Origin of the sequence: Streptomyces sp. NPDC055955 (assembly GCF_042270245.1) — a bacterium.
Classification (GTDB): Bacteria; Actinomycetota; Actinomycetes; order Streptomycetales; family Streptomycetaceae; genus Streptomyces.
Map to the genome: position 1 here is coordinate 57,672 of NZ_JBHJYS010000001.1, position 115,343 is coordinate 173,014.

Genomic DNA, 115,343 nt, shown 5'->3' on the forward strand with positions numbered 1-115,343 from the left:
GTCTTCACGCGTGAGGGTGGCCATACCAGGCACGGCATTTGCATCGGTGTGGTCGAAATCCGGGATGTCGACCTTTCCGAGCGCGTCGGTCCGCCCGCCGAGTGTCAGATCGCCGCTTCCGACCATGATGAGGTTTCCGGAGAGGCGGCCGTCGTGCGATACCGAACCGGAGCGAACAAGGGGGGTGCGGAACCGATGGCTGCTCCCGAGCGTGTCGAGCGCGGCGCCGACGGCGAAGGTCTTGGCGGTCGAGCCTGTCACGAACTTGGACGTGGCGTTCTTGGACTGCACGACCTTTCCGGATTTCAGGTCGGTGACCTGAAGACCCCACTGTCCCGAGGACCATGGGGCACCTCGCATGAGTTTCTGCAGCTCTGCGCTCACTCCTGCAGCGCTCGATGATCCTGGAGCCGAAGGATGCTTGTCGGTTGTGTCGGTGTGGCACGCGGAAGCGGTGAGCGCAGCGACCGTCGAGGCGGCGACGACGGCCACGGTGCGGGGCCGTCGGCGTCGCGCCTTCGGCTTGACGGTGTGTGCGCCGTTCATGAGAGTGCGCTCCTGCAAGGCGACGCCTTGGCGGTCCGACGGGGTATGACGGCGCACGAAGCCAGTGATCCTGGAGAACATTTGGGGTTGATCCTCATCTTGTTGCGCGGCGGTGACGCGAGTGGTCATGCCGGAGTTACGAACGCAGGGCCCGGGCAGCGACCGTGCGTGATGTGCGGGCAGCCTGGAGGGCCAGGGCGAGGCAGGTGGTCAGGAGGGTCACAGCGGCGAGCGCGCCGAGCGTTTCCCACGGGAGACCGTTCAGAACGCGGGCGATACTGATCCTGGCTCCCGCGGCGATGGTGGCACTCGTGACGGCGATGGAGATCGCGCCGAAGAGGATTGCCGTCCCGGCGTAGATGGCTCCCTCATAGATCGTCGACCGGGTGACCACGCCCGGTCGTGCGCCGGCGACCGTCACGACGGCGGAGTCACGGGTGCGCTCCCGCCCGACCAGGGCGATCACGGCGAGGCCGCCGACCCAGGACACGACGAAGACCCAGCCCAGAACGACCATGACGTCACCCAGCCCGGCGGTGCTTCCGGGCATGACGTTCCCCATCACCATGAAGAGCCCGACCAACGACAGGGAGAGCGCGAAGGGCAGCACCGTAGTGACGCTTCGAGCTGCCCGTGCACGGCACGATTGCACGGCAAGGTGCCAGGTGACGCTGCGCGACGGTACGAGTGTGGTCCAGAGCTTCATCAGAGGCGTGAGAACCCACGGCCCCATCAGCAGCGCCAGGCAGATGAGGAACAGGTCGCCGGCGAAAGCGAAGGCCGTCCGCTGTTCGACGCCGCCTTCGAGTTCCAGTCCCAGCCCGGGAATCCACATGCCGACCACTCCGGCGAGGAGACACAGGGCGAGAACGCTGCGTGCGGCACCCGGCCGGGCCGGCGGATCCGAGAGGTCCCGGAAGGCGCGCATCTCCGGTGTCTTGGCGGCGCGGCGTGTGACTCCCCAGCCGCCGAGCAGACACGGAACCACCCCGAACAGCACAGCTACGCCCACGTGCCAGAGCTCGAAGCCGACCGTCGCTCCGTGCAGATCGAGTCCCGTGGCCGTCCACTGACCGAGGGCGACACCCGCGACCAGAGGAGCCAGCGGCACCGCCAGCGCACCGGCAATCGTGCCGAGCACCATCAGTTCGGTGCGCAGGATGCGCCTGACTCGATTGCGGGGGATCCCGAGGATCACCCACAGGGCGTGTTCGCGTCGCTGGGTCTTCAACGTCAGACCGACCGCGGACGCGACGATGCCCACGGCGGCGAACAAGGTGAAGAAGACGATGTTTCCGCCCAGTGCGATCGACGCCGAGGACATGCGTGTATCGCCTGCTGCGCGCGCCGCCGAGACAGCGGTGAACATGGCAATGACCGAGCCGGCTGAGCATGCCGCGCCGACCGCAGCACACACGAGCGTCCACAGCCACATGGATGCCTGCATGCGGATGTCCGACAAGACGAGTCGCATCATGCTGCTTCGTCACCTGCCTCATCCACGGACTGCGCCGCGAGGACGGCATCGCTCACTGCGCGGGAGTCGCCGCCGGGAATGACGGCGTGAATGCGCCCGGACCCCATCACCACGACCTGGTCGGCCCGTGCGGCCGCGTGAGGGTCGTGCGTGACCATGAGGACCGTGGTCCCCTGCGCGGGGAGCGCCTGGAGCCAGTCGAGCACGACATGACCGGACTTGAGATCGAGCGCCCCGGTCGGCTCGTCGGCGAAGACGATCCGCGGCTGATTCGCGACGACCCGGGCCACTGCGACGCGCTGGCGTTCCCCGCCGGAGAGGCGGTCGGGACGTCGCCGGGCGTGCTTGGCGATGCCGAGCCGCGTCATCGCGTCGTCAACACGGGACTTGGGCACGCGGTGGCCGGCCAGCCGCGCCGGAAGGGAGATGTTGTCCTCGACGGACAGAGAACTGACGAGGTTGTACTCCTGGAAGATGAAGCCGACGTTCTCGCTGCGGAATGCAGCCTGCTTGCGCGGCGAGAGCGAAAGGATGTCCGTCCCGAGGATCTCGATGGAACCCGCGGTCGCTCGCTCCAGGCCGGCCATGCACAGCAGGAGCGTCGACTTGCCGGACCCGGACGGGCCGACGACGGCAGTCAGCCGGCCTTCTGGAACGTCAAGGTCGACAGCGTGCAGCACACGTGTTGTCTCGCGTCGACGCCCCGGGACCGGAAAGTCCATATGAAGGCCACGCAATCGAATACACGGAGCAGAAGAGGAAGCTGAAAAAAGCATGTCTCAAGCCAAGCAGGGCGCGAGGGCCGATGCACGGGTGCCTGCACTGCTTGAAGGTAGACCTGGGTCTACCTTCTGGCGGTGTGCGACAATGCTCGCCATGGCGCAGATTCGCTTGGTCCGGAGGGTACTGACAGAATTGGTCGCAGCAATAACCTTCCCGATTCTGCTGCTTTCTCTCCTCTTTGTTCCGGTAGCGGCCCCAGTGGTGGCAGAGGTAGACCGTTCACGAGCCCATTTGTGTGGCGCTGAGGCACTGCCCCTGAGGCCCGCTGCTCAGAGCTGGACGCGATGGGTGACACTCCGGCTGCGTTCAACGTCAGTATGGAGAACTGATCTCCCCGTTTTCCTCACCACGCTGATCCTTTCCGCGCTGTCACTGTTGATCTCCTTCTTCGGGTTCATCGGCGCTGCCGCCTTGGTTTTCTCTCCCGCACTCTGGGCCTTCGGTATCGCAGCGCAGGTCGGCCCCTTCACGCCGAAATCAGTACAGCAAACCCTTCTGGCCGTGCCCGCAGGAATCGCTTTGGGTGCAGTCACCGTGAGTTCGTTGACCGGAGTGTCCCTTCTTCGTGACCTTCTCCTGCGCGCTTTCTCGAGAAGCCGGGACTCGGACCTGCTGGCGAAACTTGAGGAGCTCCGCAGCAGCAGGGCGTCCCTGACCGCGGCCTTCGAGATTGAGCGACAGCGAATCGAACGCGATCTGCACGACGGAGCCCAGCAAGAGCTCGTCGCCGTCGTCATGCGCCTTGGGATGCTGGAGGCGGCAGCCGCCGACCACGAGCGAACCGTGCAGCTGGCACGCCACGCACAGGCCCACGCGGAACGCGCCCTGGAACGGCTGCGGGAAACAGTGCGTGACATCCACCCCCGTGAGCTGAGCGACCTCGGCCTCATCGCAGCTGTCCGGGAACTGGCTGCGCGATCACCCCTGCGCGTCGAGTTGACCAGCAATGGCGACGACTCTCAGCTTTCGTCGCCAACAGCGACGGCGGTATACTTCACGGTCTCTGAAGCTCTGACAAATATCGCGAAACATGCAGGTGTGGGCACGGCGCAGATCGATATGAAATGCGCGAAAACCGGCGTGAAAGTGTGCGTTCGCGACGACGGTGCCGGCGGTGCGAGGCTCGACGCGGGTTCCGGACTCGCAGGACTGCGTGAGCGAATGCGGAGTGTCGGCGGGGATCTCGAAATCCTCAGCCCGGCCGGTGGCGGAACGAAGGTTACAGCGTCCGCCCCCAGCCAACCCCCATGGTAAAAGAAACAGATTGAGCAACCCGATAGGGGCGGGCATGAGAATTGTCCTGGCGGACGACAGTGTACTGATTCGTGCGGGTATCCGAGAAATCTTGACCTCCAACGCCCATGACGTGATCCGCGAATGCGAAGACGCCGATGAGCTGGTGGCCGCTGTCGATGCATTGGCACATGCCGGGACCGCTCCAGACATCGTCATCACGGATGTTCGCATGCCACCGGGAAACACAGATGACGGGCTCCGTGCTGCAATCGATCTGCGCTCCCGGTACCGGGATCTGCCGGTGGTGGTCCTTTCCGCATATGTCACGGGACCATATGTGCGAGAGCTCCTCAACGGGCCAGGCGCTGACGGAGCCGTCGGCTACCTGCTCAAGGAGAAAGTGGGAAGAGTCGCAGACTTCCTACGGGCTCTCGAGACGGTCTCCAGGGGCGGAGTAGTGATCGACCCCGAGGTCGTCCGCCACGTCACGCGCACTCACTCCCCTCAAGGGCCGCTTGCCCGACTCACCGCCCGCGAGCGAGAGGTGCTCGCCCTCATGGCTGAGGGGAGCTCCAACGCGGAGATCGCGTCGAAGTTGTTCCTTTCGGGCGCTGCTGTCAGCAAGCATGTGGCGAATGTTTTCGCGAAGCTCGGCATGGCTCCCGGCGAAGACAACAGACGAGTCAAGGCCATTCTGACCTGGTTTGAATACAATTAACTCGACGGATTGATTCCGACCTCGACCGGAATTCCCCTCGGCTCAGAGGGTGACGCGCGGACACATGGCACGGGCGCGGTGCGCAGGTGGCTATCGGCCCCGAGAAGAGGCTAGAGGTTCTCGTCGGCCCAGAAGGTGGTCACCGTGACGATGCCGTTGCCGGTCTTGCCCAGCCGACCCAGCCACTGCCGCCCGACATGCGCCGTCGCCTTCCCGTCCTTGCGGTCCCCCGAGTCGTCGATCACCAGCACCCCGCCCGGGTGCAGCGCGGTCGCTGGATCGGCCAGCAGCATCTCCACCCTGCGGGAATTGACCCGCTCGTGGTCCCACGTCGACTCGGACCGGAAGAACTGGAGCCGCTGCACCGCCCGGTCCTGGGCACCGACCACCGGCTCGGTGCCTGCCAGGCAGGTCAGCGTCTTGTTGCGGTCCCGCGGCAGCAGCAGCCTCGCGAGGTAATCCCGGAACCGCGGCGCTGTGCCAGTGTGGAGAAGAGGTCATCGAAGCGTGCCGCGTAGGCTTCCAGCGGGCCCGGAGCAGGCGGACACGGCACACGGCGGGTCATCACGAGCTCCCAGGCAGCGAGGCAACATTCCTCTGCTACCGGCCTACTGCGGACCTGAGCCGCCGTCAACAAACCACCGCTAGGTCGCGACACCATGCACCGGTTCTGGGACCAGTACATGCCCGACGTGCGGCAGCGGAGTCTGGCCACCGCATCACCCTTGCGGGCGCCCCTGGAGGAGCTCACCGGGCTCCCCCGCCCCTGGTTCACCTTCCGGCAGCTGCCCGAGGGGAGCCGCCCGGAAGGCCGCCCACGGTCAGTGCGCAGCAGTGGCGGCCCTCACTCGGCGGGGAGCGAGTCCAGGAGCTTCCGCGCGCCTGTCAGGACGGTGCTGTCGACCGCGTCCCCGAGATCGAGGACCTGACGAAGGCAGGTGCGGGCTTCCACGCCTTCTCCCAGTTCGGTCAAGGCCTCCCCCAGTCCCAGAAGCGCGCTTCCCTGCATGTGGGGCATGCCGATGCGCCGGAACTGGCCCACCGCGTCGCGGTGATGACCGGCTGCCTCGCTCCACCTGCCCAGGACGGCGTGGTCGAGGCCGAGGGCGTAGGTCGTGTGGGCGCGGGTCATGTCGGCCACGTGCTCGCTCACCGGGCGGTCGGGGGAGTCAAGGAACGCGATGAGGCGCTGGTGCTGAGTCTGCGCTTCCGCGGCACGGCCCAGGAAGCGCAGGGAGGACCCGTAGGTGACCATGGCCCCCAGCCAGCCTTCGCGGTCGTCGACCTCTTCGTACAGGTCCACGGAGGCGCGGGACTTCTCGGTGGCCGCATGGGCCTCGCCGAGCCTCCGGTGCGCGACTGCCGCGTGCGACAGCGCAGAGGCCTGCTGCGGGATGTTCCCGGCTCGGCGTGCGCAGTGCAGACCTTCGTCGGTCCGCTCGATGGCCTCGCGGTACTGGTGATCGCACTCGATCAGGGCCCACGCGTGCATGTTGAGGTGGAAGGCCTGCAGGTTCGGGTCGTCGAGCGCCGCGGCGGCCTGGCCGGACAGCTCGTAGACCTCGGACCAGTGGCCCCAGAAGACCCACAGGTCACAGAACCATTCCATGGCGTCGGCGGTCTCCACGACTCGGGTGTGTTCACCCTTGTGTGCGGCGCTGCGCAGCGCCGCGAGCCAGGCGGGGGCCTCACTCTGGAGCCAGGTCCGGGCCTCCTCGGCATTCTCCAGGGCGACGAGGCCCTGCCAGGAGGGCGGCGGTGCGCCGTACTTGAGCTTGTACCAACGGCCGGCAATCACGGCCGTCTCCAGCAACCAGGCCCGGAGGCGGTCCTCGGCCGCTGTCCGCTCCATGGGCCCTTCCTCGCTGGACAGTCGGGCGCGGGCGAACAGCCTTAGCAGGTCGTGCAGTTGGTAACGGCCAGTGAAGGTGACCTGGAGCAGTCCGGCCTCGACCAGCTCCTCCATCACGTCCTCGGCCTCGAAGACACCAGTCGCGGTCAGAGCGGCACCGTAGGCAGCGGTCATGTCCGGCCCCGGAACCAGGCTCAGCAACCGCATCATCCGCGCGGCCTCGCCGGACAGCTCTCCGTAGGACAGCTCGAACGCCGCCTCTACCCGTACGTCGCCCGCGGACAGCGCGCTCAGGCGCCGCTCCTCGTCGGACAGGCGACGGACCAGGTGGTCGACACTCCAGGCGGACCTCACCGTCAGCCAGTTACCTGCCACCCGAAGGGCCAACGGCAGGCGACCGCACAGCTCCGACACCCGGGCCACCGCATCGGCTTCCGCGTCTGCCCGGTCTTCACCCAGGATCCGGCGCAGCAGCTCGACCGCTTCGTCCTGCGTCATCTCCGACAACGCCAGCCGCTCGACGTCCTCCAGCCCGGTCAACGGCCTCCGGCTGGTGACCAGCACCAGACTCCGCCCGCCCGCGGGCAGCAAGGGACGGATCTGCCCCTCGTCGCGCGCGTTGTCCAGCACCACCAGACACCGCCGCTCGCCCAGCAACGCTCGCAGCAGCCCCGCGTGCCCGGCCGCGCCCTCCTGTCTCAGCCGACGATCAGAGACCCCCAGGGCCTTCAGCAATTTCAGCAGTGCCTCGCCGGGGTCCACGGCTCCGTCCACCCCGTGGAGGTCCACCACGAAGCATCCCTCAGGAAACTCTTCCGCCAGATCCGTCGCCGCCTTGAGCGCCAGCGTCGTCTTCCCGCACCCCGGGGGGCCCGAGATGACCGCCACCGACCTGCTTTCGCCGGTGCCCGTTCGTTCCGCCACCTCCTTGAGCCGGACCAGTTGGGGACCGCGCCCGGTGAAGTCGCGTACCGATCGCGGCGGTACGGCCGCGCCCGCGACCGCCACGGCACGCGTGGGACGCCCGGCCCGGGCCGCTGCCAGCAGGTCCTCTCTCCTCGCCTCCGCGAGCCCCAGCCCCTCCGCCAGCGCCACCACCGTGCGCCGCTGCGGGACTCGGCTGCGCCCACGCTCCATGTCACCGATCGCCCGGACGCTCACACCCGACGCCTCGGCCAACTCCTCCATCGTCAGACGAGCCTGCTGCCGCAGACCCCGCAGAACGACCCCGAACGGTTTCTCCCCGGACATGCTTCTCCCTGTTCTTCCCAGAATCAGAAGAATATGTCTTGGTCCTAAGCCGAGAGATGAAGGAGCCTCTCGTCGACGAGAGGAGACAAGAGCGAAGAGAATTGGCTGGTCACGGGCATGGCGCGCCGACGGGCACCTACGCCGCGACCGAAAGCGCGGGCACCTGCCGACCGGACCGAACCGGGGATGGTTCCTCAGATTCCGCGGCCTCAGTCGAAGCGCAGCTCGGCGAGCTGCCGTTCGAGGGCGGTGATGTCGTCCTCGGGCTCGGCCCGTTGCGGGCGGGCCACCATGAGCGCGGCCAACTCGCCGCCCGCCCGCCGGATCCGCCCGGGCAGGCCGTCGGTGTACTCGTCTCCCCCCGATCCCCAGTCCTCGGACGCCGCGTACACCGCGGTGGGAACGACGGCAGCGCGCAGATAGGCGAAGAGCGGGCGCAGGGCGTGCTCCAGGACCAGGGAGTGGCGAGCGGTACCGCCCGTCGCCGCAACCAGCGCCGGCTGCCCGGTGAGAGCGTCCGGGGCGATCACGTCGAAGAAGGACTTGAACAACCCACTGTAGGAGGCCGTGAACACCGGAGTCACGGCGATCAGGCCGTCGGCTCCCGTCACCGCGTCGATGGCAGCCGCCAGTCGCGGCGGTGCGAAACCGGTCACGAAATGATGGGCGACGTCGGCGGCGAGCACCCGCAGCTCGACGATCTCGATGGACACGGTATGGCCCTGGTCGGCGAGCTCGTCGCGGGCAGCATCGGCCAACCGATCAGCGAGCAGGCGAGTGGAGGAAGGCGTGCTCAGTCCCGCGGAAACGACGGTCAGCTTCATGCGACGATCGCTCCCTGCTGCCTCGCGGCGGGCGTGATCCGTGCCTCGTGCGTCGGCGCGTCCGGCACGTCGGCGGGGCGCCCGCTGGCGAACTCCTTGCGCAGCACGGGCACGACCTCTTCGCCGAGGATATCGAGCTGTTCCAGGACTGTCTTCAGGGGCAGGCCCGCGTGGTCCATCAGGAAGAGCTGGCGCTGGTAGTCGCCGACGGCCCCCCGGAAGGAGAGGGTCCGCTCGATGACCTGCTGGGGTGAGCCCACCGTCAGCGGAGTCTGCTCGGTGAAGTCCTCCAGGGACGGGCCGTGCCCGTAGACGGGGGCGTTGTCGAAGTACGGGCGGAACTCCCGCACTGCGTCCTGCGAGTTCTTCCGCATGAAGACTTGACCGCCCAGGCCCACGACGGCGTCCTCCGGGCGGCCGTGGCCGTGATGCGCGTACCGCCGGCGGTACAGCTGGACCATGCGCCGAGTGTGGTCGGCCGGCCAGAAGATGTTGTTGTGGAAGAAGCCGTCGCCGTAGAACGCGGCCTGCTCCGCGATCTCCGGAGACCTGATGGATCCGTGCCAGACGAACGGCGGGACGCCGTCCAGCGGCCGGGGCGTCGAGGTGAATGCCTGCAGAGGAGTGCGGAATGTACCCTCCCAGTCCACGGTGTCCTCGCGCCACAGCCTGCGCAGGAGCGCGTAGTTCTCCTTGGCCAGGTTGATGCCCTGACGAATGTCCTTTCCGAACCATGGGTACACCGGGCCGGTGTTGCCACGCCCCAGCATGAGGTCGACTCGGCCGTCGGCCAGGTGCTGGAGCGTCGCGTAGTCCTCCGCGATCTTCACCGGGTCGTTGGTGGTGATCAACGTTGTGGCGGTGGACAGGATCAGCTTCTCGGTGCGGGCGGCGATGTAGCCGAGCAGGGTGGTCGGGGACGAGGGGACGAACGGCGGGTTGTGGTGCTCGCCGGTGGCGAAGACATCCAGGCCGACCTCTTCGGCCTTGAGGGCGATGGCGATCATCGCCTTGATGCGGTCGTGTTCCGACGGAGTACGGCCGTCGGTGGGGTCGGGGGTCGCGTCCCCGACGGTGAATATGCCGAACTGCATGCGGGCCTCTGTTCTCCTGGTCCTGTCTGGATGCCTGCGGCGGTGGCCGGGGAAGGCGGGGTGACGCCGAGGTTTCGGCCTCACCCACCGCGGCAGCCGGGCCGGTTCCCCTGGCTGCCGCGCGCCGATGCGCTCACCCCGTGTGAACCGGCGGGGTGAGGCGTCACTTCGCCAGGAAGGCGAGGAGGGCGGTGTTGACCTCCTCCGCGTGCGTCCACAGCAGTCCGTGCGGGGCGCCCTCGATCTCCACGTAGTCGGCGGCGGGGAGCGCCTTGTGGAAGGGGCGCGCGGTGCCCTCGGCGGGCAGGATGCGGTCGGCCGTACCGTGCAGGATCAGGGCGGGCACGTCGACGGCCGGGATGTCGGCGCGGAAGTCGGTGTACCAGGTCGACGGCGCGGCGGAAGCAGCGAAGAAGCCGCCGCCAGCCGCGGTGTTCCAGCTGTTGCGGACCGCTTCCTCGCTGATCCGGGTGCCCAGGTTCTCGTCGAGGTTGTAGAAGTCGTTGAAGAAGGCGGTGTAGTAGGCGTAGCGGTCGGCCTTGACGGCGGCGACGACTCCGTCGAAGAACTCCTTCGGGGCCACGCCGTCCGGGTTGTCGTCGGTCTTGAGCAGGCAGGGCTCCAGCGAGGCCAGGAAGGCGACCTTGGCGACGCGGGCGGAGCCGTAGGTGGATACGTAGCGGGCGACCTCGCCGGTGCCCATGGAGAAGCCGACGAGGACGGCGTCGTTCAGGTCGAGAGTCTCCAACACGGTGTTGAGATCGGCCGCGAAGGTGTCGTAGTCGTAGCCAGTCGTCGGCTGGGAGGACTGCCCGAATCCGCGGCGGTCGTACGTGATCACGCGGTAGCCGGCGTCGAGGAGCGCGGCGGTCTGCCGCTCCCAGGAGTGGCCGTCGAGCGGGAAGCCGTGGATGAGGACGACCGGCTGTCCGGTGCCGTGGTCCTCGTAGTACAGGTCGACGGCGGTGGTGTTCTCCTGGCCCACGGTGATGTACGGCATGCGGTGTCTCCTCGATGTGAAGTAGCTGGTCCGCGCCTCTGTGCGGCACGGGAACACCGTCACGCTAGGGCCCGGGAAGCGCCGCCTGTTGTCGCGTCACGCACCACGTCTTGCCGATGAGCGCAGCGTTGTGCCCGGTCCGAAGGCACCTCGATCGGGCGACCGGTTTTCGACGCCCACGAGGACGGCGTTCCGGTAACACGCAGCACCGGACGTGCCTGTCGGCTCCCGCCATTTCTGCCTGTGGTTCTGCCTGGAGACAGAGACGGCCCGCTGCTTGGCTGTTCGGTGCGGACAGGAACCGGGCTCCGCCGAAGTGGTCCGGTCGCGCTCCAGCGAGAGCTCGCTGCCCGTACGACGAGCCGTCCCGCCCTTCCGGGCACCGGCCGCCACCTTCCGGGGAGGGCAGCATCCTGTTCCCGCCCGTCGCAGCCCCGGAGTCACTTCCCCTGACCGGAGAGCAATTTGAGCCTGGTGATGACGACCGCCTCCGTGCCTGACCGGGACAAGGTCGCGTACTGGAACGACGCGGTGAGCCGGACGCTGGTGCCGATGACGATCACCCCTCGGGGCGACGGGGCGTTCGACGGCCGGATCGCCACCGACCGCCTCGGATATCTCCAGGTCTCCACCATGGAGGCCGACGCGAAGCAGGTCAGCCGCACACCGGCGCTGATCGCCAGGTCGTCCGAGGCGCTCCTGGCAGTCGGTGTCCAGATGTCCGGCACGGCCACGTTCGTCCAGGACGGCCGGCGGACCGAGGTGGGTGAGGGTGACCTGGTGGTGTACGACACGACCCGGCCGTACTCCCTCGACTATCCCCGGCGGTTCGCCACGCACATCTTCCAACTTCCGCGCCGCACGCTGGGCGTGTCGGACAGTGAGATCCGGCAGGTCACGGGCATCGCCATCGGCACCGCGGACGGCTTCGGCGCGATGCTGCTCCCGTTCCTGGCCACGCTGGCCTCTTCTCCGGCCGACGGCTACCCGCCGGCCGTCGCGAACCGGCTGGCCGGCAACGTCGTCGACCTGTTCGCCACTCTGATCGCGGAGCGGGCCCACCCGGGCGACACGAACGCGGACGCACGGAGCCATCTGATGCTGCGCATCCTCGACCACGTCAACCGGAACCTGGGCGACCCGGACCTGTCACCGGAGCGCATCGCCCAGAAGCACCGGATCTCCGTCCGGTACCTGCACCGGCTGTTCGAAAGCGAGGGGACCACCGTCGGCCGGCTCATCCGGCAGCGGCGACTGGAAGAGTGCGGCCGCGAACTGGCCCGCCGCGGCAGGACGGCCCCCACCGTGTCCGCCGTTGCCCAGAGGTGGGGCTTCGTCAACCCCGCCCATTTCAGCCGGGCCTTCCGCGCCGTCTACGGCGTCTCCCCCCGTGAATGGCGCAACCTGCGCACCGCCGAGGACGACTTCGGGCGGTCTCCGACGGTCACCCCGGCGCCCGGGACCGTGCCCGAGACGCCGCCGTTGCCCACGGTTGCCCACGGTACTGACCGGCATGGGGCTGACCTCCCGCCGTCCAGCGGGTAAGGTCCCCGCTCGGAGCCGCGTCGGCCGCCCGGTGACTGCGGCAGCAGCGCCCCCGGCCCGACAGCCGCCGCATCGCGTTCCGCCGCTCGACCAAGGATCCGGCACCGAACCCCCTTTCGCTTCAGGCCCTCTCGGCAGGAGACCGTGTGTGACCGACTTCGTCCCTTCGTCCGCTCGACACCCGGTCCTGGACCACCCCACCCGAGCATTCGTGGCCCGGCACACCTGCCCACCGTCAGCACACGACCCTGACCTGGAACAGGCCCGTCTGGACCTTGCGCGTCTCCAGGAAAAGGACGCCACCGACCCTCTCGACGGGGAAGCCACCTCCACGGAGTGGTTCGCGCTGCCGGGCGGGCCGACCGGTCACGTAAGTGTGCAGGTGGTCAGGCCCGCAGACAGCCTCGGCGAGCTCCCGGTCGTGCTGTTCCTCCACGGGCTGGGCTGGGCCCTGGGCGACGCTGACACCCATGAACGTCTGGTGCGTGCGTTCGCCCTAGGTACGGACGCGGCCGTGGTCTTCGTCGAATACGAGCGCGCCCCCGAGGCGCGGTATCCGATCGCCGTCGAGCAGTGCTACGCGGTCGCAAGGTGGATCTGCGAGCGAGGAAGCGAAATCGGCCTGGACGGAAGCCGGATGGCCGCCGTGGGCGACTCGGCGGGCGGCAACCTGGTGGCGGCACTGACCTTGCTCGCCAAGGAGCGCGGAGGGGTGCGGCTGCTGCAGCAGGTGCTGCTCTGCCCGGTCACCGACGCCGGCTTCGACACCGCCTCGTACCAGGAATTCGCCGACGGCTACTTCCTCGGCCGCGAGGCCATGCGCTGGTTCTGGGACCAGTACCTGCCCGACGTACGGCAGCGGAGCCAGGCCACCGCATCACCGCTGCGGGCATCGCTGGAACAGCTCACCGGGCTCCCCCCGGCACTGGTGGTCACCAGCGAGGCCGACGTGGTGCGCGACGAGGGTGAGGCGTACGCGGCGAAGCTCCGGGCCGCCGACGTGCCGGTCGTCTCCATGCGCTACCACGGGACGATCCACGGCTTCATGGTGCTCGATCCGCTGCGCGATACGGACGCCGCCCGTGCCGCCCTCGTCCAGGCCCTCGACACCGTGCACGTGGCCCTGCACCAGCACCGCGGCTGAATGCTCCGCCCCTGGACCGGCGCCGCCTGTACCACTCACTCGGCGGTGAGCGAGGCCAGGAGCTTCTTTGCGGACTTCAGGTCCTTGCTGTCGACCGCGTCGCCGAGGGCGACGACCTGACGGAGACAAGAGCCGGCTTCCTCGGCTTCTCCCAGTTCGATCAGGGCCTCCCCCAGGTGCAGGAGCGTGCTGCCCTCGATGTGGGGAATGCCGATGCGATTGGACAGGACCATGGCGTCGCGATAGCAGTCTGCGGCCTCGCGCCATCGCCGTAGTTCGGCGTTGCCACGACCGAGCGCACGGGTCGTGCTGGCACGGTAGATGTCGGCGATGTGCCCGCTCACCGGGCAGTCGAGCGCGTCCAGGAAGGTGATGATGCGCCGGTGCTGGATCAAGGCTTCCTCGACACGGCCGAGCAGGCGCAGGGAGGTTCCGTGGGTGAACACGGCACCCAGCCAGCCCTCGCGGTCGTCGGTCTCTTCGTAGATGCCCATCGCGGCGAGCGACATGTCGGCTGCCTCCTGGACCTCGCCGAGTTCCGATCGGGCCCACGCCGCCAGCGTCAGTGCCGAGGCCTGTTGGGAAGCGCTCTGGGCGCGGCGGGCACAGCCGAGGCCTTCGTGGGCCCGTTCGATGGCCTCTCTGTACCGGGATTCGCAGGAGAGGGACCAGGAGTACATATTGAGGTGCACAGCTTGCCTGTACGGGTCGTCAAGTGCGGTAGCGGCCTCGCCGCCCAGGCGGAAGACTTCGGGCCAGTGTCCCCAGTGGACCCACAGGTTGCAAAACCATTCCATGGCGTAGGCGGTCTCATCGACTTGGGTGTGCTCACCGCTCCGGGCGGCGTCGCGTAGCGCGGCAAGCCAGGAGGGGGCTTCGCTCTGGAGCCAGGTACGGGCCTCCGCGGCACTCTCCATCGGGACCAGGCCCTGCCAGGAGGACGGTGGCGCCCCGTACTTGGGCTTGTACCAGCGGCCTGCGACCACAGCCGTCTCCAGCAGCCAGCCGCGCAGCCGGTCGTCGGCTGCTTCCCGCTCGCCGTGTTCCTCCTCGCGGGCCAGCCGGTCACGGCCGAACAGCCGCAGCAGGTCGTGCAGCTGGTAGCGGCCGGTGAAGGTGGCCTGCAGCAACCCGGCCTCGACCAGCTCCTCCATCACGTCCTCGGCCTCGAAGACACCAGTCGCGGTCAGAGCGGCACCGTAGGCGGCGGTCATGTCCGGCCCCGGAACCAGACTCAGGAGCCGCAGCATCCGCGCGGCTTGGCCAGTCAACTGACGGTAGGACAGTTCGAATGCCGCCTCCACCCGCACGTCGCCGGCAGCGAGCGCGCCCAGCCGGCGTTCTTCGTCGGCCAGACGCCGGACCAGGTGATCAACGGTCCATCCGGAACGGACCGTCAGCCAGTGTCCCGCCACCCGCAGGGCCAACGGCAGTCGCCCGCACAGCTCCGCCACCTGCGCCACAGCCTCGGCCTCCGCGTCCGCCCGCTCCTCGCCCAGAATCTGGCGCAGCAGATCGACCGCCTCGTCCTGCGCCATCTCCGACAGCGCCAGGCGATCGACATCCTCCAGCCCGGTCAAGGGCCGCCGGCTGGTGACCAGCACCAGACTCCGCCCGCCGGCGGGCAGCAGCTCACGGATCTGCCCCTCGTCGCGGGCGTTGTCCAACACCACCATGCACTGGCGGTCACCCAACAGCGCCCGCAGCAACCCCGCGCGGCCCTGTGGATCCTCTTTCGCCAGCCGACGGTCCGACACGCCAAGGGCCTTCAGCAACTTCAGCAGCGCCTCGCCCGTGTCCACGGGGCCATCCACTCCGTGGAGGTCCACCACGAAACACCCGTCGGGGAACTCCTCCGCCAGATCCGCCGCCGCCTTCAGCGCCAGCGTTGTCTTCCCGCATCCCGGAGGACCCGAGACGACCCACACCGACACCTCCCTGTCAGCAGGAGCCCGTTCCGCGGCCTCGCGCAGGAGTGCCAGCTCCGGTTCGCGCCCCGTGAAGTCCCCCACCGATCTCGGCGGCACAACCGTCCCCGCCACCGCGACCGCGCGCGTCGGACGCGCCGCCCGCGCCGCGGCCAGCAGCGTCTCGCGCTCCTCGTCCGCGAGCCCCAGCCCCTCCGTCAGCGCCACCACCGTGCGCCGCTGGGGAACCCGGCTGTGCCCCCGCTCCATGTCTCCGATGGCCCGGACGCTCACACCCGACGCCTCGGCCAACTCCTCCATCGTCAATCGGCTGTTCTGTCGCAGACCGCGCAGAACGGCCCCGAACGACTTCTCCCCGTACACAACTCCTCTTTCCGCCCCACTCCGAGGAAAGAATACGTCGTGTCTGTCGGTGCAAAGTCGCAGGCCAGCGGCACCAACGGCCGTGCCGGGCCCACCCTTGAGGGTGGGCCCGGCACGGCCCCGAGCAGGCTTCAGGTCAGTGGGCGGTGGAGCGGACCGCCTCTAGGATCGGCTCGGCCACGGCCTTGGGCTGGGACGGCATGGCCCTCGGTGCCCTCGCCGGCGAGGACCTCGTACCGGGACTTCTCGGGTCGGTCCGTCACCTGCGGTTCCATCGGTGCTCCTGTGCGGTCGCGGTGTTACGGGGTCGGTGGGGTGCGGTCAGAGCGTGCGACGCACGCCCGCCTGGCGTTCCAGGTTGCGCAGTTGGACGCTGAGGTCGCCTTCCACGGCCAGGTGCGCCGGGCCGCTGCGGCCGATGGGCAGAACCTGCTCGCTGCGCATGTCCTCGAGCATCAGGGCGAACGCCGTGTACATCGCGACGAGCGCCACCACGAGACCCAGCGCACCCGACGTGCGCGTCAGCCATTCGGCGCCGGTGATGCCGCCGAGGCCGGTGGCCGCCCAGCGGGGCAGGGAGACCACCAGTACGAACCAGAGCGCGCGTTTGGGCCCGGTCACGGCGGTCATCAGTGCCCCAAAGCAGAGGAGCGCCAGGTTGAACACGCCGAGGACCTGAAGTCCGTCGGCCGCACCCGTAAGCATGACGAGCGAGTAGGGCAGCCAGCTGCCGGCGAACACCGCCATGAGCGTCGCCGCGATCACGTCACGGGCCCCGAAGGCCAGGACGCTCACGAGGAGTTGCAGGACGAAGGCCGGCAGCACGGTGAGGGCGACGGCGCCGCGGGCCGCCTCGTCGAAGAGCCCGAGCTGCAGGCAGCCCGTCATCACGGAGGCGATAGCGATGGTGAAGAAGCCGAGCGGCATGGGTGAGGCGATGGGACGCAGGTTGATCCGGGTCATCGACCGGAGGTCCGGTTCGAATCGACGTCCCTGGGGAGCGTCCGGCGCGTCGTCGCCGCTGTCGGCGGCAGGGGAAGCTGCAGTCATCGGAAGGCTCTCTCTGTCAGTGCTCGAAGCAGGGGTCGACGAAGGACGGCGTGGCTTCGGGAACGGAGCCGCGCGCGACGCGCCACCGGCGATGCTGCTCCGACTCGGCGACGGCCTCGGCCACGAGCGATGCCTGGCGGGCGCCCCCCTGGCTCGACTGGTAGCCGCCGAACTGGGCCACAGGACTCCACTCGGGGCTCACCGGCGGGACCGTCTCGTCGAGGTTCTCGTACTCCGCGCTCGCGTAGACGATCCGGCCGCCGACGACCGTGAGCACGGACTCGATGTCGGGGATGACGTCCTCGGGCACCGTGAGGTAGTCGTCGGACAAGATCGCGAGGTCGCCGTAATACCCTTCTCGCAGGCTTCCCTTGACGTCCTGCTCGCCCGTGAGCCGGGCTCCGCCGCGTGTGTAGAGGTCGAGGGCGGTCTCGCGGTCGATCAGGTTCCCGGCCGGGTAGAGCACGGTGCCGCCGACAGTCCTGCCGGTCACCAGCCAGTGGAGTGCGACCCACGGGTTGTATGAGGAGACGCGGGTGGCGTCGGTGCCGGCGGCGACGGTCAGGCCGCGGTCGAGCATGGCCCGGACCGGCGGGGTGTGGGCGGCGGCCTCGGCGCCGTAGCGGTCGCGGAAGGCGGTTCCCTGGAAGGACATGCGGTTCTGGACGGACAGTGCGCCGCCGAGGGCGGCGATCCGGTCCAGGCTGCCGGTCGACACGGTCTCCGCGTGGTCGAAGAGCCAGCGGTTGTCGCCGGGGAAGAGTCCTTCCGCGGCGAGCTTTTCGAAGACGGCCAGATCGCGGCGGATCGTCTCGTCGTAGGTGGCGTGGAGCCGGAAGCCCCAGCCGTTCTCCATCAGGAGGCGGACGGCACTCTCGAACTCGGTTTCATATCCGGTGAGTTCGGGCCGGGGTTCGGAGAAGTTCTCGAAGTCGGCGGCGGCCCAGGTCAGGTTCTCGCCCGCGCCGTTCAGCCGGAGCCACTCGTCCCCGTCACCGGGCTTCACCATCTCGGTCCAGCGCTTGAGGTCGGCCAGCTCCTGACCGGCCGTCTGCGGGAACAGGTGATAGGCGATCCGCAGGGACAACTCCCCCGACCTGGCGAGGTCGACGACCGTGGCGTAGTTGTCGGGGAAGTTCTGGAACCCGCCGGCGGCGTCGACCGCCGAGGTCAGTCCGAAGCGGTTCAGCTCGCGCAGGAAGTGTCTCGTCGACGTCCGCTTGTCGGCCTCGTCGAGAGCCGGCGCCTTGGCGAGGGTCGAGTACAGGATGAGTGCGCCCGGCGCTGCGAGGAGGACGCCGTTGGGTTCGCCGTCCCGGCCCCGTACGATCTGTCCGCCGCGCGGGTCGGGGGTATCCCGGGTGAATCCGGCGGCCTGTACCGCGGCCCGGTTCATCAGGGCGGACTGGTAGAGGTGCAGGACGAAGACCGGGGTGTCCGGGGCAGCGGCGTTCAGCTCGGCGACGGTCGGCATCCTGCGTTCGGCGAACTGTTCGGCGGTCCAGCCGCCCACGACCCGGATCCACTGCCCCTTGGGGGTGCGGCCCGCCTGCTCGCGCAGCATGGCGAGCGCGTGGCGGAGGCTGCGCACACCGTCCCAGCGCAGCTCCAGGACGTAGTTCAGGCCGCCCCGGATGACGTGCAGGTGCGAGTCGTTGAGTCCGGGGATCACCCGGCGGCCGAGGGCGTCGATGACCCTGGTGCCCGGACCGACGAGGTGGGCGAGTTCGTGGTCGTCGCCGAGGGCCGCGACCCGGCCGTCGCGGATCGCGACGGCGCGGGCCTCGGGGCGGTCGGCGTCACCCGTGAACACCCTGGCGTTGCGGACGAGGAGGTCGGCGTGCCCGTGTTCCCGCCGTGGGGCGGGCACGAGGCCCGCCACCGGCATGCCTGTCGACGGCCCGGTCATGCCAGGGCCTTGCGCAGGGCGCCGATGGCGAGACCGATGGCGAGTTCCGCGGCCTGAGTCTCGCGCAGCGCGTTCAGCATGACGAAGTCGTGGATGGCCCCATGGACGCGGAGGGCGGTCACGGGGACGCCGGCGGCCCGGAGCTTCGCCGCATACGCCTCGCCCTCGTCGCGCAGGACGTCGGCCTCGGCGGTGATGACCAACGCGGGCGGCAGGCCGGTGAGCTGCTCGGTGGTGGCGCGCAGCGGCGAGGCGGTGATCTGCGCGCGCTCGGCCTCCTCCGTCGTGTATTGGTCCCAGAACCACTTCATGGCGTCGCGGCGCAGGAAGTAGCCCTCGGCGAAGAGGTGGTACGACTCGGTCTCGAAGGCGGCGTCGGCGACCGGGTAGAAGAGCACCTGGTGGGTGAGGGTGACGTCGCCGCGCTGCTTGGCCATGAGGGTGAGGGCGGCGGTCATGTTGCCGCCGACCGAGTCACCCGCGACGGCGATCCGCGCGCCGTCGAGGTCTTTGTGGTGCCCCTCGCGGGCGATCCACCGGGCGACGCTGTAGTTCTGCTCGATGGCGACGGGATAGCGGGCCTCCGGCGAGAGGTCGTACTCGGGGAAGACGACGGCCGCCCCGGTGCCGACGGCGAGTTCGCGCACGAGCCGGTCGTGGGTGTGGGCGTTGCCGAAGACCCAGCCGGCGCCGTGGATGTAGAGGATGACGGGGAGACGGCCGGTGGCACCGCGCGGGCGGACGATGCGGGCGCGGACATCGCCGGTCGGGCCGCCATGGACGGTGACCCATTCCTCGTCGATGGCGGGCAGGGGGACACCTTCACCGCTCTGGACGTCGTCCACCGCCTTGCGGCCGTCGGCGACGGGGATCTGGTACAGGTACGGCGGCTGCGCGGTGGCGTCGGCGAACGCCTGAGCGGCGGGTTCGAGGATCGGCCGTTGCTTCATGAGGGGTTCTCCTTCGGAGGATGTGCGAGGTGGGGCGGGGCCCCAGGACGACAGTGGACTTGGGACCAGGTGTCGTGGTGAAGCGGTGGGTGTGCTCGGCCGGGCGAGTTGTGCGGCGGTCCGCTTCCCCGGAGTCGGCGTGGCGGATGGACAGCGGGCCTCGTCTCAGAGGCCGTACGCCTCCAGGAGCCGCAGCCAGACCTCGCTCACCGTCGGGAAGGCGGGCACGGCGTGCCGCAGACGCTCGAGCGGGACCTCGCCCACGATGGCGACGGTGGCCGTGTGGATGAGTTCGGTCGCCATGGGCCCGGTGAGCGTGCAGCCGACGACGATTCCCCGGCTCTCGTCGACGACGAGCTTGGCGTGGCCGCGGTAGTCGTCGGCGTGGAGCGCTGCCCCGGCGACATCGTCGATGCGGTACTCCACCGCGCGTACCGCGAGACCCGCTTCGCGTGCCGCGCGTTCCGTGAGGCCGACGCTCGCGACCTCGGGAAAGGTGAAGACGGCCTGCGGAACGGCCACGTGGTCGGCCTCCGCGCTCCACGCCTGCCTGCCGCCGGTGACGGCCGGGCGGCCCGCGGCTCGCTCGGCGATCGCCTCGGCGCAGGCGCGCCCCTGGTACTTGGCCATGTGGGTCAGCGGCGCGCGGTGGTTCACGTCGCCGACGGCGTAGAGCCAGTCGCCGTCGAGCGCGGTGACACGGCAGGTGTCGTCGACCGGGAGCCAGTCACCGGCCGGCAGTCCGACGGAGTCCAGGCCGAGGTCCGCGGTGCGCGGGCGCCGACCGACGGCGACGAGGACCTCGTCGCAGACAAAAGTGGCGCCGTCGTCGGTGTCCACGGTCACGGTACGGGTGCTCTCATCACGGGAGACCCTGGTGGCCGAGACCCCGAAGCGGAGCGTGACGCCCAGACCGGTCAGCCCCCAGGTGACCTCTTCGCCGGCACACGGCTCCCAGCCCGTCAGCAAGGCCTGGTCGCGGACGAGGAGGGTGACGGAGGAACCGAGCGAGCGCCACGCAGTGGCCATCTCGCAGGCCACCACTCCCCCGCCGATGACGACGAGCCGCTCGGGCACCGCCTCGGCCGTGGTGGCCTGCCGGTTGGTCCACACACCGATCCTGTCGACCCCCTCGACCGGCGGCAGCACGGGTTCCGTGCCGGTGCTCAGCACGACCGCCCGCCGGGCCCGCAGAGTCCGGACCGTGTCGTCGGCCCCGGTCACATCCACCCGGCGCTCTCCGGCGAGCCGTCCGTGCCCCCGTACGAGAGCTATGCCGGCGCCGTTGAGCCAGTCGGCCTGGCCGGTGTCGTCACCGCGACCGGTGAAACGGTCTCGGCGGGCCAGGACGTGCGCCGGGTCGAGTGCCACCGTGACCGCCTGCCGGGACCCGTCGACCGACCGCGCGGCCGCTCGGGCAGCCCCGGGACGCAGCAGGGCCTTGCTGGGCACGCACGCACGGTAGGAGCACTCCCCGCCGACCGCCTCGGCCTCTACGACAACGGCGGTCAGTCCCGACCGGACGGCCCGGTCGGCGACGACCTCGCCACCCGGCCCGCCGCCGACCACGACGACGTCGTACGTGTCGTCCATCAGCCGCGCACCAAAGGGGTGTCCACGAGGTGCTCGGCCAGGAACCACACCTGCGCCTCGCCGGTGCGGATGACGTCGGAGACGAGCAGGTCTGCGCTGCCCTCGTCGCCCTCCGCGGAGAGCCGGGCGGCGGCGTCCCGTGCGTCGATCAGGATCCGCTCGTGCGCGTCGAGGAGCCGCGACAGCATGACGGGGACCTCCTCGACTCCGTCGGGCGGTCGGGGAACACTCGTCAGCTCCGCGACGTGACGCGGGTCCGAGACGGCGACGCCGCCGAGGCTCTGGACCCGCTCTGCCAGCGCGTCCACGATGGCCAGTTGGGCCTCCGCGTGCTTGTCCAGCATGAGGTGGAGCGAGTAGAAGGTCGCCCCACGCATGAGCCAGTGGTGCTTCTTGTAGAGGGAGTAAAGGATCTGCGTATCGGCGAGGACACGGTTCAGCCGCTGGCAGGCGTACATGCGGGTGTCGTGGCCGAGGCCGATCGGCAGCTGCTTGAGCGTGCCGAACGCCTGGGTCTCGGTGCCCTTCTGATGCAGCAGCGGCTGACCGCCGCGCGGGGGTGTGGCGGTGGGTTCGGTGCTGGGTGCGGTGATCGCGGTTTCCATCGAGTACTCCATGGTCGGAAAAGAGGTGCGAGGGCCCGGCCGCCCCGGCGGGGACACAAGGCGGCCGGGCCCGGTCTTGGTGGCTCGCGCTCAGCGTTCGCCGGGGGCGGCGGTCAGCGGCGCCGCCGGGGCCGGCCGGTGCAGGACGAGCCGGGTGAGCAACCCGCTGCCGAGACCGGCCACGAGCGCGAGGGCCGCCCACCACAGCGGGTAGGGCGTGAGGCCGAGGGCCGCGTCGAGAGACCAGGCGCCGGGTCCGGTGGCGGCGAGGGCGGCGGCGGTGCCGATGAGGACGAGCGGGTACTCGTATCCGTCGTTCTGCACCCAGAGGCCGTGGCGCCATTTCACCGTGAGGGCGACCGTCATGACCCCGATGGCCCCGGTCGCGGCGAGCGGGGTCAGAAAGCCGGCGGCGAGCAACAGGCCCGATCCGATCTGGCCCCCGCCTGCCGCCAGTGCGGTGAGGGCTCCACCGCGGAAGCCGTCGGCGCGGAACTCCTCGGTGCCTCCCTCGAGTCCCCTGCCGCCCAGGTGTGAGCTGATCTTCTGCACCCCATGGCAGGCCACGAGCAGTCCCACCAGCAGACGCAGGATCAGAATGCCGGTGTCCACGGACGTCAGCCGGCGGCGTGCGCGCCGATGACGCTCTGCGCGTACACGACACCCAGACCGTACGCGCCCGCGTGGGCCTTGACGATCTCCATGACCGCGCCGTACGTCTCCTGACGCGCCCAGTCGCGCTGCAGCTCGAGGAGGACCTGGACCCAGGTCACCGGGACCGCGCCGGCGGCCACCATCCGCTGGAGCGCGTGCTCGTGGGCAGCCGGGCTGACGCCGCCGGAAGCGTCGGAGACGACGTACACCTCGTACCCCTGCTCCAGCGCCGAGAGCGCGGGCAGCACCAGGCAGACCTCGGTCCACAGACCCGACAGGATGATCTTCTTGCGCCCGGTCGCCTTGACCGCCGCCACGAGCGCCTCGTCCTCCCAGGCGTTCATGGTGGTGCGGTCGATGACCTCGTGCTTGGGGAACACCTCGGCGAGCTGCGGCAGCAGAGGTCCGGAGAACGACTCGGCAGCGACCGTGGTCAGGACAGCCGGCACGTCGAAGGCCCGAGCCGCCTTGGCAAGACCCACAGTGCTGTTGATGATCGCGGCACGATCGCCGCTGCCCGTACCGAAGAACATCTGCGGCTGGTGGTCGACGAAAAGCATGACCGCGTTGTCGGGCGTGAGCAGGTCCGCGCTCGGGGAGGCCTGCACCTTGGCGATGTCGAACATGAGGGGTCCTTTCGGATCAATCGGTAACGCGCCCGCCACCTCGGCGGCTCGGCACCTCCGAAACTACGACCGATCCGACAGACCGCCTTTGCTCCCTGTGCCCAGGAGTTGGCACGACAGCGCACTACCGGTCAGGTGCTGTATCAAGAGGAGCCGTCCCGCCCGCCCGGCAGTCCTTCGCTGGTGACGAAGTAGAAGACCGGGAGGAGGACGAACACCGCGATCGCCAGCAACGGTGCGACGAACACCCCGAGAAGCCCGGCAATGGTGTAGGCGAGGGCTCCGGCCCACGAGCGAAGCCGTCCATGCCGTACGTACGTGTCCTCCACGTCAGGGGCGAGCAACTCGGGTCGTCGGGCCATCTGTTGATAGAAGGCCACCCAGCTCAGGCACATCGCTGCGGCGAGACCGGCATAGAGAGCAACGGCCACCCGCGCGTCGGAGTCCGTGACGTCGGCCTGCAGTGCGTCCGCGACCACCGCTGTGGGGAAGGAGAGTGCCGCCGTGGTGAGCAGGAGAAACAGGTTGGCAGCATGCAGTCCGCGGTCCATGGCCCTGATGCGGACGAAGGCCTGGTGGTGGTTGAGCCAGATCACCGCGACATAGCCGAAGGACGCCAGGTAGCCGAGGTAGGCAGGCCATTGAGCCAGCAAAGCCCGGCCGAGGCCGCCCGGCTTGTGCGGCGGATCAGCGAGATTGAGGACCAGAAGCGTGACGGCGATGGCGAACACCCCGTCACTGAAGGCCTCAGCCCGTGTGGTCTCGGAACGAGAGAACTTGCGAGGATGGGTACGGGACAAGCCTGCTCCTGAAGTACTTGACTCATGTCGGATGGGGGCGATTTCCGTCGCGGCGCATCCTCGAGAACTCGGTCCGTCCGACAGTTCTTGGGTCAACGCCGGTGTGCTCCGTCGGTCGGTCTGACCGTGGGCCCGCTAGCGGGTCCGACCCTTCTCCGGCCTCTGAGTTGCGCCAGCCGCCTGCAGCGGTGACGGGTCACAGTATCGGTGCCGCCTTCTTCCTCAGGTCCGCCGAGAAGAGTGCGGTGCGCTCCCGGACAAGAAGAGTGCGCGGGTGGAGAAGTCTGCCCCTCCGTTGCGCCGGACGACACGCCGGGCGAAGCTCTTCCGCTGGGGCTGCCATGTACTCGGCCTCGGACTTCTCATTGGCCGTTGATCCAGTGAGAGCGCGGTTCACCTCCCCGCGATCACTGCCCGGTAGTGAGAGCGTCTTTGAGGAAGGCACCGCCTTGGCGGATGGCGGCCTCGGTGGGCGGACTGTCGCGTAGAGCGTTCAAAGACGCGAAGTCGTGGACTGTTCCGAGGTAGCGGACGGCGGTCACGGCCACACCTGCTTGCTGTAGCTGACGCGCGTACTGTTCCCCCTCGTCCCGAACGACGTCGGCCTCGGCTGTGACGACCAGGGCGGGGGGCAGGCCCGCAAGCTCGGCGGTTGTTGCCCGTAGCGGGGAGGCCGTGGCTTCAGCGAGTTCTCGATCGTCGTCCGTGTACTGCTGCCAGTACCAGTCCAGGGCCTTGGTGGTCAGGAGGTAGCCGGACCCGAAGTGTTTCCGCGAGGCGGTGTCGCAGTGTGGGGCGGTCATCGGGTAGTAGAGCAGTTGTGCGCGCATGCGAGGGCCGCCGCGTTGCTTGGCCATCATGGTGAGCGCGGTGGCCATGGTGGCGCCCGCACAGTCGCCGGCCACCGCCAGCCTCCGACTGTCCAGTGCGAGGTCTGAGGCATTGTCGGTCAGCCAGGTGATTACGGCGTACAACTCCTCGAGCGCTACTGGGTACCGGGCCTCGGGAGTGCGCGTGTACTCGGGAACCACGAACACGGCTTCGCTGGCGGTCACGAGTTCGCAGATCATCCGGGTGTGGGTCTGCGCGTCACCGAGCATCCACCTGCCCCCGTGGACATAAAGGACCACGGGGAGCGGGCCGCTCCGCGCTGCGGGACGGAAGGTCCAGAAGCCGACCAGTCCGGAGGGGCCGACAGGCACCACCCAGAACTCGGCGTCCACCGCGAAGTCGTCAAACAGGTGCCCCTGGGCTTCCAGAAGTGCCTCCCGGCCGTCGACCGGGCCGAGCTGATGCAGGTGTGGCGGGTCCGCCGAGGCGTCGACCAACCGTTGGACGACGGGGTCGAGGACCACGGCGGGGCGATGGGGACGACCGCCTCCGCCGGTGACGGGCTGGTACTCCACAAGCCTCACCTCTGATTCCTCGTAGCGATCGGAACTTTATCCGCCGGTCGGCTTGCCATCATTCACAGGACACCGACGACGTCGCGGAGTTGGTGGCGGCTGCTGACGCCGAGCTTCGGATACACCTGGTAGAGATGCGAGCCGATCGTGCGGGGGGACAGCTTGAGCTTCTCCCCGATCTCCTTGTTGCCCAGGCCCTGCGCCGCCAGCCGTACGATCTGCTGCTGCTGGGCAGTCAGTTCCGACAGCGGATCGGGCCGGTCGGACGGCGCGGCGACGCCGCTCGCCCGAAGCTCGGCCCGCGCCTCGTCGGCCAGGGCGGCGGCACCGAGCCGGGAGAAAGCCTCCATTGCCGAGGCCAGGAGCGGGCGGGCGTCCAGCGGGCGCCGTCGTCTGCGCAGCCACTGGGCGTAGTGAAGCCGAGCCTGCGCACGGGCGAGCGGCCACTGGTCACCGGCCGGGTTGACCAGCGCCAGGCGGAAGTGGTGCTCTGCCTGCGTCGGGTCGCCGACCAGCGCGGTGGCATGGTGCAGGAGCAGCATCATTCGGGTTGTCGGATGCGGTCCCAGCGCCTGGCGTACCGCCGCGACGACAGGCTCGACTTCCTCCTGCTGTCCGGTCCGCTGGGCGACGGCGGCGAGGTCGGCGATGGAGCCGTGAGAGAGGAAGTAGTGCAGGGGGGTGCCGTCCTGGTGAAACAGTCGCCGGAAGTGGCGCAGTGCCCCGTCGTAGTCGCCCGCGGCTGCCGCGGCGGTGCCTGCCGCGCGCAACAGCCGTGCGTGGGTGGCAGTGTTCTCCTCCAGGTTGACAGCTGTCCAGGCTGGGTCCGTCAAGATCCCGGCATCGGCGGAGCGGCCGCGCAGGGCTTGCAGCGTCACTCGTAGGGCTTCGATGTCGACTTCGATGTGCTTCATTTTCTGGACGGCCGCCAGGGTTGCTGCCTCGTCCAGCAGTTCGTCGGCCTCTGCCCACCGCCCGACATCGATCAGGGCTGAGCCCATTGCCGAGAGGGCGATTGCGCCCGTTCCGATGGCTCCGTAAGAGCGGAGCATGGCGAACGCCCGCCGGAAGGTATCCACGCACAGGTCGGACTCGTCGGCCCACCAGGCAACCGCGCCCACCGTCTGCAATCGGATCAGCTCTGCGATGCCGGTCAGCGGCTCCAGCAAGCTCGGCCGCCGGGTTCGGCTCAACAGGGCAGGGGCGTTCCTGATCGGATCCGCCTCGCAGAGGATGACTGCCCGCAATGCGTTGACGGCCTCGTCCGCAACCAGCTCAGAGTAGGGCGTACTGACGGCGCTGGTCTCGATTGCTTCGAGGAGGGGAACCAGCGGGCGCCTGACCTCGGACAGGCCTGACTGGAAGGCGACCGCACCGATCACGGCGGTTACCGCGAGCGTTGTCCTGGAATCCTGCGGCAGGTCCGGTTCCAGGGCGCCCATCAGGAGCTGGAACGCTTCCCGCTGATGGCCGGACATGGAAAGGGCCAGACCGGCCCCGTTCGCCGCGACGCCAAGCAGGTCGCGGTCCTTGGTCAGTGCGGTGACCTTGGCGTAAAGCTCGCGTACCCAGAATGTATCGCCCGCGTTGTTGGCGGCTCTCAGCGCCTTGGCGTATCGGCGGGCCCGATCCTCCGGAGCGGGACTGCACTCGGCGGATCGTTCCAGGGCCCGTGCGGCCGCGTAGAATCCGCCACGCTGTTCGACGAGTTCTGCGGTGTCCTCCAGGGTCGCCGCCACGGATTCATCCTGGCCGATGCAGGCCGCGGCCAAGTGCCAGGCCTGGCGCGCTGGATCGTCCTGATGCACGGCCGCGAGGTCGATGTGCGCTCGCTGGCGCAGGTGCGCCGGGGCGCCCTGGTAGGCGCCCGCGCGCACGAGCGGGTGCCGGAAACCCACCTGGCGGCCTGCGATCGTGATCAGCCCAGCGTCCTCCGCGGGCGCCCATACCGACAGGTCCGTGCCTCCTCCCGCTGCGGACATAATGGTTTGCAGGTCCTCTTGGTCCGAGGAAGCCGCTGCGTAGAGCACCATCCGTTGGGTGATGGCCGGCAGCGCGCGCAACTGGGCGGAGAACATCTCCTGGATCCGCTGGGTCTGGGGCAGTGCGCCGTCGGCCAGACCAAGAGGGCTGCCCGATCGCACGGAACGGCACAGTTCGATGATGGCCAGAGGATTGCCGTCAGCCTGGCCCAGAACATCGCTCCGGGCCCTGCCGGTAGGAGAATCGGGTTGCGCGTCCAGCAGGCGGGCCGCCGCCTGGATCGTCAGCGGTCCCAGCGACAGGACTGGCAGGTGCGCGACAGCAGGGTCCGGAGGTGTCAGCCCCCTGGCCGCAAGGAGCACCGTCACCGGCTCGGCCGCGAAACGGCGCAGCACGAACCCCAGGACGTCGAGGGAGTCTCGGTCGAAGAGCTGGACGTCATCGCCGAGCATCACGACAGGTCGATGGCGCGAGGCCTCGACCAGCAGGGTGAGGACGGCGACACGCAGCAGCATCGGATCGGCGGGTCTGGTGATCGGGGCGAGGCCGAACGAGGTCTCCAGAACCTCCCGCAGATGGCCGGGGAGATCAGCGGCACGGGCAAGGAGCGGAAGCAGCAACTGGTGCAGGGCTGCGAACGACTGCTCCGACTCCCCCTCACAGCCCTGAGACCTCAGAACATACGCTCCGGTCACCCGCGCGTGCTCGGCAGCGACCTCGAGCAACGACGTCTTGCCGCTCCCCGCCTCGCCGATGATGAGCAGTGCTCGCGGGGTGCTGCGACCGTGCTCGATCGCGTCCAGGATCCGGCCGACCTCCGATTCCCGGCCCGCCAGCCCAGTCACGGGCTCCGGCCGGCCCATCGTGCTGCGCCTAGTGCCCATGCTGCGCCCCAGTCGAAAGCAGTCGGGGAAAGGGCACACAGGAAGGACCGGTCAGATCGTTCATGGTGTGGATCCCTCGTTCTGTCAGCATCCGAAATGCGATGCGCTCCCGGCCCCGCCGGCCAGAAGATAAAGCATACTATTGCCCTATTCGGGGCAACGAATGAGGACCCTTTCTGTCGAGACCGTCATAGAGGCAACAGGCAAGGCCCGAACTCCCCAGGCTGGCCACCCGATCGCTGCTTCACACTCCGGGAGGCCCTGGCCACCCCGGCATCAACCCGGTCGCGCGTCGAACCGGACCAAGCCGGCGAGAGTGGTCAAGCCAGCGCCACGCTGGAAGAGTGCCCGACTCGTCACCAGCCGCAGAGACTTTCTCCCTGCGGCTGGTGCAGTGCTCCACAGCGGTTACTCACCGCCCACCAGTTCGCTCCCCACCCCGGTGACGCGGTCTGAGGAAGGTGAGGGTGAGGAGAGGGGCGGGGATGGTCAGCCCGGCTCGGGTGAGGACGGCCAGGGTGCCGGCAAGTCCGGCCATGAGCAGGGGGCACGACCAGGACCGGGCGGCGGTCCAGGCCGCCGGCCAGGACGCCTACGGGCAAGGGAGACGAGCAACACCGGCAACAGCATCTCGGCGTCCTGGTCAGCGGTGACGCGCCTACCGCCGGTGGTGGTGAAGCGTACGGCGTCGCCGGCCGCCAGCGGGCCGCTGCTCGCCAGGACTATCGCGCCCTTGGCCACGAACAGGTGCAGGGTGCGTGGGGCAGTTCGATGCTCTGTCTGAGGCTGAGCCTGGCGACCTGCAGGGCGGTGAAGCGGTTGGCGTATGACTTCGTGTCGCTGTCCTCCTTGCGCGACAGCCCGCCGACGCGGGTGGCATTGCGGCAGGGCGGCGCCTCCCTGCGAAGGCTGCTCGCCTGGACGCAGCGCAACCGTCTCAGGGCATGACGTACGGACCAGTCGACCGACTGATGCACACGCCCCGGTCGCCCGGCAGGCTGAGGCACAGACAGATCCGATCTGCAGTCCGGCCCCTGACCAGCGGGATTCACTCCGGCAGCGCAGGCAGGCGATTCTCGTACGGATCTTCAACCAAGCGCCCACGACGCCCAAGGAGAAAGTCCGTGCCCAATGTTGTCTCCACCGAGCCGCTGTCAGTTGCTGACCGGGCGGAGCGCTGGCATGAAGTGGTTTCCGGCACCTTCATGCCGATGGATGTGGATCTGCTGGAGAAGGAGCCGTCGCCCGGAACAATCGTCAGCAGCCAGCTCGGCACCCTGCACATCTCCCGTGTTCAGGCGGGACCACAGGTAGTGAAGCGCAACAAGCGCCACATCTCCCGCGACGACCGTAAGTCACTGATCGTCAGCCTCCAGCAGCAGGGCACCGCGACAAAGGAGCAGGACGGGCGGGAATCCGTGATAGGGCCGGGAGAATTCTCCATCAGTGACTCGTCCCGCCTGTTCAGGATTAAACTCGAAGGAGAATTCTCTTTCACCTCCTTCCATTTCCCTCGCGAAGAACTTGACGTGCGGGACGAGGATCTGCAGGCATTGACTGCCACCGCCTTCACCAGCGAGGAGGGCAGCGCCGCACTTGTGGCGACCTTCCTTGCGCGCATGGCGCGCGAAGCTGAGGGGTTCGACGACGGTGTCGGCCGCCGGGTCGCCGCCACCGCGCTCGATCTGATGGTGCTTCTCATCGACGAGCGCCGCGGACGCTCTACTTCCGAGGGCCCGCATGTCGCCGCCGCCTCTCTTGAGCGCGTGAAGGACCACGTCATGCGCAACCTCGCTGATCCAGACCTGTCACCGTCCAGGATTGCCGAAGCGCACTTCATGTCGGTCCGCTACCTGCACAAGCTGTTTCAGCTCGAAGGCACGACCGTGGGCGGCTGGATCCGGACGCAGCGACTTGAACGGTGCCGCCGGGAACTCCTCCGGCCCATGGCCAGGGAGGTGGGGGTGGCGGCAATCGCCCAGCGCTGGGGTTTTGTGAGTCCCAGTCATTTCAGCCGGGTCTTTCGCGCGGCCTACGGTACGACGCCCCGTGAATGGCAACTCCAGGGTCGACCCGAAGCACACTGCGGGAACACCGACGGTGCACCGACGAAAAAGTGACCCATGCGGCAGCCCCTAGCGTGGTGATCAGGAAAGCATTCCCACCCCACAAGGAGCTGCAGATGTCTGATGCGACGAGTCCGGTCGAGCCCGTCCTCGAACCCGAGGCCCTGGCGTTCGCCAAGGCGACGGCGAACCCGCCGTACCTGTTCGACCTGGATCCGGTCGAGGGCCGCAAGGCCGTGGATGAGGTCCAGTCGGGTGAGGTCGAAATGCCGGTGATCGACGAGGAGTGGATCACCGTCACGGGTGGCCCCACCGGCAGTGTCCGGGCGAGGATTGTGCGGCCGACCGGATCCACCGGCCCGCTGCCGGTGATCCTCTACATCCACGGCGCTGGATGGGTCTTCGGTAACGCCCACACCCACGACCGCCTGGTCCGCGAATTGGCCGTCGGCGCCCACGCCGCGGTGGTCTTCCCCGAGTACGATCTGTCGCCCGAGGTCCGCTATCCGGTGGCCATCGAGCAGAACTACGCCGTCGCCCAGTGGATCGCTACCCAGGGGGCCGACAAGGACCTGGACGGCGCGCGACTGGCCGTGGTCGGCGACTCCGTCGGCGGCAACATGAGCGCGGCGCTGACTCTGATGGCCAAAGAGCGCGGCGACGTAGTTCTGCTCCAGCAGGTCCTGTTCTACCCGGTCACCGACGCGAGCTTCGACACCGACTCGTACCACCAGTTCGCCACCGGCTACTTCCTGCGCCGCGACGGCATGCAGTGGTTCTGGGACCAATACACCCCCAGCGAGGAGGACCGGGCGCAGATCACCGCCTCCCCGCTACGGGCCACCACCGACCAGCTCATCGGCCTGCCCCCTGCCCTGATCATCACCGGAGAGGCCGACGTCCTGCGCGACGAGGGTGAGGCATACGCCGCCAACCTCCGCACCGCAGGCGTAGCCGTGACCGCCGTCCGCGTCCAGGGCGTCATCCACGACTTCGTGATGCTCAATGCTCTACGCCCCACCCGCGGCGCCCAGACCGCCATCACTCTGGCCACCGACACCCTCCACACCGCGCTCCACCCGGCCTGACGCTGTCCGTGCCAGAAATGCATCCGCGCAGGTCAGCTCGGCCAGAACGTGACCCGTTCGCCATCCTGCGTGATCCCTGCTCATGCGCTCGTCACCCGAGGGGCCCGCGGCGCGCTCATGAGGATCTCTATCTCCTCGGCTTTGAAGGCGGCCGCTTTCCGTCGAGTTGCCGTTGCAGGAGGCTGAGTTGGTGGCGGAGCGCCAGGATCTCGGCGTCCTTCTCGCGGTCGGCCATCGGCAGCAACGTAGTGTTGCGAAGGCCTGGGTCACGGCGAGGTAGGCGAGCGAGAGGGTGATCGGCAGCATCCGGCGCGAGGCCCCCGACCATGTCCTCATCAGGAACGAGGCCCACGCCCGACAGGTCCTGGACGCCTACGCACCGCACGACAACGAACACCGCCCCCGCCGAGCCCGCAACCAACTACCGCCAGGCGCCGACCAACAGCCTGCTCCGCTTCAACAAGAACATCACTCCCGAGTCCGCCGCGCCGGAGCACTGACTCCGCGTTCAGCCCGGCAGGCCCCAGGGGCGCCGCGCCGACAGCGCGGGCACGTCCCGCGGTGCGCGACCGGTGATCCTCTTGCCGGCAGGGGTCACCAGCACCACCCCTCCCTTCGGGAGTTGGATCACAGCGCGCCCGACACCCGTCGTGCGGTACGGCAAACGGCGCCCTTGCTCGTCCCGTACGTCGATGTCCCCGCTGATCCCGTGCTCCAGGTCGAGCGGCGCGCCGGCCTCGCTGTGCACCCGTACCCATCGGGTGGCACCGTCGGCCCGGTCGGCGTCGATGAGGAAGGCGCCCTGGACGCGCAGGCCCTGGACACTGGCGTCGGGCCAGCTCGCCGACACACCAGGGAAGACCCGCACCGGCCCGGAGTGGCTCTGGATCATCATGTCGAGCACGGACTGGCCTGCGGTGAGCGGGGATTCGACGGCGAGGTTGCCGCCCTCGACGTACATGGTGTTCTCGGTCATCCGGGAGTTGCGGAACACGTTGCCATCGGTGAAGTACGTCAGCAGGTCGAGGGCCTGCTCGGGACGGCCGATCCGGGCGGCCATCGAGGACGCGGCGGCGAAGCTGTAACCCGCCCACTGCGTACGGTCCTTGACCCAGTGGTCGAAGGTGGTGTCAATCAGGGCACGGTCGGCGGGGCGCGCGTGGTCGTACTCGGCGAGCGGAAAGAGCCAGAGCATGTGCGAGAAGTGCCGGTGCGACTCGGTGAGCGGTTTGTTCGCGCCGACCATCACCCCGGTCGCGTCCTGCGGGTAGGGAGTGAGCCGGTCCAGGATCTCCTGCCAGCGGGCCGCCTTGGGGTGCGTCGTGCGCAGCAGCTTCAAGCACTGCAGGAGGGTGGTGCAACCCCAGCGCACCAGGGACAGGTCGTAGGTGCAGTCCTCGGCGTCGGCCCACTCCGGTGAGCGGGTCAGCGGCAGATGCAGGGCGCCGTCCGAACCTTCGTACAGGAAGTGGTCGTAGAAGTTCACCGCGCGGGTGAGGATCGGGTAGAGCACGTCGCGGACGATCGCCAGGTCCATGGAGTGGCGGTAGCTGAGCCAGATGTTGTGCAGCGCCCACAGCAGGTTGCCGGTGTTGTCGGTCTTGGAGGCGGTGCCGGGGACGCCGACCGTCTTTCCGCCGGTGCGCAGCATCCAGTCCGAGGGGTGCGCGAGGGCGTAGGTATCGCCGTCACGGTACTCCGCGGGGACGGAGGTGGGGAGTTCTGCCTCGAAGGCTTTGAACGTCGAGGTGACGGAGTCGAGTTCGGGATGGTTGGAGCCCTGCAGCAGCCAGCTGGCGATCTGCACGTTCAGGTTCCACCAGACGGCGGTCCAGCTGCCGCCGGTCTCCGGGTACCACGGCCCCCACTCGGACAGGGACGGCCCGTTCGCGCGGGTGGCGCTGGCGAGCTTGTACAGCTGAATCCAGTAGAAGTCCTGGATTCGCTTGTCGGGTACGGAGACGAAGCTGCGGCGGTAGTAGCGGTGCCACCAGGATCGGTGTTCGCTCAGCAGGCCCGTGACGGAGGCGGCGAGGGTGCGGTCGACCGCGGCGAGGGCGAGGCGCGTGGTGCCGCTCAGCTCCTCCGGGTGCCGGTACACGACTTGGGCGGCCAGCACCCGGCGGGTGCCGTCGCGGCGCTCGCGCCAGGCCGTGGTCCAGCCGCCGCCCGCGATCAGCGGCTGCTCGACATAGGAGGTGCCATTGGCAGTGCCGGTCGCGGGGTCCGGGTTGCCCACGTAGTCGACGGGCTTGTCCTTTGTGCGCGACGTGGTGGCGGGCATCCAGGTGAAGGACCAGGCCGCGTCCTCTTCCCCCGGGCTCGGCTCGGTGAACGCCACCAGTGCGTCACGGGAGTTGTGCACCAGGATGCTGAACGCGACGCTGCCCCGGACCGTGGTGATGGTGCCGCGCAGTTCGGCGTCGTACAGGTCGAGGGTCCAGTCGACGGCGGTGATCTCGCCCGCGAGCGTAAGGGTGAGATGGCCGATCGGCAGCCGGGAGTACCCGATGGCGGCGCGCCACTGCCCCCGCTGGTCCTGCACCTTGGTGTGGCTGAGCATCACCTGGAGGGTGTTCGCGGCGGAGCCCTTGGAGACGACGGCCCCCAGCAGCCCGTTACCGAGCAGTGCGCCGTCCTTCCAGTCGGCGGGCAACGTGCGCCAACGCAACGAGGCGTCGCGCGCGACCCGTTCATGGGGCGAGACATCGGTGGAATGTGCGCTCGCCCCCACGGTGGCGGCAGAAGCGGCCCAGGCGGAGGCGGTCTGCGGGAGAAGCGTTGCTGCGCCCACTCCGGTGGCCAGAGTGAGAGCGGCCCGCCGGGACGGGCGGGATAGTGCGGCCGAGATGTGTCTCTCGTTCATGCAAGTGACTCCCATACTCGGAGGTGAACCCGCGTCCCGGGAATGATGCAGTCAACACCCGTTAGCCACAAGGGGTCTTGAAGCAAGAGATCCGATCTTTTCGTGCGGCCGCGGACGGGAGGCCGCCGTCTTTGCAGTCCGAACAAGGTCCGATCGACCAGAGGTGGCAACGCGCCCCACTCGACGGCGCAGGCGTCATGGTTCTCGCAGTCGGAGGCCGCGTCCCGCGCGCACGAGGCGGCGGCCTCGGTCCACCGTGAGGTGCCGACGTGGTTGCGTCGGAACCCGGCACACGTGGGTCTGCGCCCCAGCTACGAGGTCCTGTCGGACACACCGCAGGCCCTGCGTCTCGCACGTCTGGCACTGGCGGGGCGTCCGGCCGTGGCCCGTTTCAGGCTCCTCGCTCCGGCCCTCCAGCCAGGCAGGAACCGGCAGCGCGTTGCGCACCACCACCCACTCCGCGTCCGTCATGTCCGACGGACACCTGCGCACCCCGTTCGGACGGTCGGCCGCATTCCCGAACCGGTGCGCGAGGCAATCACACGACGGAACAGCGGAAAGAGCACACTGCCGGCGATAACGGACGGCGCTCTCACCCCGGACTCGGGCTCCGTTCTCGTCGAGGGCAACATCCCCCGCACTGAGGTGGGTTCTCGCACCACGGTGTTCCAGGGCTTCGCGCTCATGTCGTGGGAGTTCGTCCTGCACAACGTGACGCTGAGGCTGCCCTACAGGCGGCCCGGAGACCGTCACCCTGACCGGCAGGCGCCAGTACATTCTCACCGTCATCGAACACGCCACCCGCCGCGTCCGCATCCTCGGCACCACCGCCCACCCCACCGCAGCCTGGTCGCCCAGGCCGCCCGCAACCTGGCCATGGACCTGGCGGACACCAACGCCACCGCCACGTGCCTGATCCGGGACCGGGACGCGAAGTACCCCGCCCTCTTCGACGAGATACTGAGCAACGTCGGCATCCGCGTCGTCCTCACCGGCGTCCGGATACCGCGCATGAACGCCATCATTGAACGCGGGGTCCAGACCTGCCGCCACGAACTCCTGGACCGCACCCTCACCGGAACGAGCACCACCTGCGCCACGCTCAGCCAGTTCGAGTTGCACTACAACCTCCACCCGCCTCACCAAGCGCATCAGGCAACACCCCTGAGTGCCGTCCCCGAATCGCTCACCCCTGCACAGATCTCCCACCTCGACGTACGCCGAAAAGACCGCCTCGGCGGAGTCCTCCACGAATACCAACATGCCGCCTGAACTGCGTGGATGGACTTTTCGGCAGGCGTAGAGCCATAGCCGGATGGCTCTGGTCCTCGACCAGCACGGTGCCGGGCTGCAAAGCGGGGTGGCCGGCGAAGCGCGCACCAACCAGGTCGCCGTAGTAGGGCCATTGGTACTCAGTGCACGCGGCGGAGCGGATGCCCATGAAGCCGCTGCCGTTCGCAATCCAGCGCCGCAGGGCTGCCTTCCTTCCGGGCTGAGCACTTCGCCGCTGGTGGACAGGAAGGCCACGGCACTACGGCCCGCCAGGGAGGCGTCTGTGAAGACCGCGGGGTTCTCGGAGGATTCCACCTTGAAGCCATGTTCCTCGCCCAGCTCGCGCAGAGCGGCCATAAACCGCAGAGCGGTCATCGGACTGCTTGCCGTGTAGCTCCCTCCTCGTACCGAATGAGAGCGCGCAGTCGAGCCGTCCTTCGTGGCAACCTCACAGCGAGACTGCCACGAAGGACGACGTCAGTAGTTCGGTGCCGCGCTCACCAGCCCGGCGTCCTGTGCGTGCCGATAACCCATGTCACCCGTGCTGAGATGTAGTTATCGCCACGATGTGATCACGTCGACGGTCTCCCCGGCAGCTTCGGTGCACGCTCGGTTCTCGTGACGATACGTCTGATCTACCGGCTTTGCTGCCTGCTCCTGAACTGGCTTCGGCTGCTGGCCCGCTCTTCCGCAGCGAAGGATGTCGAGATCCTGGTGCTGCGCCATCAGCTGAGCGTCCTGGAGCGCGGCATGCCGAAGCCGGGTTTCGAACTCGGCGACCGAGCCGTGATCGCCGCCTTCGTTCGCCTGCTGAGCAAACGCCAGCGGCACGGCATGAAACTCCTGGTCAGCCCGCGCACGGTCCTGCGCTGGCACGCCAGACTGGTGAAGCCGAAATGGACCTATCCGCACCTCCGGCCGGGGCGGCCACCCAAGCCCGTCGCTTCGCGGGCTCTGGTGCTGCGCCTGGCGAGAGACAACGATGGCTGGGGATACCGCAGGATCCACGGCGAACTACTCAACCTGGGCTGGACGGTTGCCGCTTCGACCGTATGGGAGATCTTGAAGCAGGCAGGGATCGATCCAGCGCCTCAGCGCGCCGACCGCTCTTGGGACCGGTTCCTCAAAGCCCAGGCAACAGGCGTCATTGGGGTCGACGTGTTTCACGTCGACACCGTCCTCCTGCGGCGCCTGTTCGTCCTTCTCTTCATCGAGCACGACACCCGCCGCGTCCACATCGCCGGCGTCACCCGACACGTCACCGCCGCGTGGGCCACCCAATGCGCCCGAAACTTCCTCATGAGCTGGGATGACGCACGCGCCGAAGGCATCGGATTCCTCATCCGGGACAACGCGGGCTACTTCACCGAGGGGTTCGACTCGGTCTTCACCGCCGTTGGCGCCCGAGTGGTGCCCATCCTGCCGGGCGTGCCCCGGATGAACGCAATCGCCGAGCGCTGGGTGGGAACATGCCGACGCGAGGCCACCGACCACATCCTGATCACGAGCGAACGACATCTGCGCCTCGTCGTCGACGAGTACGCCCACCACTACAACGATCACCGCCCCCACCGATCACTCGGACAGTGCTCTCCAAACGGTCTCCACGCACCCCCACGACCCGCCGAAGGCGAGCAGACCCGCATCATCCGGCACGACCGAGTCGGAGGGCTGATCCACGAATACATGCAGGTCGCATAGCGGGTGACACGGGTTGTCGGCACCCACAGGCCCAACCTGCTCCACCTAATTAGCGTCCTTCGATCCCGTAGAGGGCGTCCCAGACCTCTTCCGCACTGGCGAGGCTGCCTGCGGGAGTGGGCTTGATCCTCACGTCCGAGAGCAGGGGCTCTGCCCTCGAGATGTCCAGTAGGGAGAGCACGGGGGCCGGAGCTTGGCTCCTCGACCCTGAGCTCCCCCACATCGCCTCGTCAACCGCTGTCGAGACCCCGATGGCCGATGAGGCCCGGCCTACCGCTGCCCCGAGCCCTCATGCCCGATCTGCCGCCACCCCCACCAGCGCAGCGTCTCCCAACCGCGTTCAACTTCTCGATGCCGCGCACAACGACCCGGACAAGAATCGGGCATCTGGGGTCCTGGAAATAGGACATGGGCCAAGATTTCGCATGGCCCCATACCTTCGATTCCCGTTATGGTGACGCCGCTCCCAGCCCCGCACCCACCGGGAGTGAATGTGACCTGCGCGAAGAGCGGAAGCCCATACACATAAGACCCCCCGAACGACGGGGAGCCAGCGGTCACCAAAAGGACACAGATGTGAACGCGTGGGCAAGAAATCGAATATGTGGCCAGCGACCCGAGTGGGAGCAATTCGTTAAGGGGAATGGGAGGGAGCGTGCTCCCTCCCATCACTCCCAGGGAGCGGGCCCGGAAACAGAAAAAGGGCCGTTATGAAAACGGCCCTTCACCTGCGACGTTCGATACGTTCGAACTGTCGGGACGACAGGATTTGAACCTGCGACCCCTTGACCCCCAGTCAAGTGCGCTACCAAGCTGCGCCACGTCCCGGTGCTCGTCTGACCTGGGCTTTCCCCCTGGCCGAACGCGCACGGAAACCATACCGCACTTGGAGCCGTGGTCGCGCACGCCTTTCCCGACGGCCACCGGCCGGCAGGTCACCCTTGACCTCAAGTTGGCTTGAGGTTGCACGCTCCTGTCATGACAACGACAGCGGCACGTACAGCAGAGGCCTCCTACTCCTACGAAGACCTTCCGGCGCTCATGGCGCGCATGACCGGCGACGAGAAGCACGGCCCCGCGGCGACCTCCACCCTCGATGTCCTGTGGGTGCTCTACGACCAGGTACTGCGGGTGACGCCCGACGGCGTCAGGGATCCGGGGCGCGACCGGTTCCTGCTGTCGAAGGGCCACGGCCCCATGGCGTACTACGCCGTGCTCGCGGCGAAGGGCTTCGTGCCGGTGGAGTGGCTGCCTGGCTTCGGGTCGTACGACTCCCCGCTCGGGCACCACCCGGACCGGGTGCTCGTCCCCGGCGTGGAGATCGCCAGCGGATCCCTGGGGCACGGGCTGCCGATCGCCGTCGGGACCGCACTCGGACTCCGCGCACAGGGCCTCGTGGAACCGGCCGTCTGGACGCTGATCGGGGACGCCGAGCTGGACGAGGGCAGCAACCACGAAGCCATCGCCTTCGCCGGGCCCGCCGCCCTCGACCGGCTCCACACCGTCGTCGTCGACAATTCCTCGGCCAGCCACGCCCGGCCCGGCGGCATCGCCGCCCGCTTCGAGGCGGCCGGCTGGTCCGCCGCGACCGTCGACGGACGTGATCACGAGGCCCTGTACGAGGCCTTCACCGCGCCGCACCCGGGGACGCCTCGCGTGATCGTCGCCCGCGTGGAGCCCAAGAACTCCTGAGCCCCGCCCCTTCTCTCTTCTTCTGCTCTCTTCTCCTCCTCCCTGGAAGGACACCCGCGTCATGGACACCATGCGTGATCGATTCGCCCCCGTCGTCTCCCGACTGCTCGACGAGGACCCCCGCGTCGCCGTCGTCCTCGCGGAGATCGGCAGGGACCGCTTCGTCGAGGCCGAGCGCCGGCACCCGGACCGGGTGATCAACGTCGGTATCAGGGAACAACTGCTCATCGGGACGGGCGCGGGGCTCGCGCTGACCGGGCTGCGGCCCGTCATGCACACCTTCGCCAGCTTCCTGGTGGAGCGCCCCTTCGAGCAGGTGAAGCTCGACCTCGGACATCAGGACGTCGGCGGAGTCCTGGTGAGCGCCGCCGCCTCCTACGACTGGCCGTCCGGCGGCTTCACGCACATGGCTCCGGGCGACGTGGCACTGCTCGACACCCTCGACGGCTGGACAGTCCATGTGCCGGGCCATCCGGACGAGGCCGAGACCCTGCTGCGGCACGCGGTCGGCGCCGGTGACGACCGCGTGTACGTCCGCCTCTCCGTGCAGTCGAACAAGGAGGCACTCGCCGTCGACGGGGAGCGATTCCTGACCGTCCGCGAAGGCCGCAGTGGTGTCGTGGTCGCCGTCGGGCCGATGCTCGACGCGGTCCTCGCCGCCACGGAGGGCCTCGACGTGACCGTGCTCTACGCGACGACGGTGCGGCCCTTCGACGCCGACGCGCTGCGCCGTGCCGCGGGTGCGGCCGACGCCGCCGACGTGGTGATCGTCGAGCCGTATCTGGCGGGTACGTCGACGACTGCCGCCAACGACGCGCTCGCCGATCTGCCGCACCGGGTGCTGGGGCTGGGCGTGGGCCGCCGTGAGCTGCGCCGGTACGGACAGATCGAGGAGCACGTGGCCGCGCACGGCCTCGACCCCGCGTCGCTGCGGGATCGGATCAGCGGCTTCCTCGGCGCGCCGGCTCGCGGTTAGAGGAGGACTCCTCCAGGCTCCGGCCCGGCACCGGCACGGTGCTGTCCACCCGTATCAGGCCCCTGATCGCGGGTACGGAAAGCAGGGCCGCCGCCACGAGGACGGTGGTGACGCCGCCGGCGAGCAGCACGTGGCGCGTGCCGAAGACTCCGGCGGCGGGGCCCGCGAGCGCCTGGCCGACCGGTGTCATCGCGAGGGAGCCCGCGACGTCGTAGGCGTGTATGCGGTTGAGGACGTCGCGCGGGACCTGGGTCTGGATGCTGGTGGCCCACATGACGCCCCAGAACGACATGCCCGCCCCCGCCACGACGGCGCCCGCCGCCATCCACTCCACGCTGAACCCGGCACCCACGGTCGCCGGGAACAAACTGAACCCGAACAGCGCGACGGCGCCGGCGCGCAGCATCCGGCGGGGACGCAGCCGCAGGGCGCAGACGCCGCCGATGACCGTGCCGAGGCCGAGCGCCGAGTTGACCAGGCCGTAGGCACGCGGGCCGTGCTCCTGGACGACCTGCGTGGCGATGAGCGGGACGGCCGGACCCCAGGCGGCGATCATCAGCACGCACCAGATCGCGATGACTCCCCAGAGCCACGTGCGCGATCTGAACTCCCGCCAGCCCTCGACGAGATCGGCCCGGAACCCGCTGCCACGAATCGCCTCGGCGCCGGGCTGGGCCGGCGGCAGCCGAAGCAGGAGCAGACACAGGGCGCTCAGCCCGTACGTGCCCGCGTGGGCCGCGAAGACGACGCCCGGCGAGGCGAACGCGACGAGCATGCCGGCGACGGCCGGGCCCGCGAGCTGCGCCACGGACTCGGCCACCCGTATCGCGCCGTTCGCCGCCTGTACGTCGGTGGCGAGGCGCGGGACGGTGCTGGCGACGCCGGGCTGGAAGAGGGCGGCCGCCGCGCCGTTCACCGCGCCGATCACGCAGATCTCCCACAGCACCACGTGCCCGGAGAAGAACATGACCGCGGCGAGGGACTGGGTGACGAGGCGCGTGATGTCGGCGCCGATCATCAGCAGTCGCGTGCTGAACCGGTCCGCGAAGACACCGCCGAAGATGACGAGCCCCGCGAAACAGGCGACCGAGGCAGCCATCGCGAGACCGACGGCGCCCGCACCGTACCCGTGCTGGAGCAAGCCCGCGGCGAGCGCCACCGGCAGCATGGTGTCCCCCAGCTTGGCCACGGCACGCGCCGAGAAGAACAACCCGAAGTCTCGCGACCAGATACCGCCGCGCGGCCGCCTCGGCTCGCTGGGACCGGGATTCGATCCCCCAGCCGAATCCCGCGGCCGCCTCGGCTCACCGGAACCAGAGCTCGACCCCCTGGTCGAATCCCCGGCCCGATCCCGCTCCTCCCCCGACCCCCGTGGTCCTTCCTTCGACATTCCGCCCATGCCTGCCCGTACCCTCCCCGGCGGCGCGGCGGCCCCTGTGGCTCCCGCGTCCCCCACCCCTGCCGGATCATGCCACGCGGCACTGACATCGCCCCGGGAATATCAGCCCGTCGGCTCCGCTGGTCCCAACTCCGGGTGGGCGTCCAGGAGTCGGACCGGGGCGGCCTGGCGCCAGGAGTCGGTGAGGATGTCACGCAGCTCGTCGCTGTCGTCGAGAGCGGCGAGCCTCACCCGCACCCACGCGAAGCCCGCCTCGTGGTCCGCGATCCAGAACTTCTTCGGCTCCGCGAGAACCAGCTCGTCGCGCTCCACCTTGGGGCAGCGCACCGCGATGGAGGTCTCCTCCTCGGGCATCGTGGCGAACATCTTCCCCGCGACCCGGAACGTCGGCATGCTCCAGGCGATCTTCTCCGCAACCTCCGGCAGGCTGAGTGCAATGGAACGTACGTCGTCGGCATCTGGCATGGGAAAACCGTAGCCAAGCCCAGTCAACTTGACCCGGTCCTAAAGGGTCGGGTTTGGAGGTAGCGCCCAACTGGCTGCTGGGTGGGCTCCTCCGTCCAGCCACCCTTACGGGGTGGCAGGGACGCGTGACTCACGCCCCGCAGTCCACACAGCCTCGCCCTTGCGGGCGATGTTGCGGGAAGCATTCCGGTCTGCGTGGGCAACGACCCCGCAGTTCCGGCACGTGAACAGGGCCTGGCCTGCCCGGTTCCTCTTGTCGATGTGGCCGCACTCGCAGCACTGCTGCGAGGTATAGGCGGGATCGACGAAGACCACGGGGACACCGGCCCTGCGGGCCTTGTAGACGATGAAGCCTGCAAGCTGGGCAAAAGCCCAACAGTGCAGCGCGACCCGTTGGGGCTTGCGGAGCCGTACCCTCTGCCGGATTCCCTTGAGTTCCTCCAGGGAGATCCCGGCCGAGGTGCGTTCAGCCTCGGTCACGATCGTCTTGGCGATGATGTGGTTCTGGTTCTTCGCATGGCGCTGTTCGCGCCGGTTACGCTTCTTCAACAGCCGCTTGGCGGACTTGCTGCCCTTGGCCTGCAGCTTCCTGCGCAGATCGAGGTGCCGCTTACGGTGCCGGTTCAGGCCCCGCCCGGCACTCTTGTGGCCGGTGGATGTGGTGGCGATGTTGACGATTCCCAGATCCACGCCGATGAAATGGGCGGGCTCGTACTGCTCGGTCTCGGGCACCTCGCAGGTCGCCAGCAGATAGAACACGCCGTCGCGTTCGACCAGGTCCGATTCACCCTGCCGGTGCTCCTGCAGCGTCTTGAGTGCGCCAGCCGAACAGGCAAAGCGGACGTTCTTGATACGCCCGGAAATTGTCCAGATACTCACCGTCTGCGCGTCGTACTGCCAGCTCAAACACCGGTCGTCATACGGCTGCGCGGCCTCACGCCTAAAGACGATGGGCTTGGACTCAGCCTTGGTACGACGCTTCGATCCAGGCCTGCCGAGATTCCCAGCGCGGATGCTGGCCCTGAGCGTCGTGTAGGCATCACGGGTCTTCTTGATCACATGCTGCGCTGCCTGCGCGCCCAGGCCGCGGGCTTTGAGTTCGGCGTAGGTGTGCTTGCGCAGCTCGTACTCACGCGGCACACCCTGCTCGAACGCCACCGCCGACACCCAGTTCGCGGCCTCGTTGACCGTGCGCAGCGTCACCGACAGCGCGCTGGCCTGCTCGGCCTCCGGCATCAGCTTCACCTGCACGACGACCTTCACAAGGACGATCGTATCGACGTATGTCACCACGCCGGGAGCCAAACCCCCACATTCGCAGGGGCCGCACAGTCATCCACACCCTCCACGCCCACTTGGTCTTCACACCCAAATACCGGCGCGGACCGTTTACCGTGGATCATTCGACGCTGCGAGAACATCAAGGAATGCATCGACAACCAGAGGCATCCCGTCTGAGGTCAACCGTGCGGGCCTATGAGAACCTGCAGGTCAGAACGGTCCAGAAAAGCACTTCCCCTCAGGCGTGAACGCCCCGGGTTCCGCGCTAGATCCTGCTGACAACCGCCGATCGCAGCGCATACGCGGGACAGCGGCCCACCGGTTCGGGCGCGACCGGCGCCGGGTCGCCCGCGGACAAGGGACAAGCGACCCGCCAGCTCGGGCGCGACCCGGCACCCGGCCCCCGCGCACGTAGACCGGCCCGCCCACCCGTTCAAACGACGCGCCGGCACCATGCCCCGCGATCAACGGAGGTCATGACGCGCTGCCCACCGAGCGTCGCCTGAAGGGGCACGAAGACCAGCCCGCCCCCGCTTCAGACGCCACCACCACGGCCCCGCGATCGACAGCCTCCCGCTCCACCAGCCCCCCGCAGTCGACACCACCCGCTCCATCGGCCCCCCGCAATCAAGAGCCACTCGCTCCACGAGCCCCCCGCAATCGACAACCCCCCGCTCCACCAGCCCCTCGCCTCGCAGTCGACAACCCCCCGCTCCACCTGCCCCTCCCAGCCGACAACCACCCGCTCCGCCCGGCCCCTCGCGATCGGCAGCCCCCGCTCCACTCGTTCGTCCGCGACTGTCACCCCGCCCGATCCCCGGCGACCGCGGCACCCCCTCCGCACCCCCGGCCCGTTCCGACCCATTGACCCCTCTCCGCCCGGAACCTACGCTGAGCGACGTCATCGGGAAAGCGCTTTCTAAGCTTCGGCTTCCAGGCGCTCCGGCATTCCCGCAGCACTCACCGCACGCCCGAGTCGGCCACCGGCCAACACCCCAGGGAGCGCCATGAGTTCTACGAGTTCCGCCACACCCGTACCGTCCGGGAGACACGGTCCTCCCGCGCGCACCATGCCCACCGCGCGAAGCCCTCACAGTCGGCGAGGCCCGCACAGGTGCTCGCCCTGGACCGTCCTCCTCGCGCTGATCGCTCTCGTCGTCGGTCTCGGGCTGGCGGCCCCGCCGCGCGCCGAGGCCGCGGCCTCGTACCGCGTGCTCGTCTTCTCCAAGGTGACGAACTTCGCCCACGACTCGATCCCGGCGGGCATCGACGCGATCAAGAAGCTGGGCAGTGAGAACGGCTTCGAGGTCGAGGCGACCGACGACGCCGGCGCGTTCACCGACGAGAACCTCGCCCGTTTCAAGGCGATCGTCTTCAACAACACCAACTCGACGCCGGAGTCGGGTGATCTGCTCGACGCCGCGCAGCGTGCGGCTCTGCAGAAGTACGTCCGTGGGGGCGGCGGCTGGGTCGGGCTGCACTCCGCGTCGGCCAGTGAGCGGGACTGGGACTGGTACGAGGGGCTCGTCGGGGCCGTCTTCGACCAGCATCCCGCCGTGCAGACGGGTCGGATCAAGGTCCTCGACCACGCGCACCCCTCCACGAAGGGGCTTCCGGAGCTGTGGGAGCGTACGGAGGAGTGGTACAACTGGCGCACCAATCCCACGGGGAAGGTGCACACGCTCGCGCAGGTCAAGGTGCGTGACGGGGTCACCGGTCTCGACGAGGGTGTCGATCATCCGTGGTCGTGGTGTCAGAACTATGACGGCGGCCGGTCCTGGTTCACCGCGGGTGGGCACGCCAAGTCGGCGTTCGAGGAAGCCGGTTTCCTCCAGCACGTCCTCGGCGGCATCCAGTGGGCGGCCGGTGACAAGCCGGGTGACTGCTCGGCGACCAGGACGGGCAGCTTCCAGCGCACCCCGCTCGCGACGGCCGACCTCGCCGACCCCTTCGAGCTGGCCGTCGCGCCGGACCGGCGTGTGTTCTTCATCCAGCGGACCGGCAAGCTGAAGATCATCGACCAGGAGTCGCTGAAGGTCACCACGGCGCTGGACCTCGACTACACGCCCGAGATGACGAGTCAGTCGGACGGTCTGCTGGGGCTCGCGCTCGATCCGAAGTTCCGGGACAACCACTGGATCTACCTGCTCAACTCCGACAAGACCGAGAAACGGATCAATCTTTCGCGGTTCACCGAGTCGGGCGGCAAGGTCGACCCGGCGTCGGAGAAGCGCCTGCTGACCGTGCCGACCTGGCGGGGCGAGGGTCGCGCCAACTCGCATATGGCGGGCTCGATCGCGTTCGACAACAAGGGTGACCTGTACATCGCGACGGGTGACAACACCGACCCGTTCGCGTCGGACGGGTTCAACCCGATCGACGAGCGCGAGGGCCGGCGTGCCTGGGACGCTCAGGGCACGGCGGGCAATACGAACGATCTGCGCGGGAAGGTGCTGCGGATCACCCCGAAGGCGGACGGGACGTACGGCGTTCCCGACGGGAACCTGTTCGCGCCCGGCACCGACAAGACGCGCCCGGAGATCTACGCGATGGGTCTGCGCAATCCGTTCCGGATCACGACCGATCCGGTCAGCGGCGCGCTGCTGGTGGGTGACTACGGTCCCGACGCGCGCGACGCGGTGGCCGATCGCGGGCCCGAGGGCACCGTCGAGTTCAACCGCATCACCAAGGCGGGGAACTTCGGCTGGCCGTACTGCATCGGCGACAACACCCCGTTCAACGACTACGACTTCGAGTCGAAGAGGTCCGGGGCGAAGTTCGACTGCGCCCACCTCGTGAACGATTCGCCGAACAACACCGGTCTGCGCGATCTGCCGCCCGCGCGCGCGGCGACGGTCTGGTACGCGTACTCCGCGTCGGAGCAGTTCCCGGAGCTCGGAACGGGTGGCGGTGGCCCGATGAGCGGTCCCGTGTACTCCTACGATGCCTCGAACCCGAGCAAGACCAAGTTCCCGGAGTACTTCGACGGGAAGTGGTTCAACTATGAGCTGACCAGGCAGTGGTTCAAGACTTTCTCGATCCAGGAGAAGGATCAGACGTTCACGGATCCGCGGTTCGCGCCTGCCGAGGCGGGCGATGTGCAGTCCATCAACTCCGTGTTCGGCGACATGAAGTGGAACCAGCCCTTCGACGCTGACTTCGGTCCCGACGGGTCCATGTATGTCATCGACTTCGGGCTCGGCAGTGGTACGGGTCGCGGCGGCAGCAACGAGGGCGCCGGGATCTACCGGATCGACTACGTCGCCGACAGCCGCCTGCCGGACGCGCGGGCGGCGGCTGCGCCGGACAGCGGCTCGGCGCCTCTCGCGGTGACGTTCTCGAGTGCGGGTTCGGGCCTGCCGGACGGCAAGCAGGTCACGTACGCCTGGGACTTCGACGGGGACGGCACGACCGATTCGACGGAGGCGAACCCGACGTACACGTACACGAAGAACGGCGTGTTCACGGCGCGGCTGACGGTGACCGGGCCGACGGGGCTGACTGGCCGTGCCGTGCAGGACATCACCGTGGGCAACACGCGACCCAAGGTCACGATCCAACAGCCGCCGAACGGAGGGACGTTCAGCTTCGGCGACACGATCCCGTTCAAGATCAAGGTGGCGGACCGGGAGGACGGGCGTCCGATCGACTGCTCGCGCGTCGTCGTCCAGTCCCAGCTCGGCCACGACTCCCATCTGCATCCGCTTGACAACTACACGGGGTGCGCCGGGGAGATCGTGACGGACGCCGGGGACAGCCACGGTCCCGGCCAGAACCTGTACTACGGCATCAGCGCCCAGTACGAGGACAGGGGCGGGGCGGGCGGCGTGCCTGCGCTGACCGGGTCGGCGTCGCTGTCGCTGCGTACCTCGTTCCGTGAGGCCGAGCACTTCACGAAGACCGGTGGCACGCACGACGGAGTCGTCGTCGCGAGCCGTGCGGACGCCTCGGGCGGCAAGCGGCTCACCGAGATCGAGGACGGGGACTGGGTGTCCTTCGACCCCGTGCATCTGAAGGGCGTCGACTCCGTGACCGTGGGCGCCGCGTCCGGCGGGATCGGCGGCGACGTCGAGTTCCGCGTGGGCTCCCCGACCGGCAAGCTGCTCGGCAAGGTGTCCGTCCCGAACACGGGTGGTTGGGGCAACGTGGTCTCCCCCACCACCCAACTGGACGATTACGACGGCACGTTCCCGCTGTACGCCGTCTTCACCAACCCGCAGTGGAGCACCGACAAGCCCGACCTGTTCGCGGTCGACTGGCTGCACTTCAACGGGCCCGGGGTGGAGAAGCACACGGGTGCCAAGGTAACGGTGACCGCGACGCCTGAGGCCGGCGCACCGCCGCTCGCCGTCGCGCTCAAGGGCACGGTGAAGCTCCCGGAGGGCCGTACCGCGGCCTCGTACCACTGGGACTTCGGGGACAACGGCAAGCCGAGCGGTACGGAGGGCGCCGACGCCCAGCACGCGTACGCGCGCGCGGGTGCGTACACGGCGCATCTGACCGTCACCGACGACAAGGGCGGCACGACCACCGGTTCGGTCCGGATCACGGTGAAGTGAGGGGTGTGGGCATGAAGAGCAGCAGAAGGGCCTTTCTCGGTACGTCGCTGGGGCTCGCGGCAGCGGTCGGCACGGCGCTGCCCGCGTCGGCCGGGCAGCGGCGGCGCATCCCGCGCGGCGGTATCGGCATGCACCTCTACACGATGCGTGACGTCCTCGCGAAGGACTTCGCCGGCACCGTGGAGCAGCTCGCGGAGATCGGGTACGCGACGGTCGGGGTGAGCGGGCGGCACGGGTACGGGGCGGCGGACATCCGGCGGATGCTCGACGCTGTCGGCCTGCGCGCGGTCCTGGAGCATGTCGCGTACCAGACGCTGGCCGGCAGCGGACTGCCGCAGGCGCTGGAGGATCTGCACACGCTGGGCGCCAAGTGGCCGGTGGTGCCCAGCCTGCCGGGTTCGATGCACAGCCCGGCCGGATACCGGGAGGCGGCAAGGGAGTTCAACCGGATCGGGGCCGCGTCGCGTGAGGCCGGGCTCGGGCCCGTCCTGTTCCACAACCACGACGGCGACCACGACGTGCTGGACGGGGAGAACCTGTACGACATCCTCGTGCGCGAGACCGATCCGCATCTGGTCGCCTTCGAGCTGGACGTGTACTGGGCGTCGAAGGGCGGCGCGGACCCGGCCGCGTACTTCGTGCGGCACCGTCGCCGCTTTCCCGCGCTGCACGTGAAGGACATGGCGCCCGACGGCGGGTTCGCCGACGTGGGGTCGGGGACGCTCGACTTCGCCGCCATGTTCGACAAGGCGCATGAGGGCGGCGTCAAGCAGTGGCTGGTGGAGCACGACATCCCGAAGGACCCCTTCGCGACGGCCCGTAACAGCTACGCGTATCTGGCGGCGCTGCGGTACTGAGGTGTCCGTGCGGGATCCCGTGCCCCGAGGCGCTTGTAGAAGAGCGTCGTGGGGCGCGGGGTCCCCGCCGGGTCGGTCGCGTAGTCGGGAATTTCCCCGGCGCGGGTCCAACCGGCCGCGAGGTAGAGGGACTCGGCGGGCGAGTCCGTCTCGGTGTCGAGGACGAGGAGGCTCACCCCCGCGTCGAGTGCCGCGTCCTCCAGGCGGGTCAGGAGGGTGCGGGCGAGGCCGCGGCCGCGTGCCGCGGGGTGCACCATCAGCTTGGCCACCTCGGCGCGGTGGCGGCCGTTGGGCTTGTCGGTGAAGGCGAGGCTCACGGTGCCGAGGCAGCGGTGGCCGTCGAGTTCGGCCCAGACGGCGAGGCGGCCTTCGGTGACGGCCGGTGCCAGACTCCGCCACCATGACGCGGCCTCGCGGTGGGTCAGGGGCGCCAGGAAGCCGAGGGACGCTCCGCCGGCCACGACGTCCGCGAGCAGCGCGGCCAACAGGTCGGCGGAGTCGAGGAGTTCGGTGGCGGTCAGGCGCTGGGGACTCATGGCTCGACCACCACCAGCGCGTACCGTACGGGTTCTGGGCCCGGGCAGTGGAAGCGCGTGGGGCCCCACAGGCGAAAGCGCACGCAGTCGCCCGCGTGCAGCGTGTGTTCGCTGTCCCCCACGGTGAGGGTGAGGGTTCCTTCGAGGACCCAGATGTGCTGTTCGAGGCCGGGTACGGGCGGCCTGTCGTAGCTCAGGTCGGCGCCCGCGTCGAGGTGGCCCTCGACGACCTCGGCGCGCAGCCCTGTCTGCGGGGGCGAGACCGAGCGGCGCTCGAATCCGGACGCCGGGTCGGTCCACACGGTCTGTTCGTCGGCGCGCACCACCTGGGCCGGCGTGGCCTCGACCTCGCTGAGGAGCTGCGACATGGTTCTGCCGTGGACCGCGCAGAGCCGGTTCAGGAGTGAGGCCGTGGGGCTGATCTCGCCGCGTTCGGCACGCGACAGGGTGGAGCGGCTGACCCCGCTGCGGTCCGCGAGCTCGCCCAGGGACCAGCCGCGCTCGGCGCGCAGCGCGGCGAGGCGGGCCGCCAGGCGGGCGTCGATGGGGTCGCGGCTGTCGTCCGGGTCGCCGCCGTCACCGTGTTTCATATTCGGCACGATATCCCACATATGAAACCGTCGTCGTTTCGGGGGCTCAGTCGTGGGCCGAGACCGCTCCCAGGAGCTCGCGGATGCGGCCCGTCGCCGTGCGGAACTCGGGGGTCGCGAGTGTCTGCGCGTAGTCCCGCTCGGCCGGCAGGCCGACGTCGATGATCTCGGTGACGGTGCCGGGGCGTGGGCTCATGACGACGACGCGGTCCGCGAGGTAGACGGCTTCCGGGATGGAGTGGGTCACCAGGAGGACGGTGGTGCGGGTCTGGCGCCAGATGCGGTTCATCTCGACGTTCATCTGCTCGCGCGTGAGCGCGTCGAGCGCGCCGAACGGCTCGTCCATGAGCAGGACGGGCGGCTCGTGCAGCAGGGCGCGGCACAGGGCGACGCGCTGCTGCATGCCGCCCGACAGCTCGTGGGGATACGCGTCCTCGAAGCCGGTGAGGCCCGTCATCCGGATCAGTTCGTCGGCACGCGCGCGTGCCTGGGCGGCGGGCATGCCGCGCATCTCGGCCTGGAGCAGGATGTTGCGGCGCGCCGAGCGCCACTCCAGGAGGGCCGCACGCTGGAAGACGTACCCGATGTCCTTGCGCGGGCCGCGCACCAGTTCGTCGTGCAGGCGGACTTCGCCGGACGAGGGGGTGAGGAGTCCGGCGACGAGCTTGAGGAGCGTGGATTTGCCGCAGCCGGACGGTCCGACGATGGCGACGAACTCGCCGGCCGCGACGTCGAGCGAGACGCCGGTGAGCGCGGTGACGTCCTTCTTCTTCGTGCGGAAGCGGACGTCGACGTCCGCCGCGCGCACGGCTGCCCCGACGTGTCCGCTCGCTCCGTCGGTCTTCTTCAGTGTGGCGTCCTTCGGCATGGTGCAGCTCTCCTTGTGGGCTGTACGGGACGGGTGCTCAGCCCTTGATCCCGTTGGCCGAATCCCAGTAGTCCGCCACGGGCTTGGGGCTCTTGACCATGCCCGCCTGGGCGAAGACGTCGATGGTCTGCTGCCAGTCGGCCTCGGTGTTGGCGCCGGGCGCCTTGCCCTGCGTGGCGTCCGTGTGCAGGAGGGTCAGGGTCGTCTTGAACTGCTCGGACAGCACGGTCTCCGGCGGGAGTTGCTCGGAGGCGCCCTTCATGGAGGCGACGGCCGGCTCGGGGCTCTTCTGCGCTGCGGCCCAGGACTCGCTGACCGCCGCGACCATGCGCTTGGCCAGGTCACCCTTGCCCTGGAGGGTCTTGGGGCCCGCGATGAGCCCGTCCGAGTAGAAGTTCAGGCCGTGCTCGGAGAAGCGGAGGTAGGAGACGTCCTTCTTCGCCTTGTCCTGCATGGTGGGGCCCTGGTCGCTCGCGTAGCCGAGCAGGGAGTCCGTCTTGCCCGACATGACGGCGGCGATCTTGCCTGCGGGGTCGGTGTTCTGGACCTTGACGTCCGACTCGGCGAGGCCGTTCTTCTTCAGGAAGATGGGGAACGTCTTGGAGAGCGCGTCGCCGGCCGTCCCCGCGATGGTCTTGCCCTTGAGGTCCGCCGGGGTCTTGATGTTCTGGCTCGCGAACGACTGCACCGAGGCGGGCGTCGTCTGGAGGAACACGCCGAGGCTCTTCACGTGGACACCCTGGTCGACGCCGGCGAGCACGGCGGGGGTGTCGGCCCAGCCGAAGTCGGTCTGGCCCGCGCCCGTGGCCTGCACGGTCTTCTGCGAGCCCTGTCCCGCGCGGATCTCCAGGTCGATGCCGTGCTTCTCGAAGATCTTCTGCTTCTTGCCGTAGTAGAACGGCGCGTGTTCGCCGTACGGGTACCAGTTGAGCGTCAGCGTGACCTTGTCGAGCTTCTTGCCGGAGTCGCTGGTGGACGTGGAGCCGGAGTCGTCGCCGCAGGCCGTCGCCGTCAGGGCGACGAGCGTCAGGGGGACGAGTCCGGTCAGGAGTCTGCGCGCGTGCATGGGGCGGCCCTTCTCGCGGCGGTGGGTGGGTGGTCCGGGGCGGTTCCCGGGTGTGCCGGGGTTCAGTACGCCGTGGTCGCCGCGACGTCGCGACGGCTCGCGTGCCACGGCAGGAGCAGCTTCTCGGCGATCTCGACGAGGACGAAGAGCACGACACCGATCAACGACATGACGAGCAGGCCCGCGAAGAGCATCGGAGTGTCGAGGTTGCCGTTGGCCTGGAGGATGACGTAGCCCAATCCCTCGTTCGCGCCCACGAATTCACCGACGACGGCGCCGGTGACGGCGAGCGTGACGGCCACTTTGAGGCCGGAGAACAGGTGCGGCAGGGAGGCGGGGAAGCGGATCTTGCAGAAGGTCTGCCAGGGGCTCGCGCCCATCGTCGCGGAGAGCTGGAGCATCTCCGGGTCGACGGCCTTGAGTCCGGTCACCATCGAGATGACGACCGGGAAGAACGCGATGAGCACGGCGATGAGGATCTTCGGCGCGATGCCGAAGCCGAGCCAGACCACGAACAGCGGCGCGATCGCGATCTTCGGGACGACCTGGGCGAAGAGCAGGATGGGATAGAGGGTCTTCTCGACGGTCGACGAGTAGACCATGACCACGGCGGAGAGGATGCCTACGGCGACGGCGATGACGAAGCCGAGCAGCGTCTCGTACGTGGTCACCCAGGTGTGCTGCCAGAGGTAGTCCGGCTTGTCGAGGATGACGTCGAGGGTCCGGCCCGGCGACGGCACCAGATACGGCTCGACCAGTTCCGCCGCGGCGATCACCCACCAGGCGGCGAAACAGACGACGAGCAGTGCGACGGGGCGCCAGCTCCGCTCGGCCACGTCCGCGGCACGCCGGCGCAGCCCGGGCGCCTGACGGTCGGCAACTCCGGCCGTTTTGGCGGGGGTTGCTGGCAGTGTGCTCTGACTCACGATGAACTCCTATGAATCGGGAGGCAGTTGAGGAGAGCCGGGGTAACGGACTCGCGAGGTGACGGATCTGTGCTCACTACGGCGAAGAAGCCCCGAAATCGCTTTCAGAAAGCGCTTTCTGGTATGATGTCAGCCACGCTAATGACTCGTGGAGCACAGGGTCAATAGGCCGTTCCGAAGTTTCCTGTGACCGGTGCCGCAACCGGAATCCGAGGGGGCAGAGTGAGCGAACCGCACGGGCACCCGCAACAACCGCACGTGACCCTCGACGCGGTGGCCCGCACGGCGGGGGTCTCCCCCGCGACGGCGTCCCGCGCCCTGAACGGCACCACCCGCGTCCGCGACGACCTGTTGCGCCGGGTCCGCGCCGCGGCCGACGAACTCGGCTACATCCCGAACGCCCACGCGCAGGCCCTCGCCAGCGCCTCCAACAACACCGTCGGCGTCATCTGCCACGACGTGGGCGACCCCTACTTCGCCGCGATCGCCAGCGGGATCATGGCGCGGGCCGCCGAACGCGGTCTCCTGGTGATGCTGTCCAGCACGTTCCGCGCGCCCGAACGCGAGATCGCGTACATCTCCATGCTGCGGGCGCAGCGGGCCCGCGCGATCCTGCTCATCGGCTCCGGCTTCCAGGACCCCGCGTGGGAGCGTTCGCTGGAGTCCGAGATCGCTCCCTACCTGCGCGGCGGGGGCCGGGTCGCGGTCGTGAGCCGCCACCGCAGCCTGCGCGTCGACACCGTGCTGCCGGAGAACCGGGCGGGAGCGACGGCACTCGCCCGCGCGCTGACCGGCCTCGGACACCGGGAGTTCGGGGTGCTCGCCGGACCCGCACGGCTGACGACCGTCGCGGACCGGCTGAGCGGCTTCCGGCAAGGACTCGCCGAGGCGGGGGTGGCGCTGGCGGACGAGTGCGTGGTCGAGGGGGCCTTCACGCGTGACGGCGGTTACGCGGCGGCGAGCGAACTGCTGCGCCGCGCTCCCCGGCCCACGTGCGTCTTCGCCGTCACCGACGTGATGGCCGTGGGGGCGCTCGCCGCGTTCCGCGACCACGGTCTGCGCGTCCCGCAGGACGTCTCGCTGGCCGGCTTCGACGACATCCCGCTGGTCCGCGAACTGACCCCGCCCCTCACCACGGTGGCCCTCCCCCTGACCGGCATGGGCCGCGCCGCCCTCGACCTCGCGTTGCGCGAACCGAGGGGGCCGCGCTCGCGGGTGGAGCGGATCGTGGGCGAGGTACGGATCCGGGCGAGTACGGGAACACCGGGGTGACCGAGGGGCCCGCGTGCCCCTGCTACTCGGCGGCTTCCCCGAGCGCTTCCAGGACGGGCCTGATCAGAGGGTGCTCCTCCCCTCCGCAGCGGACCGCCGCGAAGACCCTGCGGGTCGGGGCCACCCCGTCGACCGGGCGGACGACCGCGTCGGACAGGTCCATGCCGCGCAGCGCCGAGCGCGGCACCAGGGCGACGCCGGCGCCCGCCGAGGCGAGGGCGACGACGGCGCGGAAGTCGTCCGAGGAGTGTTCCACCTGCGGCTGGAAACCGGCGTGCTCGCAGGCCAGGACCACCACGTCGTGGCACGGGTTGCCGGGGAAGGGACCGATCCAGGTGTCCTTGGCCAGCTCGGCGAGCGGCACCCGGTCGGACGCCGCGAGCCGGTGCGCGGCGGGAAGCACCGCGTCGAACGGCTCGGCGTACAGCGGTACGCGCGTCAGGCGGGCGTCGTCCGCGCCCGGCGCCCCCCGGTACTCGACGGCGACGGCCACGTCGACCTGCCGGTCGAGGACCATGGGCAGGCTCGCGTCGCCCTCGGCGTCCTGGACACGGATCCGGATGCCGGGCGCCGTGCGCGCGAGGCGGGTCAGGGCCGGGGCGACGACCAGCCCGATCCCGGTGGCGAAGGCGGCGACGGTGACCGTGCCGGCCTCCCCCGAGCTGTACGCGGCGAGCTCGGCCTCCGCCCGCTCCAGCTGGGCGAGGACCGCGTTCGTGTGCGTGAGCAGGATCTCGCCCGCCGGGGTGAGCCGGACACCTTTCGCGCCCCGCTCGACGAGCCGGTGACCGGTCTCCTGCTCCAGGGCGGACAGCTGCTGGGAGACCGCCGACGGGGTCAGATAGAGCGCGGCGGCAGCCGCCGTCACGGTGCGGTGGTCGGCCACCGCACGGAGGATGTGCAGCCGCCGCGCTTCGATCATGCGACCGATTCTCCCAAATGTGCCGCCGATGTCCGAACCGGGGCCGGTCCGGCGGATCAGGCCGGAACCGGACGGCCGGGCAAGTCCGTGCCGGCCGGACCGCGCACCCGGCACGATCCGCCGGACGGGCTCCAGGTCAGCTCGCGACCGCGGCGGACTCCGCGTCGAGCTCCGCGCGCGCCGCGACGAAGGCGTCCACGGCCCGGTTCACGTCCTCGGTGGAGTGCGCCGCGGAGAGCTGGACGCGGATACGCGCCTTGCCCTGCGGGACGACCGGGTACGAGAAGCCGATCACGTACACGCCGCGCTCCAGGAGCAGCTCGGCCATGCGGCCGGCGACGGACGCGTCGCCGATCATGACGGGCGCGATGGCGTGGTCGCCGGGCAGGATGTCGAAGCCCTCCTGCGCCATGCGCGTGCGGAAGAGCTCCGTGTTCGCGGCGAGCCGCTCGCGCAGCTCGCCCGCGGACTCCAGGAGGTCGAGGACCTTGAGGGACGCGGCCGCGATCACCGGGGCGAGGCTGTTGGAGAAGAGGTACGGGCGCGAGCGCTGGCGCAGCAGCGCGACGATCTCGGCGCGCGCCGCGACATAGCCGCCGGAGGCACCGCCGAGCGCCTTGCCGAGGGTGCCGGTGATGATGTCGACGCGGTCCATGACGCCGTGCAGCTCGGGGGTGCCGCGGCCGCCGGGGCCGACGAAGCCGACGGCGTGCGAGTCGTCGACCATGACCATGGCGTCGTAGCGGTCGGCGAGGTCGCAGATCTCGCTCAGCGGCGCCACGTAGCCGTCCATGGAGAAGACACCGTCGGTGACGATCAGGCGGCGGCGCGCGGACTGCGCCTCCTTCAACTGGCGCTCGAGGTCCGCGAGATCGCGGTTGGCGTAGCGGAAGCGGCGGGCCTTGGACAGGCGGATGCCGTCGATGATCGAGGCGTGGTTCAGCGCGTCGGAGATGACGGCGTCCTCCTCGCCGAGGAGCGTCTCGAAGACACCGCCGTTGGCGTCGAAGCAGGAGGAGTAGAGGATCGTGTCCTCCTGGCCGAGGAACGCGGACAGGCGCGCCTCGAGCTCCTTGTGGACCTCCTGGGTGCCGCAGATGAAGCGGACGGAGGCCATGCCGTAGCCCCAGCGGTCGAGCGCCTCGTGGCCGGCGGCGATGACCTCGGGGTGGTCGGCGAGGCCGAGGTAGTTGTTCGCGCAGAAGTTGAGGACCTCGCCGGGGCGGCCGCCCGCGGTGACGGCGACCGTCGCGGACTGCGGGGTGCCGATGACGCGCTCGGGCTTGTGCAGGCCCGCGGCGGCGATCTCGTCGAGCGTGGCCTGCAGATCATCGCGTACGGAGTCGAACATGTGACTTCCTTTGAATGAAGAGGTCGGTCAGGAGGTCGGGGCCCGGCAGCGGGCTCAGGCGGTCCAGTCGAGGATGACCTTGCCGCCGCGGCCGCTCGCCGCGTCGTCGAAGGCCGCCTCGAAGTCACGGTGGCTGTAGCGGCCCGTGATCACGGGGGCGAGGTCGAGGCCGCCCTCCAGGAGGACCGACATCGCGTACCAGGTCTCGAACATCTCGCGGCCGTAGATGCCCTTGATCGTGATCATCGAGGTGACGATCCGGGACCAGTCGACGGCGAACTCCTCGGCGGGCAGGCCGAGCATGGCGATCTTGCCGCCGTGGGTCATGTTGGCGAGCATGTCGCGCATGGCGACGGGGTTGCCCGACATCTCCAGACCGATGTCGAAGCCCTCACGCAGGCCGAGGTCGCGCTGGCCCTCGGCGATCGTCGACTCGGCGACGTTCAGGGCGAGGCTGACGCCGATCTTGCGGGCCAGGTCGAGCCGCTCCTCGCTGACGTCGGTGACGACGACGTTGCGGGCGCCGGCGTGCCGGGCGACGGCGGCGGCCATCAAACCGATGGGCCCGGCGCCGGTGATCAGGACGTCCTCGCCGACCAGCGGGAACGACAGAGCGGTGTGCACGGCGTTGCCGAACGGGTCGAAGATCGCGGCCACGTCGAGGTCGACGGGCACGCGGTGCACCCACACGTTGGAGGCGGGCAGGGCGACGTACTCGGCGAACGCGCCGTCGCGTCCCACGCCGAGCCCGACGGTCGAGCGGCACAGGTGGCGCCGCCCGGCGAGACAGTTGCGGCACTTGCCGCACACCAGGTGGCCCTCGCCGCTGACGCGGTCGCCGACGGCGATGTCGGCGACGTCACGGCCGGTCTCGACGACCTCGCCGACGAACTCGTGGCCGACGATCAGCGGAGCGCTGATCGCCTGCTGCGCCCAGCCGTCCCAGTTGCGGATGTGGAGGTCGGTACCGCAGATCCCGGTCCTGAGGACCTTGATCAGCACCTCTCCGTGGCCGATGCCCGGCTCGGGCACGTCCGTCAGCCACAGTCCCGGCTCGGACTTCTCCTTGACCAGCGCCTTCAACGCACGGCTCCCCTCGTCGCACCCCGCGTCACGGCATGCCGGGACCGGCCGCCGTGCGAAGGGAAGAGTGAAATGACAGCACGGGCGGGCGCCTTGGTGCGGCTGCGGCGCGCCCTGCTGCCGACGGGAGCAAATCTGCCGTACGGCGGCGCTCTCGGTCCATCGAGGATTTCTTAAGCGCCGCCGCAGGTTTCCTTCAGGCCCCCACCAGGGCTACTGCTCCACCGGAGCTACCTCGGGTGGACCAGGACGTGGGCGAGTGCCACGCGTCCCGTTCCCGTGAGCTTGATCCGTACGTAGCGCGCTTCGGTGTCCTTGACCGTGTCCAGGACGGTGGGCCGTAGGGCCTTGCCCGGGACGTGGAGGGTGGTGGCGTCGGCGAAGTCGGCAGTGCGGGCCAGCTGGACGTCGAAGCCGGTCGTGGTCATCGAGGTGTTGTTCCAGACCTCGACCTGGCCGACCTGACGGACGGACCCCAGGTCGACCTGCCACCAGGCGCCCGGCTCGGACAGGGTGCGGGTGTCGGTGGACGTGTCGCCGTCGGTCGCGGCGGCCGCGGTGGCGGTGCCGTCCGTGGAGGACTGCGAGGCGGTGCCGGTGCGGGCGAGGTCGGGGCGCAGCTGTTCGACACGGCCGTGCCCCTGGGCGCCCGCGGAGGCGGCGACCTTCAGCGCGTCGGCGGGCAGCCGGTCGAGCTTGGTGTGGTTGTCGGCCATCGCCGAGCCGGTGCCGGCCAGGGCGGGGGCGTCGGTGTCGGTCCAGTTGCCGGTGGCGTGGTTGTCGATGCCGTAGTCGGCCCAGTTGGACACCCACTTGTAGCCGAGACGGGTGAGGACGTTGCCCTCGACGCGGATGTGGCTGGACTGTTCGTCGAGGTAGATGCCGTTGCCGTCGCGCTCGGTGTTGCCGAAGGCGCTGCGGTTGATGTAGTTGCCGGAGATGACGGTGCCGGGCTGGGCGCCCTGGGTGTAGATGGCACCGCCGTCGTGCTGCTCGTGCTCGACGCGCATGACGTTCGTGATCCGGTTGTTCGTGATCCGGTTGTCGCGCAGGACGGACTTCTGCGCCTCGGGCTGGTTCCAGCCCCAGCCGACGGAGATGCCCGAGTAGGGCAGGTCGTCGAGGGTGTTGTGGTCGATGACGGTGGCTGCCTCGTAGCCGGCCCAGATGCCGACGGCGTCGGTGAACTCCACGCCGGTGCGGCGGATGGTGTTGTACGCCACCGTGTTGCGCGCGCCCGCCAGTTCGGCGGCCGGCATGGGTTCCGTGTCCCCTATGTAGGCGGCTCCGGAGGACAGGTCGGTGAAGCGGGAGCGGGTGAGCTTCGAGTCCTGCGTCCCGGCCTCGAACACCACTCCGGCGCCGCCGAGGTGGCTGAACTCGACCTGGTCGACGGTCACGTGCCTGCCGCCGCGCACGGTGAGGGCGGCGGAGGGCTTGGTGTAGTAGCGGCCCGCGTGGTCCTCGGGGCCGGTGGCGCCGGTGAGCACGAGTCCCGCCTGCATCCCGGCGTAGCCCTCGTCGGTGACCGGCTGGTGCCAGGCGGCGTACCGCAGCGCGATGCCCTCGACGTGTACGTCGTGGGCGCCGTCGAGGACGAGGAGCCGCTCGGTGGCGGGGGTGACGGCCCTGGCGCGGCGCATGTCCTCGCCCTTGCGCGGCAGGTACGTGAGGGTGCGGGCGTCCGAGTTCCACACGAACTCGCCCGGCTGGTCGAGGAGTTCGGGCGCGTTCTCGAAGTACTTGACCCCCGAGTAGCGCGACGAGTCGACCGCGGTGGTGTCCCAGGCGGGGCCCGTGCGGTTCGTGCCGGAGGCGGAGTTGGTCCAGCAGGGCTGGGCGAAGGTCAGGACGTCGCCGGTGACGGAGTCGATGCGGCAGTGGTAGTTGCGCCAGCGGACGCTGATGACGGCCTCGGCGTCGGTGGGGCGGGACCAGGAGGCGATGCCGGTGGCCTTCGCGCCGGTCATGCCGGTCTTGGTGGCGTCGCAGACGGAGGCGGCGCACGATGCGCCGCGTGCGCGCACGGCCCGTACCCCGTCGACGAAGAGCTGGCGGGGCGTGACGCCTTCGGGGACGTGCGTGGTCCAGGTTCCGTCGGTGTTGCTGTCCCAGCCCTCGAGGGTCCTGCCGCCGGAGAGGACGGGGTGGGCGCCTCGCTCGGCGGTCCAGGTGACGGTGTGCCCGTCGCGTCCGGAGTCGGCGGCGCCGAGCTCCAGAGGCCCGCTCAACGCGTAGGTGCCGTCGGCGAGTTCGACGCGGACATCGCGGCCGTCGACGGTGCGGGCGGCGTCGCGGGCGCCGTCGAGGGAACAGGGGCGGCCGTGCGTACAGGCGGTGCCGGATCCGCCGGGGGCGGCGTACAGGACGCGGGGCGACGGGTCGGCGTGTGCGGCGGGGGCGGTGGACAGGAGGGCGGCCGTGGCGGCGAGGGCGACGGCGATGCGGGTGCCGTTCATGATCGGCGTCAGCTCCAGTCGGGGTGGCCGGGCATGGGCGGGTTGTCCTTGCTGAAGAGCCAGTCCTCGAGGAAGGGCCGCAGCGAGGGGTCGTGGGTGACCTGTACGGCGTTGTCGATGAAGTCCTGGGAGTCGGCGTTGGCGTGCCGGTGCTTCGTGAGCCAGGACTTCATGATCGCGTCGTAGTCGTCCTGGCCGACCTGCTGGTTGAGGGCGTACAGCACGACGGCGGCCCCGTCGTAGATGTTGAACCCGCCGAGTTCGGTGGGCAGTCCGGGTGGCCCGTCGCTCTTGCGGACGGCGTCGAGCTTCCCGTACGCCGTCCTCATCTTGTCCTCCATGGAGGCGGTGCCGTGCTGGTCGGCCCACAGGGCCGCGTAGTAGACGGCGGGTCCTTCGTTCAGCCAGGCGCTCTGCCAGGTGGTGGGGGTGACCGAGTCGCCGAACCACTGGTGGGTCATCTCGTGGACCATGACGTTCGTGTACGTCGTCGACGTGGACGCGTCCTTGAACCAGCCCGGCCCGAACAGTGACAGGGTTTGGTTCTCCAACGCGTCGCTGTAGCCGTCGCGGACGATCTGCATCCCGTAGGTGTCGAACGGGAAGCGGACCCCGAGGGTCTTCTCCAGCCACGCGATCTGGCCGCCGGTCTGCTCGACGATCGGCCGGTACGTGGCCACCTGGTCGTCGGGAACGTAGTGGCGCAGCTTCACTCCGTGCGGCCCCTTGCCGGTCAGGAGGGTCTGCTTCTCCACGGAGATGCCGAGGAGTTCGGAGGCCATGGGCGCGTCGAGCCGGAAGTCGGTGGTGGTCTTCCCCTCGCCCGCCGGGCGGGTGCCGGTCTTGGTGCCGTTGGCACCGGGCGTCCAGCCGTCGGGGGCGGTGAGGTGGAACGTCCAGCTCGCCTTGTCCATCGTGGTGTCGTTGACGGGGGCGAAGGTGTCCGCGCGGGACGACTGCGCCGCGGAGGCGAACCCTCCGTCGCTCATGTACCGCCAGCCGGGGACGCCGATGGGCTTGGTCCTGCCATTGCCGTGATAGGTGACGGCGACCTCGAAGGGCCGGTTGTCGTGCAGGCCGCCGGCCGGCGTGACCGTCAGCTCCTGGCCGCTCTTGCCCAGCGACACGGCGAAGCCCGCGTCCTTGCCGTCGACCTTCACCGCGTCGATGGCGAGCGAGTCTATGTCGAGGTTGAAGGAGGAGAGGTCCTGGGTGGCCTTCGCGCTGATCTTCATGGTGGCGGTGAAGTCGTACGTCACCGGCGTGAAGTCGAACGACAGGTCGTAGTGCCGGACGTCGTAGCCGCCATTGCCGAGCGTGGGGAAGAGCGGGTCCCCGACGCCGGCCGCGCCGGGCTTCGGGTCGAACGGGTGCGCCTGCGCCGGCGCGGCCAGGGCGAGGGTCGCGGCGGCCGCGGCGGTGGCGACGGCGGCGCGTACGGTGCGGGTCACTTGCCGGCTCCCTTCTGGGCGGCGTCCTCGAATTCGGAACGGCACTGCTCGCCGCCCTTGGCGAGGTAGTCCTTGACCAGGGCGTCGTAGTCCTTCATGGACTTGCGTCCGGAGATGATGTCCTTGAGCCCGTCCCCCTTGAGGGTGCCGAGGCTGCCGTATCCCTTCGAGTCCCAGGTCGGGGACGTGTAGTCCAGGAAGTCGGACTTCTCCAGCTTCGGAACGAGCTTCGTGTACGCCTCGTGCGCGTACGTCACCGCGTCCTTCGACGTCGGCGAGAAGAGGGCCGGGATGCCGGAGGCGAGCTTGCCCCAGGGGACGCCGATGTCCTGGCTGCCGGTGGGCGTGAGCACCGGGATGCCCTCGGCGTCGCGCTTGAAGTCGGTGCCCTCCACCCCGAAGTTGATGAGCGTGTACTCCTCGGTGCCGAACGGCGCCGCGATGAAGTCGAGAAGGCGCAGGATCTGTTCGACACGCGCCTTGGGGGCCTTCTTCACGAAGGACTCGCTGAGCGTGGCGTTGTCGGTCCAGGTGACGGCCTTCGTCCCGACCGGCACGAAGGGCCGCACGTCGAAGCTCTTGTCGATGGCGGCCATCGCGTCGACGTATCCGGTGGAAGGCTGAAGGTAGGCGGGCATGCCGTCGTAGACGTAGGCGCCCTTGCCGTTCTTGAAGAGGTCCGTGTACTGGGCCTTCTGAGCGCCGGTCATGGCGAGGGTGCCCGGGTAGTAGCAGCCCGCCTTGTAGAGCTTGGCGGCCATCTCCACGGCGGAGCGGTACTCGTCGGTCTCCAGGTCCGCGGTGAACTTGCCGGTCTTCTTGTCCATCGACCAGAAGTAGGGGGCGCCCGCCGACATGGCGAGCATGGTGGTGGCGCCCGCGATGATCGCGTACTGCTTCTTCTTCGGCTGCGTCAGCTCCTTGCAGACCTCGAAGAAGCGGTCCAGGTCGGTGATCTGGTCGAGGCTGTCGACCCCGACCTCCTTGAACAGGTCGTGCCGGTAGAAGCCGGCCCCCGAGGTGCCGTAGCGCGTGACCGGGACGCCGTAGAGCTTGTCTCCGTAGAGTGCCTGCTGCCACGCGCTGGCCGGGATCGCGGCGAGGTTCGGATACGCCTTGACCTTGTCGCCGGACAGGAACGGCGTCAGGTCGGCGCACTCGGAGGCGAGGAAGGCCGCCTTGTGGTCGACGCCGCCGGACTCCGGATACATGAAGACGTCCGCGAGGTCACCGCCCGCGACCATCGTCGAGAACTTCGCCGGGTAGTCGTCGGCGGCCACGGCGGTGATGTCGACCGTGCCGCCGAGCCGCTTCTCGATCGCCTGCCAGGCGGCGTTCCTCCCGCGGGCCGGGGCGGGCGGGGCATAGGTCTCGGTGATCGCCTTGACGGTCTTGGCGCCCTTGAGCGGAGCGCCCTCGACGGAGCGGACCGGGGTCTTCGGGTAGCTGTAGAAGGCGCTGGGCACACCGGCAGCCGTGCCGGGCAGGTCGGCCTTGACGCTGTTGGCGGCGACGGTGGACGGCAGCACCTTGCGGCTCTTGGCGGCGGACTTCTCGGCGGCGCCGCCGTCACCGCAGGCGGTCAGCAGCGGGGCCGCGGCGAGTCCGAGGCCCAGGCCGAGGGACGTCCTCAGCAGGGTTCTGCGATTGATGGGGGTGGTGCGCGGCACGGTGAACTCCTCGGTGACGGAGGGGACATGGGCGCGGGGGGTGTGGGACGGGAGTGTGCGGGTCAGCCCTTGATGGCGCCGGTGAGCACGCCCTTGGTGAAGTAGCGCTGGAGGAAGGGGTAGACGCACAGGATCGGTACGACGGCGATCACCAGGACGGCCATCTGCACGGCCTGCTGGGGCGCGAGGGCCTCGCCGGCCGAGGCTCCTTCGAGGGACTGGCCCTGGAGGACGAAGGTGCGAAGCACCATGGAGAGCGGCCACTTGTCGTTGTCGCTCAGATAGAGCATCGCGTTGAAGAAGGCGTTCCAGTACGTCACCGCGTAGAACAGGCTGATCACGGCGATGACGGCCTTGGACAGCGGCAGCACGATGCGCACCAGGGTGCGCAGGTCGCCCGCGCCGTCCACCTTCGCGGCGTCGTACAGCTCCTCGGGCAGGTTCATGAAGAAGGAGCGCAGGACGACGAGGTTGAAGGCGCTGACCATGGTGGGCAGCACGAGTGAGGCCAGGGTGTTGTACAGGCCGAGTTCCTTGATGGTGAGGAACTTGGGGATGATGCCCGGGTCGAAGAGCATCGTGAACAGGGCCGTCATGAGGATGAAGCGGGAGCCGGTGACCTCGCGGCGCGAGAGCCCGTACGCCATCCCGATGGTGACGAGGACGCTGGTCGCGGTGCCCACGAGGGTCACGCCGACGGAGATGAACAGCGCGTGCGTGACGACACCGCCGCTGAAGACCGTGCGGTACGCCTCCAGGGTCGGATGGTCGGGCCACAGGACCAGGCCGGGGCTGCGGATGATGTCGGACTGCGAGGCGAAGCTCGTGCCGATCACGCCGAGCAGCGGGTAGGCGACGGCCGCGACCACCAGGACCAGCACGAGTCCCTTGAGGAACAGGCCGGTTCGGGTGGGCTTCTCCATCCAGGGCGGACGGCCGTCGGACACCGTGACGCCGGTTTGGGCCGGGGCGGCCGGCTTGCGTGTGCGGCGTCCGGCGGCCGCCGTCTGCGTCTCAGCGGTCAGCACCGCGGTACACCCCTTCGTGGCCGAGCCGGTGGGCGAACTTGTTCGCGCCGAGGACGAGGACGGTGCCGATGACGGCCTTGACCAGTCCTACGGCCGCCGATGTGCCCCAGTCGTTGTTCTTGATCCCGTGGAAGTACACATAGGTGTCGAGGACCTCACCGGCGGCGGGGCCGACCGCGTCGCGCTGGAGCAGGATCTGCTCGAAGCCGACGGAGAGGATCTGCCCCAGGTTGAGGATCAGGAGCAGGATGATCACCGGGGAGATGCCGGGCAGCGTGACGTGCCACAGGCGCCGGGCCCGCCCCGCCCCGTCGATCGCGGAGGCCTCGTACAGGCCCCGGTCGATGTTGAGCAGGGCGGCGAGCATGATGATCGTGCCCCAGCCCGCGTCCTTCCAGGCCACCTGGAGGGTGAGGAGCCAGGGGAAGGCGGCCGGGTCGGTCGTCATGTCGTAGCGCGGCAGGCCGAGTTGGCCGAGGAGGTCGGGCAGGACGCCGGCTCCACCGAGGATCTGCTGGAAGATCGAGACGATGATGACCCAGCCGATGAAGTGCGGCAGATAGACGACGCTCTGCACGAACCGGCGGACCTTGTCGCTGACGATGCTGTTGAGCAGCAGCGCGAGGGCGATGGGGACCGGGAAGAAGAACACCAGCTGGACGAGCGCGATCTTCAGCGTGTTGCCGGTCGCCGACCAGAATGCCGGGTCGGCGAAGGCGGACGTGAAGTTCGAGACGCCCACCCAGGCGCTGTGCATGTAGCCCAGGTACGGCTGGTAGTCCTGAAACGCCACCACATAGCCGAGAAGCGGCACGTAGTGGAAGACACAGAAATAGAGCAGGCCCGGCAGGGTCAGCAGCAGCATGACCTTGTCCCGCTTGAGCCGCTGCCCCAGCGAGAGGCGGTGAACTGCCCGCGGCGCGGAGGGCGTTGTATCAGCCATGGGGCGGCAAGTTAGTAATCGGTTACCCCTCACGTCAATAGGTCCGGGCAACACCTGGATGAAGCGAGCACTTTCAACTGCCCGTTCCTGACGGGTATTTAGAGCTATTTCATAGCAAGGCGGGCGAGGGGCGTGGTCGGCGTGCTTGACGCTCACCCCTCGCGATCCCTAGCGTGCGGTGACCTCATAGAACACGTTTACTGTCCGGAGGCAGGGTGCGTACCACTGACGAGTCGCCGGTCCAGGCCGACTCCGCCGGCTCCACACGGCCCCCACGCAGGCCCCGTACCGTCCTGGCGATGGACGCGGGGCTGCTCGACGACGTCTTCCCGCCCGCCGTACGGCTCCGGCTCGAGGAGTCCGCGGACATCCGGCCGCCGCAGGTGGTGGGCGAGTTCGGGAGTCCCGAGGCGCTGGCGGCGCTCGCCGAGTGCGAGGTGCTGCTGACCGGCTGGGGCTGCCCGCGCATCGACACGCACGTGCTCGACCGGGCACCGCGGCTGCGCGCGGTGATCCACTCGGCGGGCACGGTCAAGACCTTCCTGGCCCCCGAGGCGTACGAGCGCGGCATCGCGGTGTCGTCCGCCGCGGCCGCCAACGCCGTACCCGTCGCGGAGTTCACCCTCGCGGCGATCATCATGGGCGCCAAGCGGGCCTTCCCGCTCGCCCAGCTGTTCCGCTCCCGCCGCTCCCACCGCACGGCGGCCGACCTCGACCGGCACCACTGGCTCGGCACGCACGGCATCACCGTCGGCGTGGTCGGCGCCTCACGCACCGGCCGCAGGGTCATCCAGCTGCTGCGCTCCATCGACGCCGACGTACTGCTCCACGACCCGTACGTGAGCGACGCCGAGGCGGAGCTGCTCGGAGCCACCCGCACCGACCTCGACACCCTCGTCGCCACCAGCGACGTGGTGACCCTGCACGCGCCGTCCACCCCGCTCACCCACCACCTCCTCGACGAGCGGCGCATCGCGCTGATGCGCCCCGGAGCCCTGCTCATCAACACAGCACGCGGCCCCCTCGTCGACACCGCGGCCCTCACCACGCACCTGGCCAGCGGCCGGATCGACGCCGTACTCGACGTCACCGACCCCGAGCCACTGCCCGCCGACCACCCCCTGTGGGACCTGCCCAACGTCTTCGTCACCCCTCACCTGGCGGGGGCGCAGGGCAACGAGGTGGGGCGGCTCGGCGCGCTCGCGGTCGACGAACTCGCCCGCTACGCGCGCGGGGTGCCGCTCAACCACCCGGTCCTCCTGGAGGAACTGGAGCGCATCGCGTGAACGGGGGCTCCGCGGACGCCCTAGGCTCTGCGCACGGGAGGGTCGCGGGACAGGTCGCGGGGCCCGCCACGCAGACAGATGACCAGGGCGGTCAGGAAGACCACGACGACCGCGACGACCAGGGGGAGGTCCGGATGCCCCGGCAGGGCTCTACGGCGAACGGACGGCGCGCGACCGTCGTGGACGTGGCGCGCCTCGCGGGCGTGTCGACCGCGACCGTGTCCCGCGTGATGAACCGCAACTACCCCGTCGCCGCCGCCACCCGCGAGCGCGTCGAGGAGGCCATGCAGGAGCTGGGCTATGTGGTCAACGCCCATGCCCGCGCGCTGGCCGGTGTCTCCGGACGCACGGTCGGCATCATCATCAGCGACGTGGTCGACCCCTTCTACGCCTACATCGCACGCGGCGTGGAACGCGAGGCGACGGCGGGCGGCCGGCTCTGCCTGGTCTGCAGCACCCAGGGCGACCCGCAGCGCGAGCTGGCCTTCATCGAGCTGATGCACGAGCGCCGAGCCGACGCGGTGATCCTCGTCGGCGGCAGCGTCGCCGACCGCGGCTACCGCACCGAACTCGAACGCCGCGCCCGCGAGCTGGACGCCGGCGGCTCGAAACTCGTGCTGTGCGGCCGCCCCTCACTCGGCAAGGACGCGCCCACGGTCGGGGTCGAGTACGACAACGAGGGCGGCGCCTTCGCGATCACCGACCACCTCCTGGCCGAGGGCCACGAGCGGATCCTGTACCTGGGCGGCCCGCCGGGGCTCTCCACCACCAAGGAACGGATCGCCGGCCACCGTCGCGCCCTGGAGCAGCGCGGGCTGCCGCGCGATCCGGCACTCATGCAGCCCGGGGCGTTCAGCCGCCAGTTCGGCCACCGCCGGATGACGGAACTGCTGCGCGACGGGCCGGATTTCACCGCCGTCTTCGCGGCCAACGACATCGTGGCGGCGGGCGCGGCCCAGGCCCTGGAGGAGGCCGGGATGCGGATTCCGCAGGACGTCTCCCTGGTCGGCTACGACGACGTGCCCGTGGCGCAGGAGCTGCGGCCGCGCCTCACCACCGTGCACATCCCGCTGGAGGAGATGGGCCGCCAGGCCGTCCGCGTCGCCCTCGCGGGCGGCGACCAGGACGACTGGCGCGCCCCGACGACGGGCACGCTGCGCCTCGGTACGCATCTGGTCGTACGCGACTCCGTGGCGGCGCCGCGTGGGGTGCGGCGCCGGGGGTGAGCGGGGGGCTCCGGCTCACCCTGCCGCGGTGCGCGGCGCTCCGGCTCGCGATGCCCCCGTGCGCGGTGTTCCGACTCGCGAGGTTCCCGGCTTGCGGCGCCGCGGCCCACGGCATGCCGGCGGGCGGTGTTCCGGCTTGCGGCGTTCCGGCTTGCGGCGCGCCGACCCACGAGGTTCCCAGACAGTGGCACCACGGCCCACGGCATCCCGGCTCGCGGTGCTCCGGCACGCGGCATCCCGGCATCCCGGCACGCGACGTTCCCGGATTGCGCCGACCCGGCCCATGGCATCCCGGCTCGCGTAACTCCCGGCTCACGGCGCCCCGTCCGGTCCGGTTCACGGTTCACGGTTCACCGACTCACAGCGCCCCCGTCCGGCCCCGATCACGGCACACCGACTCACGACGCCCCCGTCCGGTCCACGGACGCCCTGGTCCGGTCGACGGCGCACCGGCTCTCGGCGTGCTGCCCCGGACCGTTCCACGGCCTTCCGACCGGCCCTGTTCACCGGTTTCCTCCCTCAGGCCGTAGTAACAGACAGAAACTTGCCGGACCCTCTTGCGGCGGGATAGCAAACGCTTACATGCTGGCGCGCAGCCCGCACATCACTCCGATGCTGTTGATCCCCATGGGAGTCTCTGGATGCGCCCTGCCCGTATGTCCTCCGCCGCCTCGGCCGACGCCACCACCGCCGCCGACATCCCCGCCGCCTCGGGCTTCTCCCGTCGTGCCGTGCTCGCCACCCTGGCCGGCGCGGGAGCCGCCACGCTCCTCGGCACCGGCACCGCACGTGCCGACGCCACGGGCCGTGTCACCGTCCCGCTCGTCGCGCGCCCTTCCGCCGAGACGGAGCGCCTCCGCCTCGGACAGTTCCTGCGTGCCACCGAATTCCAGCCGACCGGGCAGTACGTCCCGGCCGGGACCGCGCTGTGCTTCGACGTGCTGCCCTACGACGACCTCGTGCCCACGCTCTGGATCGGGCAGTGGGATGCCTACGGCACGGTGACGCAGCCCCGCAGCTATGCGCTGAAGCCCGGCGCCAATACGGTCACGGACCCGCACGGCGGCCCCGTCTACTTCTCGCTCGAAGGCCATGGCGAATGTGCCGCTGTGAAGTTCAGGTCCGGCGCCACCGCGATGCCCGTCTTCACGCTCGGCCACACCTCCGAGGCCGACTACCAGCGGCAGTTGGACACCCTCACCGACGTACCGGTGGTCGAGCTGCACGCGCCGCGCACCATCATGACGCTGACGCGCGACGGCGCGCTCGCGTACCGCGACCAGGACCACGCGGCGCTGCTCCGGCTCATCGAGGAGATCATCGAGGCCGAGTCCCAGATCAGCGGGCTCGACGGGTCAAAGCCAGTCCATCAACCGAAGGCGGGCGGCTACCACCTCACCGAGGTGTCGGTGGTCCCGTCCGGCGTCGGCGCCTACGCCTCGCACGGCTACAACGGCTTCCCGCGCGCCTATCTCGACCGCGCCACCACCGTCGACGCGCTGCGCACCCGGGGCTGGGGCCTCTACCACGAACTCGGGCACCTGCATCAGCAGATGGCGTACAAGCCTACGGGCCTGACCGAGGTCACGGTCAACATCTACTCGCTCGCGGTGCAGCGGGCCCTCGGCCAGCCGTCCAATCTGCTGACCGTCGACCCGAAGACCGGCCTCAACTTCTTCCAGTCCGCACGGGCGAAGTTCGGCACGGACGGGCTGACGTACGAGAAGTCCTTCGGCGCCTACGAGAAGCTCGTGCCGCTGCGGCAGCTGGAGCTGGCCTTCGGCGACGACTTCTGGCCGCGGCTGCACCGGCTCGTGCGCGAGGAGAACCCGCAGTCCGACTACACCGAGACCGCCAAGCGGTACCGCGCCCTGTCGACGTACGCCAGCCGTGTCTCCGGCCGCGACCTCACGGACTTCTTCGTCCGTGACTGGGCCTTCCCGATCGACGCCACCGGACTGGCCGAGATCGCCGCCCTCCAGCTGCCGAAGCCGACCGTCGAACCGGCCACGCTGACCGACTGACCCGACTGACGTGACCGACCCGAAGGGGACCCACCGAACATGGATCTCACGCGCAGACAGACCCTGACCCTCGCGGGCGCGACCGCCGCGGCGGCGCTCCCGCTGACAGCGGGCGTCGCGACGGCGGCGGACGCCGTGGAAGCGGGGGACGCCCCTGCCGCCGACGCCTTCGACGTACTGCTGGCCCGCGCCGAGGAGCAGCTCACCGGCGGCGCGTTCGACACCGCCGATCCGGACTTCGCGGCCGCCGTCGAGGCCCTCGACGCGCAGGCGTCCGCCTGGTGGAAGGATCTCGACCGGAGCGCGGGCAGGAAGGCGCTGTGGGCCGACCTCTCCCCCGCGTCGGACCCGGGAATGTTCGGGCAGAGCTATCCGCGCCTGCGCACCCTGGCCACCGCTTGGGCCACTCCCGGCACCTCGCTGACCGGCAGCGCCGAGGTCGCCGACGCGCTCGTCGCGGCGCTGGGCTTCCTGGGCAGCACCGGCTACAACCCCGCCCGCGGCGAGTCCGGCAACTGGTGGTTCTGGGAGATCGGCGCGCCCCGGGCGCTGATGGACACCTGCGTGCTCCTGCGGTCGAAGCTGCCTGCCGCGGATCTGGCCGCTTACGTCGCGACCGTCGCGAAGTTCTGCCCGAACCCCGACCGCCGCACCAACTCCCCCTCCCTCTCCGAGACCGGCGCGAACCGCGCCGACAAGGCCGTCATCGTGGCCCTGCGCGGGCTGCTCGCCCGGGACGCGGCCACCGTCGCGCTGGCCCGTGACGGCCTGTCGGACGTGCGGGACAACGGCCGCCGCAGCCTGTTCACCTATGTCACCTCCGGCGACGGCTTCTACGAGGACGGGTCGTTCGTCCAGCACGACAGCGTCGCCTACACCGGGACGTACGGCAGTGTGCTGCTCGGCAGCGCGGGGCAGCTGATCGCGCTGCTCGCCGGATCGGACTGGGCCCTGAACGACCCGAAGGTGTCGGTGCTCTACGAGGCGGTGGAGCGGTCCTTCTCGCCCGTCATGTTCGACGGGCTGATGATGGACGCGCTGCGCGGGCGGGCGATCTCCCGCGAGCGGGCCCGCGACTACAACGACGGCGCCGTGACCCTCACTTACATCCTTCAGCTCGCCGCGGGCGCCCCGGCCCCTTACGCCGAGCGCTGGCGCGCGCTCGCCAAGGGGTGGATCAGCCGTAACAAGGCCAATCCGTACGCGGGTCTCGTCGGCATCCCGGCTCTGGCGCGCGCGAAGGCCGTCCTCGACGACAGGACGATCCCGGCGGCGGAGCGTCTCACCGGTCACTTCTCGTTCGCCGACATGGACCGCGTGGTGCACCGCCGCCCCGGTTGGGCGCTCGCCCTGTCGCTCTCCTCGAAGCGCATCGCGGCCTACGAGGCCGGCAACGGTGAGAACCTGCACGGCTGGTACACGGGCGACGGCATGACGTATCTGTACGACGGTGACGACCTGGGCCAGTTCGGCGACGGGTTCTGGCCGACCGTCGACCCGTACCGGCTGCCGGGCACGACGGTGGACACGCGCGCGCGTACGGACCTCGGCACGGGGGCCGGCACCGGCACGTACCGCCCGAAGAACGCCGTGGCGGGCGGAGCCGTCCTCCAGGACCGCTATGGCGCGGCCGCGATGGAACTCATCGCCGACGGCAGCACCCTGCGGGCTCGCAAGGCGTGGTTCTGCCTGGACAACGCGGTCGTCGCGCTCGGCGCCGGCATCACCGCGAGCGACGGCCGCACCGTCGAGACCGTCGTCGAGAACCGCAGTCTGCACACGGACGGGGCGCCGCGCCTTCTGGTGGACGGGCGGAGTCAGCCGGGCGAGCAGGGCTGGTCCGCCTCGCTGTCCGGCGCCGACTGGGCGCATCTGGAAGGCACGGGCGGATACGTCTTTCCCGACCATCCGGGACGGAAGCAAGGCGGCGTCCCGCTGAGAGCCCTGCGGGAGGAACGCACCGGCACCTGGGGCGCGCTCAACTCCGGCGCGGACACCGGCGGCGACACCGACCCGATCACCCGCCGCTATGTCACGCTGTGGTTCGACCACGGTTCCTCCCCCACCGACTCCTCGTACGCCTATGTGCTCCTGCCGGGTGCGAGCGCCGTGGCGACCGGGGTCTGGGCGCACTCGCGGCCCGTGCGGATCGTGGCGAACGACGCCACGGTCCAGGCCGTCGAGGCGCGCCGCCTCGGGCTCCTCGCCGCGCACTTCTGGGGCGCCGGGAGCGCCGCCGGACTCACGTCGTCCGGTCCTGGCACCGTCCTGGTGCGGCGGCACGGCGACACCATCGCCGTCGCCGTGGCCGACCCCGGCCGTACCGGGTCGATGCTCACGATCGAGCTCCCCTTCCCCGTACGCAAGGTGACGCGTGCCGACGACACGATCACGCTCACCCCGGGCCGCCGGCCCGTCCTGACGGTCGATGTCGCCGGCTCCCGCGGACACAGCCACACGGCCGAACTCGCATGAGGTCAGGTCAGTCGGTTCCGACCGTCGACGTCCGTCCCCGGCGCGCATAGGGTCACCCCCGGCCCGCCACTTCCGATCAAGGAGCGACACGCCACCATGCCCGCACCACACCTCTCGCTGCCGCCCACCGACCGTGTCCTGTCCCCGCTCACGGGCTGGACACGGGCTCACTGGGAGGCGCTCGCCGACCGGCAGTTGGAGGCGCTCGTCCCGTACGCGACGCCGGGTTTCGCGCAGTACCGGCTGCCGGGACGAGCCAGCTGGTCGGGCGTCGTGTCGGACGGGCTGGAAGGGTTCGCACGGTCATTCCTGCTGGCCTCCTTCCGCATAGCGGGCGCGGGTGGGGACGTGGATCCCCGACTCACTGAACGCTACGCGGAGGGTCTGACAACCGGCACCGACCGCCGTCGCGGCACGGGCCTCGACGGCGAGGCGTGGCCCGAACTCACCAACTGCTCCCAGCAGATGGTGGAGGCGGCATCCATCGCGATCGGACTGCACGAGACCCGCCCCTGGATCTGGGACAAGCTCGACTCCCAGGTCCAGGAGCGGATCGTGGACTGGTTCTCCGGCTTCGTAGGCGGCCGCACCTGGGACAACAACTGGCGTCTGTTCCAAGTGGTTTCGGAGCAGTTCCTGGCCTCGGTCGGGGCCCCGTACAGCCAGGACGACATCGACGGCGGCCTCGACCGGATCGAGGACTGGTACGTCGGCGACGGCTGGTACACCGACGGCGACGGCCGCAACTTCGACTACTACATCGGCTGGGCCATGCACCTGTACCCGCTGCTGTGGGCGCGGATGACGGGTCCGGACGGCGACGGCGGCCGCGCCAAGGTCTACCGGGAGCGCCTGTCCCAGTTCCTCACCACCTACCCGCACTTCTTCGGCGGTGACGGCGCACCCGTGCACCAGGGCCGCTCACTGACGTACCGTTTCGCCGCCACCGCGCCCGTGTGGATGGGCGCGCTCGCGGACTGCACCCCGCTGGAGCCGGGGCTCACCCGGCGCCTCGCGTCGGGCACGGCGCGGCACTTCGTGGAGCGCGGCGTCCCCGACGAGCGGGGCCTGCTGCCGCTCGGCTGGTACGGGACGTTCCTGCCGACGACGCAGTCGTACTCGGGCCCGGCCTCGCCGTACTGGGCGAGCAAGGGCTTCCTCGGTCTGCTGCTGCCCGCCGACCATCCGGTGTGGACCGAGCGCGAGGCGCAGCTGCCCGTCGAGAAGTCCGAGCAGTACACGGCACTGCCCGCGCCCGGCTGGCTGCTGCACGGCACGCCCCACGACGGGATCGTGCGGCTGATCAACCACGGCAGCGACCACAACCCGCTCGAAGGTCCCGCCACGGACGATCCGCACTACGCGAAGCTCGCCTACTCCACGGCGACGGCGCCCGAGTCGGCCCCGCACGCCTGGCAGCGGACCGTCGACAACCATGTGGCGCTCGTCGCGCAGGACGGCACCCCGTCGCGCCGGCGCCGGATCCACCCCATCTCCTGCGAGGGGCGCGTCGCCTCGTCCCGACATGACGCCCACCTACCCGGATTCGAGCAGGAGTTCCCGATCGAGTCGACGACCGTGCTGCACGGGCCGTGGGAGATCCGCGTGCACCGGGTGCAGGCACCCGAGGGCGTGACGGTGCGCGAGGGCGGCTACGCGGTCGCCGACGAGACCAGCGTCCACGCCGAGCGGGGCCCGGGCTGGGCGCTGACGCGCACGGAGTCCGGGGTGACCAGCGCGGTGGTGGCGCTGCACGGCTGGGACGAGGAGGCCGATGTCGCACGGGAGGTCGAGGCCAACGCCTACGGCCCGCACTCGGCGACGCCCTACCTCCGCTCCACCGGCCACCCCGGAGGGTCCGGCGTGCATGTCACGCTCGCGGTTCTGACGCGCGACGTCGTACATCCGCAGGCCCTGCGCGACTCGATCTCATGCGTGGTGGACCCCGAGGACGGCGGACAGGTGCGGATCACGTTCCCCGACGGCGGGACCGTCACCGTCTGACGTCGTCATGTGCGCGCCCCGTACGTCGGGGCCGGGGCGTGGGCCAAGAGGTGCCTGACGAGGGTGAGAAGGGTCTGGATGCCCGAGCTGGAGATCCGGGCGTCGCACCGCACGACGGGCACCTGCGGGTCGAGGTCGATGGCCGCCCGCACCTCTTCGGGGTCGTAGCGGTAGGCACCGTCGAACTCGTTGACGGCCACGATGAACCCCATGCCGCGCTCCTCGAAGAAGTCGACGGCCGCGAAGCTGTCCTCGAGACGGCGGGTGTCCACGAGGATCACCGCGCCGAGTGCCCCCTCGGAGAGCTCGTCCCACATGAACCAGAAGCGCTCCTGCCCCGGCGTGCCGAACAGGTACAGCACGTGCTGCGGGTCCAGGGTGATCCGCCCGAAGTCCATCGCGACCGTCGTCTCGACCTTGTTCTCGATGCCTTCGAGGTCGTCGGTCTCGGCGCTGACCGTGGTGAGCAGCTCCTCGGTGCTCAGCGGGGCGATCTCGCTGACCGCTCCGACGAAGGTCGTCTTGCCGACACCGAAGCCACCCGCGACCAGGATCTTCAGCGCGGTGGGGAAGGCGTCAGAGCTGTCGTCGTAGTCCATCGAGCACTGCCTCCAGTAGGGACCGGTCAGTGGGGTTGTCGTGGAACGTGGGGGGCTTGGTGGTGATCGCCCCGCAGTCGACGAGGTCGGACAGCAGGACCTTCGTGACGGCGGCGGGGAGTTTCAGATGGGCCGCGATCTCCGCGACCGATGTGGGGTGGGCACACAGTTCGAGCACCTCGCCGTGTTCGGGCCCCAGGTAGCCGAGCGGGGTGGCCCCGGTCGCCATCACCAGCGACAGCAGATCCAGCGAGGTGGTCGGCTGCGTCCGCCCGTTGCTCACCGTGTACGGGCGGACGAGGCGGCCGGCCGCTGCGTCGAGCCACGGCCCGTCCTGCGGGGCCGTCATGCTCAGTTCCTCATCGCCGTGGGTTCGGCCGCGTGCTGGCGGGGTGCGGTCATCAGGTACGGGCGCACACTCTTGACGAGCATGGCCATCTCGTAGCCGAGCACGGCGGCGTCGGCCTCGCGCCCGGCGAGCACCGCGAGGCACGTGCCGGAGCCCGCGGTGGAGACGAACAGCAGGGTGGAGTCCAGCTCGACGACGACCTGCCGGACCTCACCCCCGTCCCCGAAACGGACGCCCGCGCTACGGCCGAGGGAGTACAGGCCCGACGCCAGGGCCGCCATGTGGTCGGCGCTGTCGGCGTCGAGGCCGTGGACGGACTTGACCAGCCCGTCGGACGAGAGGAGGACGGCGCTGCGGGCGTGCGGCACACGCTGGACGAGGCCGCTCATCAGCCAGTCGAGATCGGACACATGACCCGTCGGCACATCGCTCGCCATGGGGGATCGACTCCTTGGTGGACTGCTGGGGGTGCGTTGACTGTGGGAAGTGCGGTGCTGCTTGCGGCGCTTGGCGGGCGTACGGGGGGAGGGCGCACACGTGGCGGGCGAACGTCATCCGTCCGTATCGCTCCCGTCGTGCCGTGCGTCCGGTTCGTAGGCGGCGAACGGCCCGGTCGCGGGACCGCCGGCCGGTGTGGGACCGGCCTCGGGCAGGTCACGCATGCCGAGGGTGAGGTCCCGTGCCTCGGCCGCGTCCGCGAGCCCGATGCCGCGCTGGAACGCCGCCATCAGGCCCGGGTCGTGGAGTACGGGCGTCTCGTTGTCGGGGCGCTCCTGCCGCTGCGTCGGGCCGCCCCGCAGTTGCGGCGCCAGGTGTTCCTGGACGCGTCTTTTGGGGAGTTGGGGCCGCCCCATGGTGCCGCGCACGGCGCCGTTGACCGGGGTCGGCGGGATGGGCGTGTGCTCTCCGGTGGCCTGCCGGTCCTCGGAACGGATGCCGGGCAGCGCGTCGGCGGGTGTCCGTCGCTCGTCCCTGGCGGTGCGCAACGGGAGGGGCGGGGCGACGCCGTTCGCCCCGGAGTGCCTGCCGTCGGAGGCCCCGCCCTGAGGCTGCCGCGGGACGACGGCCACGCCGGCGTGCGGGGTCTCGCGGGGCGGCGGGGGTTGATGCGGTGCCTCGTACGGCTGAGAGTCCAACCGCTGGGGGTCGAAGGGCTGGAGGCCGGGCTGAGGAGGACGGTGGAGTTGGTTCTGGGGCTGGGGTTGTGGCTGCGGTGGCCGGCGGTGGGACTGCGGCTGCGGCTGCTGTTCGAGCTGGTGTTGCGGTTCCTGCCGGCTCTGGTGCTGCGAGAGCCGCCGTTCATGCGCCTGGTGCCGCTGGTGCATGGTCTGCGCGCTGTCGTCCGTCGCGTGCGCGGCGCTCCGTGGCCTCGGCGCGGACTCGTTGTCGTCGCCTCCGAGCAGGGTCTGCGGCACGACGAGGACCGCCTGCACACCACCGTAGATGTTGCTCTGGAGCCGGACCGTGATGCCGTGTCTGCGGGCGAGCTGGGAGACGACGAAGAGGCCGATGCGCCCGTCCTGGAGGAGGCTCGCGACGTTGACCTGGTCCGGGTCGGCGAGCAGCGTGTTCATCTTGTTCTGCTCGGTGACGGGCATTCCGAGGCCGCGGTCCTCGACCTCGATGGCGAGACCGGACGTGACGGTGTTGGCGCGGAGCAGGACTTGGGTGTGCGGCGCCGAGAACACGGTGGCGTTCTCGACGAGTTCGGCGAGCAGGTGGATACAGTCGGCGACGGCGTGCCCGTGCAGGGTGCCGTCGACCGGCGGGACGAGCTTGACCCGTGAGTACTGCTCGACCTCCGCTATGGCCGACCGCATGACCTCGGTCATGGAGACCGGGCGGCTCCACTGGCGCCGGGACACGGCGCCGCCGAGCACGGCCAGGTTCTCGGCGTGCCTGCGGATCCGGGTGGCGAGGTGGTCGACGTGGAACAGGCCCTTGAGCAGATCGGGGTCCTCGACGTCGTTCTCGAGTTCGTCGAGGATCGAGATCTCGCGGTGTACGAGGGACTGCAGACGCCGGGCGAGATTGACGAAGACCTCGACCTTCTGCTCGCTGCCCGCGTGGCTGGAGAGCTGGGACGCCTGGACGACGGCGGTGACGGCCGCTTCCTGGGCGCGCGTCATGTCCGCGGCCAGCAGGTCGAACTCGTCGGCGTCCGGGGCGGCCGCGGGGGGCTGCCTGCGGGGCGGCGGCCCCTCCCCCTTGCGCAACTGCTCCACGAGACCGTGCAGTTCGCCCTGCCCGCGCGCACTCGCGCGGCGCAGGACACCGACTCGTTCGCGCACGGTCCTGGCCGCCCGGTCGGCGGCCACGGCGGCGATCACGATGCCGGCCAGGGTGACGAGGGACGCGCCGGCGAGGACGGCCCCGAGGGCGAGCCCGGGGCGGGCGCCCGTGGAGCGGATGGTGAAGAGCACGGCCGCGCTGGCGCTCAGGGCGACGGCGAGCGGGGGCAGTACGGCAAGGCGCAGAAGCTGGGGCCGTATGTGGGTCTCGGGCTGCGGGGGGACGGACCGGCCGCCCGGCCTGCCGTGCCGACCGCCCTCTCGGCGGTCTGCGCGGGGGGCCTGCGGGCGAAGGTGAGACATTCGGCGTCCTCGTACGTGGGGGCTCCTGCGGGTCGGCGCGAGGCGGGCAGGCGGCATCGCGCTCCCGGCCGGGAGCGGGTGGGAATGCCGCCGCTGCGTCGCTCAGCGAGCACACACGGTAGTCGGGGACGGCTCACATGCGGTGGGCAGTTGCCAAAGTCCGGCGGCCCAGGTCCCGCTCTGGTATGAGACTTCGTACGACAGACCGATAACAGTCCTGGACTCCGGACCGGGCATGGGTACGGGTGTTCCCCGGCTCGAAAATATGTCCCGTTCCCGCGCGCGCCACGCCGGATGGTCGGGGAGCCGGGCCACGACGGGCCGCCGGGATCCGGGCTCGCACGCACGGAGGTCCGGGCCCCAGGACGCTCGCCTGAGAACCCGGACCTCGTGGACGTGCTCAGACCGCTGGTACGGCCTCCTGCTCGCCGGAGCCTTCCCCGGCACCCGCGCCGGTCCCGGCCGCCGCGCCGGCGCCCGACCGGTCCGCCGGCTCCGTCTCGGGCCAGCCCTCCGGGGGCGTGGTGGCAACCCCGCGCCACCACGGCTGGACGGGGAGCGTCTCGGCCGTGGGTTCGAAGGGCTCGCCCGGGCACGGGAGCGCGATCTTGGCCCCGGCCCGCTGTCCTGCCGCGAGCGTGCCCTCGCCGGGCTCGGACCACGGGTGCGGCGCCAGGTTGAACGTGCCCCAGTGGATCGGCAGCATGGGACCGCCGCCGGACCCGCCCTGGAGGTCGAGGTGGGCCCGCATGCCCTCCTCGGGGCGCATGTGGATGTCGGGCCAGAAGTCGCTGTAGGCGCCGATCTGGATCATCGTCGCGTCGAACGGCCCGTGCTCCGCGCCGATGTCCTTGAAGCCGGGGAAATAGCCGGTGTCACCGCTGTGGTAGACGCGATGCTCGGGACCGGCGACGACCCAGGACGCCCACAGGGTGTGCTGCTCGTTGCGCAGGCCGCGGCCGCAGAAGTGGCGCGCGGGCGTGGCCGTCAGGGTCAGCCCCGCCACCTTCGTCGACTCGTTCCAGTCGAGCTCGCGGAGGCGGTCCGCGGGGACGCCCCAGTGCTCCAGGTGCGCGCCGACGCCGAGCGGCACCGCGAACACCGTGTCCGTGTCGGCCAGCGCACGGATCGTGGGCAGGTCCAGGTGGTCGTAGTGGTCATGGGAGATCACCACGACGTCCACCGGGCCGAGCGCGGCGAGGGGCAGCGGGACGGGATGCAGCCGCTTGGGGCCCGCGAAGGAGAACGGGGAGCAGCGCTCGCCCCAGACGGGGTCGAGCAGCACGCGGCGGCCGTCGATCTCGGCGAGGACGCTGGAGTGCCCCATCCAGGTCAGCCGCAGGCCGCTCACCGGGGGCTCGGCGAGGTCGGCGAGGGTCGTGGAGTGCACGGGGACGGTGCCCGTGGGCGCCCGGCGGACGCGCCCCTCCTTGGCGAAGAAGACCTTCGCGAACTCGATCATCGAACCCGCGGGCCGGGTGCGCGCGCCCACCGGGTTCTGGAAGCTGCCGTCCGCGAAGTTCGGCGACCTCCGGATCCGCTCGAGCCGCTCTCCCGCCGGGTCCGCGCCGAAAGCGGCAGGCCGCAGCGGGCGGAGCCCGGAGCTCAGGGAACGTGACACAGCGCCTCCCGGTGGATCGATCAGGGTTTCCATTATGGGCGGCCCCGCCCACAGTGCCCGATCCGGGACCTGGACACACAAGGAATTCCAAGGCACGCCCCGGTTGCGCGCCGCCGATGTCACTCGGCGTCACGGACGGCGACCGGCTCGCATCGCGCTCGGACCGCCCCGCGCGCCGCGCGGCCGGGAGCCTCTTCCCAGTGGCGCGAGAAAACTGATCCATCATTCAGTAGCCGTTGCGTTGACACCGGTCTTCACGGCCTCGGATACTGACTGGCGATTCAGTAATCGGGTCAGTGATCCGCGCCGGTCGTGGCCCCCTCGTCGGTATCCGTCAGTTTCTGGAGGCACCGTGTCAGAGCTCCCCATCGAGCTGGTCCCCCTCACCCCGGAGCAGCGGGACATCGTGGACCTCACGAGGACGTTCGCGCGTGAGGAGATCCGCCCGCGCGGACGCGCCGTGGACGAGGCGGACGTGGAGACGCCCTGGGATCTGTGGCGCGCGGCCGCGAAGGTCGGCATCACCGGCTTCATGCTGCCCGAGGAGTACGGCGGCGGCGGGTTCACCGACGTCTTCACGCAGGTCCTCGTCCAGGAGGAGCTGTGCGTCGGCGACCTGGGCATCGGCAACCTCCTGTGCTCGAACGGCTTCTTCGCCGACCCGGTCATGGAGCTGGGCACCGAGGAGCAGAAGCGCGCGTGGCTGACGCCGCTGGCCGGGCCTGACACCCCGATGACCTCACTGGCGACGACCGAGCCGGGCTCCGGGTCCGACGCCGCGTCGATCGTGACGACCGCGACGCGCACGGCGGGCGGCTACCTCCTGAACGGCCAGAAGGCGTGGATCTCGAACGCGGGCGAGGCCGAGCAGTACGTCGTCTTCGCCAAGACCGACCCGTCGCAGCGCTCGCGCGGCGTCACGGCGTTCCTGCTGCGCAAGGGCGCGGAGGGGCTCACGTTCGGTGAGCCGATGCGCAAGATGGGCCAGCGCGCGATCGTGTGCCGCGAAGTGTTCTTCTCCGACGTGTTCGTGCCCGACGCCGACCGTCTCGGCGACGAAGGTCAGGGCTTCGCCGGTCTCATGCGGACGTTCGACATCTCGCGCGCCGTTCTGGGCGCGGCGGCCACGGGTGTGGCGCGGGCCGCGTACGAGTACGCCCGTGACTACGCACGCACGCGCGTGCAGTTCGGCAAACCGATCATCGAGCACCAGGCCGTGGCGTTCCGCCTCGCGGACATGCGGACGCGGATCGAGCAGTCCCGTCTGATGACGTGGCGTGCCGCGCGGCGTCTGGACGCCGGGCTCGACGCGACCGCCGAGGCGGCCATGGCCAAGCTGACCGCGTCGGAGACGGCGGCGTACTGCACCTGGGCGGCCGTGCAGACGCTCGGCGGCTGGGGCTACTCGCGCGAGTTCCCGGTCGAGCAGTGGATGCGGGACGCCAAGCTGGAGGAGATCGAGGAAGGCACCTCCGACATCATGCGCCTGGTCATTTCGAGGTCGCTGTGACCGAGAAGACGGTGACGGAGCGGACGGTGACGGAGCAGATGTCGACCGGCGGCGAGGCGCTCGTCAGGGCACTCGCCGCCCATGGGGTCTCCACCGCGTTCGGCATTCCGGGGACCCACAACCTGGAGATCTACCGGCACTTGGCGGCGTACGGCATCGCGCACGTCGCCCCGCGCCACGAGCAGGGCGCCGGGTACGCGGCCGACGCCTACGCGCGCGTGACGGGTGATCCCGGGGTGGCGATCACGACGACAGGGCCCGCCCTCCTGAACATCGCGGCCGCGGTCGGGCAGGCGTACTCGGACAGCGTGCCCCTTCTCGTGGTGTCGCCGGGTATGCCGCTGCGCCATCCGCGCCAGTCGACGGGTCTGCTGCACGAGATGCGCAGCCAGACGGAGGCGCTGCGGAACGTGGCGGCGTTCAGCCATCGTGTGTCCTCCGTGGAGGAGATCGGGGCGGCGGTGGCCCGCGCGTTCAGCCTGTTCCGTACGCAGAGGCCGCGGCCCGTGCACATCGAAGTGCCGCTCGACCTGCTCGAGGCGACGGAGCCCGCCGGGCCGGTACGGCGCGCTCCCCTGCCGGCCCCCCGCGCGGCGGACGGTCCGTCGCTCGACGCGGCGACCGCCCTCCTGGCCGCAGCGGTACGCCCCGGCCTGGTCCTGGGCGGCGGCGCGCGCGGGGCGGCCGAGCAATGCCGGGCACTGGCCGAGCAGTTGGGCGCTCCGGTGGCGACCACCGCGAACGGCAAGGGCATCGTCGACGAACGGCATCCCCTCGCCCTCGGTGTGTCCCTGCACAGCCCCTCCGTACAGAAGTGGCTGACCGAGTGCGACGTGGTCCTCGCCGTCGGGACGGAGCTCGCCGAGTCGGACCTGTGGTCCGCGCCGCCGGCGCTCGGCGGCAGGCTGATCCGTGTCGACGTCGATCCGGCGCAGATGTACGCGGGCGTCCCCGCGGACGTCGCTCTGGTGGGCGACGCGCGGGCCACGACGCAGGCGTTGAAGGAGCGGCTCGCCAAGGTGCCGGGCTCCGCGTCCACGGACGCGGCCACGCGGACCACGGCCGCCGTGCGCGCCGCCCGCGACGACGAGACACGCGCGCGTGACGCTCGTTGGGTGCCGTATCTCGAAGCGATCAGGGGCGTCCTGGCGTCCGACGCCGTGGTGACCTCCGACAGTGCCCAGTGTTGCTACTACGGCGCGCTCCCGCACCTCCCCGTCGGCCCCGAGGGCCGCTATCTGCACCCCACCGGGTTCGGCACGCTCGGCTACGCGCTGCCCGCCGCGATCGGCGCGAAGACCGCCCGCCCCGACCGGCAGGTGATCGCGATCAGCGGGGACGGCGGGCTCCAGTTCTCCGTGCAGGAGCTTGCCACGGCCACGCAGCTCCAACTGCCGCTGCCCGTCGTCGTGTTCGACAACGGCGGGTACGGCGAGATCCGCGACGAGATGGCCGCCCGCGGCGACACACCCGCCGCCGTCGACCACGCACGCGTGGACCTCGCCGGCCTCGCGCGGGCCTTCGGCGGCAGGGGCGCCCCCGCCCACTCCCCCGGCGAACTCGCCGCGCTCCTGACCCGCGCCCTGGCCACCCCCGGCCCCACCCTGATCACCGTCCCCGAGGAGACCGCATGACCGCGCCCGGCACCCCCCTGATGTCGCTCACCTGGACCGATCACGTCACCGGCAGGCACGGCTACCTCGTCGTCGACCGGCTGGTGCGCGGTGTGTCCAGCGGCGGGCTCCGGATGCGTCAGGGCTGCACCCTCGACGAGGTCGCGGGCCTCGCGCGCGGGATGACGATGAAGGAGGCCCTGCACTACAACCCGCAGGGCCGCTACATCCCGCTGGGCGGCGCCAAGGGCGGCATCGACTGCGACCCGCAGGACCCGCAGGCGTACGGCGTCCTGGTGCGCTATCTGCGCGCCATGCGGCCCTACATCGAGTCCTTCTGGACGACCGGCGAGGACCTGGGGCTCACCCAGGACCTCGTCGACAGGGCGGCCGAGGAGGCCGGGCTCGTCTCGTCCGTGCAGGCCGTCTACCCGCTGCTCGACGACGAGGCGGCCGCGCGCCGGCGCCTCGCCGACGCCTTCGCGGTCGACGTCGACGGCATCGGCCTCGACGAACTCGTCGGCGGCTGCGGCGTCGCCGAGTCGGTGCTCGCGGCCCTGGACCGCGCGGGCGTCCCCTACGAGGGCACCCGGGTGTCCGTGCAGGGTCTGGGCACCATGGGCGGGGCGACCGCCCGGTTCCTGGCGCGCGCGGGTCTGCGGATCGTGGCCGTCGCGGACGTGAAGGGCACCGTCGCCAACCCCGAAGGCCTGGACGTGGACGCGCTCCTCGCCGCCCGCGACGCCTACGGGACGGTGGACCGCTCGGCGCTGCGCGAGGGCGACCGCGAACTGCCCGGCGACGCCTGGCTGTCGGCCGACGCCGAGGTCCTCGTGCCCGCCGCCGTCTCGTACGCGGTGGACGCGGCGAACCAGGAACAGATCACGGCGCGCTGGATCGTCGAGGCCGCCAACATGCCCGTGCTGCCCGAGGCGGAGGAGCTGCTCGCGCGGCGCGGCATCACCGTCCTGCCCGACGTCGTCGTCAACTCCGGCACGAACGCCTGGTGGTGGTGGACCCTGTTCGGGGACATCGAGGCCAACGCGGACGAGGCGTTCGCGTACACGCGGCGCTCCATGCGCGCGCTGATCGACCAGATGCTGGCGCGGGCCGAGGCGGACGGGACGACGCCGCGTGCCGCCGCGCACGCGATCGTCGCGGACCGCCTCCCGGTGATCGCGGAGCGGTTCGGGTGGTACAGGTGACGCCCCCGCCGGACACCGGTGTGCACGCGCGCGTGGGCCTCGACGCGCTCTTCGACCCTCGCTCGGTCGCCGTCGTCGGGGCGTCCGACAACCCGGAGAAGTGGGGCTATTGGCTGGCGTCCGGGGCCCTGTCCGGCCGTGACCGGCGGGCCGTCCACCTCGTCAACCACCGCGGAGGCGCCCTGGACGGTGAACCGTTCCTGCCGGATCTCGCGTCGCTGCCCGTGCCGCCCGAGCACATCGTCGTGGCCGTGCCGCCCCGCCATGTGCGGCCGGTGGTCACGGACGGCCTCGCCGCGGGCGCCCGGTGTTTCACCGTGATCACGTCGGGCGGCGCCACCGCCGAGGAGGAGCGGGCGCTCGCCGAACTCGTGACGGCCCGGGGAGCGCGGCTGCTCGGCCCGAACTGCATGGGCGTGGTGGACACGACGAGCGAACTGCGGCTCAGCTGGGGCGACTTCCCCTCGGGCGGCCTCGGCCTCGTCTCCCAGAGCGGGAACCTCGCCCTGGAGATCGGCCGACTCCTCGCCCGCTCCGGGCAGGGCTTCTCCCGGTTCGTGTCGCTGGGCAACCAGCGGGACATCGACGCGGCGGACGCCCTGGAGTCACTGATCGCGCACGGGCCCACGAGAGCGCTCGCCGCGTACATCGAGGACTTCCGCGACGGCCGACGGCTCGCGCAGGTCCTGGCGGCCGCGCACGCCGCCGGGAAGCCCGTCCTGCTCCTGACCGTGGGGCGCAGCGCCGCGTCCGGGCGCGCCGCCGCGTCCCACACCGGCGCCCTGGTGAGCGCGCGCGCCACCGTGGAGGCGGTGTGCCGCGACGCCGGCGCCCTGCTGCTCGACACCGCGGGCGAACTGGTCGACACGGCGGTGTACCTGCTGGCGCAGGGCGTACGCGACCGGAGTGCGGGGCACGCGGCGGCCGGCCCGTCGCCTCACCCGCGCAGCGTGGCCGTGGTCGGGGACAGCGGCGGTCAAGGCGCCCTCGCCGCCGACGCGTTCGCCGCGCAGGGCCTCGACGTGCCCGCCTTCACCGAGGGCACGCGCGAGGCGGTGGCCGAGCAGTTGCCCAGGGGGGCCGGGTGCGGCAACCCGGTCGACCTGGCGGGCGCCGGTGAGGCCGATCTCGGCAACTACGCGCGCGTGGCGGGCACCCTGCTGCACGCGGGAGACACCGACGCCGTCGTCCTGACGGGCTACTTCGGCGACTACGCGACCGCCAACCCCGCGCAGACGGAGCGCGAATGCGAGGTCGCACACGTGCTCGCGGACGCCGCCGTCACATCCGGGCGCGCCCTCGTGGTGCACACCATGGCCCGCGACACCCCCGCCCTGACGGTTCTGCGGCAGCGCGGTGTGCCCGTCTACGAGCGCATCGAGCAGGCCGCGACCGCCGTCGCCGCTGCGGCCCGCCTCACGGAGCCTCCGCTCGCCCGCGAGGATCCGCAGGCCCCGGGCGCGTACAGGCTGGCGGACGGCGGCTACGAGAGCGTGCGCGAGCTGCTCGCCTCATATCAACTCGCCTTCCCTGCGGCAGAGTTCGTGACCGACGCGGACGAGGCCGTCGAGGCGGCGGAGCACCGGACGGGGTACCCGCTCGCCCTCAAGGCGATGGGGCTCGCGCACAAGACCGAGGCGGGCGGGGTCGCCCTGTCGATCGCCGACGCCGACGCCTTGCGGAGCGCGTTCGCCCGTATGAAGGCGGCGACGGGCGCGGACCGCTACGCCGTGGAGGCGATGGCCACACCGCCGTACGGACACGAGCTGATCGTCGGTGTACGGCGCGACCCGTCGTTCGGGCCCGTCGTCATGGTCGGCATCGGAGGGGTGACCGCCGAACTGCTCGCCGACACGGCGCTGGCCCTCGCACCCCTGACGCCGGCACGCGCGCGTGCTCTGCTCCAGCGGCTGCGGCACGCGCCGTTGCTGACGGGCTGGCGCGGCGCTCCCGGAGCGCATCTGGAGGCGGCGGCCGCCGCCGTGTGCGCGGTCGCGCGGGCCGCCGTCGACCACCCGGAGCTGACCGAACTGGAGGTCAACCCCCTGCTCGTGCACCCGGGCGGCGCGATCGCCCTGGACGCGCACGGGGTCCTCGATCAGGCCGGCACCACACCGGCGCCCGTCCATGGCGTCGGCGAGGAGGACGGCGGTCTCCTGACAGAGCGGTAGGAACGCTTCCAAGCGCCGTCGCCGTGGTCAGGTGCGTGGGGACTGCGTCCTGGACACCCTTTACTGGGACGCGGGTACTGTCCTGCTGCGGCGGTGGCTGCTGCTCCTGAAGGGCCGCACCTGCGGCCCGGTGTTCGTCACCCGTCGCCGCCCCCGGCCCGGCCAGGTCGTCAGCCCGCGCGACCGGTGCCCGGACTCCGGGCCGGTGCGGCTCTCCCCCGACCAGGCGCGCCCTGCCGGACGCGCACTTCGGGGACCGGGCACGGGCTGGGATCTGCACGAGTACCGCCACGCCTCGCCGACGCACCTCGGCGAGCAGGGCGCGCCCCCGTTGATGTCGATGGCGAAGTCCCGTCACCAGACAGCGGAAGACGTCCGCCGCACCTTCGAACCGTCGCTGGAGGCGATCGCCGAACTCACCAGCCCGGTCGCCCCCTGGGGCAGCGACCGATGAGCCGCTTTCCTTGATCCTTCTCGGTGGCGACGGCCGACGAGGAGAGCAGGGTCGCCGCGGCGAGGCTGCCCCAGAGGGCGGCCGGGCCGTGGGATGCGAGCGTGGTGATGGCCGCCGGGGAGACGGCGAGACCGAAGCCCGTGGAGAGCTGGAAGCGGGCGAGGGCGCGTCCCAGGACAGGGGCCGGGGCGAGCGCGGTGACCAGCGCGGTGGCGCTGCCGGCGTAGATGATCTCGCCGATCGTGCAGACCACGGACACCGCGGCGACGGCCGGGGGACCCCAGCCGTGTCCCAGCGAGGTGGCCGCGAGGAAGCCGAGGTAGGACGCGGACAGCACCACGCCGGAGAGGGCCAGCACGGTCCGCCGGGAGAAGCGGGACATGAGGACGGTCACCGGCACCTGCAGGGTGACGACCAGCGCCGTGTTGGCCACGAAGACGGCTGCCGGCCACGCCTGGGACGCGTGGAACTGCTTCACCAGGACCAGAGGGAGCGCGATCTCGGGGACGTTGAGGCAGAAGACGTAGACCACGTTGGCGGCGAGCAGCGCGAGCATCCGGGGGGCGGGCTCGTCGCCCCGGTGGTCCTTGGCCGGGGCGGCCTTTGCTGGATGTGCGTGCACGTGGACCGACCACGCCAATGCGGCTGCGGCGAGGTAGGCGAGCCCAGTGACGGCTGCCAGCGCCCGCGGTGCGGTGGTGCCGCCCGCCAGGCATACGGCGGCGAGGAGTGCTCCGACGCCCAGGGCGGCGTTGCGCAGGGCGCGGGCCCCCGCGAGGGCGGTGTCGCGTTCTCGGCCGTGGGCGACCGTGGCCACGAGTGCGGCGTGGGCGGCGGGCCATGCCTGGTTGCCGATGCCGAGGAAGAGTGCCGCCGTCGCGAAAAGCCAGACGTGCCCCGCCGGGGCGGCCAGCAGCAGCGCCACGCCCAGCACCCGCACCAGCATCGACGCCGCCACGACCGTGCTGCGTGCCCCGCGGTCCAACCACCGGCCCACCGCGGGCATGCACGCCAGACCCGCGACGATGCCGACCGTCATGGCGGTGCCGGTGACGGGCGCGGGCAGCCTCAGTACGTTCATGCCGTAGAGCAGCAGAAAGGGCCGCAGCAGGCCGGTGCCCAGCGCGTCCACGGCCAGGGCGACGGCATAGCGGGGGCCTCCGGAGGCGTGAACGAGAGCGCGGGGCTGGATTCTGGTGATGGCTGTCATGGCGTCAGACGGTGCGTCGGGCTCCGGGGCAAGGCCCGTCGGTTGACGCACATCGTCAATCGACGCCGTCGCCGGGTCGTCCGGGCGGCGATGATGAGGGGATGACGCTGAGGATCGACATCAGCGGCCTGCCGTCCGAGCAAGTGCGGTTCGCCGCCTCCCCGCTGGCCGAACTGACCGCGATGCTGCACGTGCTGGCCGAACCCGGCCACCATCCGCAGTTCGCCGGCTGGGCCGCGGACGTCTGGGCGGGGCTGCGGCCGGAGCTGGCCGAGCGGCTCAGGGAGGCGGAGTTCCTCTGGCGTTCGTCACAGGCCGACTTCCTGATTCCCGCACGGCCCCGGCCGAGCCTCGCCGCGGAGCTGGACGACGTGGACCGGATCGACGACGAGACGTATGTGACCGCCGCGCTCGTCACCACGTGCGGCAGCAACCGGGTCCACTTCCCCGGAGCGTCGCCGCTCACCGACACGACCGCGCGCGAGCGGGCCCTGGACGTGGCGCAGGCCCGCGGCGCGCTGCAGGAGGCCTTCGCAGAACGGCTGCTCGCGGATCCGGCCGCGGTGCGGGCGCGGGTGCGCCAGACCCTCGAAGAATGCGCCGAGGCATTCTTCGACGGCGCCTGGGCGGGCGTCGCGGTGCAGCTCGCCACCGATCTGCGCCTGAAGAACGAACTGCTCAGGCGCCAGGGCATCGGGGCGGCACTCGCCTCGGTCTCCGGCGCGGTCACCCTGGCACCGGACGGCGACGGCATCATCGTCGACAAGGTGCAGGACAAGGCGACCGTCGCCCGTGGCGCAGCCGTCACCTTCGTTCCCAGCGTCTTCGGCCGCCCGCACCTGGTGGCGGTCCACGCGCCTGGGTGGCATCCGGTGGTCCAGTACCCCGTCGCCGAGCCGAGTCCGGCGGAGCCGGTCTCTCTGGAGACGGTCACCCTCCGGCTGGAGGCGCTCGCGCATCCGGTACGACTGCGGCTGCTGCGCACCCTGGCCCGCGGCCCGCACACCACCGGCGAGCTGGCCCACTTCTGGGAACTCTCGTCCCCGGAGGTGTCCCGCCACCTAGCCGTCCTGCGCCGCGCGGGCCTGCTCACGGCTCGGCGGCACGGCCGTTACGTGCGGTACACCCTCAACCTGCCTGATCTGACGGCGTTGGGCGCCGACCTGCTGGCGGCTGTACTGCGCTGAACCGGCGGCCCTCCGACCTGAGTTCGACGTCGTGGCGGCCGACGAACGCATCGCCCGCGACCACCGGTTCGCGGGCCTGTGACGCGGCAGTTGCGCGGGCTCCTGACGCGACAGATCGCCCGTCGGGATCCGAGACGCAAGAGGGCCCTCCCCGCCGCGGGGAGGGCCCTCTTGCGCGCGAGCCCGCTGCCTACTTGCCCACACGCCTGCGCGTCCGAGCGCCCATCGCGTAGAAGACCAGCCCGATGCCGACGAAGAGCAGCAGGGGCAGCACCTGGCTGAGTGTGTACTGGGCGCGCTGGCCGGCGAACGACTCGGGCAGCGAGTCCGCCGCGCTGCCCGCCGAGCCGAACCAGCCGACCCCGAATCCCGGCCAGATCAGCACGATCACGGTGAACGCCACGAAGCCGGTGGCGAGGGCGCTCACCACCCACGCGCCCACACGTCCGCCCGGGACGGCGTACGGGCGGGGCGTGTCCGGGTACTTGCGGCGCAGCACGGCGAGGCTGGGGAACGTGATGACGTACGAGATGAAGGTGGTGCAGATCGTCAGGCCGAGGCCTGCCGCGAAGTACTTCTCGCCGTTGCCTCCCGTGAGGTTGAGGGCGACCACGAAGAGGATCGAACCGAGCACGGCGGAGAGCAGGTTCACGCGCACCGGTGTCCCGTGCTTCTCGGAGATGTGGCCGAGCCACGCCGGACCGGCGCCGTCCGCGCACGCGACGGCCTGCGCGCGGTGGGCGCCCATGGCCCAGGTGACGCCCGAGGTCAGCAGGCCGATGATCAGGCCCGCCGCGGCGACCCCGCCGAAGACGGAGCCGAGGCCGGTGAGCGTGACCGTGCCGTCGGCCGCGATCGACCCGCCGTAGACCGTGAACACGGCCTTGCAGGCGTCGATGAATCCGCCGAGGCTGCCGATCTCCTTGCTCGGCAGCACGAAGAGGATGCCGAGGATCGGGCCGCCGTAGAGGAGTACCGCCGCGAAGCCCGAGCGCAGGATCGACAGGGGGATGTCGCGGCGCGGGTTCGTCATCTCCTCGGCCGCGGAGCTGGGCAGTTCGAAGCCGACGTAGTTGAAGATCAGGACCGGGACCAGCGCCACGAAGCCGGCATAGGTCGGGACGAACTCGCCTGCGGGCAGCGCGTGCACGCCGTGCTGGACGGCGAACACGACTACGGAGACGAGGAAGAACCCGAGGAGGACGATCCGGGCGACGGCGCCCGCGATGGGGACCCACTTGCCGATGCGCACGGACTGTACGACGGCCAGCGCTCCGCCCCAGATGAAGACGAGGCCGGCCGCGTACTTCCAGAATCCCGGAAGCGGGGTGAAGAACTCCTCCCACGTGGTGAGCGCGATGATGCACAGACTGCCGCCCACCCATACGGGGTTGGAGATCCAGTAGAGGAGCTGGTTCACACCGGCGACGAGCCGCCCGAACGCCAGGCGCGTCCACACGTAGGGGCCGCCCTGTACGGGGAAGGCGGAGCCGAGTTCGGCCACGAGCAGCCCGTACGGCAGGAAGAACACGAGGGCGAGAATCGCCATCCACGTCAGGCCCTGCGGACCCTGGGCGGCGACGGAGCCGATCGTGTCGAGGCCGACGAGGGTGCAGATCAGGAAGAACAGCACGTCCAGCCTGCGCAGGTCCTTCTTGAGCCGGGAGCGCTGTTCACCCCAGCCCTCAGACAGGTCAGGCAGGTCGGGTGCGTCCTTGGCGGACGGCTCGGTCGGCGGCATCGGCGGCGCTTGGGTCACGGGGAAACTCCTGCTGCACGGCGGGGCACGGGGCGTGACGGTTGTTCTCGGACTGTGCTGCGACCGTTCTTGCGGCGGTGCCGCGACCGGCTCCCCGGTCACCCTATTGACTGAACGGCCAGTCAGTAAGCGAGACTGTGACGGGCACCACTGGGCACTGTCAAGAGTCGTGCACGAGGCGTTCGCGCCGGGTTCGCCACTCGGCGCCCACCGCCGGCGCCCGTGTGTAGGGTTACCGCGTGGCAAGAGTGCGGTTGAGCGTGGCCGAGCGGCGCGAAGAGTTGCTGCGGGCCGCCATCGAGCAGATCGAGGCGCGGGGCGTGGCAGCCGTGCGCATCGCCGACGTCGCCGCAGCGCTCGGGGTGAGCAACGCGCTGGTCCTGTACCACTTCTCGACGAAGGAAAAGCTCGTCTCCGCCGCGTTCGCGCACGCCGCCGAGGGCGACCTGGCCCATCTGCGCAAGCTGCTGAGCAAGCGCACGACGGCGCTGCGCCGGCTGCGCTCGGCCGTGCGCTGGTACGCGCCGACCGGGCAGGCCAAGGGGTGGCGGCTGTGGATCGAAGGCTGGTCCGCGGCGCTGCGTGAGCCCGCGCTGCGGGAGGTCACGCGCGACCTGGACAAGCAGTGGAAGGCGGCGCTCACGGAGGTCGTCGCGGAGGGCGTGGCGGCGGGAGAGTTCCACTGCCCCGACCCGGCGGGCGCCGCGCTGCGCCTGACGGCACTCCTCGACGGTCTCGCGGTGCAGATGACCGCGTACACGGGGACGGTCTCGCGGGCCCGCATGCAGGAGTGGGTCGACGACGCGCTGGCCCGCGAACTGGGACTCGAGCGGGCGGACCTGACGGCGACGACGGCGGGCTGACGGCGCCACGGAGTCGGGCTCCGAAGAGGCCCCCGGATTGGACCGCACAGAAATGACGCGGGGGAGCCGCCCTCAAGGGCAAGCTCCCCCATGACGTGCGCGGCTCCCGTCAGAGCGGCAGCAGATCCGGCCGCTTCGCCGCCACATGGTCCCCGGACGACTCGCCGCGCAGCCGTCGGCCGATCCACGGCACCAGGAACTCCCTCGCCCAGTGGATGTCGTCGCGCCGCACCTCCAGCGTGCCGCGCGGCGGCTGCGCCGGCCACGGCTGGTCCGGGTCCGCAGGCACCTCGATGCCGAGCGCCTGCCCCGCCCGCAGCGCGACCCGCGTGTGCCCCTCGGGCGAGAGGTGCAGCCGGTCGTCGTCCCAGGCACGGCGGTCCTGGACGGTCTTGAGGGACCACAGGTCGAGCACCGGGCAGCCGTAGCGGTCGGCGACCGCGCGCACATGCCCGTTGTACGTCGCTATCTTGCCGCGCAGATGCTTGAGGACGGGGACGTCCCGGGTGTCGAAGCCGGTGGTCACCATGACCGTGCCGACGGCGGAGGTCAGCCGGGCGACGGCCTTCTCGAAGCGCTCCGCGACGTCGTCGGGGTCGGTGCCGGGACGGATGATGTCGTTGCCGCCGGCGGCGAAGGTCACCAGGTCCGGGGCCAGTTCGACGGCGCGCGGGAGCTGGTCCTCCACGATCTGGTCGAGGAGCTTGCCGCGCACGGCGAGGTTCGCGTACCGGAAGGAGTGCTCGGGGGTCCGGTCGTCCAGGAGGACGGCGAGACGGTCGGCCCAGCCCACGAAGGCCCCGTCGGGACCGGGGTCCCCGACGCCTTCGGTGAAGCTGTCCCCCACCGCCGCGTAGGACCGAATCGTGCCGCCGTTGAGTGATCTCGATTCGTTTGCCACGACCACACATCTTTCACCCTGCGATGTGACCTACGCGACCGTAGGAAGGGGTTGACGGGTGGTGATATAGCCCACCCGGTCAGTTTCGGGGATTGAGGAATACGGCGAGGACACGGCGAAGGGGCGGGCCCGGAACCGGGCCCGCCCCTTCATGTCACACCTCGACGCGACACCTTCACCTCACACGTCACACCGTCAGGGCCGGAGCGACGTCACACCGTCCGGGTCAGAGCGAGACGCCGTGCGCACGGAGGTAGGCGACCGGGTCCACGTCCGAGCCGTAGCTCGGGGTGGTGCGGATCTCGAAGTGCAGGTGCGGTCCGGTGACGTTGCCGGTCGCGCCGGAGAGGCCGATCCGCTGACCCTCGGTCACGGTCTGCCCGGACGAGACGGAGAGGGACGACATGTGGGCGTACTGCGAGTACTTGCCGTCGGCGTGCTGGATGACGACCTCGTTGCCGTACGCGCCGTCGAGGCCGGCCGACACGACGGTGCCCGCGGCTATGGCCTTGAGCGGGGTGCCCGTCGGAACCACGAAGTCGACACCGGTGTGGTAGCCGCTGGACCACATGCTGCCCGCGGTCTTGTACGCCGTACCGATGGAGGCGCTCTGGACGGGCAGCGTGTAGCCGGAAGCGGTGGCGGTCTTGGCCGCGGAAGCCTGCGTGGCGGTGGCCGGGGACTTCGCCGCGGGAGCCGTGGCCTTCTGGCCGATCGTCAGCTTCAGGCCCGGACGGATCAGGGACGGGTCGCCGCCGATGGCCGAGCGGTTGTCGGAGTAGAGCTTCTTCCAGCCGCCGCTGACGTGCTGCGCGTCGGCGATCTTCGAAAGGGTGTCCCCCGCCTTGACGGCGTAGGTCGTGGCAACGGCGGGAGCGGCCGCGGCGTGGACGCCGGAGGCACCCATGAACGGCAGCGCGAGCGCGACGCCGCCCACACCGGCAACGGCGATCGTGCGGGCGAGGCGCGGGGACTTGGGACGGCGGTGCTTACCCTTCGCGGGCATGGGGGATTCCTCTCCGTCGCCTGCGAGGTGAGCTGTCGGGTTCGGACTGGAGCTGCCCGGCCGCGCCCCTTTCGGGCACGGCTTCACCCCGAGCCGTTTCCGGTGTCCCGAAAACGGCGGTCTACCTGGGTCCCCCGCTCCTGCCGAGCACGGATCGATGTGCGGATTCCGGGCGGCGGCAGGATTTGGCGGTCCGTCCGGATTGCGCCGAACGTAAGCGAGCGGAGAGCGCGGGGACAAGCCGCGAATTCCCCTGGGCATTCCGCTTCTTGATCCTTATGTGATCCTTTCCGGAAAAGGCCGTCACGCTCCGTAGATTCACGATCTTTGCAACTGCTATACCTACTGGAAATTCATTCGGGATCGCCGCCACGCACGGTCACCGCTATGACTCTGCTCACCTATCAGCCGCCATATGGCGGCATTTCGGGCTTAGTTATCCCATAGAGCCCTATCGCCCATCTATCGGTTCATTCCGGGCATTTGGTACGCAATCGCCAGCCTTCTCTCACATGGTTGCCCCTGGCAGCCATGTCGTATCGTCGAAGGCGCCCGCCGGCGAGCAGCGCCGCGGCCGACCGGGAGGAGCCCCCGTGACGCAGCAGGTCCCGTCCACCGAGCCCGAGTTGGCCGGAGTGCGCAACTTCCGCGACGTCGGTGGTCTCCCGACCGTGGACGGCCGTCGGGTCAAGCAGGGCGTGCTGTTCCGCAGCGGTCACCTCGCGCACGCCACGGACGAGGACGCCGCGTTCCTCTCCTCGCTCGGGCTGCACACGATCTTCGACTTCCGCAACGCCGCCGACCAGCGCCTCGAAGGCCCGGACGTGACGCTGCCCGGCGTGCGGAACGTGAATCTGCCGCTGACCGACCCGGCGGACGGCGCCGAGTTCTGGCAGATGGTGCGCGACGGCAACCTCGACGACCTGCGCGCCGCCCTCGCCGAGGGCCAGGCCGCGAACCGCATGATCACGTCGTACCGGGCGATCATCACCGAGCGCACCGCCGAGCACAGCCAGGTGCTGCACTCCCTCGCCGAGGACAGCGTGCCGGCGCTGATGCACTGCGCGGCGGGCAAGGACCGCGCGGGCCTGTCGATAGCAGTCACGCTCCTGGCCGTGGGAGTGGAGCGCGACGCCATCGAGGCGGACTACCTGGAGTCGAACGCGACGCACCGCCGCTACAAGGTGCACCGCAGCAGCGCCTCGAAGGACGCGATGTCCCCCGAGGTCATGGAGCTGCTGAGCCCGCTGTTCGACGCCCGCGCCTCCTATCTGGCGGCCGCCTTCGAGCAGGTCACGCAGACCTGGGGCTCCACCGACCGCTACCTGGAGGAGGGCCTCAAGCTCTCCCCCGCCCGGCGCGAGCGGCTGCGCGAGCGCCTCCTGGACTGAGACTCACCGGCCACCCGCTGGGGCCGTCATCCGCGCGACGCCCCCAGCGTGAACAGCAGATAGATGAAGCCCGCGACGAGGTGCCCGGCGAAGACGTAGACGAGCAGGCGCACCCAGATGCCACGCGGGAGCTTGTCCTCCACGTCACGCCGTGCGGGCCGCCGCTGCGGATCGGTCATGTCGTGCGGCTCTGCGTTCATCGAAGGCCTCCCTGGGTCTGTGCGCCGCCGCCCGTCGCCGGGCCGAGACACAGCGCGGCGGACGGGCTCTGCAGCAGGGTGTGTACGAAGAGGAGCTCGGCGCCGTCGCGGTCGGCGGCGGCGATCCGGTGCGGGGTGAGCGAGTCGAAGTGCGCGCTGTCCCCCGGCGCGAGGTCGTAGGCGGTGTCCCCCAGACGCAGCCGCAGCCGCCCTTCGAGGACGTACAGCCACTCCTCACCGGGGTGGACCCGCACGATGTCGCCCTGGGCGCCGAACGGCACGTGCACGCGCAAGGCCTGCATGCCGCGCCCCGGGGCGCCCGCCTGCCGGTAGATCCAGCCGCCCGCCTCGGTGGGCTCCATGTCGCCGGAGCGCACGACGGCGTCCCTGTCGGCGGGCGTCTCGCCCAGGAGCTCGGAGACCGTCGTACCGTAGGTACGGGCCAGAGCGAGCAGCATCGGGAGCGAGGGCTGACGGCGGCCCGTCTCCAGGCGGGAGAGGTGCGCGGGCGAAAGCCCGGCGGCGCGGGCCGCGGCCTCCAGGGTCAGGGCGGCGCGGCGCCGGAGTTCCCGCAGCTGCGGGGCGACGGCGGGCAGCTCCGTGGGTTCCGGAGCCGGCTCCGGAGGGGCAGGGCTCATGATTCGATTGAGCCAGAGTCGTACCTCTGGGGCAAATTTCTTGCCCCAGAGGCAAACAGCTCCCTCTTCAGAAGCGCCCTGCCGAAGCGGTCAGCGGTTGGCGACCGCCTGCTTCACCAGCGTCTTGCCGAAGTCCCACATCAGTCCGCCGCCCGAGTGCGCGTCGTCCATGACGGCGGTGAACGCCTCCACGAAGCGGTCCACCTCGCGCTCCCCGATGATCAGCGGCGGGATCAGCTTGATGACCTCCAGGTGGTCGCCGGAGACCTGGGTGAGGATCCGGTGCTTCTGGAGCAGCGGCACGACGACCATCTGCGCGAAGAGACCCTTGCGCGCGGCCTGGAGCATCGTCCAGCGGCCGCGCAGCTTCAGCGACTTCGGCCGCCCGAACTCGATGCCGATCATCAGGCCTCGGCCGCGTACGTCGCTCAACAGCTCGTAGCGGTCGACGAGCGCGGTGAGCCGGGACTTCAAGAGCTCCCCGGTGGCCCGGGCGTTCGCGACGACCTCCTCGTTCTCCATCACGCAGAGCACGGCGAGACCCGCGGCCATGGCCTGCGCGTTCGAGCCGAAGCTGGCCGAGTGCACGAGGACGCGGTCCATGGACGAGTAGACCTTTTTGAAGATCCAGTCCTTGCCGAGGGTCGCGCCGACGGGCACGTAGCCGCCGGAGAGCGCCTTCGCCACGCACACGAGGTCGGGTTCGACGCCGTCCTCGTGCTGGTAGGCATAGAAGTCGCCCGTCCTGCCGAGGCCCGTCTGCACCTCGTCCGCGATGAGCAGCGCCTTGTGCTGGTGGAGCAGCTCCTGAGCGGCGCGCAGATAGCCGGGTGGCGCCCCGTGGACGCCCTTGCCCTGGATGGGCTCGACGATCAGCCCGGCCACGTCGCCCTTGGCGAGCTCCGCGCGCAGGGCGTCGAGGTCACCGAGCGGCACCGCCGTGTCCGGCAGGAGCGGCGCGAAGCCGTCCCGGAATCCGGACTCGCCGTTCACGGACAAGGACCCGGTGGTCAGCCCGTGGAAGGCGTGACCGCAGTACAGCACCCTGGGCCTGCCCGTGGCGTACCGGGCGAACTTCAGCGCCGTCTCGACGGCCTCCGTGCCGCTGTTGCCGAAGAAGACCCGGTCCAGGTGCGGGCTGTGCGCGAGGAGCCGCTCGGCGAGCAGGCCCGGCAGCGGCTGGCAGTCGAAGCGGGTGAGGTCGGCGAGCGAGGCGTCGAGGACGTCGTGCAGCGCCTTGCGGACGACGGGGTGGTGCCGGCCGAGGCCCATCACGCCGAACCCGGCGAGCATGTCCAGGTAGTCGTTGCCGTCCTCGTCCCAGAAGTAGGCGCCCTCCGCCCGCTCGTAGACCTTGTCGAAGCCGATGGTGTGCAGCATGCGCGGGAGCTGGTGGTTGAGGTACTTGGCGTGCAGTTCGTAGCGCTCGGCGCCACGGTCGGCCAGGAGTCTTGCGAGATCGAACTCCTTGCTCATACGTCGTCGCTCTCCTTGCCGGCCACGAGGGCCGCGGTCTCGGCCTTCAGGGCCATGCTGGCGCCGATCCGCCCGGCGATCTCGACGGGCGTGAGCCCGATGTCGGCGAGCACCTCGCCGCGCTTGGCGTGCGCGAGGAACTGGTCGGGGATCCCGAACCGCCGTACGGGTACATCGACTTCGGCCTCGCCGAGCGCGAGCGCCACGGCGGAGCCGACGCCCCCCGCCTTGCTGTTGTCCTCGACGACGGCGACGAGCCGGTGCCGTGCGGCGAGCGGCGCGAGATCCGGGTCGACGGGTTTGACCCACCGCGGGTCCACGACCGTGCAGGTGATGCCGCGCGCTTCCAAGAGTTCCGCGACCTGGAGGCACACCGGCGCCATCACGCCGACGGAGACCACGAGGACGTCCGCGTCGTCGGCCCGGCGCAGTACGTCGAGGCCGCCGATCCGGTCGACCGCCGGGATCTCGGGGCCGACCGACTCCTTCGGGAAGCGGATCAGCGTCGGGGCGTCGTCCACGGTGACCGCTTCGCGCAGCTGCGCCCGCAGCTGCTCGGCGTCCCGGGGCGCGGCGATGCGCAGTCCGGGGACGACCTGGAGGACGGACATGTCCCACATGCCGTTGTGCGAGGCACCGTCGACGCCGGTCACGCCGGCCCGGTCGAGGACGAAGGTGACACCGCAGTTGTGCAGCGCGACATCCATGAGGAGCTGGTCGAAGGCGCGGTTGAGGAAGGTGGCGTAGACGGCGACGACCGGGTGGAGGCCACCGGTCGCGAGTCCGGCCGCCGAGACCGCGGCGTGCTGCTCGGCGATCCCCACGTCCCACACCCGGCCGGGGAACTCCTGGGCGAACTTGGTGAGTCCGACCGGGTGCAGCATCGCCGCGGTGATCGCCACGACGTCGTCGCGCTCCCGTCCGATGCGGGCGATCTCGTCGCCGAACACCGAGGTCCAGGAAGGGCCGTTGGACGGCGCGAGGGGCTCGCAGGTGAGCGGGTCCATCACGCCGACGGTGTGGAACCGGTCGGCCTCGTCGGCGAGGGCGGGCTCGTAGCCGCGGCCCTTCTCGGTGAGGCAGTGCACGACGACCGGCCCGTGGAACCGTTTCGCACGTCGCAGCGCCGACTCGACCGCGCCCAGGTCGTGACCGTCGATGGGCCCCATGTATTTGAGCCCCAGGTCCTCGAACATGCCTTGCGGCGCGAAGGCGTCCTTGAACCCCTTCTTGGCGCCGTGCAGGGACTCGTACACGGTGTGTCCGATGACAGGGGTGCGCAGGAGGACGTCCTTGCCCCAGGCGAGGATCTTCTCGTAACTGTCGGTGGTCCGCAGGGTGGCCAGGTGGTTGGCGAGGCCGCCGATGGTCGGGGCGTAGGACCGTTCGTTGTCGTTGACGACGATGATCAGCGGGCGGTCCTTGGCGGCCGCGATGTTGTTGAGCGCCTCCCAGGCCATGCCGCCGGTGAGCGCCCCGTCGCCGGTGACGGCGACGACGTGGCCCCGCTCCCCCAGGACCTGGTTGGCCTTGGCGAGGCCGTCCGCCCAGCCGAGCGCGGTGGACGCGTGGCTGTTCTCGATGACGTCGTGCTCGGACTCCTCACGCGAGGGGTAGCCGGACAGGCCCCCCTTCCCGCGCAGCTTCGAGAAGTCCTGACGTCCTGTCAGCATCTTGTGCACGTAGCTCTGGTGCCCGGTGTCCCACAGGATCCGGTCGACCGGCGACTCGAAGACCCGGTGCAGGGCGATCGAGAGTTCCACCACCCCGAGGTTGGGTCCCAGGTGACCGCCGGTCCTCGCGACCGCGTGGATCAGGAACTCCCTGATCTCCGCGGCCAGTTCGTCGAGCTGTTCCTCGCTCAGCGCCTTCAGATCGCGCGGCCCCCGGATGCTTTCCAGAATTGTCACGCTCGGGCCCCCTCTCCGGTTGTTCCTCAGCTCACGGTGACGTCGGGGGTGCCCGAGGCCACCCCGGCGTCCGTCATCTGCTCGGCGATCTTCATCGCCTCTTCGATGAGGGTCTCGACGATCTTCGACTCGGGGACGGTCTTGACGACCTCACCCTTCACGAAGATCTGGCCCTTGCCGTTGCCCGACGCGACGCCGAGATCCGCCTCGCGCGCCTCACCGGGACCGTTCACCACACACCCCATGACGGCGACGCGCAGCGGCACCTCCATGCCGTCGAGGCCCGCGGAGACCTCGTCGGCCAGCTTGTAGACGTCGACCTGCGCCCGCCCGCAGGACGGGCACGACACGATCTCCAGACGCCGCTCCCGAAGGCCCAGCGACTCCAGGATCTGGATGCCCACCTTGATCTCCTCGACCGGCGGAGCCGACAGGGAGACGCGGATGGTGTCGCCGATGCCCTCGGACAGCAGCGCGCCGAACGCGACAGCCGACTTGATGGTGCCCTGGAAGGCCGGGCCCGCCTCGGTGACGCCGAGGTGCAGCGGGTAGTCACAGGCCGCGGCGAGCTGCCGGTAGGCGTTCACCATCACGACCGGGTCGTTGTGCTTGACCGAGATCTTGATGTCGCGGAACCCGTGCTCCTCGAAGAGCGACGCCTCCCACAGCGCCGACTCGACGAGCGCCTCGGGGGTCGCCTTGCCGTACTTCTTCAGCAGCCGGGCGTCGAGCGAGCCCGCGTTCACGCCGATACGGATCGGGGTGCCGTGGTCCTTGGCCGCCTGCGCGATCTCCTTGACCTTGTCGTCGAACTGCTTGATGTTGCCCGGGTTCACCCGGACCGCGGCGCAGCCCGCCTCGATGGCGGCGAAGACGTACTTCGGCTGGAAATGGATGTCCGCGATCACGGGGATCTGCGACTTCCTCGCGATCGTCGCGAGCGCGTCCGCGTCGTCCTGCGTGGGGCACGCCACCCGCACGATCTGACAGCCGGACGCCGTCAGTTCGGCGATCTGCTGCAGCGTGGCCCCGATGTCCGAGGTCCGTGTCGTCGTCATCGACTGCACGGACACCGGCGCTCCGCCCCCCACTGCCACCGGTCCGACATGGATCTGCCGACTCGTCCTGCGGTCGGCGATCGGTCGGACCGGCAGCGAAGGGAGCCCCAGTGCGGTGCTTGTCCGGGGAGAGTCCCCCAGACCCCCGCCGGGCTCTGTGGAGGTCATCGCGGTGTCACCCGCGGTTTCCGGAGACGGTCTCGCGGGCGGCGCGGATCGACTCCTTGAGCGAGCCCATCGTGGCGAGGACGGCCGTCGGCTCGTAACCGCAGTGCGCCATGCAGTTGTTGCAGCGCTCGTCCTTGCCGCGCCCGTAGGCGTCCCAGTCGGTCTTCTCGATGAGGTCCTTGTACGTGGTCACGTACCCGTCCGCCATCAGGTAGCAGGGCTTCTGCCAGCCGAAGAGCGAGTAGTTCGGGATCGCCCACGCCGTGCACGGGAAGTCGACCTTGCCCTCGAGGAAATCGAGGAACAGCGGCGAGTGGTTGAGGCGCCAGCGACGCCTGTTGCCGCCCGCGAAGGCCTTCTTGAAGAGCTCGCGGGTCTGCTCCACGCCCAGGAAGTGCTCCTGGTCGGGCGCCTTCTCGTAGGCGTAGGCGGGCGAGAGCATCATCTCGTCGACCTCGAGGTCGTCGTTGAGGTAGTTCAGGACCTCGATGATGTTCTGCGGGGTGTCCGTGTTGAAGAAGGTGGAGTTCGTGGTGACGCGGAAGCCCCGCTTCTTGGCCTCCTTGATCGCCTCCACCGCCTCGTCGAAGACTCCTTCCTTGGCCACGGACTCGTCGTGACGCTCACGCATCCCGTCGATGTGCACCGTGAAGGCGAAGTACGGCGAGGGCGTGAACTTGTCCATCTTCTTGCGCATGAGCAACGCGTTCGTGCAGAGGAAGACGTACTTCTTCCGCGCCACCAGCTGCCGGACGATCTCGTCGATCTGCGGGTGCATGAGCGGCTCGCCGCCGGCGATGGACACCATCGGCGCGCCGGACTCCAGGACGGCGCCCACGGCCTGCGCCACGGGCATCCGCTGCTTCAGCACTCCGGCGGGGTGCTGGATCTTTCCGCAGCCCTCGCACTTGAGGTTGCAGGCGTACAGCGGCTCCAGTTCGACAATGAGCGGGAACTTGTCGCGCTTGCGAACCTTCTGTTCAAAGAGGTACGTCGCGACCTTGATGGACTGACGAAGCGGCATGGCCATCTGGCTCACCTCCGGGGGAGCAGCAAAGAACGGTGCCATTCGAAAAATGCGGGAAGCACGGCACGAAGAACACGGAAGGCCGATATTCCACCGCGCACTGTGCTGATACGGACGAGTTCATGTTCTGGAGCGTCCACGACCACCCGTACGGCCGCAACCGGACGCGGGCCCCGTGCGGCCGCCGTGCGGAGCGTGGCCGCGGACTCCATGTCCACGGCGATCGCACCCGTGGCGAGCAGGTCACCACGCTCGTGACCACGCACGACATGGTCGGAGCCGGTGAGCGGACCGGTGTGCACGGTCCGTCCCGGTACCGCCCTGATCAGCTCCTTGACGAGCAGTTCCGTGCCGGTGCACGGCGTGGAGCCGTACGGGTCGCGGGTCTCCTCGGCGACGACCAGGTCACCCGGGTGCATCCCGGGGGCGAGACCGGCGCAGAAGCCGGTCGCGACGACCGCCGCGTCCCGCAGGGCGGGGCCCTCCAGGACCTTGGCCACGGACCGCTCGGCCGCCTTGGGACCCATGCCCGTGCGCAGCACGGTCACGGGGGCCGGTGCTCCGGTGCGGGCGCCGGTGCGCAGGGCGAGGTGCTCGATGCCGAGCGCGCAGGCGACCAGCAGCGGGGCGGCGTCCGGCGGGCGCGGGGCCCCCGGGGATCGGGCCATCAGCTCCCCTTGCTCGGCGAGAACGCCTGGTCGGCGAACGGCTCCCCATGGACGTAGCGGCCGAGTGCCGTGAGCGGGAAGACGTGGCGGTAGAGGTGGTAATTGATCGAGAAGTCCCACGGGAAGCCGGTGCCGGTGAAGTACGGCTCGTCCCAGGTGCCGTCCTCCAGCTGGGTCTCGGTCAGCCAGGCGGCACCCCGCTCGACGGCCTTGGAGTCCCGCTCCCCCGCAGACAAGAGCGCCATCAGCGCCCAGCCGGTCTGCGAGGCGGTCGAGACGCCGTGGCCCTTCCAGTCCTCGTAGCGGTAGGAGCGCAGGTCCTCGCCCCAGCCCCCGTCGTCGTTCTGGACCGATTCGAGCCAGGCGACGGCACGGCGCACCGCGGGGTGCGAGGGAGGCAGCCCGGCGGCGGTCAGGGCGGGCAGCACCGAGCCTGTCCCGTATACGTAGTTGACGCCCCAGCGGCCGAACCAGGCTCCGTTCGGCTCCTGTTCGGCGAGCAGCCACTCGATGCCGCGGCGCGTGCGCGGATCGTGCGACATGCCCTCGACGGCGAGCATCTCCACCACGTGCCCGGTGACGTCCGCGGACGGGGGGTCGATGACCTCGCCGAAGTCGCAGAACGGCAGCCGGTTGGGGAACGGGCTGGTGTTGTCGACGTCGAAGGCGGCCCAGGCGCCGTTCCTCGACTGCATGCCGAGGTTCCAGCGCACGCCGCGCTCGATGGCCTTCTCCATGCGCGCGGTGTCCGGGTGCCGGACGCGGCGCAGCGCGAGGACGACCTCGGCGGTGTCGTCGATGTCGGGGTAGTTGTCGTTGTGGAACTCGAACGCCCAGCCACCGGAGGCGAGTTGGGGCCTGCGCACGGACCAGTCGCCGGGCCGGTCGATCTGCTCCCGGAGCATCCAGTCGGCGGCCTTGACCAGCCGGGGATGGTCGGCGGGCAGTCCGGCGTCGGCGAGAGCGATCACGGCCAGACAGGTGTCCCACACGGGCGACTGGCAGGCCTCGATCATCCGGGCCCCGTCCTCGCGCCACACGGCGAACCGGTCCAGTGACTCCAACCCCGCCTTCATCACGGGGTGTTCGAGGTCGTAGCCGAGCAGATGGAGGGCGATGACGGAGTACACCGCCGGGGGCTGGATACCGCCCCAGCAGCCGTCGTTCTCCTGGCGCTCGATGATCCAGCGGGCGGCCGAGTTCATGGCCGCCTTGCGCAGCCTGCGCGGTGCGACCTTGCGGTACAGGTGCATCGCCTTGTCGAGCCGTTCAAAGACGCCGTCCCAACTCGCCATCGCGGCAAGGGGCTTGGCGGGGTTGGGGTTCCGCGCGTCGGTGTGCAGCTCGTCGAGCGGGAAGGGCGCGGGCCGTACGGGGCGCTTCGCGGAGACGACCGTGAGCGGCACGATGGTCTGGCGGGCCCAGCAGCCGAAGTCATAGATGTTGAGCGGCATCCACTTCGGGAAGTAGATGAGTTCCGGTGGCAGTTCGGGCAGGTCCTCCCACTTCCACCAGCCGAACAGGGCCAGCCAGATGCGGGTGAAGACGCGGCTCGCGGCGATGCCGCCCCGCTCCCGGATCCAGGCGGAGGCCTTCGCCATGTGCGGCGCGTCGGGGGCGTCCCCGGCCAGGCGCAGGGCCACGTACGCCTCGATGGTGGTGGAGAGTTCGCCGGGGCCGCCGTGGAACGTGGCCCAGGTGCCGTCGTCGCGCTGTTCACCGCGGATGAAGAGCCCGGCGGCGCGGGTGGTCGCCTCGTCCCCGATCCCGAGGAACTGGCGCAGCAGCAGGTCCTCGGCGTCCATCGTGACGTTCGTGTCGAGGTCGCCCTTCCACCAGCCCTGGGCGTCCTGCCGGGCGAGCAGGAAGTCCGTGGCGCGCTGGACGGCGCGGGTGGCGGCGTCGTGCGTCCCGGCCGCCCCGAGGCTCGTGTCGGTCAAATGGGCAGTGGTGGCCGAGGTCGCGCCGGGAGCTGCCGCTCCGCTGCTTCCGTCGGTCGTCGCTGTCATGGCTTCCCCTTCGTGCAGTGCTCGATCTCTGCTGGGTCCGCCGTCGGCCGATGCCCTGGATGGGCACCGGCCGGCGACTGCGAGTCATATACGGCCGATAGTGATCATCTCTTTCGTACGACGACGAAGTCCGCGAGCGCGACGAACTGCGCCCGCACGTGGTCCGGCATCCGGACGGAGTCCAGGGCCTCGATGGCGACGGCGTACTGCCGGCGCGCCTCCTCGGCAGTCCAGTCGCGGCCGCCGGCCTCCTCGATGAGGGCGGCGCGGGCCGCGAACTCCTCCTCGGAGAAGGTGTCGAAGTCGCTGCTCTTCGCGTCGGCGGCGAGGAGTTCACCGAGCCGCTCGGACGCGGGGCCGCCCGCGGCGAGCGCGGCGACGACGGGCAGTGACTTCTTGCGCTGACGCAGATCGCTCCAGGTCTGCTTGCCGGTGGCCTCCGGGTCGCCCCAGATGCCGAGCAGGTCGTCGACGGCCTGGAAGGCGAGGCCGAGGTGGTAGCCGTACTTCTCCAGCTGGTCCGCGGTCCGGTCGTCGGCGCCGCCGAGCACGGCGCCGATGGAGGAGGCGCAGGCCAGCAGGGCGCCGGTCTTGTTGCCCTCCATCTCCAGGCACTCCTCGACGGTGACCCGCTCGCGGTGCTCGTAGCTGATGTCCTGCGCCTGCCCGTCGATCAGGGCGCGCGAGGCGGAGGTCAGGCGGCGCGTGGCGCGGCCGGCCTCGACGGTGCCGAGTTCGAGGAGCACCTCGTTGGCGAGGGCGAAGAGCGCGTCGCCGACGAGGATGGCCTGCGCCGGGCCGTGCACCTTCCAGACGGTGTCCCGGTGGCGGCGCTGTTCGTCGCCGTCCATCAGGTCGTCGTGCAGGAGCGAGAAGTTGTGCACCAGCTCGACGGCGACCGCGCCGGGTACGCCCACCTCGGGCGCCGCGCCGGGTACCTGGGCGGACAGCACGGCGAGCGCGGGACGCACCGCCTTGCCGCCGTCACCGTCGGCCGGGTTGCCCTGGGCGTCGATCCAGCCGAAGTGGTAGGCGGCGACGGTGTCCATCGGGGGTGCGAGGCGGTCCACGGCGGCCCGCAGCACCGGGGTGGCCAGGGTCCGGCCGCGCTCGAGCAGCGCGGTCACGTCCACCGCGTCGGCAGCCGGTTCGGCCGAGGGCACAGCGGGCACAGGGTCTCCTTTTGTTACGTCGCCGGGGGCCGGATGGTCCGCCCCCTGGAGATCGAGCTTCATGCCGCCTCCCTGAACAGATGACCGCGTGGGCGGTCGAGTGCGGCGAGAGCGGCATCGGCGGCACTGACACCGCTGCGTACCGCGCTTTCCATGGTCGCGGGCCACCCGGTGGCGGTCCACGCGCCGGCCAGGTACAGGCCGGGGGCGTTGGTGCGGGCCGTGGGCCGCAGCGCGCCGACTCCGGGGGCCGGCGCGAAGGTCGCCGTGCGCTCCCGGGTGACGAAGAAGTCGAGTACCTTCGCGCCCCGGGCGGCGGGCAGCAGCCGCTCGAACTCGGGCAGGTAGCGCTCGCGCAGCACGGCGACGGGCTCGTCGATCTCGTCCTGCGCGGCGGACTGGGACACGGCGAGGTACTGCCCCTCGGTGAGCCCGGACGCTTCCGTGCGGTCGAAGACCCACTGCACCGGCGAGCCGAGCGCGGTGAAGAAGGGCCGCTTGAGGACCTTGCGGTCGTAGACGACGTGCAGGTTGAGGATCGGCGCGGTCCCGATGGCGAGCAGCCGCTCGGCGTCGTCGAGCGCGCCGTCGGGCAGCAGATCGTACGTCTCGCGCTGGGGCACGGCGAGGACCACGGTGTCCGCCGCGATCCGCTCCCCGGGAACCTCCACGCTCCAACGCCCGTTCTCCGTACGGGAGATGGAGGTGACGCGTGCACGGAGTTCGGTGCGTACGCCCGCGGAGTCGAGCGCCTTGCGGGCGAGGGTGTCGTGGAGTTCACCGAGGGGGACGCGCGCCCAGCCGATGTCGGCCGCGCCCGGTTCGGACAGCAGCCCGGTCTTGAACACCATGGCCGCGAGCCCGAGCGAGGACTCGCCGGCGACGGCGTTCAGGGTGGCGACGCCCACCAGGTCCCAGAGGGCCTCGACGGCGCGCCGCGACTGGCCGTGTTCGGCCAGCCAGCTGCCGAAGTCCCTTTCGTCCAGGGCCGGATCGCCCAGGTCGAGCCCCTTGAGGGCCAGCGCGGCACGCCCGACGTTGGCGCGCTCGGCGAGCGAGAGATGCGGATAGGTGGCGAGGCTCGCGGCGAGATGCAGCGGCACGGGCAGTGCGGTGCGGCGCAGTCGGCCGAGCCGGTTCCTGTCGGCGTCGAGGACGGGCACGTCGAGACGTTCCTGCAGGGGCGACAGGGCCGTACCGTCGATGCGGTCGAGGAACCAGCGGTAGGCGGTGCAGCAGCGCAGGTACACGTGCTGGCCGTTGTCGACGGTGAGGTCGCCGCGCTTGAAGGAGAACGCGAGGCCGCCCAGCCTCGGGCGCCCTTCGAGCAGGGTGACGTCGAGACCCGCGTCGGCGAGCGCGAGTGCGGCCGTGGCCCCGGCGAGACCACCGCCGACCACGACCGCGGTCTGCCGTCCGGTTCCGTCGGCTCTCTGCGCGCCCGGCTCCTCGGGCCGCAGGTTCGCGGTGCTCATGCGCCCTCCCCTCCGGCCGCTTTGCCAGTGTGCTCGCGATGGTTGAAAAGCGCACCGCAGGCTGCTGAAGTCATGGACGCCGCGCCGGCGCGAAGGGTTGCCCGCAGTTTCCCGTCGGTGGGGACCGCTCTGTCGGACGTGCTCATCAGACACGCCTCCTGAGGTGCTGCCGGGAGACGCCGCGGGCGTCGAGACCGGACAGGCCACGCACGGCGACGTACGCCTTCTCACGCCCGGGGAGCGAGACGCGGCCGCGCAGGACGGCCTCGGGCTCGCGCTCGATGCGGTCGAGCAGGCGCCGGTAGATGCCGGCCATGGCGGCGACGCAGGCGCCGCTGCGCCGGTCGAGCAGCGGCAGGAGCCGGTACCCCTCGGCGAACAGGGCGCGGGCGCGGCGCACCTCGAAGTGCACGAGGCCCGCGAAGTCCGAGCCGGCCGGCGGCGTCGGGGCGTCGAAGCCGGCCGAGCAGCCGAACTTGGCGAGGTCGTCGGCGGGCAGGTAGGTGCGGCCGTCCGCCGCGTCCTCCCGCACGTCGCGCAGGATGTTGGTGAGCTGAAGCGCCAGCCCGAGCGTGTCCGCGTACTCGGAGGCGCGCTCGGTGCCGCGCGCGCCCGGCTCGGTGCCGAAGATGCCGAGCGAGACCCGGCCGATGGCGCCGGCGACGCAGCGGCAGTAGACCTTGAGGTCGTCCCAGGTCTCGTACGTCTCGCCGCGCAGGTCCATCAGGACGCCGTCGATGAGCTCGTCGAGGCCGCCGAGCGGGATCGGGAAACGGTGCGCGGCATGCGCGAGGGCGACGCCCACCGGGTCGGTGTCGTCCTCCGCCACGTCGCCGTCGCGCACCCGGGCGAGCAGGGCCCGGGTCTCGTCGAGCCGGTCGGCCTTGACGTCCGGCGGCAGCGCTCCGTCGCCGATGTCGTCGACGCGGCGCGAGAACGCGTACACCGCCGACATGGCGCGCCGCTTGGCCGTCGGCAGCAGCCTGATGCCATAGGCGAAGTTACGTGCCTGCTGTCCGGTCACGGTCTCGCAGTAGCTGTATGCGGCGAGTACCGCTGCCGACACGTGCTGATCTGACTCCACGGTCCGGCTCACCCCTCTCCTCGCAGAGTCGCTCCCACCTCACGCAGCAACCGGAGCTTGGTGGGCTTGGGCGGTCCAGGAAGTACGTCGTACGAAACGGCGGCGATCGCGGTGACCGCCGCCTTCCCCCCTGCCACGAACCCGGCAAGCAGCAGCTTCAGCCTGCCGTGGACGCTACCCACGAGGGGGGTGCCTTCATTCAGGAGACCGAGGGCGCGTTCGGCCTCGAACGCGACCAGGGCGCGCACCGATGCGCCCGCCGTGGGTGCGGCGAGATCGGACTCCTGGACGTGGAACTGTTTCATGTCCTCGGCGGGCAGGTAGATGCGGCCCTGCCTCAGGTCCTCGCCGACGTCCTGAAGGTGTTCGACGATCTGGAGGCCGGTGCACACGGCGTCCGAGCGGCGGATGCGCTCGGGGGTCGCCGTGCCGGTGATCGCGAGGACGAGGCGGCCGACCGGGTTGGCGGAGAGCTCGCAGTAGGCCAGCAGGTCGTCGTACGTCTCGTAGCGCGTGACCAGCTGGTCCTGGCGGTTGGCCTCGATGAGGCCGAGGAAGGGTTCGGGGGTGAGACCGCGACGGTGCACGGTGGTCTGCAGGGCACGCAGAAGGGGGTGACGGGGGGTTGAATCGAACACCCGGTGAAGGTCGGCCTCGAAGGCGTCCAGCAAAGCCAGCCGGTCCCCGTCAGCCCGTTCGGGTGACACGCCCAGGAGGCGGGCGTCGGCGCCGCCGGGGGCGAGGTCGCCGTCACCGATGTCGTCGACGAGGCGGGCGAAGCCGTAGACGGCCATCAGGTCGTCGCGCCAGTCCCGGGGCAGGAAGAAGGGGGCCACCGGGAAGTTCTCGTCGGCGGCCTTGTCGAGTGTCGCCCCGGCCGGGGACCCGGCGGACGCCCCCGATGATCCCGTCACCACGCGCTGCCCGGTACTAGGACGGCGAAAGCATCGTGGAGCTGGAAAGTTTCCATAGCCATTGCCGTCACATCTCCCGTTCTACACTGCCGATCCAAAACATCCTATTTCGGACACGCCGCCCAGTCTCAGGCGCGGCAGACCGACCCCTGCGTCAGGGTGTCGCGCATTATCGCCCCTTTGCCGCGAATCGGCACCGGTACAGCTTACGTTGTACAACCGGCCCCGCCCCGACGGGGTTTCGTGCAGATCACAACAACACACCGATTGACTCCAAGCTTCCCTGCACGCAAGGAAGTTGACCTTCACTTGACCTCGGCGGGAATCAATTGCCATCTACATGCATATCAAGGCCCCGCCGAAGAGTTCCCGGCGGGGCCTTGAGACGCGAAACGGGTGCAGAGGGTTGCCCGGAGGCCGCCCGGCTACTTGCCCGTGAACTTCTCGTACTCCTTGAGTACCTCAGCTGTCGGTCCGTCCATACGCAGCTCGCCCCGCTCCAGCCAGAGCACGCGGTCGCAGGTGTCGCGGATCGACTTGTTGTTGTGACTGACGAGGAAGACCGTGCCGGCCTCCTTGCGCAGCTCGCGGATGCGGGCCTCGGAGCGCTTCTGGAACTTGCGGTCACCCGTGGCCAGGGCCTCGTCGATCATGAGGACGTCGTGGTCCTTGGCCGCCGCGATGGAGAAGCGCAGCCGTGCCGCCATGCCGGAGGAGTACGTGCGCATCGGGAGCGTGATGAAGTCGCCCTTCTCGTTGATGCCCGAGAAGTCGACGATCTCCTGGTAACGCTCCCGGATCTGCTCGCGGGACATACCCATCGCGAGCCCGCCGAGTATGACGTTCCGCTCGCCCGTCAGGTCGTTCATGAGCGCCGCGTTCACACCGAGGAGCGAGGGCTGGCCGTCGGTGAAGACCTTGCCCTTCTCCGCCGGCAGGAGCCCGGCGATCGCGCGCAGCAGGGTCGACTTGCCGGACCCGTTCGAGCCGATCAGGCCGATCGCCTCGCCGCGGTACGCGGTGAAGGTGACGCCCTTGACCGCGTGCACCTTGCGTACACCGCGCTCCTCGCCGCGCTTGACGATGCGGCTCAGCGCCGCGGTGGCGCTGCCCTTGCCCGTCTTGGCGCCGTTGACGCGGTACACGATGTGCAGCCCGTCCGCGATGACGGTCGGGATGTGTCCCTTGCCTGCGTTCTTGCCCAGAAGATCTTCGTCAGCCACGGCCGTACCGCTCCTCTGCCTTCCAGAAGTAGACGAAGCCGCCGACGGCGACCAGCACGGCCCAGCCCCCCGCGACCGCCCACACGTGCGGCGGCAGGTTTCCGGAGCCGTATCCGTCGATGAGCGCGAAGCGCATCAGGTCCATGTAGATGGCGGCCGGGTTCCACTGCAGGAGGTCGGCGACCCACGCGGGCTTGTCGGCCAGCATGATCGGGATGGAGAACATCACGCCGGACGCGTACATCCACGTACGCATCACGAACGGCATGAGCTGCGCCAGGTCCGGGGTCTTCGAGCCCAGCCTCGCCATGATCAGCGCGAGTCCGGTGTTGAAGAGGAACTGGAGCGCGAGCACCGGGACGATCAGCAGCCAGGACATACCCGGGTAGCTGCCGAAGCCGATCGCGACGATGAACAGGACGATCATCGAGAACAGCAGCTGCTGGAGCTGCTGGAGCGCGAACGAGATCGGCAGCGAGGCCCGTGGGAAGTGCAGGGCGCGCACCAGACCCAGGTTGCCCGAGATCGCCCTCACGCCCGCCATCACCGAGCTCTGCGTGAAGGTGAAGACGAAGACGCCCGTGACCAGGAACGGGATGTACACGTCCATCGACATGCCCCGGCTGGCGTGCAGGATGAGGCCGAAGATGAGGTAGTACACGGCCGCGTTCAGCAGCGGCGTCGCCACCTGCCAGAGCTGGCCGAGCTTGGCCTGGCTGTACTGGGCGGTGAGCTTCGCCTGCGAGAAGGCGAGGATGAAGTGACGCCGCCCCCACAGCTGGCTGACGTACTCGAACAGGCCGGGCCTGGCGCCGCTGACGGTCAGACCGTACTTGGCGGCCAGGTCGGCCGGGGAGAGCCCCTCGTCGGGCGACGGACGCGCGGTCACCGCGACTCCGCCGTCATGCGTTGTCTCACTCACTAGTGGAAACTTTCGTCTTCAAAGTGCGCAGCCTGGTCGGGCATAGGCACGGGCCAGGGACCGGGGTACGGGCCGAATGCTCAGACACGAGCTTGTCAGATGATCGGAGGTCGGCCCAGTCGGGTCAGGCGCCACACCGTACGCCACTTCATGGGCCGCCTGGGGCCGCACGGGCTCGTCCAGCCTTCCTTGAACCCACCGAACCAGGCCTTCAGCGCAGGTCCGGAGGGGCGACGGGCGAGCGTGAGAAGCAGCCAGACGCCGAGGTAGACGGGGACGATGAGCGCGGGCAGATTCCGGCGCGCGAGCCAGACCCGGTTCCTGGCGACCATGCGGTGATAGACCGCGTGCCGGGAGGGAGCCGTGGTCGGGTGGTGCAGCACCATGTCCGCCCGGTAGTCGATCATCCAGCCCGCGTCGAGGGCACGCCAGGCGAGGTCGGTCTCCTCGTGGGCGTAGAAGAACTCGTCGGGCAGGCCGCCGACCTCCGCGATCACGCGGGTGCGCACCGCGTTGGCGCCACCGAGGAACGTGGTGACGCGCGAGGAGCGCATCGGGTCGGCGGCACGCAGGCGCGGGACGTGACGGCGCTGGGTGACACCGGTCTCCGGGTCGGCGATCCGGAAGCTGATGATGCCCAGCTTCGCATCGGCCTCGAAGGCCTCGCGGCAGAGCTGGGCCGTGTCCGTGTTCGGCAGGAGGCCGTCGTCGTCGAGGAACAGCAGCACGTCCACGTCGGAGCCCGAGGGCCCGAAGGCCTCGATGCCGACGTTGCGCCCGCCCGGGATACCGAGGTTCTCGGGCAGCTCGACGGTGCGCACACCGGCGGGGACGTCCGGGACCGGGGAGCCGTTGCCGACCACGACCACCTCGACCCGGTCGCCGTCCTGCTTGGCGACGGAGTCGAGGAGGGCGCGCAGCTCCTCGGGGCGGTTGCCCATGGTGATGATCACCGCGCCGACCTTCATCCGCGTACTCACTTCAGCCTGCTCGACGCCAGGATGGACACCAGGTGCAGCACGGTCTGCAGCAGCGCGATGCCCGCCAGAACGGCCACGCCCAGGCGCGTGAAGAAGAGGTCGCCCCGGATCTGGTCGACGATCGCGAGGACCAGGATCAGCAGCGACGCCTCGATACCGAGGATGAGGCGGTGGAACTTGAGCGCCGACGCCGCCTTGCGGGCGAGCGCCATGCCGGAGGTCCGGATCTCGGACGCGGACTCCTTGACCTGCTCCTTGCCGTTCTGCGCGCGGGCCACGCCGACCAGGTCCGTCTCGGCCTTGATCAGGATGGCGCCGAGCGCGGCGAGCGTGCCGAGGAAGGCCCACAGCCAGTCGATACGGCCGGAACCCCACAGGTCGGCGGCGCGCAGACCGAAGCCGACGAGTACGGCGGCATCGGTCAGGTACGCGCCGACGCGGTCCATCCAGACGCCGGCGAGCGAGTACTGCTTGCGCCAGCGGGCGATCTCGCCGTCGACGCAGTCGAGCAGCAGGTACAGCTGGACCGCGACGACGCCGAGGACGGCGCCCCAGACACCCGGGACCAGCAGCGCGGGCGCCGCGAGGACGCCGCACACGGTCATCAGGTAGGTCAGCTGATTGGGGCTGACCTTGGTGTTCACGAGGTGGCGGTCTATGCGCAGCGAGATCTCGCGCATGTAGAGCCGGCCGCCCCAGTGCTCGCCGCTCCGCCGGTCCTTCACCCCTGCGGGGTGAACGACCGGGCGCAGCTCAGCTACCGATGGCTTTTGCATAGTCGGCGTAGGCGTCCCTGATCTGGTCGGCGTTGAGGTTGAGGTGCTCGAGGATCGTGTAGCGGCCGGGGCGCGTCTGCGGGGCGAAGAGCACCGCGTCCACGACGTCCTGGTCGCTGTAGCCCATCTCCTTGGCGAGGACCGGCAGGCCGTGCCGGCGCAGCGTCTCGACCATCTCCTTCGCGCTGTCGTGGTCACCGCGAAGGAACGTGGCGAACGCCCCGCCGAACCCGCACTGCTCCCCGTGCTGCGCGTTGCGCTTGGGGAAGAGCAGGTCGAAGGCGTGGCAGATCTCGTGGCAGGCGCCCGAGGCGGGCCTCGAGTCCCCGGCCACGGACATCGCGAGACCGCACATCACCAGCGACTCGGCGAGCACGCTGAGGAAGTCGTCGTCACCGATGCCGCCCGGGTGCCGCAGCACCGCGTGCGCGGCCTGGCGGGCCATCGCGGCGGCCAGGCCGTCGACCTGCTCGCCGTTGACCTCGTGCGAGAGCTCCCAGTCGGCGACGGCGGAGATCTTGCAGATGACATCGCCGATGCCGGCCCGGACGAACCGGGCGGGGGCGTCCCGGATGACGTCGAGGTCGATGACCACGCCGATCGGGGTCGGCACACCGTACGAGCCACGGCCCGCGTCGTTGTCCAGCGTCGCGACCGGCGAGCACAGACCGTCGTGCGCGAGGTTCGTGGCAACGGCCACCAGCGGCAGGCCCACCCGGGCCGCCGCGTACTTCGCACAGTCGACGACCTTGCCACCGCCGAGCGAGACCACCGCGTCGTAGCGGCCCGCCTTCTTTATCGAGTCGGCGAGCTTGACGGCGCCGTCGATGGTGCCGTCCGCGTCGTCGAACCAGTCCGCGCCCGGAAACGCCGGTGCGAACCGCTCCCTGAGGACCTTGCCGGAAGCGCCACTGCTGATCGCGAAGGCGAGCTTGCCGGTGGGGGCGATGCGCTGGTCGGTGAGGATGGTGGCGAGGTCGTCCAGCGCGCCGGCCCGGATGTCGACGACGACCGGACTCGGCATCAGCCGGGTCAGTACTGGCACGCGATCTCCCGGGCCTTGGCGAGGTCGTCGTGGTTGTCGATCTCGACCCACTTCACGTCGCCGATCGGAGCGACGTCGACCTTGAAGCCACGGTTCACGAGCTCCTGGTAGCCGTCCTCGTAGTACAGCTGCGGGTCACGCTCGTACGTGGCCTTCAGGGCGTCGGCCAGCTCGTCGGCGGCCTCGCCCTCGATGAGGGTGACGCCGATGTACTCGCCGGTGGCCTCGGACGGCTCCATCAGCTTCGTGATCTTCTGGACGCCCGTCTCGGGGTCCACGACGACCTTCATCTCCTCGTCGCCCAGGTCCTTGACGGTGTCCAGGGCGAGGATGATCTTCTTGCCGTTGCCGCGGGCGGCGAGCAGCGTCTTCTCCACGGAGACCGGGTGCACGGTGTCGCCGTTGGCGAGGATCACCGTGTGCTTGATGGCGTCACGGCCGCACCACAGGGAGTAGGCGTTGTTCCACTTCTCGGCGACGTCGTTCTCGATCAGCGTCAGCTTCAGGCCGTACTTCGCCTCGAGCGCCGCCTGGCGCTCGTAGACGACCTCCTTGCGGTAGCCGACGATGATGCCGACCTCGGTGAGGCCGATCTCGGCGAAGTTCTTCAGAGTGAGGTCGAGGACGGAGAGCTCGTTCTCGGTTCCCTCGCCCGCTACGGGCACGAGCGCCTTGGGGAGCGTCTCGGTGTAGGGGCGGAGCCGGCTGCCTGCGCCGGCGGCCAGGACGAGGCCGATCATGCGGGTTCTCCTTCATCGTGTACGGCGGGTGCTCCAGCAGAGACCCAGAAGCGGATGCTCTCGGCGAGCACCACGAGTGCCACGAACCCGGCGAGCGCCGTGAGCGCGACGGTGAAATCTGTTGCGGTGAGCAGCACGGCGATCACGGTGACCACCAGCGTCCTGCCCTCGTGCCCGCCGATCGCCCGGACCAGCCAGTGCGGGGGCGCGCCGGTGCCACCGCGAATGCGGTACACCGTGTCGTAGTGATGGTAGGCGACCGCGGCCACCAGTCCGAAAGCCGCCGGCAACGCTCCGTTTACGTCCGCTTTCGCTGCGATCAGCAGGATCGTGCCGTATTCGGCGGCGCGGAAGACGGGCGGGACCAGCCAGTCGAGGGGGCCCTTGAGGGGGCGCGAGACGGCCGCGGCGGAGGTCAGCGCGTAGACGGCGGCGCCGAGGACGGGCCACCAGCTGCCGTAGTCCGACAGCGCGGTGGCGAGTACGAGGACCAGGGTTCCGAGCGCGGCGATCGCCGGGGCCGTGTGACGAGGCACACCGCGCACGACTCGCTGGAACAGTTCGCTCAGCGGCCCGCTGTCGGAGAGCTCCGCGAGGGCCTGCGCGGCCCGGTCCGTGCGGGTGGCCCGGCGGGTCAGCGAGCGCAGGACGCGGCCGGCCGTGGTGTACGTCGCCGCGAGGGCACAGCCGATCAGCAGGACGATGAACGTGATGCGCGGCGTCGTCAGCGCGGTGAGTACCGCGATCAGGGCCCAGCGTTCGCCGATCGGCAGCACTATCATCCGGCGCACCCAGACCGTCCACCCGACGCTGTCGAGCTTGTCCGAGAGGGCCGCGGTGGGGCTGGTGTTGGCCGTCGCGTCGTGGTTCGCCTCGTTGAAGGAGAAGTCCACGACATGACGGCAGGTCTGCAGGACCATCGCGCCGAGGGCGAGCGCCCACACGTCGTCACCGCCGCGGGCCGCGCCGAGCGCGAGGCCCGCGTAGTAGGCGTACTCCTTGGCCCGGTCGAAGGTCGCGTCGAGCCAGGCACCGAGCGTCGAGTACTGCAGGGAGTAGCGGGCGAGCTGCCCGTCCGTGCAGTCCAGGACGAAGGAGAAGAGGAGCAGCAGTCCCGCGGCGCCGAAGCCGATACGGGTGCCGGTGGCCGCGCAGCCCGCCGCGATCAGCGCGGTGAACAGCGAGGCGGTCGTCACCTGGTTGGGGGTGAGACCGCGCCGGGCGCACCAACGGGCGATGTAGCGGGAGTACGGGCTGATGCAGTAGGTCGTGAAGAAGCCGTCGCGTGCCTTGACCGCGGTACGCAGCCGGATCGCCTCGTCGTCGACGGCGGCGACCGCCTGGCGGGCCTCGTTGCGGGCCTGCGGGTCGGCGGGCACGGCGGCGACGAGCTCACCGAGCTCGGGGTGGTGCACCTCGGTGCCGGACGCGGTCAGTCGCTCGGCGACCCGGTCGGCGAGTACGCCGGCCAGCGTGCCGGCCCGCGTACCGAAGTCCGTCGGGGAAGACCCTTGGGCGGTGTCGCGCAGGGCGCCGGTCAGCGCCTCGCGGGCCGCGGGCTGTACGGAGACGGCTCCGGGGACGGCCGAGGCGGCGAAGCGCGGGTCGGTGAGGCCGAGGCGCAGGGCGTGGGTGTGGCCCACGAAGCCCGCGTCGACGAGCGCGACCCGCTGTCCTGCCGGGACCGCGGCCAGCGCCGCCCCTGCCTGTGCGGCGTCCGGGGCGAGCCGCACGTCGAAGCCGAGTGCCCGCAGCTCGCCCTCGAGCGACGACCCGGGTACCGGCTGACCGGTGACGATGGC

Annotated in this window: 92 protein-coding genes, 1 tRNA gene, 1 pseudogene and 1 riboswitch (2 of these 95 cut by a window edge); of the genes and pseudogenes, 27 read left to right on the plus strand and 67 right to left on the minus strand. The window is 70.1% G+C overall.

Annotation, left to right across the window (positions count from 1 at the left end):
* The 3 genes in view from dacB to ACFC96_RS00235 are tightly spaced (at most 11 nt apart) and all read right to left on the minus strand, a layout consistent with a single transcriptional unit that may run on beyond the window.
* On the minus strand, positions 1-675 hold the 5' portion of the coding sequence (gene dacB / locus ACFC96_RS00225; RefSeq protein ID WP_376609289.1) for a D-alanyl-D-alanine carboxypeptidase/D-alanyl-D-alanine-endopeptidase. 1,107 nt of this gene lie to the left of the window's left edge; 675 of the gene's 1,782 nt are visible here — the first part of the coding sequence; the start codon lies at positions 673-675; the stop codon falls past the left edge of the window.
* A 7-nt stretch (positions 676-682) separates the two neighbouring features.
* On the minus strand, positions 683-2,008 hold the full coding sequence (locus ACFC96_RS00230) for an FtsX-like permease family protein (RefSeq protein ID WP_376609291.1): 1,326 nt from the start codon (positions 2,006-2,008) through the stop codon (positions 683-685).
* An 11-nt stretch (positions 2,009-2,019) separates the two neighbouring features.
* Positions 2,020-2,703, minus strand: coding sequence for an ABC transporter ATP-binding protein (locus tag ACFC96_RS00235; protein ID WP_376609293.1), 684 nt, complete (start codon positions 2,701-2,703; stop codon positions 2,020-2,022).
* Between the two features lie 391 nt (positions 2,704-3,094).
* On the opposite strand from ACFC96_RS00235, the gene ACFC96_RS00240 reads away from it, so the two are divergent.
* Positions 3,095-4,060, plus strand: coding sequence for a sensor histidine kinase (locus ACFC96_RS00240; RefSeq protein ID WP_376609295.1), 966 nt, complete (start codon positions 3,095-3,097; stop codon positions 4,058-4,060).
* A gap of 34 nt (positions 4,061-4,094) precedes the next feature.
* Positions 4,095-4,760 (plus strand): response regulator transcription factor, encoded by a 666-nt coding sequence (locus ACFC96_RS00245; protein WP_340459011.1) that lies wholly within the window; start codon positions 4,095-4,097, stop codon positions 4,758-4,760.
* A gap of 110 nt (positions 4,761-4,870) precedes the next feature.
* Here the strand turns inward: ACFC96_RS00245 and ACFC96_RS00250 are convergent, their stop codons facing one another.
* The 5 genes from ACFC96_RS00250 to ACFC96_RS00270 all read right to left on the minus strand — a co-directional run bounded on the left by ACFC96_RS00250 (position 4,871) and on the right by ACFC96_RS00270 (position 10,781).
* On the minus strand, positions 4,871-5,206 hold the full coding sequence (locus ACFC96_RS00250) for a transposase (RefSeq protein WP_376609881.1): 336 nt from the start codon (positions 5,204-5,206) through the stop codon (positions 4,871-4,873).
* A 398-nt stretch (positions 5,207-5,604) separates the two neighbouring features.
* Positions 5,605-7,863: an NB-ARC domain-containing protein gene (locus ACFC96_RS00255; RefSeq protein WP_376609297.1), complete on the minus strand. Its 2,259-nt coding sequence runs from the start codon at positions 7,861-7,863 to the stop codon at positions 5,605-5,607.
* A gap of 209 nt (positions 7,864-8,072) precedes the next feature.
* Entirely contained in the window at positions 8,073-8,687 is a 615-nt protein-coding gene (locus ACFC96_RS00260) for an FMN reductase (protein WP_376609299.1), read from the minus strand.
* Positions 8,684-9,781: an LLM class flavin-dependent oxidoreductase gene (locus tag ACFC96_RS00265; protein ID WP_376223566.1), complete on the minus strand. Its 1,098-nt coding sequence runs from the start codon at positions 9,779-9,781 to the stop codon at positions 8,684-8,686. The genes ACFC96_RS00260 and ACFC96_RS00265 overlap by 4 nt, the downstream gene beginning before the upstream one ends.
* A 163-nt stretch (positions 9,782-9,944) precedes the next feature.
* Positions 9,945-10,781: an alpha/beta fold hydrolase gene (locus ACFC96_RS00270; RefSeq protein ID WP_376223564.1), complete on the minus strand. Its 837-nt coding sequence runs from the start codon at positions 10,779-10,781 to the stop codon at positions 9,945-9,947.
* A gap of 477 nt (positions 10,782-11,258) precedes the next feature.
* Between ACFC96_RS00270 and ACFC96_RS00275 the strand changes: the two genes are divergently transcribed.
* Complete coding sequence (locus ACFC96_RS00275; protein ID WP_376223591.1) at positions 11,259-12,326, plus strand: helix-turn-helix domain-containing protein; 1,068 nt, start codon at positions 11,259-11,261, stop codon at positions 12,324-12,326.
* Positions 12,327-12,474: 148 nt separating this feature from the next.
* Entirely contained in the window at positions 12,475-13,470 is a 996-nt protein-coding gene (locus ACFC96_RS00280; protein ID WP_376609301.1) for an alpha/beta hydrolase, read from the plus strand.
* Between the two features lie 35 nt (positions 13,471-13,505).
* Here the strand turns inward: ACFC96_RS00280 and ACFC96_RS00285 are convergent, their stop codons facing one another.
* The 11 genes from ACFC96_RS00285 to ACFC96_RS00335 all read right to left on the minus strand — a co-directional run bounded on the left by ACFC96_RS00285 (position 13,506) and on the right by ACFC96_RS00335 (position 28,182).
* Positions 13,506-15,761: an NB-ARC domain-containing protein gene (locus ACFC96_RS00285; RefSeq protein ID WP_376609303.1), complete on the minus strand. Its 2,256-nt coding sequence runs from the start codon at positions 15,759-15,761 to the stop codon at positions 13,506-13,508.
* 321 nt (positions 15,762-16,082) lie between these two features.
* The gene (locus ACFC96_RS00290; RefSeq protein WP_376609305.1) at positions 16,083-16,811 is read right to left on the minus strand and encodes a GPR1/FUN34/YaaH family transporter; all 729 of its coding nucleotides are present in this window, start codon (positions 16,809-16,811) and stop codon (positions 16,083-16,085) included.
* A gap of 16 nt (positions 16,812-16,827) precedes the next feature.
* Complete coding sequence (locus tag ACFC96_RS00295) at positions 16,828-18,720, minus strand: amidohydrolase (protein WP_376609307.1); 1,893 nt, start codon at positions 18,718-18,720, stop codon at positions 16,828-16,830.
* Positions 18,717-19,670: an alpha/beta hydrolase gene (locus ACFC96_RS00300; protein WP_376609309.1), complete on the minus strand. Its 954-nt coding sequence runs from the start codon at positions 19,668-19,670 to the stop codon at positions 18,717-18,719. Before ACFC96_RS00300 ends, ACFC96_RS00295 begins: the two co-directional genes overlap by 4 nt.
* A gap of 165 nt (positions 19,671-19,835) precedes the next feature.
* On the minus strand, positions 19,836-21,263 hold the full coding sequence (locus ACFC96_RS00305) for a dihydrolipoyl dehydrogenase family protein (RefSeq protein WP_376609311.1): 1,428 nt from the start codon (positions 21,261-21,263) through the stop codon (positions 19,836-19,838).
* On the minus strand, positions 21,263-21,868 hold the full coding sequence (locus ACFC96_RS00310) for a Dps family protein (RefSeq protein ID WP_376609313.1): 606 nt from the start codon (positions 21,866-21,868) through the stop codon (positions 21,263-21,265). The genes ACFC96_RS00305 and ACFC96_RS00310 overlap by 1 nt, the downstream gene beginning before the upstream one ends.
* Before the next feature lie 90 nt (positions 21,869-21,958).
* A complete protein-coding gene (locus ACFC96_RS00315; protein ID WP_376224296.1) occupies positions 21,959-22,480 on the minus strand; it encodes a DoxX family protein in 522 nt (173 codons plus the stop codon).
* A gap of 5 nt (positions 22,481-22,485) precedes the next feature.
* A complete protein-coding gene (locus ACFC96_RS00320; RefSeq protein ID WP_376609315.1) occupies positions 22,486-23,148 on the minus strand; it encodes a hydrolase in 663 nt (220 codons plus the stop codon).
* 143 nt (positions 23,149-23,291) lie between these two features.
* On the minus strand, positions 23,292-23,948 hold the full coding sequence (locus ACFC96_RS00325; protein ID WP_376224292.1) for a TMEM175 family protein: 657 nt from the start codon (positions 23,946-23,948) through the stop codon (positions 23,292-23,294).
* 407 nt (positions 23,949-24,355) lie between these two features.
* Complete coding sequence (locus ACFC96_RS00330) at positions 24,356-25,354, minus strand: alpha/beta hydrolase (RefSeq protein ID WP_376609883.1); 999 nt, start codon at positions 25,352-25,354, stop codon at positions 24,356-24,358.
* 62 nt (positions 25,355-25,416) lie between these two features.
* Positions 25,417-28,182, minus strand: a complete 2,766-nt coding sequence (locus ACFC96_RS00335) for an AAA family ATPase (RefSeq protein WP_376609317.1) — start codon at positions 28,180-28,182, stop codon at positions 25,417-25,419.
* Positions 28,183-29,345: 1,163 nt separating this feature from the next.
* On the opposite strand from ACFC96_RS00335, the gene ACFC96_RS00340 reads away from it, so the two are divergent.
* From ACFC96_RS00340 to ACFC96_RS00350, 3 genes are all read left to right on the plus strand, one after another.
* Positions 29,346-30,341 (plus strand): helix-turn-helix domain-containing protein, encoded by a 996-nt coding sequence (locus ACFC96_RS00340; protein ID WP_376609319.1) that lies wholly within the window; start codon positions 29,346-29,348, stop codon positions 30,339-30,341.
* Between the two features lie 62 nt (positions 30,342-30,403).
* Entirely contained in the window at positions 30,404-31,375 is a 972-nt protein-coding gene (locus ACFC96_RS00345) for an alpha/beta hydrolase (protein ID WP_376224285.1), read from the plus strand.
* Positions 31,376-31,701: 326 nt separating this feature from the next.
* Positions 31,702-31,875 carry a hypothetical protein gene (locus ACFC96_RS00350; protein WP_376609321.1) on the plus strand — a complete coding sequence of 58 codons (174 nt, stop codon included), beginning with the start codon at positions 31,702-31,704 and terminating at the stop codon, positions 31,873-31,875.
* Positions 31,876-31,883: 8 nt separating this feature from the next.
* Here ACFC96_RS00350 and ACFC96_RS00355 read toward each other — a convergent pair whose 3' ends face one another.
* Positions 31,884-34,241, minus strand: a complete 2,358-nt coding sequence (locus ACFC96_RS00355; protein WP_376609323.1) for a glycoside hydrolase family 95-like protein — start codon at positions 34,239-34,241, stop codon at positions 31,884-31,886.
* A gap of 876 nt (positions 34,242-35,117) precedes the next feature.
* Between ACFC96_RS00355 and ACFC96_RS00360 the strand changes: the two genes are divergently transcribed.
* A complete protein-coding gene (locus ACFC96_RS00360; protein ID WP_376609926.1) occupies positions 35,118-35,513 on the plus strand; it encodes an integrase core domain-containing protein in 396 nt (131 codons plus the stop codon).
* Here the strand turns inward: ACFC96_RS00360 and ACFC96_RS00365 are convergent.
* A complete protein-coding gene (locus ACFC96_RS00365) occupies positions 35,428-35,682 on the minus strand; it encodes a ThuA domain-containing protein (RefSeq protein ID WP_376609325.1) in 255 nt (84 codons plus the stop codon). The two genes, ACFC96_RS00360 and ACFC96_RS00365, sit on opposite strands and share 86 nt — an antisense overlap.
* A 449-nt stretch (positions 35,683-36,131) precedes the next feature.
* Between ACFC96_RS00365 and ACFC96_RS00370 the strand changes: the two genes are divergently transcribed.
* Complete coding sequence (locus tag ACFC96_RS00370; protein ID WP_376609327.1) at positions 36,132-37,214, plus strand: integrase core domain-containing protein; 1,083 nt, start codon at positions 36,132-36,134, stop codon at positions 37,212-37,214.
* 754 nt (positions 37,215-37,968) lie between these two features.
* On the opposite strand, the gene ACFC96_RS00375 is transcribed toward ACFC96_RS00370, so the two are convergent.
* Positions 37,969-38,042: transfer RNA gene (locus tag ACFC96_RS00375), tRNA-Pro, on the minus strand.
* Between the two features lie 150 nt (positions 38,043-38,192).
* Between ACFC96_RS00375 and ACFC96_RS00380 the strand changes: the two genes are divergently transcribed.
* Together ACFC96_RS00380 and ACFC96_RS00385 are read left to right on the plus strand one after the other, a co-directional pair.
* Positions 38,193-38,906, plus strand: a complete 714-nt coding sequence (locus ACFC96_RS00380; RefSeq protein ID WP_376609329.1) for a transketolase — start codon at positions 38,193-38,195, stop codon at positions 38,904-38,906.
* Between the two features lie 61 nt (positions 38,907-38,967).
* The gene (locus tag ACFC96_RS00385; RefSeq protein ID WP_376609331.1) at positions 38,968-39,882 is read left to right on the plus strand and encodes a transketolase family protein; all 915 of its coding nucleotides are present in this window, start codon (positions 38,968-38,970) and stop codon (positions 39,880-39,882) included.
* Here ACFC96_RS00385 and ACFC96_RS00390 read toward each other — a convergent pair.
* From ACFC96_RS00390 to ACFC96_RS00400, 3 genes are all read right to left on the minus strand, one after another.
* On the minus strand, positions 39,848-41,272 hold the full coding sequence (locus tag ACFC96_RS00390; RefSeq protein WP_376609885.1) for an MFS transporter: 1,425 nt from the start codon (positions 41,270-41,272) through the stop codon (positions 39,848-39,850). The genes ACFC96_RS00385 and ACFC96_RS00390 overlap by 35 nt on opposite strands.
* Positions 41,273-41,383: 111 nt before the next feature.
* Positions 41,384-41,746 (minus strand): MmcQ/YjbR family DNA-binding protein, encoded by a 363-nt coding sequence (locus ACFC96_RS00395; protein ID WP_376609333.1) that lies wholly within the window; start codon positions 41,744-41,746, stop codon positions 41,384-41,386.
* Between the two features lie 105 nt (positions 41,747-41,851).
* Positions 41,852-43,009, minus strand: coding sequence for an RNA-guided endonuclease InsQ/TnpB family protein (locus tag ACFC96_RS00400; protein ID WP_376609334.1), 1,158 nt, complete (start codon positions 43,007-43,009; stop codon positions 41,852-41,854).
* A 1,088-nt stretch (positions 43,010-44,097) separates the two neighbouring features.
* On the opposite strand from ACFC96_RS00400, the gene ACFC96_RS00405 reads away from it, so the two are divergent.
* Together ACFC96_RS00405 and ACFC96_RS00410 are read left to right on the plus strand one after the other, a co-directional pair.
* On the plus strand, positions 44,098-47,586 hold the full coding sequence (locus tag ACFC96_RS00405; RefSeq protein ID WP_376609336.1) for a ThuA domain-containing protein: 3,489 nt from the start codon (positions 44,098-44,100) through the stop codon (positions 47,584-47,586).
* Between the two features lie 11 nt (positions 47,587-47,597).
* Positions 47,598-48,443: a sugar phosphate isomerase/epimerase gene (locus ACFC96_RS00410; RefSeq protein WP_340459101.1), complete on the plus strand. Its 846-nt coding sequence runs from the start codon at positions 47,598-47,600 to the stop codon at positions 48,441-48,443.
* Here ACFC96_RS00410 and ACFC96_RS00415 read toward each other — a convergent pair.
* The 5 genes from ACFC96_RS00415 to ACFC96_RS00435 all read right to left on the minus strand — a co-directional run bounded on the left by ACFC96_RS00415 (position 48,413) and on the right by ACFC96_RS00435 (position 52,429).
* Positions 48,413-48,979 carry a GNAT family N-acetyltransferase gene (locus ACFC96_RS00415; protein WP_376609338.1) on the minus strand — a complete coding sequence of 189 codons (567 nt, stop codon included), beginning with the start codon at positions 48,977-48,979 and terminating at the stop codon, positions 48,413-48,415. The genes ACFC96_RS00410 and ACFC96_RS00415 overlap by 31 nt on opposite strands.
* Positions 48,976-49,569: a helix-turn-helix domain-containing protein gene (locus ACFC96_RS00420; protein WP_376251824.1), complete on the minus strand. Its 594-nt coding sequence runs from the start codon at positions 49,567-49,569 to the stop codon at positions 48,976-48,978. Before ACFC96_RS00420 ends, ACFC96_RS00415 begins: the two co-directional genes overlap by 4 nt.
* A gap of 46 nt (positions 49,570-49,615) precedes the next feature.
* Positions 49,616-50,437 carry an ABC transporter ATP-binding protein gene (locus ACFC96_RS00425; RefSeq protein ID WP_376251822.1) on the minus strand — a complete coding sequence of 274 codons (822 nt, stop codon included), beginning with the start codon at positions 50,435-50,437 and terminating at the stop codon, positions 49,616-49,618.
* Between the two features lie 37 nt (positions 50,438-50,474).
* The gene (locus ACFC96_RS00430; protein WP_376251821.1) at positions 50,475-51,503 is read right to left on the minus strand and encodes an ABC transporter substrate-binding protein; all 1,029 of its coding nucleotides are present in this window, start codon (positions 51,501-51,503) and stop codon (positions 50,475-50,477) included.
* A 62-nt stretch (positions 51,504-51,565) separates the two neighbouring features.
* Positions 51,566-52,429 carry an ABC transporter permease gene (locus ACFC96_RS00435; RefSeq protein WP_376251819.1) on the minus strand — a complete coding sequence of 288 codons (864 nt, stop codon included), beginning with the start codon at positions 52,427-52,429 and terminating at the stop codon, positions 51,566-51,568.
* Between the two features lie 258 nt (positions 52,430-52,687).
* Here ACFC96_RS00435 and ACFC96_RS00440 point away from each other — a divergent pair, with 258 nt between their 5' ends.
* Positions 52,688-53,701 (plus strand): LacI family DNA-binding transcriptional regulator, encoded by a 1,014-nt coding sequence (locus ACFC96_RS00440; protein WP_376252156.1) that lies wholly within the window; start codon positions 52,688-52,690, stop codon positions 53,699-53,701.
* A 22-nt stretch (positions 53,702-53,723) separates the two neighbouring features.
* Here the strand turns inward: ACFC96_RS00440 and ACFC96_RS00445 are convergent, their stop codons facing one another.
* The 8 genes from ACFC96_RS00445 to ACFC96_RS00480 all read right to left on the minus strand — a co-directional run bounded on the left by ACFC96_RS00445 (position 53,724) and on the right by ACFC96_RS00480 (position 64,608).
* On the minus strand, positions 53,724-54,623 hold the full coding sequence (locus ACFC96_RS00445; RefSeq protein ID WP_376609340.1) for a LysR family transcriptional regulator: 900 nt from the start codon (positions 54,621-54,623) through the stop codon (positions 53,724-53,726).
* 136 nt (positions 54,624-54,759) lie between these two features.
* Positions 54,760-55,974, minus strand: a complete 1,215-nt coding sequence (locus ACFC96_RS00450; protein WP_340460534.1) for a glycine C-acetyltransferase — start codon at positions 55,972-55,974, stop codon at positions 54,760-54,762.
* A 54-nt stretch (positions 55,975-56,028) separates the two neighbouring features.
* Positions 56,029-57,057: an L-threonine 3-dehydrogenase gene (tdh, locus tag ACFC96_RS00455; protein WP_376251813.1), complete on the minus strand. Its 1,029-nt coding sequence runs from the start codon at positions 57,055-57,057 to the stop codon at positions 56,029-56,031.
* Between the two features lie 230 nt (positions 57,058-57,287).
* Positions 57,288-59,516 carry a right-handed parallel beta-helix repeat-containing protein gene (locus ACFC96_RS00460; protein WP_376251811.1) on the minus strand — a complete coding sequence of 743 codons (2,229 nt, stop codon included), beginning with the start codon at positions 59,514-59,516 and terminating at the stop codon, positions 57,288-57,290.
* 8 nt (positions 59,517-59,524) lie between these two features.
* A complete protein-coding gene (locus ACFC96_RS00465; protein WP_376609342.1) occupies positions 59,525-60,967 on the minus strand; it encodes a M1 family metallopeptidase in 1,443 nt (480 codons plus the stop codon).
* A complete protein-coding gene (locus ACFC96_RS00470) occupies positions 60,964-62,637 on the minus strand; it encodes a hypothetical protein (RefSeq protein ID WP_376609344.1) in 1,674 nt (557 codons plus the stop codon). The genes ACFC96_RS00465 and ACFC96_RS00470 overlap by 4 nt, the downstream gene beginning before the upstream one ends.
* 62 nt (positions 62,638-62,699) lie before the next feature.
* Positions 62,700-63,560 carry a carbohydrate ABC transporter permease gene (locus ACFC96_RS00475; protein WP_340458978.1) on the minus strand — a complete coding sequence of 287 codons (861 nt, stop codon included), beginning with the start codon at positions 63,558-63,560 and terminating at the stop codon, positions 62,700-62,702.
* A 91-nt stretch (positions 63,561-63,651) separates the two neighbouring features.
* The gene (locus ACFC96_RS00480; RefSeq protein ID WP_376251807.1) at positions 63,652-64,608 is read right to left on the minus strand and encodes an ABC transporter permease; all 957 of its coding nucleotides are present in this window, start codon (positions 64,606-64,608) and stop codon (positions 63,652-63,654) included.
* Between the two features lie 299 nt (positions 64,609-64,907).
* On the opposite strand from ACFC96_RS00480, the gene ACFC96_RS00485 reads away from it, so the two are divergent.
* From ACFC96_RS00485 to ACFC96_RS00505, 5 genes are all read left to right on the plus strand, one after another.
* The gene (locus ACFC96_RS00485) at positions 64,908-65,894 is read left to right on the plus strand and encodes a hydroxyacid dehydrogenase (RefSeq protein ID WP_376609887.1); all 987 of its coding nucleotides are present in this window, start codon (positions 64,908-64,910) and stop codon (positions 65,892-65,894) included.
* A 134-nt stretch (positions 65,895-66,028) separates the two neighbouring features.
* Positions 66,029-67,120: a LacI family DNA-binding transcriptional regulator gene (locus ACFC96_RS00490; RefSeq protein WP_376252149.1), complete on the plus strand. Its 1,092-nt coding sequence runs from the start codon at positions 66,029-66,031 to the stop codon at positions 67,118-67,120.
* 641 nt (positions 67,121-67,761) lie between these two features.
* On the plus strand, positions 67,762-69,144 hold the full coding sequence (locus ACFC96_RS00495) for a M60 family metallopeptidase (protein ID WP_376609346.1): 1,383 nt from the start codon (positions 67,762-67,764) through the stop codon (positions 69,142-69,144).
* Between the two features lie 39 nt (positions 69,145-69,183).
* Positions 69,184-71,619, plus strand: coding sequence for a polysaccharide lyase 8 family protein (locus ACFC96_RS00500; protein WP_376609347.1), 2,436 nt, complete (start codon positions 69,184-69,186; stop codon positions 71,617-71,619).
* Between the two features lie 96 nt (positions 71,620-71,715).
* A complete protein-coding gene (locus tag ACFC96_RS00505) occupies positions 71,716-73,623 on the plus strand; it encodes a DUF2264 domain-containing protein (protein WP_376609349.1) in 1,908 nt (635 codons plus the stop codon).
* Between the two features lie 5 nt (positions 73,624-73,628).
* Here the strand turns inward: ACFC96_RS00505 and ACFC96_RS00510 are convergent, their stop codons facing one another.
* The 5 genes from ACFC96_RS00510 to ACFC96_RS00530 form a co-directional block, all read right to left on the minus strand.
* Positions 73,629-74,222 carry an ATP/GTP-binding protein gene (locus ACFC96_RS00510; protein WP_340459922.1) on the minus strand — a complete coding sequence of 198 codons (594 nt, stop codon included), beginning with the start codon at positions 74,220-74,222 and terminating at the stop codon, positions 73,629-73,631.
* Positions 74,200-74,571: a DUF742 domain-containing protein gene (locus ACFC96_RS00515; protein ID WP_376251801.1), complete on the minus strand. Its 372-nt coding sequence runs from the start codon at positions 74,569-74,571 to the stop codon at positions 74,200-74,202. Before ACFC96_RS00515 ends, ACFC96_RS00510 begins: the two co-directional genes overlap by 23 nt.
* Positions 74,572-74,573: 2 nt before the next feature.
* The gene (locus tag ACFC96_RS00520) at positions 74,574-75,008 is read right to left on the minus strand and encodes a roadblock/LC7 domain-containing protein (protein WP_340459920.1); all 435 of its coding nucleotides are present in this window, start codon (positions 75,006-75,008) and stop codon (positions 74,574-74,576) included.
* Between the two features lie 114 nt (positions 75,009-75,122).
* Positions 75,123-77,165, minus strand: coding sequence for an ATP-binding protein (locus ACFC96_RS00525; RefSeq protein ID WP_376609351.1), 2,043 nt, complete (start codon positions 77,163-77,165; stop codon positions 75,123-75,125).
* Positions 77,166-77,565: 400 nt separating this feature from the next.
* Positions 77,566-78,819 (minus strand): MBL fold metallo-hydrolase, encoded by a 1,254-nt coding sequence (locus ACFC96_RS00530; protein WP_376251798.1) that lies wholly within the window; start codon positions 78,817-78,819, stop codon positions 77,566-77,568.
* 319 nt (positions 78,820-79,138) lie between these two features.
* Between ACFC96_RS00530 and ACFC96_RS00535 the strand changes: the two genes are divergently transcribed.
* The 5 genes and pseudogenes from ACFC96_RS00535 to ACFC96_RS00555 all read left to right on the plus strand — a co-directional run.
* Entirely contained in the window at positions 79,139-80,296 is a 1,158-nt protein-coding gene (locus ACFC96_RS00535) for an acyl-CoA dehydrogenase family protein (RefSeq protein ID WP_227298382.1), read from the plus strand.
* Entirely contained in the window at positions 80,293-81,930 is a 1,638-nt protein-coding gene (locus ACFC96_RS00540) for a 5-guanidino-2-oxopentanoate decarboxylase (RefSeq protein ID WP_376609352.1), read from the plus strand. Before ACFC96_RS00535 ends, ACFC96_RS00540 begins: the two co-directional genes overlap by 4 nt.
* Complete coding sequence (locus ACFC96_RS00545; RefSeq protein WP_376251793.1) at positions 81,927-83,114, plus strand: Glu/Leu/Phe/Val dehydrogenase dimerization domain-containing protein; 1,188 nt, start codon at positions 81,927-81,929, stop codon at positions 83,112-83,114. The genes ACFC96_RS00540 and ACFC96_RS00545 overlap by 4 nt, the downstream gene beginning before the upstream one ends.
* Positions 83,111-85,285, plus strand: coding sequence for an acetate--CoA ligase family protein (locus ACFC96_RS00550; protein WP_376609354.1), 2,175 nt, complete (start codon positions 83,111-83,113; stop codon positions 85,283-85,285). The genes ACFC96_RS00545 and ACFC96_RS00550 overlap by 4 nt, the downstream gene beginning before the upstream one ends.
* Positions 85,286-85,292: 7 nt before the next feature.
* A pseudogene (locus ACFC96_RS00555) lies at positions 85,293-85,739 on the plus strand (site-specific integrase); the annotation flags it as partial.
* Here the strand turns inward: ACFC96_RS00555 and ACFC96_RS00560 are convergent.
* Complete coding sequence (locus ACFC96_RS00560; RefSeq protein WP_376609356.1) at positions 85,702-86,949, minus strand: MFS transporter; 1,248 nt, start codon at positions 86,947-86,949, stop codon at positions 85,702-85,704. The pseudogene ACFC96_RS00555 and the gene ACFC96_RS00560 overlap by 38 nt on opposite strands.
* A 101-nt stretch (positions 86,950-87,050) precedes the next feature.
* On the opposite strand from ACFC96_RS00560, the gene ACFC96_RS00565 reads away from it, so the two are divergent.
* Entirely contained in the window at positions 87,051-88,136 is a 1,086-nt protein-coding gene (locus ACFC96_RS00565) for a DUF5937 family protein (protein ID WP_376609358.1), read from the plus strand.
* A gap of 190 nt (positions 88,137-88,326) precedes the next feature.
* On the opposite strand, the gene ACFC96_RS00570 is transcribed toward ACFC96_RS00565, so the two are convergent.
* Positions 88,327-89,895 (minus strand): APC family permease, encoded by a 1,569-nt coding sequence (locus tag ACFC96_RS00570; RefSeq protein WP_340459710.1) that lies wholly within the window; start codon positions 89,893-89,895, stop codon positions 88,327-88,329.
* Positions 89,896-90,134: 239 nt separating this feature from the next.
* Here ACFC96_RS00570 and ACFC96_RS00575 point away from each other — a divergent pair, with 239 nt between their 5' ends.
* Positions 90,135-90,758, plus strand: a complete 624-nt coding sequence (locus tag ACFC96_RS00575; RefSeq protein WP_376609359.1) for a TetR/AcrR family transcriptional regulator — start codon at positions 90,135-90,137, stop codon at positions 90,756-90,758.
* 109 nt (positions 90,759-90,867) lie between these two features.
* On the opposite strand, the gene ACFC96_RS00580 is transcribed toward ACFC96_RS00575, so the two are convergent.
* Positions 90,868-91,659, minus strand: a complete 792-nt coding sequence (locus ACFC96_RS00580) for an SGNH/GDSL hydrolase family protein (protein WP_376609361.1) — start codon at positions 91,657-91,659, stop codon at positions 90,868-90,870.
* Positions 91,660-91,885: 226 nt separating this feature from the next.
* Positions 91,886-92,665, minus strand: a complete 780-nt coding sequence (locus ACFC96_RS00585) for a peptidoglycan DD-metalloendopeptidase family protein (RefSeq protein WP_376609363.1) — start codon at positions 92,663-92,665, stop codon at positions 91,886-91,888.
* Between the two features lie 4 nt (positions 92,666-92,669).
* Positions 92,670-92,850: riboswitch (cyclic di-AMP (ydaO/yuaA leader) on the minus strand.
* Between the two features lie 408 nt (positions 92,851-93,258).
* Here ACFC96_RS00585 and ACFC96_RS00590 point away from each other — a divergent pair.
* Positions 93,259-94,056 carry a tyrosine-protein phosphatase gene (locus tag ACFC96_RS00590; protein WP_376251780.1) on the plus strand — a complete coding sequence of 266 codons (798 nt, stop codon included), beginning with the start codon at positions 93,259-93,261 and terminating at the stop codon, positions 94,054-94,056.
* Between the two features lie 26 nt (positions 94,057-94,082).
* Here ACFC96_RS00590 and ACFC96_RS00595 read toward each other — a convergent pair whose 3' ends face one another.
* The 20 genes from ACFC96_RS00595 to ACFC96_RS00690 all read right to left on the minus strand — a co-directional run.
* On the minus strand, positions 94,083-94,256 hold the full coding sequence (locus ACFC96_RS00595; protein WP_376251778.1) for a DUF6126 family protein: 174 nt from the start codon (positions 94,254-94,256) through the stop codon (positions 94,083-94,085).
* Positions 94,253-94,894: a helix-turn-helix domain-containing protein gene (locus tag ACFC96_RS00600; protein WP_376609365.1), complete on the minus strand. Its 642-nt coding sequence runs from the start codon at positions 94,892-94,894 to the stop codon at positions 94,253-94,255. Before ACFC96_RS00600 ends, ACFC96_RS00595 begins: the two co-directional genes overlap by 4 nt.
* A gap of 90 nt (positions 94,895-94,984) precedes the next feature.
* A complete protein-coding gene (locus ACFC96_RS00605; protein ID WP_376251774.1) occupies positions 94,985-96,370 on the minus strand; it encodes an aspartate aminotransferase family protein in 1,386 nt (461 codons plus the stop codon).
* Positions 96,367-98,280: a 1-deoxy-D-xylulose-5-phosphate synthase gene (gene dxs, locus ACFC96_RS00610; RefSeq protein ID WP_376609367.1), complete on the minus strand. Its 1,914-nt coding sequence runs from the start codon at positions 98,278-98,280 to the stop codon at positions 96,367-96,369. Before dxs ends, ACFC96_RS00605 begins: the two co-directional genes overlap by 4 nt.
* A gap of 26 nt (positions 98,281-98,306) precedes the next feature.
* Positions 98,307-99,506, minus strand: coding sequence for a flavodoxin-dependent (E)-4-hydroxy-3-methylbut-2-enyl-diphosphate synthase (gene ispG, locus ACFC96_RS00615; RefSeq protein WP_376609369.1), 1,200 nt, complete (start codon positions 99,504-99,506; stop codon positions 98,307-98,309).
* A gap of 7 nt (positions 99,507-99,513) precedes the next feature.
* A complete protein-coding gene (gene hpnH, locus ACFC96_RS00620) occupies positions 99,514-100,536 on the minus strand; it encodes an adenosyl-hopene transferase HpnH (RefSeq protein ID WP_376251769.1) in 1,023 nt (340 codons plus the stop codon).
* Positions 100,537-100,541: 5 nt separating this feature from the next.
* On the minus strand, positions 100,542-101,201 hold the full coding sequence (locus ACFC96_RS00625) for a 1-hydroxy-2-methyl-2-butenyl 4-diphosphate reductase (protein WP_376251768.1): 660 nt from the start codon (positions 101,199-101,201) through the stop codon (positions 100,542-100,544).
* A complete protein-coding gene (shc, locus tag ACFC96_RS00630; RefSeq protein WP_376609371.1) occupies positions 101,201-103,210 on the minus strand; it encodes a squalene--hopene cyclase in 2,010 nt (669 codons plus the stop codon). Before shc ends, ACFC96_RS00625 begins: the two co-directional genes overlap by 1 nt.
* Positions 103,211-103,314: 104 nt before the next feature.
* The gene (locus tag ACFC96_RS00635; RefSeq protein ID WP_376251764.1) at positions 103,315-104,445 is read right to left on the minus strand and encodes a polyprenyl synthetase family protein; all 1,131 of its coding nucleotides are present in this window, start codon (positions 104,443-104,445) and stop codon (positions 103,315-103,317) included.
* Complete coding sequence (hpnE, locus tag ACFC96_RS00640) at positions 104,442-105,857, minus strand: hydroxysqualene dehydroxylase HpnE (protein ID WP_376609373.1); 1,416 nt, start codon at positions 105,855-105,857, stop codon at positions 104,442-104,444. Before hpnE ends, ACFC96_RS00635 begins: the two co-directional genes overlap by 4 nt.
* The gene (locus ACFC96_RS00645) at positions 105,854-106,003 is read right to left on the minus strand and encodes a DUF6380 family protein (protein ID WP_376251760.1); all 150 of its coding nucleotides are present in this window, start codon (positions 106,001-106,003) and stop codon (positions 105,854-105,856) included. The genes hpnE and ACFC96_RS00645 overlap by 4 nt, the downstream gene beginning before the upstream one ends.
* On the minus strand, positions 106,003-106,953 hold the full coding sequence (gene hpnD / locus ACFC96_RS00650; RefSeq protein WP_376609375.1) for a presqualene diphosphate synthase HpnD: 951 nt from the start codon (positions 106,951-106,953) through the stop codon (positions 106,003-106,005). Before hpnD ends, ACFC96_RS00645 begins: the two co-directional genes overlap by 1 nt.
* Entirely contained in the window at positions 106,950-107,855 is a 906-nt protein-coding gene (gene hpnC, locus ACFC96_RS00655; protein ID WP_376609889.1) for a squalene synthase HpnC, read from the minus strand. Before hpnC ends, hpnD begins: the two co-directional genes overlap by 4 nt.
* Before the next feature lie 425 nt (positions 107,856-108,280).
* Complete coding sequence (locus ACFC96_RS00660) at positions 108,281-109,078, minus strand: ABC transporter ATP-binding protein (RefSeq protein WP_340460131.1); 798 nt, start codon at positions 109,076-109,078, stop codon at positions 108,281-108,283.
* Positions 109,071-110,000 carry an ABC transporter permease gene (locus tag ACFC96_RS00665; protein WP_376251758.1) on the minus strand — a complete coding sequence of 310 codons (930 nt, stop codon included), beginning with the start codon at positions 109,998-110,000 and terminating at the stop codon, positions 109,071-109,073. Before ACFC96_RS00665 ends, ACFC96_RS00660 begins: the two co-directional genes overlap by 8 nt.
* Positions 110,001-110,095: 95 nt before the next feature.
* Positions 110,096-110,980 (minus strand): glycosyltransferase family 2 protein, encoded by an 885-nt coding sequence (locus ACFC96_RS00670; RefSeq protein ID WP_376251757.1) that lies wholly within the window; start codon positions 110,978-110,980, stop codon positions 110,096-110,098.
* Complete coding sequence (locus ACFC96_RS00675; RefSeq protein ID WP_376251755.1) at positions 110,977-111,756, minus strand: CDP-alcohol phosphatidyltransferase family protein; 780 nt, start codon at positions 111,754-111,756, stop codon at positions 110,977-110,979. Before ACFC96_RS00675 ends, ACFC96_RS00670 begins: the two co-directional genes overlap by 4 nt.
* Positions 111,734-112,801, minus strand: a complete 1,068-nt coding sequence (locus ACFC96_RS00680; RefSeq protein WP_376228238.1) for an iron-containing alcohol dehydrogenase family protein — start codon at positions 112,799-112,801, stop codon at positions 111,734-111,736. The genes ACFC96_RS00675 and ACFC96_RS00680 overlap by 23 nt, the downstream gene beginning before the upstream one ends.
* The gene (locus tag ACFC96_RS00685) at positions 112,789-113,541 is read right to left on the minus strand and encodes a sugar phosphate nucleotidyltransferase (protein ID WP_376251753.1); all 753 of its coding nucleotides are present in this window, start codon (positions 113,539-113,541) and stop codon (positions 112,789-112,791) included. The genes ACFC96_RS00680 and ACFC96_RS00685 overlap by 13 nt, the downstream gene beginning before the upstream one ends.
* A protein-coding gene (locus ACFC96_RS00690) for a DUF5941 domain-containing protein (protein ID WP_376609891.1) crosses the window boundary here: on the minus strand, positions 113,538-115,343 show its 3' portion. Its footprint extends 9 nt past the window's final position; the window shows 1,806 of its 1,815 coding nt (coding positions 10-1,815); the start codon falls outside the window, past its right edge; the stop codon is at positions 113,538-113,540. Before ACFC96_RS00690 ends, ACFC96_RS00685 begins: the two co-directional genes overlap by 4 nt.

Bases quoted from the DNA above. Each gene is read 5' to 3' on its own strand.
- ACFC96_RS00245 (WP_340459011.1), top strand. From the start codon at position 4,095: ATGAGAATTGTCCTGGCGGACGACAGTGTACTGATTCGTGCGGGTATC.
- ACFC96_RS00255 (WP_376609297.1), bottom strand. From the start codon at position 7,863: ATGTCCGGGGAGAAACCGTTCGGGGTCGTTCTGCGGGGTCTGCGGCAG.
- ACFC96_RS00260 (WP_376609299.1), bottom strand. From the start codon at position 8,687: ATGAAGCTGACCGTCGTTTCCGCGGGACTGAGCACGCCTTCCTCCACT.
- ACFC96_RS00265 (WP_376223566.1), bottom strand. From the start codon at position 9,781: ATGCAGTTCGGCATATTCACCGTCGGGGACGCGACCCCCGACCCCACC.
- ACFC96_RS00270 (WP_376223564.1), bottom strand. From the start codon at position 10,781: ATGCCGTACATCACCGTGGGCCAGGAGAACACCACCGCCGTCGACCTG.
- ACFC96_RS00275 (WP_376223591.1), top strand. From the start codon at position 11,259: ATGACGACCGCCTCCGTGCCTGACCGGGACAAGGTCGCGTACTGGAAC.
- ACFC96_RS00290 (WP_376609305.1), bottom strand. From the start codon at position 16,811: ATGACTGCAGCTTCCCCTGCCGCCGACAGCGGCGACGACGCGCCGGAC.
- ACFC96_RS00295 (WP_376609307.1), bottom strand. From the start codon at position 18,720: ATGACCGGGCCGTCGACAGGCATGCCGGTGGCGGGCCTCGTGCCCGCC.
- ACFC96_RS00300 (WP_376609309.1), bottom strand. From the start codon at position 19,670: ATGAAGCAACGGCCGATCCTCGAACCCGCCGCTCAGGCGTTCGCCGAC.
- ACFC96_RS00305 (WP_376609311.1), bottom strand. From the start codon at position 21,263: ATGGACGACACGTACGACGTCGTCGTGGTCGGCGGCGGGCCGGGTGGC.
- ACFC96_RS00310 (WP_376609313.1), bottom strand. From the start codon at position 21,868: ATGGAAACCGCGATCACCGCACCCAGCACCGAACCCACCGCCACACCC.
- ACFC96_RS00320 (WP_376609315.1), bottom strand. From the start codon at position 23,148: ATGTTCGACATCGCCAAGGTGCAGGCCTCCCCGAGCGCGGACCTGCTC.
- ACFC96_RS00345 (WP_376224285.1), top strand. From the start codon at position 30,404: ATGTCTGATGCGACGAGTCCGGTCGAGCCCGTCCTCGAACCCGAGGCC.
- ACFC96_RS00350 (WP_376609321.1), top strand. From the start codon at position 31,702: ATGTCCTCATCAGGAACGAGGCCCACGCCCGACAGGTCCTGGACGCCT.
- ACFC96_RS00355 (WP_376609323.1), bottom strand. From the start codon at position 34,241: ATGAACGAGAGACACATCTCGGCCGCACTATCCCGCCCGTCCCGGCGG.
- ACFC96_RS00360 (WP_376609926.1), top strand. From the start codon at position 35,118: ATGGACCTGGCGGACACCAACGCCACCGCCACGTGCCTGATCCGGGAC.
- ACFC96_RS00365 (WP_376609325.1), bottom strand. From the start codon at position 35,682: ATGGGCATCCGCTCCGCCGCGTGCACTGAGTACCAATGGCCCTACTAC.
- ACFC96_RS00380 (WP_376609329.1), top strand. From the start codon at position 38,193: ATGACAACGACAGCGGCACGTACAGCAGAGGCCTCCTACTCCTACGAA.
- ACFC96_RS00385 (WP_376609331.1), top strand. From the start codon at position 38,968: ATGGACACCATGCGTGATCGATTCGCCCCCGTCGTCTCCCGACTGCTC.
- ACFC96_RS00390 (WP_376609885.1), bottom strand. From the start codon at position 41,272: ATGTCGAAGGAAGGACCACGGGGGTCGGGGGAGGAGCGGGATCGGGCC.
- ACFC96_RS00395 (WP_376609333.1), bottom strand. From the start codon at position 41,746: ATGCCAGATGCCGACGACGTACGTTCCATTGCACTCAGCCTGCCGGAG.
- ACFC96_RS00405 (WP_376609336.1), top strand. From the start codon at position 44,098: ATGCCCACCGCGCGAAGCCCTCACAGTCGGCGAGGCCCGCACAGGTGC.
- ACFC96_RS00410 (WP_340459101.1), top strand. From the start codon at position 47,598: ATGAAGAGCAGCAGAAGGGCCTTTCTCGGTACGTCGCTGGGGCTCGCG.
- ACFC96_RS00415 (WP_376609338.1), bottom strand. From the start codon at position 48,979: ATGAGTCCCCAGCGCCTGACCGCCACCGAACTCCTCGACTCCGCCGAC.
- ACFC96_RS00420 (WP_376251824.1), bottom strand. From the start codon at position 49,569: ATGAAACACGGTGACGGCGGCGACCCGGACGACAGCCGCGACCCCATC.
- ACFC96_RS00425 (WP_376251822.1), bottom strand. From the start codon at position 50,437: ATGCCGAAGGACGCCACACTGAAGAAGACCGACGGAGCGAGCGGACAC.
- ACFC96_RS00430 (WP_376251821.1), bottom strand. From the start codon at position 51,503: ATGCACGCGCGCAGACTCCTGACCGGACTCGTCCCCCTGACGCTCGTC.
- ACFC96_RS00445 (WP_376609340.1), bottom strand. From the start codon at position 54,623: ATGATCGAAGCGCGGCGGCTGCACATCCTCCGTGCGGTGGCCGACCAC.
- ACFC96_RS00450 (WP_340460534.1), bottom strand. From the start codon at position 55,974: ATGTTCGACTCCGTACGCGATGATCTGCAGGCCACGCTCGACGAGATC.
- ACFC96_RS00460 (WP_376251811.1), bottom strand. From the start codon at position 59,516: ATGAACGGCACCCGCATCGCCGTCGCCCTCGCCGCCACGGCCGCCCTC.
- ACFC96_RS00475 (WP_340458978.1), bottom strand. From the start codon at position 63,560: ATGGAGAAGCCCACCCGAACCGGCCTGTTCCTCAAGGGACTCGTGCTG.
- ACFC96_RS00480 (WP_376251807.1), bottom strand. From the start codon at position 64,608: ATGGCTGATACAACGCCCTCCGCGCCGCGGGCAGTTCACCGCCTCTCG.
- ACFC96_RS00485 (WP_376609887.1), top strand. From the start codon at position 64,908: ATGGACGCGGGGCTGCTCGACGACGTCTTCCCGCCCGCCGTACGGCTC.
- ACFC96_RS00490 (WP_376252149.1), top strand. From the start codon at position 66,029: ATGCCCCGGCAGGGCTCTACGGCGAACGGACGGCGCGCGACCGTCGTG.
- ACFC96_RS00495 (WP_376609346.1), top strand. From the start codon at position 67,762: ATGCGCCCTGCCCGTATGTCCTCCGCCGCCTCGGCCGACGCCACCACC.
- ACFC96_RS00500 (WP_376609347.1), top strand. From the start codon at position 69,184: ATGGATCTCACGCGCAGACAGACCCTGACCCTCGCGGGCGCGACCGCC.
- ACFC96_RS00505 (WP_376609349.1), top strand. From the start codon at position 71,716: ATGCCCGCACCACACCTCTCGCTGCCGCCCACCGACCGTGTCCTGTCC.
- ACFC96_RS00510 (WP_340459922.1), bottom strand. From the start codon at position 74,222: ATGGACTACGACGACAGCTCTGACGCCTTCCCCACCGCGCTGAAGATC.
- ACFC96_RS00515 (WP_376251801.1), bottom strand. From the start codon at position 74,571: ATGACGGCCCCGCAGGACGGGCCGTGGCTCGACGCAGCGGCCGGCCGC.
- ACFC96_RS00520 (WP_340459920.1), bottom strand. From the start codon at position 75,008: ATGGCGAGCGATGTGCCGACGGGTCATGTGTCCGATCTCGACTGGCTG.
- ACFC96_RS00525 (WP_376609351.1), bottom strand. From the start codon at position 77,165: ATGTCTCACCTTCGCCCGCAGGCCCCCCGCGCAGACCGCCGAGAGGGC.
- ACFC96_RS00530 (WP_376251798.1), bottom strand. From the start codon at position 78,819: ATGGAAACCCTGATCGATCCACCGGGAGGCGCTGTGTCACGTTCCCTG.
- ACFC96_RS00545 (WP_376251793.1), top strand. From the start codon at position 81,927: ATGACCGCGCCCGGCACCCCCCTGATGTCGCTCACCTGGACCGATCAC.
- ACFC96_RS00560 (WP_376609356.1), bottom strand. From the start codon at position 86,949: ATGACAGCCATCACCAGAATCCAGCCCCGCGCTCTCGTTCACGCCTCC.
- ACFC96_RS00565 (WP_376609358.1), top strand. From the start codon at position 87,051: ATGACGCTGAGGATCGACATCAGCGGCCTGCCGTCCGAGCAAGTGCGG.
- ACFC96_RS00585 (WP_376609363.1), bottom strand. From the start codon at position 92,665: ATGCCCGCGAAGGGTAAGCACCGCCGTCCCAAGTCCCCGCGCCTCGCC.
- ACFC96_RS00595 (WP_376251778.1), bottom strand. From the start codon at position 94,256: ATGAACGCAGAGCCGCACGACATGACCGATCCGCAGCGGCGGCCCGCA.
- ACFC96_RS00600 (WP_376609365.1), bottom strand. From the start codon at position 94,894: ATGAGCCCTGCCCCTCCGGAGCCGGCTCCGGAACCCACGGAGCTGCCC.
- ACFC96_RS00605 (WP_376251774.1), bottom strand. From the start codon at position 96,370: ATGAGCAAGGAGTTCGATCTCGCAAGACTCCTGGCCGACCGTGGCGCC.
- ispG (WP_376609369.1), bottom strand. From the start codon at position 99,506: ATGACCTCCACAGAGCCCGGCGGGGGTCTGGGGGACTCTCCCCGGACA.
- hpnH (WP_376251769.1), bottom strand. From the start codon at position 100,536: ATGGCCATGCCGCTTCGTCAGTCCATCAAGGTCGCGACGTACCTCTTT.
- ACFC96_RS00625 (WP_376251768.1), bottom strand. From the start codon at position 101,201: ATGGCCCGATCCCCGGGGGCCCCGCGCCCGCCGGACGCCGCCCCGCTG.
- shc (WP_376609371.1), bottom strand. From the start codon at position 103,210: ATGACAGCGACGACCGACGGAAGCAGCGGAGCGGCAGCTCCCGGCGCG.
- ACFC96_RS00635 (WP_376251764.1), bottom strand. From the start codon at position 104,445: ATGAAGCTCGATCTCCAGGGGGCGGACCATCCGGCCCCCGGCGACGTA.
- hpnE (WP_376609373.1), bottom strand. From the start codon at position 105,857: ATGAGCACCGCGAACCTGCGGCCCGAGGAGCCGGGCGCGCAGAGAGCC.
- ACFC96_RS00645 (WP_376251760.1), bottom strand. From the start codon at position 106,003: ATGAGCACGTCCGACAGAGCGGTCCCCACCGACGGGAAACTGCGGGCA.
- ACFC96_RS00675 (WP_376251755.1), bottom strand. From the start codon at position 111,756: ATGCAAAAGCCATCGGTAGCTGAGCTGCGCCCGGTCGTTCACCCCGCA.
- ACFC96_RS00685 (WP_376251753.1), bottom strand. From the start codon at position 113,541: ATGATCGGCCTCGTCCTGGCCGCCGGCGCAGGCAGCCGGCTCCGCCCC.